Annotated in this window: 105 protein-coding genes and 1 tRNA gene (1 of these 106 only partly in view); 60 read left to right on the top strand and 46 right to left on the bottom strand. The window is 65.0% G+C overall.

Annotation, left to right across the window (positions count from 1 at the left end; all coding sequences use genetic code 11):
* Positions 1-11 precede the first annotated feature (11 nt).
* The 5 genes from ACFQU1_RS17490 to ACFQU1_RS17470 are packed head-to-tail and all read left to right on the top strand — an operon-like array spanning position 12 to position 4,241.
* Entirely contained in the window at positions 12-893 is an 882-nt protein-coding gene (locus tag ACFQU1_RS17490) for a branched-chain amino acid ABC transporter permease (protein WP_378134940.1), read from the top strand.
* Positions 890-1,876 carry a branched-chain amino acid ABC transporter permease gene (locus ACFQU1_RS17485; protein ID WP_378134938.1) on the top strand — a complete coding sequence of 329 codons (987 nt, stop codon included), beginning with the start codon at positions 890-892 and terminating at the stop codon, positions 1,874-1,876. Before ACFQU1_RS17490 ends, ACFQU1_RS17485 begins: the two co-directional genes overlap by 4 nt.
* On the top strand, positions 1,873-2,589 hold the full coding sequence (locus ACFQU1_RS17480; RefSeq protein WP_378134936.1) for an ABC transporter ATP-binding protein: 717 nt from the start codon (positions 1,873-1,875) through the stop codon (positions 2,587-2,589). Before ACFQU1_RS17485 ends, ACFQU1_RS17480 begins: the two co-directional genes overlap by 4 nt.
* Positions 2,582-3,280: an ABC transporter ATP-binding protein gene (locus ACFQU1_RS17475; RefSeq protein ID WP_378134934.1), complete on the top strand. Its 699-nt coding sequence runs from the start codon at positions 2,582-2,584 to the stop codon at positions 3,278-3,280. The genes ACFQU1_RS17480 and ACFQU1_RS17475 overlap by 8 nt, the downstream gene beginning before the upstream one ends.
* 28 nt (positions 3,281-3,308) lie before the next feature.
* Positions 3,309-4,241, top strand: coding sequence for an amidohydrolase family protein (locus ACFQU1_RS17470; RefSeq protein WP_378134932.1), 933 nt, complete (start codon positions 3,309-3,311; stop codon positions 4,239-4,241).
* 60 nt (positions 4,242-4,301) lie between these two features.
* Here ACFQU1_RS17470 and ACFQU1_RS17465 read toward each other — a convergent pair whose 3' ends face one another.
* From ACFQU1_RS17465 to ACFQU1_RS17445, 5 genes are all read right to left on the bottom strand, one after another.
* Positions 4,302-4,697 (bottom strand): cupin domain-containing protein, encoded by a 396-nt coding sequence (locus tag ACFQU1_RS17465; RefSeq protein WP_378134930.1) that lies wholly within the window; start codon positions 4,695-4,697, stop codon positions 4,302-4,304.
* Between the two features lie 128 nt (positions 4,698-4,825).
* The gene (locus tag ACFQU1_RS17460; RefSeq protein ID WP_378134928.1) at positions 4,826-6,199 is read right to left on the bottom strand and encodes an NAD(P)H-dependent oxidoreductase; all 1,374 of its coding nucleotides are present in this window, start codon (positions 6,197-6,199) and stop codon (positions 4,826-4,828) included.
* 18 nt (positions 6,200-6,217) lie between these two features.
* Positions 6,218-7,480, bottom strand: coding sequence for a TRAP transporter large permease (locus ACFQU1_RS17455; RefSeq protein ID WP_378134926.1), 1,263 nt, complete (start codon positions 7,478-7,480; stop codon positions 6,218-6,220).
* Entirely contained in the window at positions 7,477-8,061 is a 585-nt protein-coding gene (locus tag ACFQU1_RS17450) for a TRAP transporter small permease (RefSeq protein ID WP_378134924.1), read from the bottom strand. The genes ACFQU1_RS17455 and ACFQU1_RS17450 overlap by 4 nt, the downstream gene beginning before the upstream one ends.
* Positions 8,058-9,041: a TRAP transporter substrate-binding protein gene (locus ACFQU1_RS17445; RefSeq protein WP_378134922.1), complete on the bottom strand. Its 984-nt coding sequence runs from the start codon at positions 9,039-9,041 to the stop codon at positions 8,058-8,060. The genes ACFQU1_RS17450 and ACFQU1_RS17445 overlap by 4 nt, the downstream gene beginning before the upstream one ends.
* A 233-nt stretch (positions 9,042-9,274) precedes the next feature.
* On the opposite strand from ACFQU1_RS17445, the gene ACFQU1_RS17440 reads away from it, so the two are divergent.
* Complete coding sequence (locus tag ACFQU1_RS17440; RefSeq protein WP_378134920.1) at positions 9,275-10,189, top strand: LysR substrate-binding domain-containing protein; 915 nt, start codon at positions 9,275-9,277, stop codon at positions 10,187-10,189.
* 7 nt (positions 10,190-10,196) lie between these two features.
* Here the strand turns inward: ACFQU1_RS17440 and ACFQU1_RS17435 are convergent, their stop codons facing one another.
* The 12 genes from ACFQU1_RS17435 to ACFQU1_RS17380 all read right to left on the bottom strand — a co-directional run bounded on the left by ACFQU1_RS17435 (position 10,197) and on the right by ACFQU1_RS17380 (position 23,641).
* Positions 10,197-11,174: an NAD(P)-dependent oxidoreductase gene (locus ACFQU1_RS17435; protein WP_378134918.1), complete on the bottom strand. Its 978-nt coding sequence runs from the start codon at positions 11,172-11,174 to the stop codon at positions 10,197-10,199.
* A gap of 84 nt (positions 11,175-11,258) precedes the next feature.
* Positions 11,259-12,878 carry an ABC transporter substrate-binding protein gene (locus ACFQU1_RS17430; protein ID WP_378134916.1) on the bottom strand — a complete coding sequence of 540 codons (1,620 nt, stop codon included), beginning with the start codon at positions 12,876-12,878 and terminating at the stop codon, positions 11,259-11,261.
* A 132-nt stretch (positions 12,879-13,010) separates the two neighbouring features.
* Positions 13,011-13,481 carry a MaoC family dehydratase gene (locus tag ACFQU1_RS17425; RefSeq protein WP_378134914.1) on the bottom strand — a complete coding sequence of 157 codons (471 nt, stop codon included), beginning with the start codon at positions 13,479-13,481 and terminating at the stop codon, positions 13,011-13,013.
* The gene (locus tag ACFQU1_RS17420) at positions 13,482-14,255 is read right to left on the bottom strand and encodes a 3-ketoacyl-ACP reductase (protein WP_378134912.1); all 774 of its coding nucleotides are present in this window, start codon (positions 14,253-14,255) and stop codon (positions 13,482-13,484) included.
* 64 nt (positions 14,256-14,319) lie between these two features.
* On the bottom strand, positions 14,320-15,465 hold the full coding sequence (locus ACFQU1_RS17415) for an acyl-CoA dehydrogenase family protein (RefSeq protein WP_378134910.1): 1,146 nt from the start codon (positions 15,463-15,465) through the stop codon (positions 14,320-14,322).
* Positions 15,466-15,505: 40 nt separating this feature from the next.
* Positions 15,506-15,955 carry a MaoC family dehydratase gene (locus ACFQU1_RS17410; RefSeq protein ID WP_378134908.1) on the bottom strand — a complete coding sequence of 150 codons (450 nt, stop codon included), beginning with the start codon at positions 15,953-15,955 and terminating at the stop codon, positions 15,506-15,508.
* Entirely contained in the window at positions 15,952-16,770 is an 819-nt protein-coding gene (locus tag ACFQU1_RS17405) for a shikimate dehydrogenase family protein (protein WP_378134906.1), read from the bottom strand. The genes ACFQU1_RS17410 and ACFQU1_RS17405 overlap by 4 nt, the downstream gene beginning before the upstream one ends.
* Before the next feature lie 2 nt (positions 16,771-16,772).
* Positions 16,773-18,389: an acyl CoA:acetate/3-ketoacid CoA transferase gene (locus ACFQU1_RS17400; protein ID WP_378134904.1), complete on the bottom strand. Its 1,617-nt coding sequence runs from the start codon at positions 18,387-18,389 to the stop codon at positions 16,773-16,775.
* A 16-nt stretch (positions 18,390-18,405) separates the two neighbouring features.
* Positions 18,406-20,475: a dipeptide ABC transporter ATP-binding protein gene (locus ACFQU1_RS17395; protein ID WP_378134902.1), complete on the bottom strand. Its 2,070-nt coding sequence runs from the start codon at positions 20,473-20,475 to the stop codon at positions 18,406-18,408.
* A gap of 7 nt (positions 20,476-20,482) precedes the next feature.
* Positions 20,483-21,355, bottom strand: coding sequence for an ABC transporter permease (locus ACFQU1_RS17390; RefSeq protein WP_378134900.1), 873 nt, complete (start codon positions 21,353-21,355; stop codon positions 20,483-20,485).
* A gap of 5 nt (positions 21,356-21,360) precedes the next feature.
* Positions 21,361-22,371 (bottom strand): ABC transporter permease, encoded by a 1,011-nt coding sequence (locus ACFQU1_RS17385; RefSeq protein WP_378134898.1) that lies wholly within the window; start codon positions 22,369-22,371, stop codon positions 21,361-21,363.
* Between the two features lie 226 nt (positions 22,372-22,597).
* A complete protein-coding gene (locus tag ACFQU1_RS17380; RefSeq protein ID WP_378134896.1) occupies positions 22,598-23,641 on the bottom strand; it encodes a LacI family DNA-binding transcriptional regulator in 1,044 nt (347 codons plus the stop codon).
* 50 nt (positions 23,642-23,691) lie between these two features.
* Here ACFQU1_RS17380 and ACFQU1_RS17375 point away from each other — a divergent pair, with 50 nt between their 5' ends.
* The 9 genes from ACFQU1_RS17375 to ACFQU1_RS17335 all read left to right on the top strand — a co-directional run bounded on the left by ACFQU1_RS17375 (position 23,692) and on the right by ACFQU1_RS17335 (position 33,313).
* Positions 23,692-24,534 carry an enoyl-CoA hydratase/isomerase family protein gene (locus ACFQU1_RS17375; protein WP_378134894.1) on the top strand — a complete coding sequence of 281 codons (843 nt, stop codon included), beginning with the start codon at positions 23,692-23,694 and terminating at the stop codon, positions 24,532-24,534.
* Between the two features lie 350 nt (positions 24,535-24,884).
* Complete coding sequence (locus ACFQU1_RS17370) at positions 24,885-26,429, top strand: putative bifunctional diguanylate cyclase/phosphodiesterase (RefSeq protein WP_378134892.1); 1,545 nt, start codon at positions 24,885-24,887, stop codon at positions 26,427-26,429.
* Between the two features lie 62 nt (positions 26,430-26,491).
* Positions 26,492-27,583 (top strand): serine hydrolase domain-containing protein, encoded by a 1,092-nt coding sequence (locus tag ACFQU1_RS17365; protein WP_378134890.1) that lies wholly within the window; start codon positions 26,492-26,494, stop codon positions 27,581-27,583.
* A 355-nt stretch (positions 27,584-27,938) separates the two neighbouring features.
* Positions 27,939-28,217 (top strand): DUF982 domain-containing protein, encoded by a 279-nt coding sequence (locus ACFQU1_RS17360; RefSeq protein ID WP_378134888.1) that lies wholly within the window; start codon positions 27,939-27,941, stop codon positions 28,215-28,217.
* A gap of 591 nt (positions 28,218-28,808) precedes the next feature.
* On the top strand, positions 28,809-29,822 hold the full coding sequence (locus ACFQU1_RS17355) for a hypothetical protein (protein ID WP_378134886.1): 1,014 nt from the start codon (positions 28,809-28,811) through the stop codon (positions 29,820-29,822).
* A gap of 217 nt (positions 29,823-30,039) precedes the next feature.
* Entirely contained in the window at positions 30,040-30,444 is a 405-nt protein-coding gene (locus ACFQU1_RS17350; protein WP_378134986.1) for a DUF305 domain-containing protein, read from the top strand.
* Between the two features lie 12 nt (positions 30,445-30,456).
* The gene (locus ACFQU1_RS17345) at positions 30,457-31,944 is read left to right on the top strand and encodes a YncE family protein (RefSeq protein ID WP_378134884.1); all 1,488 of its coding nucleotides are present in this window, start codon (positions 30,457-30,459) and stop codon (positions 31,942-31,944) included.
* A gap of 62 nt (positions 31,945-32,006) precedes the next feature.
* Positions 32,007-32,534, top strand: coding sequence for an RNA polymerase sigma factor (locus ACFQU1_RS17340; protein ID WP_378134882.1), 528 nt, complete (start codon positions 32,007-32,009; stop codon positions 32,532-32,534).
* Positions 32,534-33,313: an anti-sigma factor family protein gene (locus ACFQU1_RS17335; RefSeq protein WP_378134880.1), complete on the top strand. Its 780-nt coding sequence runs from the start codon at positions 32,534-32,536 to the stop codon at positions 33,311-33,313. Before ACFQU1_RS17340 ends, ACFQU1_RS17335 begins: the two co-directional genes overlap by 1 nt.
* 16 nt (positions 33,314-33,329) lie before the next feature.
* On the opposite strand, the gene ACFQU1_RS17330 is transcribed toward ACFQU1_RS17335, so the two are convergent.
* Complete coding sequence (locus ACFQU1_RS17330; RefSeq protein WP_378134878.1) at positions 33,330-34,586, bottom strand: MFS transporter; 1,257 nt, start codon at positions 34,584-34,586, stop codon at positions 33,330-33,332.
* A gap of 186 nt (positions 34,587-34,772) precedes the next feature.
* Between ACFQU1_RS17330 and ACFQU1_RS17325 the strand changes: the two genes are divergently transcribed.
* Positions 34,773-35,447, top strand: coding sequence for a DUF1345 domain-containing protein (locus tag ACFQU1_RS17325; protein WP_378134876.1), 675 nt, complete (start codon positions 34,773-34,775; stop codon positions 35,445-35,447).
* A gap of 17 nt (positions 35,448-35,464) precedes the next feature.
* Here the strand turns inward: ACFQU1_RS17325 and ACFQU1_RS17320 are convergent, their stop codons facing one another.
* Positions 35,465-36,223, bottom strand: a complete 759-nt coding sequence (locus ACFQU1_RS17320; protein WP_378134874.1) for an IclR family transcriptional regulator — start codon at positions 36,221-36,223, stop codon at positions 35,465-35,467.
* A gap of 96 nt (positions 36,224-36,319) precedes the next feature.
* Here ACFQU1_RS17320 and ACFQU1_RS17315 point away from each other — a divergent pair, with 96 nt between their 5' ends.
* The 4 genes from ACFQU1_RS17315 (at position 36,320) to ACFQU1_RS17300 (ending at position 39,670) form a co-directional block, all read left to right on the top strand.
* Entirely contained in the window at positions 36,320-37,291 is a 972-nt protein-coding gene (locus ACFQU1_RS17315) for a peptidyl-alpha-hydroxyglycine alpha-amidating lyase family protein (protein ID WP_378134872.1), read from the top strand.
* Between the two features lie 182 nt (positions 37,292-37,473).
* Complete coding sequence (locus tag ACFQU1_RS17310) at positions 37,474-38,448, top strand: tripartite tricarboxylate transporter substrate binding protein (protein WP_378134870.1); 975 nt, start codon at positions 37,474-37,476, stop codon at positions 38,446-38,448.
* Positions 38,449-38,515: 67 nt separating this feature from the next.
* Positions 38,516-39,313 carry an SDR family NAD(P)-dependent oxidoreductase gene (locus ACFQU1_RS17305; RefSeq protein WP_378134868.1) on the top strand — a complete coding sequence of 266 codons (798 nt, stop codon included), beginning with the start codon at positions 38,516-38,518 and terminating at the stop codon, positions 39,311-39,313.
* A gap of 57 nt (positions 39,314-39,370) precedes the next feature.
* Positions 39,371-39,670 (top strand): antibiotic biosynthesis monooxygenase family protein, encoded by a 300-nt coding sequence (locus ACFQU1_RS17300; protein ID WP_378134866.1) that lies wholly within the window; start codon positions 39,371-39,373, stop codon positions 39,668-39,670.
* A 5-nt stretch (positions 39,671-39,675) separates the two neighbouring features.
* Here the strand turns inward: ACFQU1_RS17300 and ACFQU1_RS17295 are convergent, their stop codons facing one another.
* Positions 39,676-40,623: a LysR family transcriptional regulator gene (locus tag ACFQU1_RS17295; RefSeq protein ID WP_378134864.1), complete on the bottom strand. Its 948-nt coding sequence runs from the start codon at positions 40,621-40,623 to the stop codon at positions 39,676-39,678.
* Positions 40,624-40,714: 91 nt separating this feature from the next.
* On the opposite strand from ACFQU1_RS17295, the gene ACFQU1_RS17290 reads away from it, so the two are divergent.
* The 6 genes from ACFQU1_RS17290 to ACFQU1_RS17265 are packed head-to-tail and all read left to right on the top strand — an operon-like array spanning position 40,715 to position 46,721.
* Positions 40,715-41,935: a CaiB/BaiF CoA transferase family protein gene (locus tag ACFQU1_RS17290; protein WP_378134862.1), complete on the top strand. Its 1,221-nt coding sequence runs from the start codon at positions 40,715-40,717 to the stop codon at positions 41,933-41,935.
* Between the two features lie 22 nt (positions 41,936-41,957).
* Positions 41,958-42,938 carry a TRAP transporter substrate-binding protein gene (locus ACFQU1_RS17285; protein WP_378134860.1) on the top strand — a complete coding sequence of 327 codons (981 nt, stop codon included), beginning with the start codon at positions 41,958-41,960 and terminating at the stop codon, positions 42,936-42,938.
* Positions 42,939-42,969: 31 nt separating this feature from the next.
* On the top strand, positions 42,970-43,464 hold the full coding sequence (locus ACFQU1_RS17280; RefSeq protein WP_378134858.1) for a TRAP transporter small permease: 495 nt from the start codon (positions 42,970-42,972) through the stop codon (positions 43,462-43,464).
* A gap of 7 nt (positions 43,465-43,471) precedes the next feature.
* Entirely contained in the window at positions 43,472-44,737 is a 1,266-nt protein-coding gene (locus tag ACFQU1_RS17275; protein ID WP_378134856.1) for a TRAP transporter large permease, read from the top strand.
* 22 nt (positions 44,738-44,759) lie between these two features.
* Positions 44,760-45,641: an HpcH/HpaI aldolase/citrate lyase family protein gene (locus ACFQU1_RS17270; protein ID WP_378134854.1), complete on the top strand. Its 882-nt coding sequence runs from the start codon at positions 44,760-44,762 to the stop codon at positions 45,639-45,641.
* Between the two features lie 45 nt (positions 45,642-45,686).
* Positions 45,687-46,721, top strand: coding sequence for an amidohydrolase family protein (locus tag ACFQU1_RS17265; RefSeq protein WP_378134852.1), 1,035 nt, complete (start codon positions 45,687-45,689; stop codon positions 46,719-46,721).
* A 6-nt stretch (positions 46,722-46,727) separates the two neighbouring features.
* Here the strand turns inward: ACFQU1_RS17265 and ACFQU1_RS17260 are convergent, their stop codons facing one another.
* The 5 genes from ACFQU1_RS17260 to ugpB all read right to left on the bottom strand — a co-directional run bounded on the left by ACFQU1_RS17260 (position 46,728) and on the right by ugpB (position 52,533).
* Positions 46,728-48,005 carry an NAD(P)/FAD-dependent oxidoreductase gene (locus ACFQU1_RS17260; protein ID WP_378134850.1) on the bottom strand — a complete coding sequence of 426 codons (1,278 nt, stop codon included), beginning with the start codon at positions 48,003-48,005 and terminating at the stop codon, positions 46,728-46,730.
* A gap of 213 nt (positions 48,006-48,218) precedes the next feature.
* A complete protein-coding gene (ugpC, locus tag ACFQU1_RS17255) occupies positions 48,219-49,301 on the bottom strand; it encodes a sn-glycerol-3-phosphate ABC transporter ATP-binding protein UgpC (protein WP_378134847.1) in 1,083 nt (360 codons plus the stop codon).
* Position 49,302: 1 nt separating this feature from the next.
* Entirely contained in the window at positions 49,303-50,151 is an 849-nt protein-coding gene (gene ugpE, locus ACFQU1_RS17250; protein WP_378134845.1) for a sn-glycerol-3-phosphate ABC transporter permease UgpE, read from the bottom strand.
* 9 nt (positions 50,152-50,160) lie between these two features.
* On the bottom strand, positions 50,161-51,045 hold the full coding sequence (ugpA, locus tag ACFQU1_RS17245) for a sn-glycerol-3-phosphate ABC transporter permease UgpA (protein ID WP_378134843.1): 885 nt from the start codon (positions 51,043-51,045) through the stop codon (positions 50,161-50,163).
* Positions 51,046-51,228: 183 nt separating this feature from the next.
* Complete coding sequence (ugpB, locus tag ACFQU1_RS17240) at positions 51,229-52,533, bottom strand: sn-glycerol-3-phosphate ABC transporter substrate-binding protein UgpB (protein WP_378134984.1); 1,305 nt, start codon at positions 52,531-52,533, stop codon at positions 51,229-51,231.
* Positions 52,534-52,919: 386 nt separating this feature from the next.
* On the opposite strand from ugpB, the gene sseA reads away from it, so the two are divergent.
* On the top strand, positions 52,920-53,771 hold the full coding sequence (gene sseA / locus ACFQU1_RS17235) for a 3-mercaptopyruvate sulfurtransferase (RefSeq protein WP_378134841.1): 852 nt from the start codon (positions 52,920-52,922) through the stop codon (positions 53,769-53,771).
* 440 nt (positions 53,772-54,211) lie between these two features.
* On the opposite strand, the gene era is transcribed toward sseA, so the two are convergent.
* The 5 genes from era to ACFQU1_RS17210 form a co-directional block, all read right to left on the bottom strand.
* Positions 54,212-55,165 (bottom strand): GTPase Era, encoded by a 954-nt coding sequence (gene era / locus ACFQU1_RS17230; RefSeq protein ID WP_378134839.1) that lies wholly within the window; start codon positions 55,163-55,165, stop codon positions 54,212-54,214.
* The gene (gene rnc / locus ACFQU1_RS17225) at positions 55,155-55,856 is read right to left on the bottom strand and encodes a ribonuclease III (RefSeq protein WP_378134837.1); all 702 of its coding nucleotides are present in this window, start codon (positions 55,854-55,856) and stop codon (positions 55,155-55,157) included. Before rnc ends, era begins: the two co-directional genes overlap by 11 nt.
* The gene (gene lepB, locus ACFQU1_RS17220) at positions 55,853-56,623 is read right to left on the bottom strand and encodes a signal peptidase I (RefSeq protein ID WP_378134834.1); all 771 of its coding nucleotides are present in this window, start codon (positions 56,621-56,623) and stop codon (positions 55,853-55,855) included. The genes rnc and lepB overlap by 4 nt, the downstream gene beginning before the upstream one ends.
* A 138-nt stretch (positions 56,624-56,761) precedes the next feature.
* Positions 56,762-57,184 carry a holo-ACP synthase gene (gene acpS, locus ACFQU1_RS17215; RefSeq protein WP_378134832.1) on the bottom strand — a complete coding sequence of 141 codons (423 nt, stop codon included), beginning with the start codon at positions 57,182-57,184 and terminating at the stop codon, positions 56,762-56,764.
* The gene (locus tag ACFQU1_RS17210) at positions 57,181-57,966 is read right to left on the bottom strand and encodes a pyridoxine 5'-phosphate synthase (protein ID WP_378134830.1); all 786 of its coding nucleotides are present in this window, start codon (positions 57,964-57,966) and stop codon (positions 57,181-57,183) included. The genes acpS and ACFQU1_RS17210 overlap by 4 nt, the downstream gene beginning before the upstream one ends.
* Before the next feature lie 311 nt (positions 57,967-58,277).
* Here ACFQU1_RS17210 and rpsF point away from each other — a divergent pair, with 311 nt between their 5' ends.
* The 11 genes from rpsF to ACFQU1_RS17155 all read left to right on the top strand — a co-directional run bounded on the left by rpsF (position 58,278) and on the right by ACFQU1_RS17155 (position 69,577).
* Positions 58,278-58,745 (top strand): 30S ribosomal protein S6, encoded by a 468-nt coding sequence (gene rpsF, locus ACFQU1_RS17205; protein WP_378134828.1) that lies wholly within the window; start codon positions 58,278-58,280, stop codon positions 58,743-58,745.
* 3 nt (positions 58,746-58,748) lie between these two features.
* Positions 58,749-59,006: a 30S ribosomal protein S18 gene (gene rpsR, locus ACFQU1_RS17200; protein WP_378134826.1), complete on the top strand. Its 258-nt coding sequence runs from the start codon at positions 58,749-58,751 to the stop codon at positions 59,004-59,006.
* A 132-nt stretch (positions 59,007-59,138) separates the two neighbouring features.
* Positions 59,139-60,098 carry a DUF2232 domain-containing protein gene (locus tag ACFQU1_RS17195; RefSeq protein WP_378134824.1) on the top strand — a complete coding sequence of 320 codons (960 nt, stop codon included), beginning with the start codon at positions 59,139-59,141 and terminating at the stop codon, positions 60,096-60,098.
* 54 nt (positions 60,099-60,152) lie between these two features.
* Positions 60,153-60,722 carry a 50S ribosomal protein L9 gene (gene rplI / locus ACFQU1_RS17190; RefSeq protein WP_378134822.1) on the top strand — a complete coding sequence of 190 codons (570 nt, stop codon included), beginning with the start codon at positions 60,153-60,155 and terminating at the stop codon, positions 60,720-60,722.
* Between the two features lie 140 nt (positions 60,723-60,862).
* The gene (locus ACFQU1_RS17185; protein WP_378134820.1) at positions 60,863-62,116 is read left to right on the top strand and encodes a class I SAM-dependent methyltransferase; all 1,254 of its coding nucleotides are present in this window, start codon (positions 60,863-60,865) and stop codon (positions 62,114-62,116) included.
* A 330-nt stretch (positions 62,117-62,446) separates the two neighbouring features.
* On the top strand, positions 62,447-63,937 hold the full coding sequence (locus tag ACFQU1_RS17180) for a replicative DNA helicase (protein WP_378134817.1): 1,491 nt from the start codon (positions 62,447-62,449) through the stop codon (positions 63,935-63,937).
* Positions 63,938-63,974: 37 nt separating this feature from the next.
* Positions 63,975-65,144, top strand: a complete 1,170-nt coding sequence (alr, locus tag ACFQU1_RS17175; RefSeq protein ID WP_378134815.1) for an alanine racemase — start codon at positions 63,975-63,977, stop codon at positions 65,142-65,144.
* A complete protein-coding gene (radA, locus tag ACFQU1_RS17170; protein WP_378134813.1) occupies positions 65,144-66,562 on the top strand; it encodes a DNA repair protein RadA in 1,419 nt (472 codons plus the stop codon). Before alr ends, radA begins: the two co-directional genes overlap by 1 nt.
* An 86-nt stretch (positions 66,563-66,648) precedes the next feature.
* Entirely contained in the window at positions 66,649-67,308 is a 660-nt protein-coding gene (locus ACFQU1_RS17165; protein WP_378134811.1) for a CvpA family protein, read from the top strand.
* 40 nt (positions 67,309-67,348) lie between these two features.
* Complete coding sequence (purF, locus tag ACFQU1_RS17160; protein ID WP_378134809.1) at positions 67,349-68,815, top strand: amidophosphoribosyltransferase; 1,467 nt, start codon at positions 67,349-67,351, stop codon at positions 68,813-68,815.
* 21 nt (positions 68,816-68,836) lie between these two features.
* The gene (locus ACFQU1_RS17155; RefSeq protein WP_378134807.1) at positions 68,837-69,577 is read left to right on the top strand and encodes an SDR family NAD(P)-dependent oxidoreductase; all 741 of its coding nucleotides are present in this window, start codon (positions 68,837-68,839) and stop codon (positions 69,575-69,577) included.
* Between the two features lie 33 nt (positions 69,578-69,610).
* Here ACFQU1_RS17155 and der read toward each other — a convergent pair whose 3' ends face one another.
* Together der and ACFQU1_RS17145 are read right to left on the bottom strand one after the other, a co-directional pair.
* Positions 69,611-70,987, bottom strand: coding sequence for a ribosome biogenesis GTPase Der (gene der, locus ACFQU1_RS17150; RefSeq protein ID WP_378134805.1), 1,377 nt, complete (start codon positions 70,985-70,987; stop codon positions 69,611-69,613).
* A 35-nt stretch (positions 70,988-71,022) separates the two neighbouring features.
* Positions 71,023-71,682 carry a tetratricopeptide repeat protein gene (locus ACFQU1_RS17145; RefSeq protein ID WP_378134803.1) on the bottom strand — a complete coding sequence of 220 codons (660 nt, stop codon included), beginning with the start codon at positions 71,680-71,682 and terminating at the stop codon, positions 71,023-71,025.
* 428 nt (positions 71,683-72,110) lie between these two features.
* Here ACFQU1_RS17145 and ACFQU1_RS17140 point away from each other — a divergent pair, with 428 nt between their 5' ends.
* The 4 genes from ACFQU1_RS17140 to ACFQU1_RS17125 all read left to right on the top strand — a co-directional run bounded on the left by ACFQU1_RS17140 (position 72,111) and on the right by ACFQU1_RS17125 (position 76,909).
* Positions 72,111-73,712, top strand: a complete 1,602-nt coding sequence (locus ACFQU1_RS17140; RefSeq protein ID WP_378134801.1) for a class I SAM-dependent methyltransferase — start codon at positions 72,111-72,113, stop codon at positions 73,710-73,712.
* 68 nt (positions 73,713-73,780) lie between these two features.
* The gene (locus ACFQU1_RS17135; RefSeq protein WP_378134799.1) at positions 73,781-74,743 is read left to right on the top strand and encodes a LysR substrate-binding domain-containing protein; all 963 of its coding nucleotides are present in this window, start codon (positions 73,781-73,783) and stop codon (positions 74,741-74,743) included.
* Between the two features lie 434 nt (positions 74,744-75,177).
* A complete protein-coding gene (locus tag ACFQU1_RS17130; RefSeq protein WP_378134797.1) occupies positions 75,178-76,347 on the top strand; it encodes a zinc-dependent alcohol dehydrogenase in 1,170 nt (389 codons plus the stop codon).
* A 10-nt stretch (positions 76,348-76,357) separates the two neighbouring features.
* Positions 76,358-76,909, top strand: coding sequence for a cyclase dehydrase (locus ACFQU1_RS17125; RefSeq protein ID WP_378134795.1), 552 nt, complete (start codon positions 76,358-76,360; stop codon positions 76,907-76,909).
* Positions 76,910-77,224: 315 nt separating this feature from the next.
* Here ACFQU1_RS17125 and ACFQU1_RS17120 read toward each other — a convergent pair whose 3' ends face one another.
* The gene (locus tag ACFQU1_RS17120; RefSeq protein WP_378134793.1) at positions 77,225-77,617 is read right to left on the bottom strand and encodes a GFA family protein; all 393 of its coding nucleotides are present in this window, start codon (positions 77,615-77,617) and stop codon (positions 77,225-77,227) included.
* 195 nt (positions 77,618-77,812) lie between these two features.
* Between ACFQU1_RS17120 and ACFQU1_RS17115 the strand changes: the two genes are divergently transcribed.
* Positions 77,813-77,889: transfer RNA gene (locus ACFQU1_RS17115), tRNA-Asp, on the top strand.
* 115 nt (positions 77,890-78,004) lie between these two features.
* Here ACFQU1_RS17115 and ACFQU1_RS17110 read toward each other — a convergent pair.
* A complete protein-coding gene (locus tag ACFQU1_RS17110) occupies positions 78,005-78,439 on the bottom strand; it encodes a response regulator (RefSeq protein WP_378134791.1) in 435 nt (144 codons plus the stop codon).
* The gene (locus ACFQU1_RS17105) at positions 78,432-80,621 is read right to left on the bottom strand and encodes a PAS domain S-box protein (protein ID WP_378134789.1); all 2,190 of its coding nucleotides are present in this window, start codon (positions 80,619-80,621) and stop codon (positions 78,432-78,434) included. Before ACFQU1_RS17105 ends, ACFQU1_RS17110 begins: the two co-directional genes overlap by 8 nt.
* Positions 80,622-81,087: 466 nt before the next feature.
* On the opposite strand from ACFQU1_RS17105, the gene ACFQU1_RS17100 reads away from it, so the two are divergent.
* The 4 genes from ACFQU1_RS17100 to ACFQU1_RS17085 all read left to right on the top strand — a co-directional run bounded on the left by ACFQU1_RS17100 (position 81,088) and on the right by ACFQU1_RS17085 (position 83,392).
* A complete protein-coding gene (locus ACFQU1_RS17100; RefSeq protein WP_378134787.1) occupies positions 81,088-81,351 on the top strand; it encodes a hypothetical protein in 264 nt (87 codons plus the stop codon).
* Between the two features lie 465 nt (positions 81,352-81,816).
* Complete coding sequence (locus ACFQU1_RS17095) at positions 81,817-82,074, top strand: general stress protein (protein ID WP_378134785.1); 258 nt, start codon at positions 81,817-81,819, stop codon at positions 82,072-82,074.
* Positions 82,075-82,096: 22 nt separating this feature from the next.
* Positions 82,097-82,303: a hypothetical protein gene (locus tag ACFQU1_RS17090; protein WP_378134783.1), complete on the top strand. Its 207-nt coding sequence runs from the start codon at positions 82,097-82,099 to the stop codon at positions 82,301-82,303.
* 315 nt (positions 82,304-82,618) lie between these two features.
* Positions 82,619-83,392: an outer membrane protein gene (locus tag ACFQU1_RS17085; RefSeq protein ID WP_378134781.1), complete on the top strand. Its 774-nt coding sequence runs from the start codon at positions 82,619-82,621 to the stop codon at positions 83,390-83,392.
* Positions 83,393-83,469: 77 nt separating this feature from the next.
* On the opposite strand, the gene ACFQU1_RS17080 is transcribed toward ACFQU1_RS17085, so the two are convergent.
* The gene (locus tag ACFQU1_RS17080) at positions 83,470-83,892 is read right to left on the bottom strand and encodes a hypothetical protein (protein ID WP_378134779.1); all 423 of its coding nucleotides are present in this window, start codon (positions 83,890-83,892) and stop codon (positions 83,470-83,472) included.
* Between the two features lie 362 nt (positions 83,893-84,254).
* Between ACFQU1_RS17080 and ACFQU1_RS17075 the strand changes: the two genes are divergently transcribed.
* Positions 84,255-84,596, top strand: coding sequence for a DUF6766 family protein (locus ACFQU1_RS17075; protein ID WP_378134982.1), 342 nt, complete (start codon positions 84,255-84,257; stop codon positions 84,594-84,596).
* Between the two features lie 33 nt (positions 84,597-84,629).
* Here ACFQU1_RS17075 and ACFQU1_RS17070 read toward each other — a convergent pair whose 3' ends face one another.
* Positions 84,630-86,585 carry an acetoacetate--CoA ligase gene (locus ACFQU1_RS17070; protein WP_378134777.1) on the bottom strand — a complete coding sequence of 652 codons (1,956 nt, stop codon included), beginning with the start codon at positions 86,583-86,585 and terminating at the stop codon, positions 84,630-84,632.
* Positions 86,586-86,814: 229 nt separating this feature from the next.
* On the opposite strand from ACFQU1_RS17070, the gene ACFQU1_RS17065 reads away from it, so the two are divergent.
* Positions 86,815-88,647: an AsmA family protein gene (locus ACFQU1_RS17065; protein WP_378134775.1), complete on the top strand. Its 1,833-nt coding sequence runs from the start codon at positions 86,815-86,817 to the stop codon at positions 88,645-88,647.
* Between the two features lies 1 nt (position 88,648).
* On the opposite strand, the gene ACFQU1_RS17060 is transcribed toward ACFQU1_RS17065, so the two are convergent.
* Together ACFQU1_RS17060 and ACFQU1_RS17055 are read right to left on the bottom strand one after the other, a co-directional pair.
* The gene (locus tag ACFQU1_RS17060; RefSeq protein ID WP_378134772.1) at positions 88,649-89,461 is read right to left on the bottom strand and encodes an ABC transporter permease; all 813 of its coding nucleotides are present in this window, start codon (positions 89,459-89,461) and stop codon (positions 88,649-88,651) included.
* Complete coding sequence (locus ACFQU1_RS17055) at positions 89,458-90,393, bottom strand: ABC transporter permease subunit (protein WP_378134770.1); 936 nt, start codon at positions 90,391-90,393, stop codon at positions 89,458-89,460. The genes ACFQU1_RS17060 and ACFQU1_RS17055 overlap by 4 nt, the downstream gene beginning before the upstream one ends.
* 194 nt (positions 90,394-90,587) lie before the next feature.
* Here ACFQU1_RS17055 and ACFQU1_RS17050 point away from each other — a divergent pair, with 194 nt between their 5' ends.
* From ACFQU1_RS17050 to ACFQU1_RS17035, 4 genes are all read left to right on the top strand, one after another.
* On the top strand, positions 90,588-91,988 hold the full coding sequence (locus tag ACFQU1_RS17050; protein ID WP_378134769.1) for a glutamine synthetase family protein: 1,401 nt from the start codon (positions 90,588-90,590) through the stop codon (positions 91,986-91,988).
* A 12-nt stretch (positions 91,989-92,000) separates the two neighbouring features.
* The gene (locus ACFQU1_RS17045; protein WP_378134766.1) at positions 92,001-92,747 is read left to right on the top strand and encodes a hypothetical protein; all 747 of its coding nucleotides are present in this window, start codon (positions 92,001-92,003) and stop codon (positions 92,745-92,747) included.
* 6 nt (positions 92,748-92,753) lie between these two features.
* Positions 92,754-94,052: an NAD(P)/FAD-dependent oxidoreductase gene (locus tag ACFQU1_RS17040; RefSeq protein ID WP_378134764.1), complete on the top strand. Its 1,299-nt coding sequence runs from the start codon at positions 92,754-92,756 to the stop codon at positions 94,050-94,052.
* A 131-nt stretch (positions 94,053-94,183) separates the two neighbouring features.
* A complete protein-coding gene (locus ACFQU1_RS17035; protein ID WP_378134762.1) occupies positions 94,184-95,032 on the top strand; it encodes a hypothetical protein in 849 nt (282 codons plus the stop codon).
* 56 nt (positions 95,033-95,088) lie between these two features.
* Here the strand turns inward: ACFQU1_RS17035 and ACFQU1_RS17030 are convergent, their stop codons facing one another.
* The gene (locus ACFQU1_RS17030) at positions 95,089-96,678 is read right to left on the bottom strand and encodes a DHA2 family efflux MFS transporter permease subunit (protein ID WP_378134760.1); all 1,590 of its coding nucleotides are present in this window, start codon (positions 96,676-96,678) and stop codon (positions 95,089-95,091) included.
* Positions 96,679-96,769: 91 nt separating this feature from the next.
* Positions 96,770-98,116, bottom strand: coding sequence for an HlyD family secretion protein (locus ACFQU1_RS17025; protein ID WP_378134758.1), 1,347 nt, complete (start codon positions 98,114-98,116; stop codon positions 96,770-96,772).
* 192 nt (positions 98,117-98,308) lie between these two features.
* On the opposite strand from ACFQU1_RS17025, the gene ACFQU1_RS17020 reads away from it, so the two are divergent.
* Positions 98,309-98,950 (top strand): TetR/AcrR family transcriptional regulator, encoded by a 642-nt coding sequence (locus ACFQU1_RS17020; RefSeq protein WP_378134756.1) that lies wholly within the window; start codon positions 98,309-98,311, stop codon positions 98,948-98,950.
* 8 nt (positions 98,951-98,958) lie between these two features.
* Here ACFQU1_RS17020 and ACFQU1_RS17015 read toward each other — a convergent pair whose 3' ends face one another.
* Together ACFQU1_RS17015 and ACFQU1_RS17010 are read right to left on the bottom strand one after the other, a co-directional pair.
* Positions 98,959-99,645, bottom strand: a complete 687-nt coding sequence (locus tag ACFQU1_RS17015; protein WP_378134754.1) for a Crp/Fnr family transcriptional regulator — start codon at positions 99,643-99,645, stop codon at positions 98,959-98,961.
* A 134-nt stretch (positions 99,646-99,779) separates the two neighbouring features.
* Complete coding sequence (locus ACFQU1_RS17010) at positions 99,780-99,932, bottom strand: hypothetical protein (protein WP_378134752.1); 153 nt, start codon at positions 99,930-99,932, stop codon at positions 99,780-99,782.
* A 161-nt stretch (positions 99,933-100,093) separates the two neighbouring features.
* Here ACFQU1_RS17010 and ACFQU1_RS17005 point away from each other — a divergent pair, with 161 nt between their 5' ends.
* The 3 genes from ACFQU1_RS17005 (at position 100,094) to ACFQU1_RS16995 (ending at position 104,159) form a co-directional block, all read left to right on the top strand.
* Positions 100,094-101,959 (top strand): ABC-F family ATP-binding cassette domain-containing protein, encoded by a 1,866-nt coding sequence (locus ACFQU1_RS17005; RefSeq protein WP_378134750.1) that lies wholly within the window; start codon positions 100,094-100,096, stop codon positions 101,957-101,959.
* A gap of 107 nt (positions 101,960-102,066) precedes the next feature.
* Positions 102,067-102,936 carry a hypothetical protein gene (locus ACFQU1_RS17000; protein ID WP_378134748.1) on the top strand — a complete coding sequence of 290 codons (870 nt, stop codon included), beginning with the start codon at positions 102,067-102,069 and terminating at the stop codon, positions 102,934-102,936.
* A 74-nt stretch (positions 102,937-103,010) separates the two neighbouring features.
* Positions 103,011-104,159, top strand: coding sequence for a hypothetical protein (locus tag ACFQU1_RS16995; RefSeq protein ID WP_378134747.1), 1,149 nt, complete (start codon positions 103,011-103,013; stop codon positions 104,157-104,159).
* 25 nt (positions 104,160-104,184) lie between these two features.
* Here the strand turns inward: ACFQU1_RS16995 and ACFQU1_RS16990 are convergent, their stop codons facing one another.
* From ACFQU1_RS16990 to ACFQU1_RS16980, 3 genes are read right to left on the bottom strand one after another with little or no spacing between them, the layout of a single operon-like run.
* Positions 104,185-105,843, bottom strand: coding sequence for a S10 family peptidase (locus ACFQU1_RS16990; RefSeq protein ID WP_378134745.1), 1,659 nt, complete (start codon positions 105,841-105,843; stop codon positions 104,185-104,187).
* Positions 105,844-105,874: 31 nt separating this feature from the next.
* A complete protein-coding gene (locus ACFQU1_RS16985; protein WP_378134743.1) occupies positions 105,875-106,327 on the bottom strand; it encodes a DNA polymerase III subunit chi in 453 nt (150 codons plus the stop codon).
* A 19-nt stretch (positions 106,328-106,346) separates the two neighbouring features.
* Positions 106,347-107,840 carry a leucyl aminopeptidase gene (locus ACFQU1_RS16980; RefSeq protein ID WP_378134741.1) on the bottom strand — a complete coding sequence of 498 codons (1,494 nt, stop codon included), beginning with the start codon at positions 107,838-107,840 and terminating at the stop codon, positions 106,347-106,349.
* Positions 107,841-108,088: 248 nt separating this feature from the next.
* On the opposite strand from ACFQU1_RS16980, the gene lptF reads away from it, so the two are divergent.
* The 3 genes in view from lptF to ACFQU1_RS16965 are tightly spaced (at most 44 nt apart) and all read left to right on the top strand, a layout consistent with a single transcriptional unit that may run on beyond the window.
* A complete protein-coding gene (gene lptF / locus ACFQU1_RS16975) occupies positions 108,089-109,249 on the top strand; it encodes an LPS export ABC transporter permease LptF (RefSeq protein WP_378134739.1) in 1,161 nt (386 codons plus the stop codon).
* Complete coding sequence (lptG, locus tag ACFQU1_RS16970; RefSeq protein WP_378134737.1) at positions 109,249-110,337, top strand: LPS export ABC transporter permease LptG; 1,089 nt, start codon at positions 109,249-109,251, stop codon at positions 110,335-110,337. Before lptF ends, lptG begins: the two co-directional genes overlap by 1 nt.
* 44 nt (positions 110,338-110,381) lie before the next feature.
* Positions 110,382-112,563, top strand: partial view of an LPS-assembly protein LptD gene (locus ACFQU1_RS16965; RefSeq protein ID WP_378134735.1) — the 5' portion only. The gene runs 311 nt beyond the window's last position; 2,182 of the gene's 2,493 nt are visible here — the first part of the coding sequence; the start codon lies at positions 110,382-110,384; its stop codon lies beyond the right edge, outside the window.

The following is a 112,563-nucleotide window of genomic DNA, read 5'->3' as shown; positions in this document are numbered from 1 at the left end:
AGGGATGTCCCATGTCGAATGCAACCTTGATCATCCTGCTGTCGACCCTGTCGACGGGGCTGATCCTCGGCGCGATCTTCGCCCTCGTCGCGGCGGGCGTGACCATCGTCTACGGCAGCATCTGGATGCCGAATGCGGCCAATGGCCAGTTCTTCCTGCTGGCCGCCCTGTTCGGCTGGACGCTCACCGTGAGCTGGGGCATCCATCCGGCGATCGCGGCAGTGCTGGTTATCGGCATCAGCGTGCCGCTCTCCTACGCCCTGGAGATCCTGCTGATCCGGCGCTTCTACGACGTGCCGGATCGCAACATCTCCTATTTCGTATTGAGCCTCGGGATCACGCAGATCCTGAGCGGCATCTTCGCCATCACCTACGGCCGGTGGAGCGACCAGTTCCAGCTGCCGCCGATCGTTCCCGGCATCACCTTCATCGGGCCGTTCCCGATCACCAACACGCGGCTCGTCGCTCTCGTCGCGGCGCTTGCCCTGCTGGCCGCGCTCTTCGCACTCCTGCGCTACCATCGCTACGGGCGGGCGTTGCGCGCGGTCTTCCAGAACCGTGACGCGGCGGCACTGCGCGGCGTCAACGTGCGGGCGATCTATCGCTTGTCCTTCGTGCTCGGCAACGCCGTGATCTTCGCCGGCGGCATCCTTTTCGCCATCGCCTACAGCTTCGACCTGACGGCGGCCTGGACCATGGCCGTCACCGCCTTCGCCATCATGATCATCGGTGGGCCGGGTTCGGTGCTCGGGGCGCTCGTCGTCGGCATGCTGTTCGGCTTCACCCAGGCCATCGTCAGCATCTTCGCAAGCCCCACCATCGCGGCCTTCTCCTATCTCGGCGCGATGCTGGTGGTCCTTCTCTTCAAACCCTCCGGGCTCTTCGCGCGATGACCAAGCGATCGACCGCCCTGCCCCTTCTGCCGCCGGCGCTCTTCGCGATCGCGGCCTTTGCAGCACCGCTCGTCTTCGCGAATGAGCGCTATTTCGCCTTCGTGGTGGGGATGACGCTGATCCACGTGCTGTGGGCTTCGGGCATGAACCTGCTCTACGGCTTCACCGGGCTGATGCCGCTCATGTTCGCCGGCATTGCAGGCATCAGCGCCTATGTGGTGGTCGCGCTGACGAGCAGCGGCTGGTCCTTTTGGCTTGCGCTGCCTGTCGGGGCCGTTGTCGCGTCGGTCATCGGCACGGTGCTCGGCCTGCCCTCGCTCCGGCTCAAGGGCTTCTATTTCACCCTGTGTTCGCTCGTCATCCAGACGGTCATCACCCTCGCCTTCGTCTATTTCTCCAATCTGACGAACGGCGACACCGGCATTTCGCAGATCCCCCTGCCCAGCCTGCCGGGTGGCGGCGTCTTGAGCGGCCTCGCCTATGATCTGGTGCTTGCGGGCGCCGCGGTCGCCGGCGTCTTGATCCTGATCGGCCTCACGCAATCGAATTTCGGCCGGCGTCTCGTCGCCATCCGCGACGACGACGGGCTGGCCGAAATGCTGGGCATCGACGTCACCCGGCAGAAGCTCGCGGCCTTCTTCATCGGCTCGCTCTTTGCGGCTGTCGGCGGGGCGCTCTACGCACCCTATGTGGGCTTCATCTCGCCACGCAGCTTCGACGTCCTCGTCAGCCTCAACATTTGGCTGATGGTGGCCTTCGGCGGCCGCGGCACCATCTGGGGGCCGGTGATCGGCGCGGTCCTGCTCGCGCCCGTGCCCTATCTCCTGCAGGACTATTACATGATCAAGGACGTGCTCTACGGCCTGCTGATCATCGCGGTGATCGTGCTCATTCCGGGCGGCATCGCGAGCGCCTTCCACCGACGCGCCGCCGCCGACAAGCCGGCCGCCGCGCCACGGCTCAGCGAGGAGGCGGGGCGATGAGCGGCTATCTCCTCGAAGCCACGGGCATCACCAAGCGCTTCGGCGGCGTCGTCGCGCTGAAGGGCATCGACGTGCGCCAGCAGGCCGGCGAAACGCTCGGCATGATCGGGCCGAACGGCTCGGGCAAGACGACTTTCGTCAATGTCATCACCGGCCATCTCAAGACCAATCGGGGCGACGTCCGCTTCGACGGCAATCCCATCCTCAACCGCAAGCCGAGCCAGATCGCCAACACCGGCCTCACGCGCACCTATCAAGCCGTGCGCGTCTTCGGCAAATTGTCGGTCCGCGAGAACGTCGCCATCGCCCTCGTCGACGCGCGAGACCCGCTCGACGCGGATGCGGTCGCCGAGACCGTGGACTGGCTGGCCATCGGCCACCGCTGGGAGGCGGAGGCGGGCTCGCTGACGCTCGACGAGCAGCGCCGCCTCGAACTCCTCATGCGCCTCGTGCAGCGCCCGAAGCTCCTGATGCTGGACGAGCCGGTGGGCGGCCTCTCCGCCACCGAGGTGCGCGCCATGATCCGGCTGCTCGCCGAGCTCAAGGCGCGCAGCAGCATCTTTCTGATCGAGCATACGATGAAGGTGATCCGCGAACTCGCCGACCGGGTCGTCGTGCTCATCGCCGGCGAGAAGCTCGCCGAAGGCCCGCCGCGTGAGATTCTCGCCGACCAGCGGGTGATCGATCAATATCTCGGGAGCGCCGATGCTTGAGATCGCCAATCTCGTCGTCCGCTACGGGCCCTTCCTCGCCGTCGACCGCCTGTCGGTGTCAGTTGGTGAGGGCGAGATCGTCGGCGTCGTCGGCCCGAACGGCGCCGGCAAGTCCTCGGTCGTCAAGGCCATCGGCGGGCTCGTGAAACCCCGCGAGGGACAGATCGTCTTCGGCGGGGCAAGCCTCGCCGGGCTCGCCGTGCACGAGCGGGTGCGCGCCGGCATCTCCATCGTACCGGAAGGACGAGGGCTCTTTCCGGCGATGTCGGTTGAGGAAAATCTCATGATGGGCGGCGATCCGCTCGACGATCGGGCGCGCACGGCCGCCAATATCGAGCGCTCCTTCGCCATGTTCCCGATCCTCAAGGAACGCCGCTGGCAGGCGGCCGGCACGCTCTCCGGCGGCCAGCAGCAGATGCTGGCGATCTCTGTCGGCCTGATGCCCGATCCGAAGCTCCTGATCCTCGACGAGCCCTCGCTCGGGCTCGCCCCCATCGTCATCGGCGAGATCGGCCGGGCGTTGAGAGGCCTGCGCGGCAGCGGCCTCACGGTCGCGATTTTCGAGCAGAACGCCAAGCTCACCTGCAGCGTCGCCGACCGCATCTACATTCTTGCGAGCGGCGTCGTCCGGCATCACGATGCTGCCGCTGCCTTGATCGCCAATCCCGACATTCTCGACCACCTCGTGTAAGACAGTTGTCGAAAGCAAGGTGCCTGCCATGACCGATCGCGTGATCGACGCCCATCACCACATCTGGCGCCAGGCCGATCTGCCCTGGCTCCAGGGTCCCACCGTGCCCCGCATCTTCGGTCCCTACGACAGCATCAAGCGCGATTATCCCATCGAGGAATTCCTGGAGGACATCGACGGGACGGGCGTCGTCGCCTCCGTCTATGTGCAGACCAACTGGGCGCCGGGACGCGCGGCCGAGGAGGTCGCCTGGGTCGAGGGCGAGGCCGAGCGCACGGGCTGGCCGCATGCGATCGTCGGCTTCGTCGACTTCCTGAGCGACAACGCCGCAGCCGTGATCGCCGCCGAGGCGGGCTGTCCGCGCATGCGCGGCGTGCGCCAGCAGCTCCACTGGCACGAGAACAAGCTCTACCGCTTCGCGCAGCGGCCCGACATCTGCGACGACCCCGTCTTCCGGCACAATCTCGGGCGCATCGCCGAACATGGCTGGCTGTTCGAGTTGCAGCTCTTCGCCGGCCAGATGGCGAGCGGGGCCCGGCTCGCCGGAGCCCTGCCGGAGATCGTCTTCGTGCTCGAACATGCCGGCATGCTCGAGGACCGCTCACGCGCCGGCCACGCACTCTGGCGGGAGGGCATGAAACGCCTCGCCGACCAGCCGAACGTTCACACGAAGCTCTCCGGCCTCGGCACGTTCCTGCATCGTCTCGATCAGCAGCACCTGGCGGACGTCATCGGCGAGACCATCGACATCTTCGGTCCCGAGCGCTGCCTTTGGGGCTCGAACTTCCCCATCGAGAAGATGTGGACGGACTACGCCAGCCTGCTCGACGCGACGCGCGCGGCCATTCCCGAGAGTCATCGCGCGGCGGTTCTGGCCCAGAATGCGGTGCGGCTTTACCGGCTGCCGCCGGAGGTCCTGGCGCCAGCGGACGGCCCCACATCCAAACTGGAAGGACGCTAGCGCGTCCGCGCGAAGTGGCTACCGATGCGTCGAGAAGCGCGGCACCCGCGCTTCAACCCGTCATGCGCCGTATTCGGCGTCGGTGACCTTCTCCAGCCAGTCGACGGCCCTGCCGTCGAGCTGCTCCTGGATGGCGATATGCGTCATCGCCGTGGTGGGCGAAGCGCCGTGCCAATGCTTCTCGCCCGGCGGGAACCAGACCACGTCGCCGGGATAAATCGCCTCGACGGGCCCGCCCTCGCGCTGCACCCGACCGGATCCGGCCGTGACGATCAAGGTCTGGCCGAGCGGATGGGTATGCCACGCGGTGCGGGCGCCCGGCTCGAACGTCACGCTGTTTCCGGCCGTGCGCGCCGGCTCCTCAGCCTGAAAGAGCGGGTCGATACGAACCGATCCGGTAAACCAGTCGGCCGGGCCTTTCCCGGACGGCTGCGAACCAGCTCTCTTGATCTCCATGGCCTTTATCCTCAGGTCGTCGCGCGCGGCGAAGGCCGCATTGTAGCAGCTCTGCGCGATCGACCCGACGAACTTCTTGCGGCCTCCTTCCCGGAGAGTTCCTGATGACTGCCTCGCGACACCTCCAGCTATTCGGCCGCAATGGCCCGTTTGGCCTGGGCAGCCTGCTCCATGGTCCGGCGGATGCGCACGGCCTGACTGTCCTCGATGGCGACGTCGTCCCAGCGCACCACGGCGCCGGGTGCAACCGGCCGGGTGAGCTTCACCTTGTGGGCGAGGCCGATCGGCAAGGCACCAACGGCGAGGGAATCGTCGGCTCGCATCACGCGGCCCCAGACGGTATAGCCGCCCTCCCCGTCGAGCATCTCGCCCGCGGTCAGCTCCTTCTTGGCGACCGCCACCACGTCCGACCGGAAGGCCGTGGGAGCCCCCGTCGCCTCACCCCGCAGGGCAGCGGCCGCGACGCTGACACCGAGCTCTAGGCCGATGAGGTGGACGGTGCGATAGAGCGCGGCATAGCGCCCGGTCGGATCCGTGGTGATATTGTATTCGCTGAAGCAGCGCCGCGTATAGGCGCCCCGCTCATCGGCGCTGCCGGCCTCGAAGACCACATAGACGCCCCAGCGCAGGTCGTTGACGACTTGGCGCCCGTCGCGCTCGACGCTGGTGACGACTTCGACCATGCCGCTCTCTTCCAGCACGCCGCCGTCCGTCTTCGGACGCAGCACGAAGGGAAGGTCATGGGCGCCGGCCGCCGGGAAGATCAGGCCGTCGCGCGGCGCCTTGAGACCGGTGGCATTCGAGATCGCCGCCATTTCGATCGACGATTTGGTGCCATCGATAAAGGAATTGAACATCTGCGGATTCATGCCGCCGAGGGCGGCTGCCTCGGGCGTAATGCCGAAATGCGTCCACACCGTATCCGGCGTCGACTGGTGATAGCTCGGCATGTATTTGGTGCCCTTGCCGGCGGCGACCACCTTGAAGCCGCAGGTCTCGGCCCAATCCACCATCTCGCAGACGAGCGCCGGCTGGTCGCCGTAGGCGAGGCTGTAGACGAGGCCGGCCTTGCGGAACTGCTCCGCGAGATAGGCACCGGCCAACACATCCGCCTCCACGTTGACCATCACCATATGACGGCCGTTCTCGGCGGCGAGGAGCGCATGGTGGATGCCGGCGGCCGGATTGCCGGTCGCGTCGATGACGACGTCGAGCCCCCCTGCCCTGATCAACGCTTCCGCGTCTTCCGTGATGCAGGTGCGCCCGGAGCTACGCGCATCGTCGAGCGATGCGGTGACGGCGGCATCCACATCCCAGCCGGTATTCGTCATCGCCTTCCGGGCGCGCTCGGCCGAGAGGTCGGCAACCGCCATGAGATGCAGCCCGACCGTGGTGCGCACCTGGGCGAGGAACATCGAGCCGAACTTGCCGGCGCCGATGAGGCCGACGCGCACCGGCCGTCCGTCGGCGGCGCGCTCCTTGAGCTTCGAGGCAAGGTTCACGTGGGAACTCCGTCGTGTTTAGAAGCGAATGGTGAGGGCGGGCACGTAGGAGACGAGCCCGAGCAGCACGAGCGAGACGAGGTAGAAGGGCCACATTTCCCGCGCGACGGCGCCGATGCCTTGGCGGGAGATGGCGGAGGCGATGAAGAGTGTCGTTCCGACCGGCGGCGTGAACAGGCCGATGGCCAGATTGACCGTCATCATCAGCCCGAGCTGGATGAGGTCGAGCCCGATGGCACCGGCGAGCGCGACGAATATCGGCCCGAGCAGCAGGATCGCTGCCGGCAGGTCGAGAAACATGCCGACGACGATCATGACCACATTCATCATCAGGATGATGAGCCAGGGCTCCTTGAGCGTGTCGAGCGCCCAGGCGGCGAGCGTATTGGGCACGTCTTCCACGGTCAGCACGAAGGCGACCAGATTGGATGCGGCAATGACCAGCATGACGACGCCGGTCAGCGCGACGGTTGCCGCGATGTCGCTGGACAGCCTGCGCAGGGAAAGGTCGCGATAGAGGGTCGTGCGGATCAGCAGCGCGTAGATAACGGCGAGCACGCTGACCTCCGTGGGGGTCGCAATGCCGAACCGCAGAAGGCCGAGGATCATCAATGGCAGCGTGATCGCCGGCAGCGCCTTCGGTAGGGCCGAGATCAGGCCGCGCAGCCCGCCCGCCACATTCACTGTTGGCAAGTCCCGACGCCAGCCGACGAACCAGCACGCCCCCATCAGCCCGAGCGTGAGCAGCACGCCCGGCAGGATGCCCGCCAGGAAAAGCTCGGCGATGGAGGCATTCGATACGGCGGCAAAGATGATGAGCGGGATCGATGGCGGAATGAGCACGGCGATAATCGAGGAGGAGGCCGTGATGGCGCCGGCAAGTGCTGGCGGATAGCCCTCCTTCTTCATCCACGGGATGAGGATGGAGCCGAGCGCCGAGGCATCGGCCACGGCCGAACCCGAGACGCCGCCGAAGAGCGCCGAGCCGAAGACATTCACTTGCCCGAGGCCGCCGCGGAACCGCCCGACGAGCGAGGCCGCAAAACCCACAAGCCGCTGACCGAGTTCGCCCGACATGAGCAGCGACCCGGACAGGATGAAGAACGGGATAGCGAGCAGCGGAAAGCTTTGCGTGGGCTGAAAGATTTTGAGTAGCACCACCGTGCTCGGGATCTCGCCGGCGACGAGAATGGCGGCCGACGCGCTGACGACGAGCGCATAGCCGATCGGCATGCCCGCGACCATCAGGACTGCGAACAGGACGAGCATCAGCGTCGTCATGAGACGCCTCCTCCGTGCATGTCGCCGCCGCCGAGATCCGCACGCACGGCGAGCGGATCCGTCTTGGCGGTGAGGACGCGGGCCATCGTCGTGAGCGCCGTGACGCCGAGAAGCAGGAAGGCGAGCACGAGGGCGAGATAGGCCCAGAGCATCGTGATGCCGAGCTGCGGGAAGCTCTCGCCGGCCGTCACCTCCAGCACGTCGAGCCCCTGCCGGGCAAGGAAGAGGAAGACTGCGGCGGCGATACCGTTCGTCAGAAGGACGAGGCCGCGTCCCACGCCCCGCGACAGGAGGCGAACGCCCATGTCGACCAGGATATGCTGGCCGAGCTGGGCGGCCATGACCATGCCGGCCATCGACAGCCAGGGGAAGAGAAGATCCGGCAATTCGTTGATCCAGCCGGCACTCTGGCTGGTGAGATAGCGCACGACGACCCCCGTCGTGATCGACACGAGCAGGACGACCGCCACCCCGATCCCGACCGCCTGCGCGAAGCGCAAGATGGCGAGATCCACAAGGCGCACTAGGCCGGGGGCCTGGTTCTCGCGCACCAGTTCCGGAGACGACGTCACGACGCTCATGAGCGGCCTGCTTCGGCGGCAGCGGTCAGCTTGCCGATGAACTCGCCGTATTGGCCGCGCCATTTGTCATAGACCGACTGGGTCGCCGCCCGGAACGGCGCGGCATCGACCTCGTTGACCTGGACACCGGCCGCCTTGATCTTGTCGAGGAGCTCGACCTCCTCCTTCGCGGCGAGCTCGCGCTGGTAGTCGCGCGCCTCGATGGCCGCCTTGCGGAGAATGTCCTGCTCCTTCGGCGACAAGGTCTTCCAGGTGATCGCGCTGACAAGGAAAGGTGTCATCTCGTATTTGTGCCGGGTCAGCGACAGATATTTCTGCACCTCGTGAAATTTCGAATGGTAGATATTGACGACGGGGTTCTCCTGTCCGTCCACGACGCCCTGCTGCAGGGCGAGATAAAGCTCGGAGAACTTCATCGGCGTGGGATTGGCACCGAGCGCCGCGAAAGTGTCCGTGCCCATCGGGTCCGGCGGAACGCGCAGCTTGATGCCCTTGAGATCCTCCGGCTTGGTGATGGGGCGGAGGTTGTTGGTGGTGACGCGGATGCCGTTGTCGAGATAGGCCAGCATCACCAGCCCCTTGCTCGCCGCGAGCTTGGCGAGATCATCGCCGACCGGCCCATCGAGCACCTTCCACGCCGTCCGCGTGTCGCTGAACAGGAAGGGCAGACCGACTGTGGCGGCCTCCGGCACGACGCCGGCTAACGAACCTTGGCTGTTGAGGGACATGTCGAGCGTTCCGAGCCGGAGCGCCGTCATCATCTCCACGTCGTCGCCGAACTGGGCATTGCCGGCGACCGTAATCTTGAGCGACCCGCCCGAGGCCTCCTCCACCTTCTTCGCGAAGAGCTGCGCCGCGAGATGGCGCGGATTGGTATCGGAGGTGGCATGGCCTAGTCGCAGCGTTCGCGCTTCTGCGGTTCCCGCGAGCAGTGCGCCCGTCATAACAGCCGACAGAAACAACTTGGAAGCAAATTTCATTGTATCCTCCCTGGTTTCGCCAAACGAGGCAAAAGAGCACCTGCGTCGGTACATCAACGGCGCAGTGGCGTTTCCTTGGCTCTGGGCAATCCGCTTGAGCGGTTGCTCCTTTTTATTAGGCAGATCGCATCTGCCGTATTTCCCATTGAGCATGAAATGATAGGCGCCATATCTTTGAAGAACAAATAAGTTTTCTGATACGATGTTTTAGCTGGGCTACATGGATGGGCAGCATGCGCATTCCGCTTCGCGCGATCAGCGCCTTTTACGCAGCGGCACGCAGCGGCAGCATCAGCCGCGCGGCTCAGGATCTCGGCGTGACGCCCTCGGCGGTGAGCCAGCAGATCCATTTCCTCGAGAGCTATCTCGGCACGTCTCTGCTCGCGAAATCCGGACGCGGCATCGCTCTGACCGAGGCGGGCGGGCGCTATTTCGAGCTCATTGCCGACCAGCTCGATGGGATCGAGGACGCCACCCAAAGGCTGAGGGGCTACAGTTCCGTCCAGGTCCTGACGGTGCGCGTCGCCCCGACGACAGCCACCAAATGGCTGCTGCCCTTTCTCCAGGAATTCCTCGATGCGCATCCGAGTCTCGAGGTGCGCATCGACGCCACGAACGAGCCGACCGACTTCCTGCGCGAGGGCGTGGACGTGGAGATCCGTCACGGCGAAGGACGCTGGCAGGGGCTATTCGTGGAGCCGCTGACGGAGGAAAACGTCGTTCCGCTCTGCTCCCCGAGGCTCGCGGCACCGGGCAGCCTTCAGGCCGCGGATCTCGTGAACTTCCGGCTCATCCACTCGGTCAAGACGCTCGTGCAGTGGGGACCCTGGTTGCGCATGGCCGGCGTGGAACCAGACCTGCGCTGGAAGCGGGTGCTGTTCGATCGCTCGCATATGTCGATCGACGCGGCAGCGGCCGGAATGGGCATCGCGCTCGAGAGCAATCTGACCACCTGGCGCGAGCGACGCGACGGGCTGCTGATCTGTCCGATCGCCTCGCCGCCCCGTTGCACCATCGTCTCCCAATGGATCGTCTGCCCGCATGACAATCTGCGGCGCGGCAAGGTGCGCAGCTTCATCGACTGGGTCAAAGCCTGCGTCGAGCGGCAGGCGGAGGGTTCGCGAACGCCGTCCCGCTTTACCGGATGATGAGAAGTCAGATGCGCCGCGACCAGGCGTCGGCATTCACCGCCCCGTCAGGCACCTCGCCGCGCAAAAGGGCAGCGACCTGCTCGACACTGTCGAAGGCCTGCGCTTCGATCGCCTGCGGCGTCAGCCCGCCGATATGGGGCGTGGCGACGACATTGGGCAACTGCGCAAGCGCCGCTGAGGGCATCTGATCCGGCGCACGGCCGACATCCATGGCCGCCCCGGCAATGCGTCCCTCGCGCAAGGCGGCAGCGAGCGCCCCCTCGTCCACCAGATTGCCGCGCGACAGATTGATGAAAACCGCATCCGCCTTCATGCGTGCGAAAGCGGCGGCATCCATGAGGCTTTCCGTTTCTTCGGTCGCCGTCGCGAGACAGACCACATGATCCGCCCGGGCGAGAAGCTCGTCGAGCGAGACCTGCTCGATCCGCGCCTCGTCCACCGTCGCGAAGGGGTCGGCGACGAGCACGCGCATGTCGAGCGCCAGCACCAGGCTGGCGAGGCGCCGGCCGATGCTGCCATAGCCGATGATGCCGATGGTGCTGCCCGCCAGCTGCCGGCCCATGCGGATCTCGGGCGCGCGGCCGGCATGATAGGCCGCCGCGGTTTGCGAAATACCGCGCGCGAGGTCGACGAGAAAGCCGAGCGCAAGCTCCGCGACCGCCGGAACGAAGCCGGGCGCGGCGCGGGTGACGAGGACGCCCGCCGCGGACGCCGCCGGCAGGTCGATGGTGCGAATGTCCACCGCGACGCGGAGCAAGGCCTTGAGCTGCGGCAAGCCCTCGAATACGGCCGCCGGGGCGGGTGTTTGCCGATCGCAGACGATCACGTCCACATCGCGGGCGGCCGCCACCAGAGCGGACGGATCGAGGGGCTCGTCGCGTTCGTGCAGCACGACCTCCGCCATATCCCGCAGGCGGGACAGAGCCCGGTCGCCATAATAGTTGCGGCGCATATGCGGGCCATGCGTCAGCAGAATTTTCATGGCATCACCCCAGGGCGGCAGAGAATGCAAAGAAAAGACGGCGGGCCCACAGGGACCCGCCGCCGCGAGGAAAGGAAGGGCTCGTTAAGCCGGCTTCACACCATACATGTCGAGCTGCCAGCCGGCGGCCGTCAGCGGCAGCTTGGCAAGCGTATCGCGCACGGCGATCTGGTAGATGGGCTGGAACAGGATGAAGTAGTTCGCCTGATCCACCATGCGCTTCTGATACTCGACCCAAAGGTCGGCCTGCTTCTTCGCGTCTTGTTCGGCGGCGGCTTGGTGGACGAGCTTCACCACATCCTCCGACGGCGTCCAATGCACGCGCCGGGCGACCCGCTCGACGGTGGCGGCCGCCCAGAGCAGGTTTTCAACCGCCGGCGGGTTCCAGAAGGTGAGGACACCGCCTTGCGCCTTGTTGGTCGTATAGGTGGTGCGCAGGTTGACCTGGTCCATCGGCGCGAGCCTGACCTTGATGTTCACCTGCGCCAGATCGCCCTGGAGCTTCTGCGCAAGCGTCTGGTAGGTCACGCCGGCGATGGCGGCATTGCCATAGGCGATCTCGAATTCGAAGCCGTCGGCGAGCCCGGCTTTCTGCAGAAGCTGCTTGGCCTTGTCGAGATCCTGACGGAAGCCGATTTCCTTGGCGATCGCCTCCGTGGAGCCGGAAACGCCGATCGGCAAGAAGCTCGCCGGGCGCAGGGCGGCACCACCCAGCAGGTTCTTGATGATGCCGTCGTAATCGATGGCATAGCCGATCGCCTGCCGCGCTTCCTTGACGGCCAGCGCCTTGTTGAACTCCGGCTCCTGCGTCAAGGCCATATAGACGAAGTCGAGGCTGGTCAGGCCCTCCTTGCGGACGCCGGGATCCGCGCCGATTGTCGCGATCTGCTCGGGGATCAGATTGAAGGCGATGTCGATATCGCCGCGCCGGACCGCGAGCAGCTGGGCGGCGCTGTCGGCGATGTGGCGGATCACCACGCGCGCGAAGGGCGGTTTGCCGCGCCAGTAATGCTCGTTGCGCACGAGCTGGATCTGGGCGTTGCGCTCCCATCGCAGGAGGCGATAGGCACCGGCGCCGGCCGAATTGCCGTTGAGCCAGGTGCTCGCCTTGTCCTTGGTCTTGGCTTCCTTGCTCGCGTCGCCGCCATGTTCTTCGAGGAGCTTGCGATCGTAGATCACGAAGCCGGGGGCGGCCAAGATATTCAGGATCGGCTGCGTCGGATCCTTCAGGATGAGGTCCACGGTCTTGCCGTCGACAATCTCGGTCCGTTCAAGATGGGCGATATATTGCGAGGGCTGATCGCCGAGATAGAGGACGCGATCGATCGACCATTTCACATCTTCAGCGGTCATCGGATTGCCGCTCGCGAATTTGACGCCTTCGCGCAGCGTGAAGCGCCAGCCTTTGCCGTCCGGCGTCTTTTCCCACTTGGTCGCGAGCGCCGGCTTCAGATCGATGTAGTCGCCCGGATCCATGGTGACGAGCATGTCGTAGGCGGCGCACAGCGTCATAGGCGGCGTGTATTGGCCCTGGCGCGCCGGATCGAGGGTGATGGTGTCGCTGATATCGACGCCGATGACCAGCGTGTCCTTGTTCGCGGCGGCATAGACCCGCTCCGGCAGCCCAGCGGCGATCGCAGCCCCGCCGAGCCCCAGGAGCTTCGCGAGTTCGCGACGGCTCATCCAACCTGACGTGTTCGTCATCGTGCACTCTCCCTTTGCGTTTCCCCGAGATCGCAGCTCTGCGGGCTGCAATTCTTTAGATCGATTTAATAGATCGGCTGACGATAGCCCGTTGGCGAGACAAGACCAGCCCTACTTTCTGTCATGGCCTTCTCATGGCCGCCTGCGCGCCAGCAGCGTGGTTTCGCCCGCCTGCACCTCCTCGCCATGCTGATTGGTGACGGAGAAGGCGAGTGTCAGCAGCGGCTGCTCCTTGCTCGACAGACGCTTGCCTGTAATGCGGACGCGGACGCCGATGCGGTCGCCCGCGAAGATCGGCCCCTTGAACCGCCAGTTCCAGCCGAGCGAGGCGACAGCCATGATACGCACCGACGCGCGGTTCTTCAAACCGTCCGCTAGCGAAAGGCCGAGCAGACCGTGGGCGATGCGGCCCGGAAAACCCTGCTCGCGGGCGAATTCGTCATCCATGTGGATGTCGAAGAGATCGCCCGAAAGTCCGGCGAAGGCCACGATATGGGCCTCCGTGACCACCAGCCGGCCGGTGTCGAAATGATCACCCGGTCCGAGGTCGTCGAACCAATATTCGCCGGCTGTGAGCAGGCGCTCGTCCGCTGCGGCGTCCATTCACAACCTCCTGATGGCGAGACCGCCGTCGACCCGCAAGGTCTCGCCGGTCGTATAGGGGAGCGCGCCCGAGGCGAGCATGGCGACGGCATTGCCGACATCGTCCGTTTCGCCCCAGCGGGCAATCGGCGCGACGCCGCTCTCGAAAAGCCGGTCGTAACGCTCGCGCACCACCGCGGTCATATCGGTGCGGATGACGCCGGGCTGCACCTCGTAGCAATTGATCCCGGCACTCGCGAGCCTGACCGCATAGAGCCTCGACATCATCGCAAGGCCGGTCTTGGAAATGCAGTATTCCGCCCGGTCAACGGCGACAAAGCCGACATTGATCGACGACACGGTGATGATGCTGCGAAAGCGGTCCTGCGGTGCCTCGAGCATCCGCTGCGCAACGGCTTGCGTCAGGAAGAAGGGGCCGCGCAGATTGACATTCATCAGCCGGTCGAAGCTCTCCGGCGTAACGGTGAGAATGTCATCGCGCTTGGCGACCGAGATGCCGGCATTGTTGACGAGGCAATGCAGGCCGCCGAAGGCGTTCCAGGCGGCGTCCAGGAAGGCCGCATGGCCGTCGATATCGGCGATATCGGCACGCACCGCCACGGCCTCCCGCCCCTTGTCGCGGATCATGGCCACGGTCTCGTCGAGTTCGGCCGATCGGGCGAGATCGTTGACGACGAGGTCGAAGCCCCCCTCCGCCAAGGCGAGCGCGATAGCCCGGCCGATGCCGCGCCCGGCGCCCGTCACCAGGGCATTGCCTTTCGATGCTTCGCTCATCGCCTCGCTCCCGGCGTGACGTCACGGAAGGACTGGCGGCTGAGAGCAACGGCAAAGATCTCGCTCACGCAGGAACTCCATTCTTCAGGAGTTCGCGGGCGATGATGGTGCGCTGGATCTGGTTCGTGCCCTCATAGATCTGCGTGATCTTGGCATCGCGATAGAGCCGCTCCACCTCGAAACCACGGATATAGCCGCTGCCGCCGAAGATCTGCACGGCATTGGCGGTCTGCGCGACGGCCATGTCGGCGGCAAAGCATTTCGCCATGGAACAGAAGATCGTCGACTGGCCGCCGGAATCGAAGGCCTCTGCCGCGTGGTGCACGAGAAGCCGCGCGGCCGTGATGTCCTTGACCATATCGGCGAGCATCCATTGAAGGCCCTGGAAATCGGCGACCGGCTGCCCGAATTGCCGGCGCTGGCCGGCATAGGCGAGCGCCGCCTCGAGCCCCGCCTGAGCGATGCCGACGGCGAGCGCGGCAATACCGATGCGGCCCTTGTCGAGCGCGCCCATCATGATGTGGAACCCCCTGCCCTCGGTCCCGAGCAGCGCATCGGCCGGCAGGCGCACGTCGTCGAATTGCAGCGCGCCGACCTGGCTCGCGCGCTGGCCCATCTTGTGCTCCTTCGGCCCGCGCGACACGCCGGGCGCGTCGAAAGGCACGATGAAGATGCTCATGCCGCGCTTGCCGGCCTCCTTGTCCGTGCGGGCGAGGACGAAGCCGACATCGGCGACCGGCGCATTGTGGATCCAGAGCTTCGAGCCCGTCAGGCGCCACCCGTCGGCGGTCTTATCGGCGAAGGTCTTGAGGTTCGAGAGATCGGAGCCCGCCTCGGCCTCGGTCAGGCAATAGGCGGGCTTGAGCTCGGCGGCGAGCAGCGGCCCGAGCCAACGCTCGCGCTGCGCATCCGTGCCGTGCAGCGACAGCAGCGTGCCGATCAGCTCATAGAGCCCGCATTGATCGGCGATGGAAGCATAGCCGCGCGACAACTCCTCCATGACGAGCGCGTAGCCCAGCGCATCGAGCCCGGCGCCGCCCATCTCGGCCGGCACCGTGATGCCGAACAGCCCCAATTGCCCCATCTGCCAATAGATGTCGGCCGGGAAGGCTTCATCGTGGTCGAGCGCCTCCGCCCGCGGCCTGATCACTTCCTCGGCGAAGCGGCGGGCCGTGCGGCGGATCTCTTGATGGGTTTCGGTGATGGGCATGAGGTGACGTTTCCAAAGCAAGGAGCGATCGGCGCAGAACCTATGCGGCGGCCTCGCTCGGCGGCAGCCATCGCATGACATGCGTGCCGGCCAGGCAAAGCTCGCCGTCCTGGTTGACGACCTCGACCCGCGACAGGCTGCGGCCGGCTTCCGCGTCGATCGCCTCGATGCGGTAGCGGGCCGTCAGCGTGTCGCCGATGAAGGCGGGCTTCAGAAAGCGGATCTTGTCATAGCCGAGCGAGACGGAGACGCCCTTCGACCCACGCTCGACGGCGCGGCGCGAGATCATCGAGGCCGTGGTCGAGAGAAGCCCCATGACGAGCCCGCCATGGGCGATGCGCCGCCCGAAAACTGTCGTGCGGGCATAGTCCTCGTTGACGTGGATCGGGTCGAAATCGCCGGAGATCGCCGAGAACATCAGAAGATCGGCCTCGCCGATGGTCTTGGCAAAGCTCGCCTCCTCGCCGATGGCGACCGGGATCTCGGTCATGCCCCGCCCTCCACGCGGAAGAATTTCATCACTTCGGCCGCCTGCCCTTCCAGCATGGTCTTGCCCGGCAGCGCCTTGCAGCCGCGCTCGCGGGCGGCGGCGAGAAAGCGCGTGACTTCCGGCTTCATGATGATGTCGACAACCAACATGTCGGACCGCAGCCGTTCGATGGCGACCGGCAGGGGATCGCCCTCGGCCATGCCGGTCGGCGTCGCATTGACGAGGATGTCATGGGCGTCGAGATCCGGGGCGCCCGCCCGCACGTCGCAGTCCGGGAAGGCCCGTTTCACGCGCACCGCGAGCATCTCGGCCTTGGCGCCGTCAACGTCGTGGATGGTCACGGCGGCGGCGCCCGCCTCAGCGAAGGCGACCGCGACCGCGCTCCCCGCCCCGCCCGCGCCGAGCAGCATCACGCGCCGGCCACGCGGCTCCTCATTCTCGACCCTGAGGCCGCGCATCAGGCCGGTGCCGTCGAAGATGTCGCCGATCCAGCGGCCGTCGGCCTCCCGCCGCATGGCATTGGCAGCGCCGACCGTGCGCGCCATCGGCCGCAGCTCGTCGATGAGAGGCAGGATACGCGCCTTATAGGGGACGGTGATGATGATGCCGTCGAGATTGGCGACGCCTTTGAGGCCGCGCACCGTCTCGTCGAAGCGCTCGGGCGCGATGTCCATGGGCACGAGCACCGCATCGAGTCCCGCCGCGGCGAGGCGCGGATTGAAGGTTTGCGGCGATTTCACCTGGGCGATCGGATGGCCGATGATGACGAAAAGCCGGGTGGAACCGCCGATAGGAGCTTGCAGGGGTGCGTTCATGGTCATTCCGCCGCGAGCGAGTGGGTCGTACCGGCCGCAAGCCGGGGCGAGCCGGCCCGTGGCGCCCGGCCGGCAAGAATGCGGCTCAAGCCGACCGGCTCCGGCTTGAAGAGGCTCGCGTCCATGAGCTTGAGATCGGGCGCCACGATCGGCCGGAAGCCCATCCGGCCGATGACGTCGCGCTCCAGATCGACGCCGGGCGCGATCTCGATCAGCGCGACTCCGGCCTCGCCGAGCTGAAACACCGCGCGCTCGGTGACGTAGAGCACGCGCTGACCGCGCTCACGCCCATAGGGGCCGCTGTAGGTGATCTGCAGAACCTTCTCGACAAGCTTCCTATGCTCGCCGTCCTTGACGATGCGCAGCCCCTCGCCCGACCAGTCGAAATCGCATTTGCCGGCGGTGAAGGTGCCGCTGTAGATGACGGCCTTGGCGTTCTGGCTGATGTTGATGAAGCCGCCCGGCCCGATGATGCGGTTGCCGAAGCGGCTGACATTGACATTGCCCTCCGCATCGACCTCGGCGAAGGAGAGAAAGGCGAGATCAAGCCCGCCGCCGTCGTAGAAGTCGAACTGGTAGGGCTGGTCGATCAGGGCGTGATAGTTGCGCGCCGCCCCCGCCTCGTTGCCGGAAGCGGGTGCGCCGCCGATCAGCCCCTGCTCGTTGGTGAGGCAGACCTCGTCGAGCACGCCCTCCTCGGCCGCCACATTGGCAATGCCGGTCGAGATGCCCGAGCCGAGATTGCAGATCGCGCCGGGGAAGAGCTCCATGGCGGCGCGCCGCGCGATGATCTTGCGCGCATCGAGCGGCAGCACCGGAATATCGGAGAGCGGCACGCGCAGCTCGCCCGCGTAAGAGGGGTCGTATTCCGTCCCGAAGGTCTGCCACTGCTTCGGCTCGACCACGACGAGGTCGACGAGGATGCCGGGGATCTTCACCTGTTTCGGCGGCAGCGTGCCGCGCTTGGCCATGCGCTTGACCTGCACGATGACGAGGCCGCCGCAGCGCTTCGTCGCCTGCGATTCCGATAGCATTTCGAGGAAGACGGCTTCCTGCTCCATGGTGACGTTGCCGTCCTCGTCCGCGGTCGTGCCGCGCAGGAAGCAGACGTCGATATGCATCGGCTTGAAGAAGAGATACTCCTCGCCGCGGAACTCGATGAGCTCGACCACGCCCTCGGGCGCGCATTGGCTTTGGCGGCCGCCGCCGTGGCGCGGATCGACGAAGGTGTGCAGGCCCGTCTTGGTGATGAGCCCCGGCCGGCCGGCCGCCATCTCGCGCATCAGCAGCGAGAGCGCCCCCTGCGGCAGGGTATAGCCCTCGATCTTGTCGGCGAGCGCCAGATCCGAAATCTTCGGCGAATTGACGAAGGTGCCGCTGATCACGCGCTTCAACAGCCCCTCATGGGCGAAGTGGTTCGCGCCGTGCTTGTCGCCGTCGCCGAGGCCGACGGGATGCACGGCCGTGATGGCGCGCGGCTCGCCCTCAGCGAGAAAGCGCCGCTCGAGCGCCGCCATCAGCGCCTCCGGCACGGCGTGGCCGCCGCCCGAGCCGCCGATCAGCACGGTATCGCCGGAGTGGATCAGCTTGACGGCTTCATCGGCAGTGACGCGTTTCACTTCGATCCTCCAGCGGTCATTGCAGTCGTCCTGGGAAATGGCAGGCGGCGAATTGGCCTGGCTCGTGCTCAAGGAGAGGCGGCGGCTCGCTGGCGCAGATCGGCTGGGCCAGCGGGCAGCGTGTGCGGAAACGGCAGCCGGACGGCGGATCGATGGCGCTCGGCGGCTCGCCCTCGAGCTTCAGATGACCGCGGCCGCGCTCCACCACCGCATCGGGAATGGGGACCGCCGAGAGGAGATAGCGCGTATAGGGGTGGAGCGGCCGCCGGAAGAGCTGGTCGGCCGGCGCGACCTCCGCCACCTTGCCGAGATAGAGCACGACCACGCGGTCCGAGATGTGGCGGACAACGGCGAGGTCATGGGCGATGAACAGATAGGTCAGCCCGAAACGCTCCTGCAGGTCGAGCATCAGATTGATGATCTGCGCCTGGATATTGACGTCGAGCGCGGAGATCGGCTCGTCGGCGACGATGAAGTCGGGCTCCACGCCGAGGGCGCGGGCGATCGAGATGCGCTGGCGCTGACCGCCCGAGAACTCGTAAGGGTAGCGCTTGGCGACGCGCGGATTGAGCCCGACCGTCTCCAGAAGCTCCGCCACGCGCCGATCGGTCTCTGCCCCGCGCGCCGTGACCCCGTGGAACGCCATCGGCTCACCGATGATGTCGCCGACCGTCATGCGTGGGTTGAGCGAGGCATAGGGGTCCTGGAAGACCATCTGGATGCGCCGGCGCAGCGGCCTGATCGCCTTCTGCGAGGCCTGCGCAATGTCCTGGCCGGCAAAGACCACCTCGCCCGAATCCGGCTGGTGGATGCGCATCACGAGCCGCGCCAAGGTGGACTTGCCGCAGCCGGATTCACCGACGAGGCCGACCGTCTCGCCGCGGTAAACGTCGAGATCGACATCATCCACGGCATGGATGAAGCGCGGCTTCTCGAAGAAGCGGCTCTTCGGCAGGCCGAAATGCTTGACGAGATTGCGCACCTTGAGGAGCGGCGGCTCGTCCGCCCCCTCGACGTGCCGTGCAGCGGCCATTTCAGCCGGTATCGCCCGCGACTCCTTCTTCGGCAAGATCGTGCCCTGCTGGGTGACCCAGCAGCGGCTCTTGCGGCCGGGGGCGATCTCCAGAAGGTCGGGATGGGTATCGCAGCGCGCGATACGGAAGGGGCATCGCGGCGCGAAGCGGCAGCCGGACGGCAGATTGAGCGGATCGGGCGGCTGCCCCTCGATGGTGGTGAGCCGCCGGTCCGCGGGCCGCTCCTCGTCGATGCGCGGCACGGCATTGATCAGCGCCCAGGTATAGGGATGGCGCGAATCGGCGAGCAGATCCTCGGTCGGCCCCTCCTCCACGACCTCCCCGCCATACATCACGAGGGTGCGTCTGCAGACCCGGGCGATCACCCCGAGATCATGGCTGATGAGGACGACGGAAGTGCCGAAGTCGCGATTGAGCTCGCGGATGAGGTCGAGGATCTGCGCCTGAATGGTGACGTCGAGCGCTGTCGTCGGCTCGTCGGCGATGAGGAGCGCCGGTTCGTTGCTCATGCCCAGCGCCAGCATGACGCGCTGGCGCATGCCGCCCGAGAACTGGTGCGGATAGCTGTCCACGGCACGTTCCGGAGCGGTCACCCCCATGCGGCCGAGCAGGCTGACGGCGCGCTTGGAGGCTTCCTCCGTCGTGTAGCGGCCATGGGTCACCATGGTCTCGACGAGCTGCCGGGCGATCTTCAGCACCGGATTGAGCGAGGTCATGGGGTCCTGGAACACCATGGCCATGCGGTCGCCGCGCAGCGTGCGCAGCTCTTCCGGGCTCGCCGCCAGCAGATCCTTGCCCTGGAAACGCACCTCGCCCGCCGTGATGCGCGCCGGCTCATCGAGAAGCTGCATCAGCGAAAGGGCGGTGACGCTCTTGCCGGAGCCGGATTCACCGACGATGCCGAGCGCCTCGCCGGGCGCCACGGTGAAGGAGACCCCGTCGACCGCCGCAACGACGCCGTCGTCGGTGAAGAATTCGGTGCGGAGATTTTCCACCTCAAGGGCGGGCGAAGCGGACGGCGCGGGTTCGGTGGGCTTGAAGCTCATGTTCATGGGCGCCTCACCGTTTCCGCGCTTTGGGATCGAGCCAGTCGCGGACGCCATCCCCCAGGAAGTTGAAGCCGAGCACGATGGAGAGGATGCAGAAGCCGGGGAAGGCCGCGACCCACCACTGGGCGACCAGCTCGCGGCCTTCGGCCACCATCGAGCCCCATTCGGCGGTCGGCGGCACCACGCCGAGGCCGAGGAAGGAGAGGCCCGCAAAGGTGATGATGGCGTTGCCGATGTCGAGCGTAACGAGCACGATCAGCGGCCCGATGGCATTCGGGATGATATGCCGGAGCAGGATGCGCGACGGGCCGAAGCCCGCGATGATCGCCGCCTCCACATATTCCTGCGAGCGTTGCGTCAGCACCAGGCTGTGGGCGAGGCGCGCGAATTTCGGCCACCACACCACCAGCATGGCGATGATGGTGTTGAGGGTGCCTATGCCGAGCGCCGCCGCGATGGCGAGCGCCAGGATGATCGGCGGAAAGCACAGCACGAGGTCGGTGAGGCGCATGATCGCCTCTTCCACCTTGCCGCGCGCGAAGGCGGCAATGCCCCCAAGCAGCGTGCCGACGACCGCCCCCACCAGCACCACGACGAAGCCGGTCATGAGCGAAATGCGCGCGCCGAACAGCAGCCGGGTGAAGACATCGCGCCCCAGCGCATCGGTGCCGAGCCAATGCGTCTCGGAGGGCGGCTTCAGCCGATTGGCGACATCGACGAAATTCGGATCATAGGGGCTGAGCAGCGGCGCGAAGACGGCCACGAGGATCCACAACACTACGATCGCGCAGCCGATCGCCGGCAGTCCATAACGGCGGCGCCAGCGCTGCGCGCGCGTGGCGACGGGCCTGACGGAACGCGCGAGGCTCTTGGTTTCGGCCACGGCGCTCATCGCGTCACCCGCGGGTCGAGCAGCGCATAGCTGATGTCGATCAGGAGATTGATGATGAGATAGACGAGGGCCACCACCAGCGTGATGCCCATGATCGCCGGAAAGTCGAGCGCCGCAGCGCTGCGGAAGGTGTAGAGACCGAGCCCCGGCCAGGAGAAGATCGTCTCCGTCATCACGGCGCCGGCCAGCAGATTGGCATAGGCGAGGCCGCCGAGCGTCACGATCGGAATAAGTGCATTCGGAAAGACGTGCCCGAGAATGATCGTCCGCGCCTTCAGGCCCTTGGCGCGCGCGACGCGCACATAATCCTGCTGAATGCTCTCCAGCATGCTCGCCCGCGTCGTGCGGGTGATGAGCCCGAGCGTCGCAGCGGCAAGCACGATCGAGGGAAGCACCAGATGCGCGGCAGCGTCGTGGAAGGTTGCCCAGTCGCCGGCGAGCGCCGTGTCGATCAGCATGAGGCCGGTGACGGTCTCCGGCGGGAAGGCGATCGGGTCGAGCCGGCCGGGACCGGGTGCGATCTCCAGCCCGCCGTAGAACAGGGCGAGCATGATGAAGGCCAGCCAGAAGGTCGGCGACGACACACCGATCAGTGACACCGCACGGGCGACATGGTCGATCCAGCTATCGCGCCGCACGGCAGCCAGGATGCCGAGCGGGATGCCGATGATGAGCGCCAGGAGGAAGCTGATCGTCGAGAGTTCGAGCGTTGCCGGCGCAAACTGGGAGATATCATCGAGCACGGGCCGCTGGGAGGCGATGGAGACGCCAAGATCGCCGTGCAGCAGGCCGTTCAGGAACAGGAGGTAGCGGTGCCACAGGGGCAGATCGAGCCCCCATTTGGCACGCCATTCGGCCACGAACTCCTTGTTGGAGGCCGCGACATCGCCGAGCTGCGCCAGGACGGGATCGCCCGGCACGGTGTTGGCGATCAAGAAGATGACCAGCGTGGCGAGCAACGCCATGACGATCGTGAGGCCGAGCCTGGAGACGATGTAGCGTCCCATGGCTCAGGCATCCCGATGGCAGGCCGGCGAGAAAAGGTCGATTTCTGGAAATCCGCCCATTGTGCCGTTTCCCCGTGTTTTATTTATTTATTTTTCGATTTAGATCGTTCTAAATTCGGAGCAACAGTCTGTCAACTGCCGCTCTAGAGGGACATGAAACTGGTCGGTGCAGACGCTCCGGCGTCCGGCGGCTGATGGGTGGCGCCCTGCTCGCGGGCGTGGAAAGTCAGGCTGCCGGCGGGCAGCTCGATTCGCGAATCATGAGTTTGGGTTGTGACAGCGACCGCCGTGGTGGGGCGTCCGGATGATCGATACGTTCGAGCAGAAGCTGCGCGGCAGCGGTGCCGATGGCCTGCGAGTCGATCTTCACGGTCGACAAGGCCGGCGTCCAGAGTTCGGCCTCCTCAAGGTCGTCATAGCCGAAGACGGCGAAGTCGCGACCCGGCTCGCGGCCGATCTGGCGCAGGCCGAGCATGACGCCGAAGGCGATGACGTCGTTGAAGCACACGGCGGCGGTCGGCGGCTCGTCGAGCGTGAGCAGCTGGCGGATCGTGGATGCCCCGAAGCTGCGGCTCGGAAGACCGGGCACCATCAGCTCGGGCGCGAGCGGAATGCCATGGGACGTGAGCGCCCGCCGATAGCCGGCGTGCCGCTCCATGCCGGTCGAGGTCAGATCGCTGCCGCCGATCATGGCGATTCGCCGGTGGCCGAGGGAGATCAGATGCTCGGTTGCGAGCCGCATCCCGTTCTCGTTGGCATGACCCGCGTAGTCCAGGCCGCTGCCCGGGACATCGCGCGACATCAGCACGCAAGCCATACCCTGGTCTTTCAGCCACTTGAGATGCTCGACCTTCGTGCCTTGCGCCGGACAGACGACGAGCCCGTCGGCATTGTATTCGCGCATCGTCGAGATGAACTGCTCCTGCCGCGAAAGCTCTTCATCGGAATTGGAGAAGAAGACGGTGCGTCCGAGATCGAGGAAAGCGAGTTGAATGACGGCCGTCAACTCGGTGAAATAAGGATTGGTGATCTCGTTGATGGCGACGCCGATGGTATGCGTGCGTCGCGTGCGCAGATTGGCTGCGCCGCGGTTATAGACATAGCCGAGCTCGCGGACGGATTGGAGCACGCGCTGACGCGTCTTCTCGGCGACGAGCGGGCTCTTGCCGAGCACGAGCGAGACGGTGGCGCGCGAGACGCCGGCATGGGCGGCAAGATCTTGCAGGGTCAACCGCTCGCGTGGGCGGATGATCTTCGGCTGTTCATTCATGACCGCCGCTCCTTCCCGAAACCTGCAACAATTCCATTGGAGGAAACAGCATGACCCAAGAAATCCACACCCAAGAAATCAACACCCAAGAAACCCACGCCGAAGAAATCCAATCCCAAGAAATCCAATCCGAAGAAATCCGCATCGCTCGGGACGGATTTATTGCCGAAATCATTCTCAATCGCCCCCACAAACTCAACGCCGTCACGCCGGATATGGCGGCCGCTATCGCGCGCTATTGCCAGGGTTTCGACCGCGACGACGGCGTGCGCGTGGTGCTGTTGCGCGGCGCCGGTGAACGGGCTTTCTGCGCGGGCAGCGACCTCAACGCGCTCGCAGAGTATCCGACATCCTGGAAATTCCGCAATCGCGTGGAATATGCAACCGCTGTACGGGATTTGCGCAAGCCCGTCGTGGCGGCGCTGCACGGCTGGGTACTGGGCGGCGGCGCCGAGATGGCACTATCGGCCGACATCCGAATCATGGGCCGCGGCGCGCGGCTCGGCTTCCCGGAGGTCAAACGCGGCTGGGTCGGCGGGGGCGGCGCGTCGCAGATGCTGCCGCGCCTCGTCGGCTACGGCCAAGCGATGCGCTTGCTGATGCTCGGCGAACCGATCGACGCGGCGGAAGCCCACCGCCTCGGCATCGTCGAATTTCTCACCGACGACGACAAGGTCGAGGATGAAGCCCGCACTATCTGTCGAACGCTTGCTGGTTACAGCCCGGTGGCGGTGGAATCGGTCAAGGCCTCCGTGCGCATGGCGCTGCAATCCTCGCTCGCCGCCGGCATCCGCTACGAAAACGAGATGAACACGCTCTGCTTCGCGGCCGGCGATCATCTGGAAGGCATTCGCGCCTTCCAGGAGAAGCGCGAGGCGGAGTTCAAGCAGTAGGCGACGGGCTTCCACCAGCTGTGCCGCGGTCGGTGAAACCGGCCGCCTCACGCGGCAGGAATGAGCGGAAGATGTGGACGTAAGTATTTGATAGGGCCGGCAGCCTTGCAGCGCATGCCGCCGAATGGCAGCTTGCGCATCGCCGTTGAGCGAGAACCTGAATGCAAGCCCGAATGATGCCGGCCCGAGATCGACCAGTTGCCGTTGCACGACCGGGTGTCGCTTTTTGCGGCTCGCGCGGCGGCCTTGGCACGCTCCTTTGCGCGAGCAGCCGCTAAATCAGCTGAAACACCTTTATGCCGCTTGAGCGCTCGCTGATGGAATCACGCTTCGTCGGTGGATTGAGGGACATGATCATCCGGCATCGATTCACCTTGACCGATGTCGTCATGATCGCTGCTGTCGTCGGCGCGGCCGCTTTCGGTGTCTGGCAATATGACGCCTTCCCGAACGAGAGCGATGCCACACGGCAGCTCATCTTCGAGCTCGACGAAATCTTCGCGGTCTGCGCGCTCGGTTTCGCCCTGTTCGCCTGGTCGCGACTTCGCGCGCAACGCCGCGAGATACGCCGTCGCCGCGCCGCCGAGGAAGAAGTCCGCACGCTTGCCTTCGAGGACCCGCTCACCGGCCTGCCCAACCGGCGGCAGTTCGATGCGGCCCTGCGCACCGCCCTGGCCGCACCGCCGGGAGCGGACGCCGTCCATGCGGTCTTCGTGCTCGATCTCAACGGCTTCAAACGCATCAACGATCTCCATGGACATCCGATCGGCGACGAAGCCCTGGTGCAGACGGCGCTGCGCCTGCGCCAGGCCATTCGCGACAGCGACATCGTCGCTCGCGTCGGCGGCGACGAATTCGCCGTGCTCGCCCGCCATCTCCCCGGCCCGGACGCCGCCGCGACACTCGCCATCAGGATTATCGAAGCCTTGCGCGCACCGGTGCAGACCGGGTCGGGCGACCACCTCGTCGGCACGGGCATAGGCATCGCGCTTGCCCCCGTCGACGGCGCCGACGCCGAAACGCTTCTGCGCCGTGCGGATATCGCGCTCTACCGCGCCAAGGCCCTGGGCACGAGCGCGCTGCGCTTCTTCGAGGAGGAGATGGACCACCACATTCGCGAGCGCGACAGTCTGGAGCGGGATCTGCGCGCGGCGCTGGATGCCTCACGTCTCGAGGTGATTTATCAGCCGCGGATCGATCTCAAGACAGGCGCGGTGATGAGCTTCGAAGCCGCGCCGCGCTGGATGCATCCCGACTATGGCGAATTGGATGCCGCCCGACTCGTCGCCATCGCGGAGACCGCGGGCCTGCTGCAGGCCCTGACCGATCATCTCCTGCGCAGAGCCTGCCGCGATACCGCCACGTGGAACGAAGAGGTCATTCTGTCCTTCGGTCTCCCCGCGGCCCTGCTGAAGGACCCCGCCCTCGGCCTGCGCATCATGGCCATTCTCCACGAGACCGGCCTGCCGGCCTCGCGGCTCGAACTCGAAATCCCTGAAAGCGCGCTAGTGGCCGATCTGAGCGGCGCCCAGACCGTGCTCGGGACCATCCACGAGACGGGCGTGAAAATCGCCCTCAACAATTTCGGCACGGGCTATTCGAGCCTCTACCACCTACGCAACTTCAAGCTGGACACCATCAAGATCGACCGCAGCTTCGTCCAGGCCATGGCGGACAATCCCCAAAGCGCGGCCATCGTCCGCGCTTTGGTCGGGCTCGGCTCCGGCTTGGGTCTGATGGTTGCGGCCGATGGCGTGCAGGACGAGGAGCAGCAGCGACTGCTCACGCAGGAGGGATGCCAGCAGGCCCAAGGCACCCTCTTCCGCCACATGATGACGGCCGACGAAGCCGCAGAACTTCTGAAATCCCGCCAGAAGGTTCTCAACTTGGCGTGAGCGCGGCCCATGCGGCGGGCTCGCCCCACGCTTCCGCCATAAAGGGCCGGTTCCCATCCCTTATGGATCTTCGCCCTCTCCTTGCCGCCCTCGCCCTCCTCGCCTCGTCCGCGGCTTTGGCGCAAAGCCAGCCGGCCCCCACCCCTCGACCGCACGCCCCTGCCGGCGAGAGCGCGGCGTCGCCACAGGGCGAGCCCGCCTCGCCCGATGCGGCGCTTGCCGGAGTGCTCGACAGGGCAGCCGAGCTCCGGCCGCTCGAAACCGTCATCGTCGCGCAGCGCGGGGAGATCGTCACTGAGCGCGGCTATGGCGGCCATACGGCGACCAGGCCGACCAATATAAAATCGGCATCCAAGTCGATCATCTCGGCGCTCGTCGGCATCGCCATCGATCGTGGCATCCTGAAGGGGCCCGACCAGCCGATCGCGCCGCTGCTCAAGGCGGACTTGCCGGCCGATCCCGATCCGCGCCTCGAAAGGGTTGCGATCGGCAATCTCCTGTCGATGCAGGCGGGCCTCGGGCGCACCTCCGGCCCGAACTACGGCCGCTGGGTGGCGAGCCGCAACTGGGTGCGCAGCGCGCTCGCCCAGCCCTTCGCCGACGACCCCGGCGGAGCGATGCTCTATTCGACCGGCTCGACGCATCTTCTGTCAGCGATCCTGACGCGGGTGACCGGACGCTCCACCCTGCAGCTCGCGCGCGACTGGCTCGGGCCACTGAAGGGCTTCGCGATCACCGCCTGGGAGCGCGATCCGCAGGGCATCTATCTCGGCGGCAACCAGATGGCCATGAGCCCGCGCTCACTGCTCGCCTTCGGCGAGCTCTACCGCAACGGCGGCCGCGCCCCGGACGGCAAGCAGCTCATCTCCCGTGCCTGGATCGACCAGTCCTGGACACCGCGCACCGCATCACGCTTCACCGGCGATTCCTATGGCTACGGGTGGTTTCTGCGCAGCATCGCCGGCCACGACGTGCGCTACGCCTGGGGCTACGGCGGCCAGATGCTCTATATCGTGCCGGCGCTCGACCTTACCGTCGTCATGACCTCGGGCACCGCCGCACCCTCGGCGCGCACTGGCTACCGCGACGAGCTCAACGATCTCATGGGCGAAGTCATCGCGGCCGTGGAGGCGAAAGCCCATAGCCAGCGATGATATCCGCGCCTATTGCTGATTGAGCCCAACCCTGCGGTGCGCTCCTTTTGCGCCAACGAACGATCGGTCCGGGCTCAGAGTCTGCCTGCAAACCAGATCGGAGAGACCATGAACCGCGGCCCCCTCCTGCTCGTGATCGCCGCCTTGGCGGCGATGCTCGGCGTGCTGCTCTACCAGGCCGATTAGATATAGGCCTCCATTCGCTCTGGTGGCGCGAACGGATGGATCGCACTATTTGCTGAACTGGCAACTTGACGGCAAAAACGAGCTATCCACTTAGAAATTCCTCACTTCCGAGAGTGTCTCAACTTGCGAAATTTCTTGTATTTCTAAAATAATCCGCTATATTCATTCTATGAACAATAAGATAAATCGCTTGAAATTCGCCGATTCCGTCCGCGTGAGCCTTTCCTCTAAGCTTGTCCGGGACGTTGAGAGCGCGAATTTTTTGCTGGGCAGCAGATGGCCTAGCCGTCACATCCTCACGAAGGACGGCACGGAACCGGCGCTTCTCAAGCGCGCTCGCAACGCTTGCGGCAGAGCCACCATACAGCGGACGCATGAAGCCATCGAGCGGGCTCGCCAAAGCTTCATCGAAGCCGCGCGTAGTGCAGAGGTGCTCGTTTCGCCTTAACCGCCGCAGCCGACGCGCTGCTGGCGCCCGTTGGGTTCATTCCGATGAGGTCGAGGCAGTGTCGATCTCTTCAATAAAGGACGACTTCCATGGTCAGGGAAATAAGGACAGCCTCGCAGATCGAGGACATGTTGCTCCAGCAGATGCGCGGAACGCGGCATTGTGAGGAGGTCCAAGCGGTCCATATCGCGCGGTGCCAAACAGACATCGGTCCGAATTGGAGATTGGCCAGTTTCAATCCCGGCGGATCCGTCGTGACCGACAGCAGCGAGATCCTGATCAGGCTTGCTCGCGCTCTGGGCCGACGCTTCGACGTGGGAGACAAGCCGACAACCGGTCCGGCCGTAGCTGCGCCGCTTACAGAGTCTCTGGCGGCCAACGCCTTCGCAAACCCCGATCGTCAAGGCGCCACGAGCGTATAGACCAGACTTGAAGGCCAGCGCCGTCGGCAACGAATGCCGAAGGCGGGACCTTGCGCCATTGCCGCGCCTGGCGACCGCCGGCGCCTCAACAGGCGGGTGAAACTGGTGTAGAGGAACGTTGCTGCGGCTCGATGCAAGGCAGACGCGATTCCGACCGCCGGAGTTCACCATGCAGTCTCAGCCCTCTCCGTCCGACGTCGCCTTTGCCGCGACGAAAGAGGGCTTTTCGCTGCCGGTGATCGACGTCACCCACCCGCGCTTCGCCGTTGCCGACAATCCGGCCGCCATCCAGGCTCTCCAAGACGCCTTTCTGGAGCAGGACCGCAAGTGGCGGCTCGTTCCCCGCCTCTTCATGCGCATGATGATGCACGCCGCGGCCAGGCAGTCGCGTCTCATGCGGGCGCTGGTCGAGCCCGATGCAGGCTTCCTCGACGGCCTCAGCACCTATGTGATGAAGCTCGGCCCGGACAATCTGGTGCCGCCCTTCGACCAACCCATGGACCGCCGGCTCGCGGCCTCGGTGCATGTCCCACTGCTCAGGCTGCGCATGTTCCAAACCGCGCGGCTCGTGGCCGACGGCCTCATCGAGGATATGGCCGACGCGCCGAGCGCACCCCTGCACCTGATCAATATCGGCGGCGGCCCCGCCATCGACAGCCTGAACACGCTCATCCTTCTGAAGCGCCGACGTCCCGAGCTGCTGCAGCGGCCGCTCGCCATCCACGTGCTCGACGGCGATGAGGCCGGGCCGTACTTCGGCGCCAATGCGCTCGCGGCGCTGATGCACGAGGGCTGGCCGTTGCACGGCCTCGACATCGCCTTCGAGCGCAGGCCCTATGACTGGAACGCGCCCGCGCCGCTGCACGACCTCGTCGGCGAATTCGCCTCGCAAGGCGCCATGATCGCCGCTTCATCGGAAGGCGCGCTGTTCGAATACGGTAGCGACGAAGCCATCGTCGCCAATCTGCAAGCCCTGCACGCCGAGGGGCGCGGCGCACGGCTCGCCGCCGGCTCGGTCACCCGCGCCGACATGGCGCGGCGGCGCATGACCGCCAATTCCCGGCTGGAGCTCGTGCCGCGCGGCCTCGAAGGCTTCGCGCCGCTCGCCGCACGCGCCGGCTTCACGATCGCCCAGGCGGAGACGGCGGTCCTCAGCGACCAGGTGCTGCTCCGCCCGGCCTGATTGCGGGCGCCCTGCCCCCCGTGGCGCACGGCCAAACAATGTGCCGTCAAAAAAAACGTGCGGCGTCGGAATAATCGCTTCTCGGGATTGTCCACCTCTCAGGCACCCAGCCCGAGGAGGTCCCGTGCTCTCGCCACTTCCCCCACCCATCCGGCGGCTCCTGTTCGCCGCCGCACTCGTCGGCGCCGCCGTTCCGGCGCTCGCCCACGACATGAGCATGCACATGTCCGGCAAGCCCGACGCCGGTCACCAGCACACCGCCGACCGCTTTCCCGAGGAAGCGCCCTTTCTCAAGGAAAATGCGGCGGCCATGGACAAGATGATGGCCGACATGGACGCCGCCCCGACCGGCGATGTCGACAAGGATTTCGTGGCGATGATGGTGCCGCACCACCAGGGTGCCATCGACATGGCCAAGGCCGTGCTGCGCTACGGCAAGAACGAGCAGCTGCGCCGCCTCGCGCAGGAAATCATCGTCACCCAGCAGCAGGAAATCGCCGCCATGCGGCTCGCCGTGGGCGAGCCGCTGCCGCCCTCCGCGCCCTCACCCACCCAGATTCCCACTGCTGGTGAGGCGGCGTCGGCTGAGCCCGCGCCCTCCCACCACGGTCACGTCAACTAGGAGACGCCTTCGATGAAGCGCACCCCCTTGCGGCTCGCCCTTATGGCGGGCCTCTCCATGGCGGCACTGGCGCCGGCTTACGCCGGCCAGGCCCCCGGCGCGACCGATGCGCCCGACATCCCGGTCAGCCACCGCGACCGCGTGTACGCGGCCGAGCAATTCTCCAACACCGTCTCGGTCACCGATCCCGCCTCGAACAAGCTTCTCGGCGTCATCCGCCTCGGCGATCCGCAGCCCGGCAATTTCAGCCCGCTCTACAAGGGCCAGGTGCTCGTGCACGGCATGGGCTTCTCGCCCGATCACAAGACGCTCGCCGTCGTCTCGATCGGCTCCAATTCCGTCACCTTCATCGACACCGCCACGAATGCCGTAAAGCACACGACCTATGTCGGCCGGTCCCCGCATGAGGCCTTCTTCACGCCGGACGGCAAGGAGGTGTGGGTGACCGTGCGTGGCGAGGACTATGTCTCCGTGATCGACGGCACGACCTTCGCGGAGAAGACGCGCATCAAGGTCGCCGCGGGGCCCGGCATGCAGATCTTCTCGCCGGACGGGAAATACGGCTATGTCTGCTCGTCCTTCAATCCCGAGACGGCAGTGATTTCGGTCGCCGACCACACGATAGTGGCACGCGTAAAGCAGGCCTCGCCCTTCTGCCCGAATATCGCGGCGACGCCTGACGGCAAGCAGGTGTGGTTCACGCTGAAGGACATCGGCAAGACGCAGGTCTTCAATGCCCGGCCGCCCTTCGATCTCATCAAGACGCTCGATACCGGGCCGATCACCAATCACGTCAATTTCGCGCATAACGCCAGGGGCAGCTTCGCCTATATCACCATCGGCGGCCTCAATGAAGTGAAGGTGTTCCGCACCGACAGCTTCGAACAGGTCGCGACGATTCCCGTCGGCAAGCTGCCGCACGGCCTCTGGCCGTCCGGCGACGGCAGCCGGATATATGTCGGCCTGGAGAACGACGATGCGCTGGCGGCGATCGACACGGCGACCAACACGGTGATCGCCACGATCCCGATCGGCCAGGCGCCGCAGGCCTTGACCTATGTGCCGAATGCCGTGCCGGAAGGCGACGGCACCCAAGGGCTCATGCCGCTCGGTGTCGCGGGCAAGGCGACCCACCTCGTGCTCGCGTCGATCAAGGGCACAGGCGGCAAAGGCACGGCAGACAGGAGCACGGCAGAGAAGACGCCGACCAGCGTCTCCCTGTTCGACCAGGGGCTCATCCAGGTGCTGCAGGCCTCCGTCACCGGGCTCGAGCCGAAGAAGGCGTATGTGCTCGCCCTCGCCGACCGCGCGGACGGCAGCGGCACGCTGGAGCCGCTCTCCGCCTTCATGAGCAATCCGGCAGGCTCCGCCATCGTCAATGCCGCCGGGCCGATTCGCCAAATTGTGCATGCCGCCGCAAAGGACGCGCGTCGTTACCTAGTGATCGCCACCGGCACGGCCGATAAGCCTGGTACGCCGGTGCAGATCCAGGCAGATTGAGCGCTTGCCGCCTGCGCCTCGCGCGGGCGGCACCGCCCGGCGGGCTGCGGAGAACATCTCCCATGCGCGACATGATCCCCCTCATCGAGCCGCTGATCCCGGCGCTGCGCCGCTACGCGCGCTCGCTGCTGCGCGACCGGGCGAGCGCCGACGACCTGGTGCAGGATTGTCTGGAGCGGGCGCTCAGCCGCTGGCACCAGCGCCGGCAGGACGGCGACGCGCGCGCCTGGATCTTCGCCATCCTGCATAATCTCGCCATGAACCGCCTGAAGCAGACGGCGCGGCGCGGACCGCACCTCCCGCTCGACGCGATCGGCGAGGAGGCCTTCGCGCAAGCAGCGGCGCAGGAAGATGCGCTCCTCCACCGCGATCTCCTCGGCGCGCTCGCCGATCTGCCGGAGGAGCAGCGCAGCGTTTTGCTGCTCGTCTCCGTCGAGGATCTCTCTTATGCGGAGGTGGCGCGCGTGCTCGACATCCCCATCGGCACGGTGATGTCGCGACTGTCGCGCGCCCGCGAAAAGCTTTTGATGGCCATGGAGCCCGATGCCGCTGCATTCGCGCGCGGCCCCAATCTGCGGAGGGTCAAATGATGACGAGCGGCCGTCCGATTTCCGAAGACGACCTGAACGCCTATGTGGACCGGGCGCTCGACGCCGCCCGCCAGGCCGAGGTCGAGGCTTATCTCGCGGCGCATCCGGATGTCGCGCGCCGTGTCGCCGGGTTCGCCCGCCAGCGCGATCAGCTGCGCGAAGCCTTTGCGCCGATCGCCCAGGAGCCGGTTCCGCCGGAGCTCAGCCTCACGCGCATGATCGAGGCGCGGCGCCGGCCGGCCCGCGACCACTGGCGCGTTGCGGCGGCCGCCGTGCTGCTGCTCGCGGCCGGGGCCGGCGGCGGCTGGCTGGCGCGTGGATCCGTCACGCCGCCGGCGAGCGGCCTTGCCGCCCTCGCCCGGGAGGCTTCCGACAGCTACAAGGTGTTCAGCGTCGATCAGGCCCGCCCCGTCGAGATCCGCGCCGCCGACCAGGCCGACCTCGTGAACTGGATCTCGACCAGGCTCCAGCATCCGGTTGCCGTGCCCGACCTCGCCGCCTCCGGCTTCCGCTTCATGGGCGGTCGCCTCGTCGCCACCGCGCACGGCCCCGCCGGCCTCCTTATGTACGACAACGACAAGGGCATGCGCCTCGTCATGCTCGTGCGGCCCATGGCGACCGACAAGAATGCGCCGATGGCGCCGCACGACGACGGAAGCGTGGCGGGCTTCGCCTGGGCCGAGAACGGCATCGGCTACAGCCTCGTCGGCCCCGCCGCCCCGGATGTGCTGCATCCGCTCGCCGACGAGGTGCGCCGGCAGATGGGCCGCGCCGCCTGAGCGGCGCGATCCCGGTCTAGACAGTCGCCTTGGCTTCGCTCCGGCGCGCGGTTTTGGCGGCGCCGAAACGCACGCCCTTCGCCTCCACGCCGAAGCCGGCGAGGAGCGCGACAGCGACTGCGATGATCCCGGCGGTGAGCGCCAGCGCATAGCTGTAGTCGCCGCCGTAGCTCTGGGCGAGCGCGGCCTGGATGGTGGCATTGCCCGAAGCGAGCAGGTTGCCGAGCTGATAGGCAAAGCCCGGAAAGGTGCCGCGGATCTCGTCCGGCGAGAGCTCGTTGAGATGCACGGGCACGACGCCCCAGGCGCCCTGCACGGCAAATTGCATCAGGAAGGCGCCGGCGGCGAGCAGCGCCGGCCCGGTGGAATAGGCCCAGAGCGGAATGACGGGCAGCGCGAGCAGTGCGGCGATGACGATGGCGCGCCTCCGGCCGATCCGCTCGGACAACATCCCGAAGGTGATGCCGCCCAGCATGGCCCCGATATTGTAGACGATGGCGATCGTGCCGACGGTCGCGGTCGAGAACTGGCGCTGCACTTCGAGGAAGGTGGGATAGAGATCCTGCGTGCCGTGGCTGAAGAAGTTGAAGGCCGTCATCAAGAGCACGGCATAGAGGAGCAGCTTCCAGTGGTGGCGAAGCGTCGCCAAGAGCGCGCTGTTGCCGGTGCGGTGGCGGCGCTCCTCGAAGACCGGCGATTCCGGCACGCTGCGGCGGATATAGAGCACGAGCAGCGCCGGCAGCGCGCCCACCATGAACATGCCGCGCCAGCCGATGAGCGGAAACAGCAGCCAGAAGGCAAGCGACGCAAGAAGATACCCCATCGGATATCCGGCCTGCAGGAGCCCGGACACGAGCCCGCGCGACCGCTCGGGAATGCTCTCCATGGCGAGCGAGGCGCCGACGCCCCATTCCCCGCCCATGGCGATGCCGTAGAGGGCGCGCAGCACGATGAGCACCGTGAGCGAGGGCGCAAAGCCCGAGGCGAATTCGAGAATGGAATAGAGCAGCACGTCCACCATCAGCGTCGGCCGGCGACCGAAGCGGTCCGCGCAATAGCCGAAGATGAGCGCGCCGACGGGACGCATGGCGAGCGTCAGCGTGATGGCGATGGTGACCTTGGTGATGTCGGTCGAGAACTCCTGCGCGACATAGTGCAGGACGAAAACGAGAATGAAGAAGTCGAAGGCGTCGAGGGTCCAGCCCAGGAAACTCGCAACGACTGCATTGCGCTGTTGCGGGCTGAGAGCCCGAAGGTCGGAAAGCGCGGACATGCTGCCTCCAGGATGATGCGACCGGGCTACGATAGAACCGTTGCCTCGCATCGGACATGATCCCTGATGACGCGGGCGTGACTACCACCGGACAACCGCCGCCGCCGCACGGCATTGGGCCCCTTCCGCCTCCCGAAACGGTATGATGAGCCTCATCATGTCGGCGATTCGCCGTCGGAGTGCCGGATGTCGGGCTTTCTCAGGGCGTTCAGGGCGCGGCCGCGAACGGTCGCCCTCTTTGTCATCGTCGCGGTGCTGGCGCTGACGCTACCGGGCGATTGGTCGCTATCCACGCGTCTGCTCACGGCCTGGGCGGTGGGCGCGCTGGTTTATCTCATCCTGGTCGCCTGGATGGCCTATCGCTCCGATGTCCTGGACATGCGCCGCCGGGCTGCCGTCGAAGACGAGAGCGCCATCGCCATTCTCGTGCTGACCACCGTCGCGGCCATGGCGAGCCTCGCCGCGATCGGCTTCGAATTCGCCAATCTGAGCGGGGTCCCGGCGACCGCACGTGGGCTCCATCTCGCCCTCGCCGGCGTCACGCTGCTTTGTTCATGGCTGTTGATGCATGTCACCTTCGCGCTGCATTACGCCCATGAATATTACGACGACGATGGTGAGCGCGGCTTGAATTTTCCCGAAGCGCATGGCGATGGCGATACGATCTTCGAGCCGGACTACTGGGATTTTCTCTATTTTTCCGTCAACCTCGGCGCCGCCGCGCAGACCTCGGACGTGATGATCGTCTCACGGCAGATACGCCGCATCGTTCTCGGCCACACCATCCTGTCGTTTCTGTTCAACACCACAGTGCTGGCGCTGGGCGTCAATATGGCGGCGAGCATCGTCGCGGGTCCGTGACAGTCCCGGTGCATCCGTCAAACCTGCGCCTGAGCACCCACCTGCTGGGAGATCACCGCCGCGGCATCCTTGAGCGCCCCGACAAGCTCGGGAAGCCCCTCTTCGGTGAAGCGGAAGGAGGGCACCTGGAAGGCGACACAGCCCACCACCTGGCCGCCCGCGGCGAAGAAGGGCACGGCAATGCCGACCGAGTTCAGGGTGCGGTGGGCATGAGTCACCGCATAGCCATCGGCGGCAATCGTCGCGAGCTGGGCGCGCAACTCGGCGGGATCGAGCGCTTCGCCGCGGACATTGCGCGCGTCGTTGCTTTCGATTGCCCGTTCGATCTCGTCCTGGCGCAGGAAGGCGAGCAGCGCCCGTCCCGATGCGCCCCAGACGAGCGGCGCCGTCCGGTTCAGCTCGATGATGTAGCGCATGGGGTCCGCAGGCGCCGCGGACAAGGCGATATACATCTGGAGCTGGCGACGCTCCAGAATGGTCAGCAGGGACGTTTCGTTGAACCGCGCCGATAACGCCTGCAGCAGCGGCTCCGCGATGCGCAGGAAAGGCACCTTGGGCCCGAGCCGGCCAGCGATGCGGTAGAGCTCCATGCCGGCGGAGAAGCCCCGCTCCGACTGAGCCGCGAATTCCGCCTCCGCGAGCTTGCGCAACAGGCGATGCGTCGTGCTCACAGGCCAGCCCAGGAGCGCTGCCGCCTGCTTCGCCGTGAGTTCGGGATGGTCCGAGATCAAGCTGATCAGCGTCAGGACGCGATTGATGGCACCGGGCTCGACCATTCCTGACCCAACGCATTGACAGCTTCCACGGGATGATCCTTAAATCTCACTGAATGAGATGACAAGGCGCCATCAGGCGCTCATGGGGAGGACGTCATGGCTGTGGTGCTGGGCGGCGGCCAGTTCCGCTACGAGGCGCAGGACAACTGGGCCAAGCTGCCCGACGGCTGGGCGCTCGGCGAGGTTGCCGCTGTCGCGGTGGACGACCGGGACCGCGTCTATGTCTTCAACCGCGGCCCCCATCCCATGGTGGTCTTCGACCGCGACGGCGGTTTCCTGGCGTCCTGGGGCGAAGATCTCTTCAAATGGCCGCATGGCCTGCATATCGGCCCGGACCAGTCGATCTATTGCACCGACGAGGGCAACCACGTCGTGTGCAAATGCAGCCTGGACGGCAAGCTCCTCCTGCGCATCGGCACGCCCGGCGAACCGGCGCCGCGCATGAGCGGCAAGCCGTTCAACCGCTGCACGCATACCGCGCTCTCGCCGCAAGGCGACATCTATGTCACCGACGGCTACGGCAATGCCGCCGTGCATAAATATTCCCCCGACGGCAAATGGCTGATGTCCTGGGGAGCGCCCGGCGCCGACAAGGGCCAGTTCAACCTGCCCCATAATATCGCCTGCGACGCCGACGGTTACGTCTATGTGGCGGACCGCGAGAACCATCGCATCCAGATCTTCGACGGCAACGGCCGCTACGAGGGCCAGTGGAACAATCTTCATCGTCCGAGCGCGATGTTCATGACCGCCGGCCCCTGCCCGCTCTGCTTAGTGGGCGAGCTCGCGCCTTACCTGCCGGTCAACCGAGAGACACCGAATCTCGGCCCGCGCATCACCATTCTTCAGAACGGCGAGATGGTCGGGCGCCTGAACAGCACGGGCGGACCGGGGACCGGCACGGGCCAGTTCACCTCGCCGCACGGCATCGCCATGGATTCGCACGGCGATCTCTATATCGGCGAGGTCACCCTTTCGTCATGGCCTTCGCTTTTCCCTGGAACACCGAAGCCCACACACTTGAATTCGCTCAGGAAGCTGCGACGCTTGCCCGCCGAGGCGGCGTGATCGGCCGCGGGCCGGCGCAGGAAGGCCTCGACGGATGGGCCCCGCAACTCACCGCCGTCATTAGCCAGATGACGCGCCAAAACAAAAAGATCAGAACAGCTTGCATGGGATTTCGGAATCTCGGTCTGAGCCGGCGCAACGCCACGACAACGATAACGAAGGACCACAGAGGGAGGATGAAAATGATGATGAGATTGGCACTGGCTTCTGCTGCGGCGCTACTTGCGATCGGCGGCACGGCGATGGCGCAGGACTACCCGGCGAAGGGCCGCGTGATCACCACCATCGTGCCCTCCACGGCCGGCGGCGGCACCGACACAGCCGCGCGCCTGGCGGCTCCCCTCCTGGAAAAGGAGCTCGGCGTGCCCGTCGAGATCGTCAACAAGCCGGGCGCGTCCATGCAGATCGGCCTCACTGAAGTCACCCGCGCCAAGCCCGACGGCTATACGCTCGTCTGGTCCGTCCTGCCGACGGCCGCCAGCATCTATCTCGACCCGGATCGGCAGGCGAGCTTCAAGCGCGACAGCCTCGCCCCGATCGCCATGTATTACGGCGCGCCCTTCGGCATCGTCGTTCTTGGCAACAGCCCCTACAAGACGCTGAAGGACGTGGTCGACGCGGCCAAGGCCGATCCGGGCAAGCTGAAGAGCGGCACCACCGGCTTCATGTCGACCGGCCATTTCGCCAATATCGCCTTCCAGCAGGGCACCGGCACGAAAATGGCGACCGTCAATTTCCAGGGCGGCGGCCCGCAGCTCACGGCGCTGCTCGGCGGCCATATCGATGTCGGCTTCAATTCGATCGGCGAGCTTCTGCCCAGTCACAAGAGCGGGGCGGTCCGCATCATCGCGGTGATGGACGATACGCGCAGCGACCTTATTCCCGACATTCCGACCGTCGCCGAGGCCGGCTTCAAGGTGGAATCGATCGGTTCAGATATCGGGCTCTCGGCGCCCGCCGGAACGCCACAGCCGGTCATCGATCGCCTGGCCGAAGCCATGCGGACGGTCACGCAGGACCCCGGCCTCAAAGCGCGCATGCTCGATCTGGGAAACACGATCAAATATCTCGATCCCGCGCAATATGCGAAGTTCTGGGATGCGGTCGACGAACGCTTCAAGCCGCTGATCGACGAGGCCAAGAAGCAAGGGAAATAACGCCGGCCATCGCCGCAAACGGCATGCCCCGGCGCGGCCAGGGCCGGAGACGATCGAGGAGAATGAGATGGATCTCGGATTAGCCGGAAAGGTCGCGATCGTCACCGGGGGCAGCGAAGGCATCGGCCGCGCTGCCGCCCATCGCCTGGCGCAGGAAGGCGCGCGCGTCATCATCGTCGGCAGGCGCCAGTCCGTGCTGGAGAGCGCCGCGCGCGAGATCGCCGAGGCAACAGGCGGCACGGTGCTGCCCGTTCCCGCGGACGTTACCGCGAAGGACACGCCGGCACGCGTGACCGGCGCCGCGCTCGAGCGCTTCGGGCGCATCGACATCCTGGTCAACAATGCCGGGACGTCCATGGCCAAGCCCTTCGAGGCCGTGGAGCGGCGCGATTGGGATGCCGATTTCGACGTGAAGCTCTGGGCGGCGATCGAGCTGATCCGCGCCGTCATTCCGGAGATGCGCCGTCTCGGCGGCGGGCGCATCATCAATGTGACGAGCATCGACGGCCGCACGCCGCGCGCCTCGACCATGCCGACCAGCGTGGCGCGCGCCGCCGGCATCGCCATGACCAAGGGCCTCTCCAAGGACTTGGCGGCCGACAATATCCTGGTCAACACGGTCTGCATCGGCTTCATCAAGAGCGGCCAGCACCAGCGCCGCTTCGAGCGGCTCGATCCTCAGGCGGCAGCCCGCGAAGCGGATCGACTCTATGCCGAGGACGCAAAGCGGCGCGGTATTCCCCTTGGCCGCGTGGGCGAGAGCGCCGAGGCCGGCGATGTCATCGCCTTCCTCGCCTCCGAACGCGCGAGCTTCATCACGGGCGTCGCGATCAATATCGACGGTGGCGCTTCCGCGATCGTCTAGCTATCGTCCGGCGCGAGTCGGCTGGCGAAGCGCCCGGCACGAGGCATCGGAGTCCCCATGGTCCACGAAATCGCAGTGATCGAGATCAAGCCCGGCATGGAGCAGGCTTTCGAGGAAGGCGCGGCGAAGGCTGTGCCGCTGTTCCAAAAGGCCAAGGGCTGCCGCAGCATGGCGGTGCATCGCTCGGTCGAGAATCCGAGCCGCTACCACCTCGTGGTCGGCTGGGACACGGTCGAGGATCACATGGTCGGCTTCCGTGAATCGGCCGATTTCCAGACCTGGCGGGACCTCGTCGCCCATTGCTTCGCCCGCCCACCGGAGGTGGAACACACCCAAATCGCCGTTCAGGGTTTCTGACGACTTCAGCCGGTCTCCGCATTGCCCCAGAGATCACGGCGCTTGAGATCAGCCGCGATCGACAGGCAGAGCCGGGCGATCTCCTCCGCGGCCCGGTTGCGCCCGCGCAAGAGCGGCCGGGCGAGCGACACCGAGCGCCGGATGGTGGGAGAGTGAATCGGCACGGCGGTGACCATCCCCGCCTTGAGTTCATTCCAGATCGCGCTGCGCACCAGCAGCGAGAATGTCCGGCCGGTTGCGGCCAGATTCTTGACGATATGCAGTGAATCCGCCTCCGCAGCCACCGTCAGCTTCACGCCCTCGCGCAGCGCCATGTCGTTGATGAGCCGCCGCAGCGAATGCGGCAGGCCCGGCATGACAAGAGGAAACCGGCTGAGATCGCGGAAGGCGACGCCCGCCTCGAGCCCCGCCAGACGCTCCGGCGCGCCGACGAGCCAAAGATCTTCGTCGAGCATCGTCTCGACATGGAGCGTCGGGCTTTCCTGCGCGTCATAGAGAACGGCGAGATCGAGACGTCCCGTCTGCACCCATTCGCGCAGGAAGCCGCTGAGCGACTCGATCAAGTGGATCTGCACCTGTGGATAGCGCTCGATCGCCGCGAGCAGGAGCGGCGTGGCGAGCACGGCACTCGCCGAGGTTGGAAGGCCGACGACCACCCGCCCCGTAACCACCCGCCCCCGGGTGCCGATGACATCCGGCAGCGTGTCGAGCTGGCGCAGGATATCGAGGGCGGAGCTGTAGAGCTGCTCGCCGCCCTCGGTCATCGTGACACCGCGCGGCGTGCGGATCAGCAGCGACGTGCCGAGCTCCTCCTCAATGGCGTGGACATGCCGGCTGAGGGCGGGCTGGGCAATGCGCAAATGGCCGGCCGCCTTGGAAATGCTGCCCGCCTCGGCGATCGCCACGAAATAGCGGAGAGCCCGGATATCCATCGGGCCATAACAAGCCGGCATGCCTGCCAAGTCAATTCGGTATTTCGGCATTGCTGCCGGCCCGTGCCATGGTCCTGCCACCCGGGGGAAGAGAGAGCCGCGAGACAGAAGAGTGGCAGACCGTAAAAAGCTTGAGTTTCAGCCGGACGCCCAGGGGCCGCTCGACGGCATCCGCGTCCTCGATCTGTCGCGGCTGGTGGCGGGCAACGCCATTTCGCATGTGCTCGCCGACTTCGGCGCAGATGTGATCAAAATCGAGGACCCGCGGCGCGGCGATGACCTGCGCCATTGGCGGGTCGACGGCATTTCCACTTACTGGAAGGTCTATGCACGCGGCAAGAAGAGCCTCGGCCTCGACTATCGCGCAGCCGAAGGGCGCGAAATCCTGCTGAAGCTGGTCGAGACGGCCGATATCCTCGTCGAAAATTTCGTTCCCGGCCGCCTGGAGAAGCTCGATCTCGCGCCGGAGGTGCTGCACGGCGTCAATCCGAAGCTCGTGATCGTCCGCGTCTCCGGATGGGGCCAGACGGGCCCCTACCGCTCCAAGCCAGGCTTCGGCACGCTGGTCGAGGCCATGAGCGGCTATGCCTCGATGAACGGCTTTCCCGACCGGCCGCCGGCGCTGCCGCCGCTCGCCCTCGCCGATATGGTCAGCGGCCTCTACGGGGTGGCAGCGAGCCTCATCGCCCTGCGTCAGGTCGAGGTGGCCGGCGGCGCGGGCCAGGTGGTGGACCTTTCGCTCTTTGAACCGATTCTCTCGATCCTCGGGCCGGAAGCGGCGAATTACCAGATCACGGGCCAGGTCACGCCGCGGCTCGGCAGCCGCTCCGGGACGTCCTCGCCGCGCAATGTCTATACCTGCAGCGACGGCAAATTCGTGGCCCTGTCGGCCTCGATGCAGTCCATGGCCGAACGGCTCTTCCGCGTCATGGAACGCGAAGACCTGATCACCGATCCGCGTTTCGCCACCAATTCCGACCGGATTAAGCACGCCGAGGAAATCGACGCCATCGTCGCGGAATTTATGGCCAGGCGGACGCAAGCCGAGAATCTCGTCCTGTTCGACAGCGTCGGCGTCACTGTCGGTCCGGTCTGCGATGTCGCCGACCTGATGGAGCATCCCTTCATCTGCGAGCGCGAGGTGCTGGTCGACGTTCCCGACAGGGACACCGGCACGCTACCGATGCACAATGTCACGCCCCGCCTGTCACGCACGCCGGGCGTGATCCGCAACCCGGCGCCGGAACTGGGCGAGCATACGAGCGAAATTCTCGGATCGATCGGGTTTGGCCAAGACGAACAGAAACGGCTCCGTGAGACGGGGATCATCTAAAAAAGCACCAAGGGAGGACATAATGAGAAAGCAGATATCAAGGTCACTCGCCGTCGCCGGCGCAGTGCTCGGCATCGTCGTGGGCAGCTGCGCGGCGATGGCCGCGCCGATTACCATCCGGGTCGGCTGGGCATCGCCGGCCGTCGGGCCGCATGCATCGGGTGCGAACGGCTTCAAGGCCGAGCTCGAAAAGCTCGCGCCCGGCCGGTTCAAGGTCGAGCTCTTCCCGGGCGGCTCGCTGGGCGGCGAGCGCGAGATGGCCGAGAGCGTTCAGCTCGGAAGCCTGGAAATGGCGATCACAGGCACCGCCGTGATCGGCAATTTCGTGCCTGAGCTGATGGTCACCGACATCCCCTTCCTGTTCCGCGACTACGCCCATGCACGCAAGGTCATGGACGGCCCGGTCGGCGAGACGCTCCTCGCCAAGATGAAGGACAAGGGCCTCGTCGGCCTCGCCTTTGGCGAGGTAGGCTTTCGCCACCTCACGGACGCCAAGCGGCCGATCGCCACCGTATCGGACCTGCAGGGCCTGAAGATCCGCACGATGGAGAATTCCATCCATCTCGCGGCTTTCCGCGCGCTCGGCGCGCAGCCGACGCCCATGTCCTGGACGGAGGTAATCACCGCGCTGCAGCAGGGCACGATCGACGGCCAGGAGAACCCGCTGTCGATCATCGTCGCCTCCAAGCTGTGGGAGGTGCAGAAATATATCACCATCAGCAACCACGCTTTCACGCCGGTCGCCTTCTATGTCTCCCCTGCCCTCTACGATTCCCTGTCTCCGGAGGACCAGGCCATCCTGAAGAAGGCCGCCGAGGCGGGACGTGCCGCCAACCGCGCCTATGTGGACGAGAGCGAAAAGACCGGCCTCGCGACGCTCAAGGAGCACGGCATGCAGGTCACCACCCTCGACCGAGCCGAATTCCAGAAGAAGCTTGAGCCGCTCTATCAGCAATACCGGGAACGGTTCGGCCCGCTGATCGACGAGATCCAGAAGCAGTAGTGCGTCGCGGTCCGTCTAGCTGGGGCAAGCCATGAGATCGACCGTCGCGCGCATCGACGATGCCTTCTGTCGGGGCGTCGAGGCGATCGCCGTTGCGCTTCTTATCGCCTACGCCGCGCTCTGCTTCTACCAGATCGTCGTGCGTTTCGTGATCAACGTGCCGTCGACCTGGACGGAATCGCTGATCCGGGCGCTGATGATCTGGAGCGTTTATCTGGGAGCCGTCGCGCTGTTCCGGCGAGGGCTCCTCGTTTCGGTCGATTTTCTCCACAGCATCTCATCCGGCGCGTTCCGGCGAGGGCTCGAGGTGCTGCATTTCCTGGCCGCGCTGGTTGTGCTCGGCGCGGCCTGCATTTTCGGCTTTCAGCTCGCCTGGCGCGTGCGCTTCCAGGTTCTTGCTGGCGTCGAGGTGTCCATCGCCTTCGCCTATCTGGCGGTGCCGGTGGGGGCGCTTCTGTGCATCGTCGCCCTGGTTGCCCGTTACCTCGATCCCCGCCCGCCGTCCGACCCCATGCCAAGCGACTGAGACGCTCATGCTAGCCACCATGATGTCAACGATGCTGTCGGGCTTTGCCCTGAGCATCCCCGTCGCCGTCACGCTGGGTCTCGCGGGTCTCCTCGGTCTCGCCCTCTTCACCTCGCTGCCCTGGATGATCTTTGCCCAGCAGCTCTTCGTGGCGCTGGACAAATTTCCGCTGGTGGCCGTGCCACTATTCATTCTGGCCGGCAATATCATGGAGGCCGGCGGCATTTCCCGCCGCTTTGTCGAGGTGGCGAAGGCCCTCGTCGGCGGCACGCGCGGCGGGCTTGCGGCAGCCTGCGTCATCACCTGCATGATTTTCGCGGCCGTGTCGGGCTCGGGCGTCGCGACCACCTTCGCGGTCGGCGCGACCATGATTCCGGCGCTCATTCGCAACGGCTATCCCGCCCCCTTCGCCGCCGCCCTCCAGGCCTCGGCTGCGGAACTCGGCGTGATCATCCCGCCCTCGATCCCGATGATCCTGTATGCGGTTTCTGCGGAGGTCTCGGTCGGCGACCTTTTCATCGCAGGTTTCGGGCCGGGCGTCCTGATCGCCGGTGCGCTCATCGTCACCGTGCTGATCTGGGCGCGGCTGCGCCGCGGCGCCATGGAAGACGAAGTCGAGCGCCTGCCGCTGGTTGCGGCGCTGCGCTACGCCGGGCCTTCTCTCCTCATGCCGGTGATCATCCTCGGCGGCATCTATGGCGGCGTCTTCACCCCAACGGAAGCGGCCGCCGTCGCCGTGGTCTATGCCCTCCTCATCGGCATGGTCGTGCACCGTGAGCTCCGGCTGAGGGATCTCTATGAGGTTGCGCGCAAGTCGGTGCGCAGCACCTCGTCGATCATGCTGATCATCTCGACGGCGGGCGTCTTCAGCTATCTCATCAATCGCGCCGGCATTCCGGCGATGATCGGCGAATGGCTCGTCGAAAGCATGAGCAGCCCGGCGATGTTCCTGCTCGGCATCAATGTCGCGCTGTTCCTGATCGGCATGTTCCTGGAGACCTCGGCCTCGATCATCATCCTGACGCCGATCCTCGCGCCGGTCGCTGCCCATTTCGGCATCGATCCCGTGCAGTTCGGCATCATCATGGTGGTCAATCTGGCGCTCGGCATGATCACACCGCCCTTCGGCGTCAATCTCTTTGCCGCCTGCCAGGTGGCGGGCCTCACCGTGCATCGCATCGTTCCGCCGCTGCTGATGTTCGTGGTGGTGGTCTTCCTGTGCCTGATGCTGATCACCTACATCCCGGCGATCAGCCTGTTTCTCATCCGATGAACGCGACACTCGTGAGGACGATATGACGGTCACGACCGCAAGCGGCGGGCATATGCCGCGTTCCATGCTCTTTGCGCCGGCCTCCAGCGAGCGCAAGCTCGACAAGGCCTTCGCCAGCGCCGCGGATGCGGTGATCGTGGATCTCGAGGACGCCGTGGCGATAACCGAGAAGCCGCAGGCGCGGGCGATTATCGCCGCGCGCTTGGCGCAACCGCTGCCGCGCCCGGTCTATGTCCGCGTGAACGGCCTTGCCACGCCCTACTGCTGGGAAGATCTCCAGGCGGTGGCGAGCCCTCATCTCGACGGCATCGTGCTGCCCAAAGCCGAACAGGCATCCGACATCCTGACGGCGGATTGGCTGCTGCAGCAACTCGAACGCCAGCGCGGCATCGCCCCCGGACAGATCGGCGTCATACCGATCATCGAGACGGCCAAGGGCATCGCCGGCGTCGCCGCGGTCGCGGCCGCCTCGCCACGCGTCCGCCAAATCGCCTTCGGCGTCGTCGATCTCGCTGCCGACATGGGCCTCGACCTCGCCGACGAGGACGGCGCGATTCAGGCGGCGCGCTTCGCCATCGCGGTCGCCTCGCGCGCCGCGGGCCTGCCCGGGCCGCTCGACACCGCCTTCGTCGACATTGGGGATCTGGAGCGTCTGCGCCTCTCGGCATCGCGGGCACGCGCCATGGGCTATACCGGCAAGTCCTGCATCCACCCCGCGCAGATCGAGGTGGTCAATACGGTCTTCTCGCCGACGCCGGCGGAGCGCGAACGGGCGCAGCGCATCATCGACGCCTTCGCCGATGCCGAGGCGAACGGACGGGCTGCAGTCGCCGTCGACGGCGTGATGATTGACTATCCGGTCGTCGCCTGGGCAAGACGCATCCTGACCCAACCGGCCGCCTGACGAGCCCAACTGAAGGCCCGCGCCGGCGCACAAGGAGGAACCCCGATGAGCATGGACACCTCGCGTCATCTCATGCCCCGCCCCGATTGGCTCGCGACCACCGTCGAGGAGGCGATCGAGCCGGAACTCGCGATCATCGATCCGCATCACCACCTCTGGGCGCGCCCGGATCTGCACTATCTCGCGCCCGAGCTCCTGGCGGATATCGCGACCGGTCACCGGATCGTCGCGACCGTCTATCTCGAATGCCACTCCATGTATCGCGAGGGTGGCGACCCGCTGCGACGGCCGCTCGGCGAGATCGAATTCGCCGCCCGCGTCGCCGAAGAGGCGGCGGCAAAGCCCGGGACGCCGGCACTTTGCGCCGGCATCGTCGGCAATATCGACATTCAGGCCGGCGACCGGGTAAAGGGCCTGCTCGAAGCGGCCATCGAAGCCGGCAAAGGCTATTTCCGCGGCATTCGCGGAGCGAGCGTCCACCACCCCGACCCGGCCGCCCGCGGCTCCATGCTCGACTTTCCCCCCGGCCTGCTCGCGGCGCCGCCTTTCCGCGCCGGCTTTGCCCATCTGGCGCCGCTCGGGCTCACCTTCGACACCTGGATGTATCACACCCAGCTCGACGACCTGGTGGCGCTCGCCGATGCCTTTCCCGACACGACGATCGTCCTCAATCACGTCGGCGGCACCATCGGCATCGGCCCCTATGCCGGGCGCCGCGATGACGTCTTCGCCGAATGGAAGCAAGCGATCAGCCGCGTCGCCGAGCGGCCGAACGTCATCGTCAAGCTCGGCGGTCTCGGCATGCGCCTTTTCGGCTTCGACTTTCAGAATCGCGACCGCGCGCCCACCTCGCAGGAACTCGCGGACGCTTGGCGTCCCTATATCGAAACCTGCATCACGGCCTTTGGGCCGGATCGTGCCATGTTCGAAAGCAACTTCCCGGTCGACAAGGGCACCTGCAGCTATGCGGTGCTGTGGAATGCCTTCAAGCGCATCACGAGCGGCGCCTCGGCCGACGAGAAGCGGGCGCTCTTTTGCGGCACGGCGGCACGCGTCTATGCGATCGCGGTGAAAGCCTGAGGCGGGTCACACCCGCCGGAACCGCCGGAGCATGGCGGGATCGCCCTGCGTGATGAGGCGCGCGCTCCGTTGGCCGAAGCTATAGGTCCAGAGCCAGTTCATGGCGACTGCCAGCCGGTTGCGCACGCCGATGAGGAAGTAGATGTGGGCGATGCCCCATATCCACCAGGCAATCACGCCTCGCAGCTTGATCCAGCCGAAGTCGATCACCGCCGCGCGCTTGCCGATGGTCGCGAGGCTGCCCGCGTGGCGATAACGGAACGGCGGCGGCGCCGGCTTCTCCGCGAGGCGGCGCCTGATCACCTCCGCCACATAGTCGCCCTGCTGCTTGGCGGCCGGCGCTATGCCGGGTACCGGCTGGCCTTTCTCGTCCTTGACGGAGGCCGTATCGCCGATGACGAAGATCTCGGGCCGACCGGGTACGGTGAGGTCGGGCTCGACGATCACGCGTCCGGCTCGATCGCGCGGTGCCCCCAGCCAGTCGGCGGCCGGTGAGGCGGCGACACCCGCCGCCCAGGTGATGGTGCCCGCATCGAGGCGTTCAGCGCCGAAGGTCACGCCGTCCTGATCGCAGGCCGTGACCGCCTGCCCGAGCTTGACCTCGACCCCGAGCCGCTCCAACGCCTTCTTGGCATAGTCGGAGAGATCGTCCGGGAAAGCCGCCAGAAGCCGCGGCCCAGCCTCGATCAGCACGACCCGCGTCTCGCGCGTATCGATGCTGCGGAAGTCACTGCGCAGGGTCTCGCGGGCGAGCTCGGCGATCGTGCCGGCGAGTTCGACCCCCGTCGGCCCGCCACCGATGATCACGAAGGTGAGCAGCGCCGCCCGCCGCGCCGGATCGCTCTCTCGCTCGGCTTCCTCGAAGGCGAGCAGAATATGCCGACGGATGGTGGTGGCATCTTCGAGCGTCTTCAGGCCCGGTGCGAAGGGCTCCCACTCGTCATGGCCGAAATAGGCGTGCCGCGAGCCGGTGGCGAGGATCAGCGTGTCGTAGGAGATGGCCTCCCCGTCTGCGAGCTTCACCGCCCGGCGCTCGGCATCGACACCGGCGACCTCGCCGAGCAAGGTCGTGACCTCGCGTCGCCGGCGCAGGAGATGGCGGATCGGCCAGGCGATCTCGGCTGTGCCGAGCGCCGCCGTCGCGACCTGATAGAGCAGCGGCTGGAAGAGATGGTGGTTGCGCCGGTCGATGACCGTGATGCGGACGGGCGCGCCTGCGAGGCGATGCACCGCCTCGAGCCCCCCGAATCCCGCCCCCACGACCACGACGTGATGCCCATCCATGCCCTCAATCTAACGCTGCGGGCGGGGGCATCAAGCGCAGCCGTAGACGAAAACGTCACGCTGCGACGGTTGCCTATGGGCAACCTCGACCGCAGCATCCTCGGGCCACCTCCCCCNGACCGGGAGGGGGTGACAGGCCGGGCACAGCCACTATCACCCCACCCCGGCTCGCTTCGCTCGCCGACCCTCCCCCTCGAGGGGAGGGTTAGAGGCTCAGGCGATCTTTGTTCGCGCCGCTCCCGTCGGCTGGCTGTCGGCGATCCGCCTGCCCTCGCCGTCGAAGACATGCAGCTTGTGTCTCGGCGCCGCGACGCGAATGCTGCCACGCTCGGGCACATTCGCCCGTCCGGGCAGGCGTATGATGACGCGTGCCGCGCCCAGGCGCCCATAGAGGTAGCTTTCGGCGCCCACCGGCTCCAGGGCCTCCACCGCGACCTCGAACGTTACGTGGCCCTCGCGGCCCTCACGCTCAACGGCGGTCAGATCCTCCGGGCGGATGCCGACCGTGGTGCACCCGGCAGGCAAGACGCCCAGCGTTGCTCCGCCGGCGGCGAAATCGGCGGGCGCGATGAGGTTCATGGGCGGCGCGCCGATGAAGCTCGCGACGAAGGTCGTTTCCGGCTGCTCGTAGACGTCGAGCGGCGCCCCCACCTGCTCCACCCGCCCGGCATTCATGACCACGAGCACATCGGCGAGCGTCATGGCTTCGAGCTGGTCGTGGGTGACATAGACGCTGGTCACGCCGAGATCACGCTGCAGCCGCTTGATCTCGACGCGCATCTGCCCGCGCAGCTTGGCGTCGAGATTGGAAAGCGGCTCGTCGAACAAGAAGACCTTGGGGTCGCGCACGATGGCGCGGCCCATGGCGACGCGCTGGCGCTGGCCGCCGGAGAGCTGTCGCGGGCGCCGGTCGAGGAGCTGGGCGAGTTCGAGCGTCTCGGCGGCGGCGCGCACCTTGCGGTCGATCTCGGCTTTCGGCGTTCCGCGGTTGCGCAGCCCATAGGCCATATTGTCGTAGACGCTCATATGCGGATAGAGCGCGTAATTCTGGAAGACCATGGCGATGTCGCGCTCGGCTGGCTCCAGGCCGTTCACCACGCGACCGTCGATCTCGATGGCGCCCTCGCTGATCGTCTCGAGGCCGGCGATCATGCGCAGCAGCGTGGACTTGCCGCAGCCGGAGGGGCCGACGAGCACGCACAAGGCGCGGTCGGGAACGATGAGGTCGATGCCTTTCACCGCCTCGAGGCCGCCCGGATAGATCTTGCGAACTTTGTTCAGCGTGACTGTCGCCATCTCACTTTTCCGTCTCGACCAGGCCCTTGACGAACCAGCGCTGCATCAGAACGACCACCAGGACCGGCGGCAGAATTGCGAAGACCGTCGTCACCATCACGAGATGCCACTGCGTGTCGGCGTCGGCGTAGGAGATCATCTTCCGGAGCGCGACGATGATCGTGTTCATGTCGTTGCGGTTGGTGACGAGCAACGGCCACAGATATTGCGTCCAGCCGTAGATGAAGAGGATGACGAAGAGCGCGGCGATATTCGTCTTCGACAGCGGCAGAACGAAATCCTTGAAGAAGCGCCAGGGGCCTGCACCATCGACGCGCGCTGCTTCCAGGAGCTCGCCCGGAATGGTCAGGAAGAACTGGCGGAAGAGCAGCGTCGCGGTGGCCGACGCCATCAGCGGCAGCGTGAGCCCGGTATAGGTGTCGATCAGGCCGAGATCGACCATCACCTTATAGGTCGGCAGGATGCGTACCTCGACCGGCAGCATCAGGGTGATGAAGATGAGCCAGAAGAAGGTCATCCTGAAGGGAAAGCGGAAGAAGACCACCGCATAGGCCGACAGGATCGAGATGACAATCTTGCCCACCGCGATCGCCACCGCGACGATTGTCGTATTGAGCAGCAGCGTCCAGACGGTGACGCCGCCGATGCGCCCGACGCCGCCGAACAACGCCTCCCAATAATTTGCGAGAAAATAATCGCCCGGCACGAGCGGCAGCGGCGGGCGCAGGATCTGCGGGAGCGACAGCGTCGAGGCGACGAAGGTGTAGTAGATCGGGAAAACGACGATCAGGATGCCGACGATGAGGATCGCATGGCTCATGAAGGCCGAGGCGGGGCGTGTCCTGTTCATGCTGCCACCTCAGCCATAATGCACCCGGCGTTCAACGTAGCGGAACTGGACGGCCGTCAATGCGATGACGATGACCATCAGGATCACCGACTGCGCCGCGGAATCGCCGAGGATGAGATTGACGAAGCCGTCGTTGTAGACCTTGTAGACCAGCGTTTCCGTCGCCTTGCCCGGCCCGCCACCCGTCACCGCATGGACGATGCCGAAGGTGTCGAAAAAGGCATAGACGGTGTTGACGACGAGCAGGAAAAAGCTCGTCGGGGCAAGCAGCGGGAAGACGATGGTCCAGAAGCGCTTCACCTCGCGTGCGCCGTCGACCGCGGCGGCTTCCAGAAGGCTTTTCGGGATCGCCTGCAGGCCGGCCACGAAGAACAGAAAGTTATAGCTGATCTGCTTCCAGGCGGCCGCCAGGATGATCAGCAGCATGGCCTGATCGCCGTTCAGCAGTGGATCCCAGGCATAGCCGGCGCGCCGCAGCATATAGGCAAAGCTGCCGATCGTCGGATTGAACAGGAAGAGCCAGAGCATGCCGGCGATCGCGGGCGCGACCGCATAGGGCCAGATGAGGAGCGTGCGATAGAAGCCGCGCCCCTTCACCACCCGGTCGGCCATGATGGCGAGCAGAAGCGCCACCGCCATCGGCAGGAGCGCCGTCGCCAGCGAGAAGACGATCGTGGTCCGCACGGAGCCGAGATAGTTCGGATCGGTGAGGACATGCTCGAAATTGGCGAGGCCGACGAAGGTCGTCGAGAGCCCGAAGGCGTCCTCGCGCAAGGTCGACTGGTAAAGCGCCTGCGAGGCCGGCCAGTAGAAGAACACGAGGGTGATCGAGACCTGCGGCAGAAGCAGCAGATAAGGGAGTATCTTGTTGGGGAAGGTGACGCGAGGGGTCACGAGGCCTCTTCAGATCTGATCACGGTCTTGCGGGGCGGGCCATCGTGTGGCGCTGCCCTCCCCCCTTGTGGGGGAGGGTTAGGGTGGGGGTACCCCCCTCTCCACCTCTCCCCCTCAAGGGGGGAGAGAGCAGGTGGCGTCTCGCTTATAGGTTATCGCCTGCCACCAAGGGTATTGACCGACTTACTGGCCGATCGCCTGCTTGATGGCGGCATTGCCGCGCTTCACGGCATTGTCGAGCGCCTGTTGGGCCGTCTGCTGGCCTGCCAGCATCCTCTCGAGTTCCTCGTTCTGGATGTCGCGCACCTGCGGCAGGTTGACGAGCCGCACGCCCTTGGAATTCTCGGTCGGCGCCTTGCCCAACATCTGGAGGATCGGGATCTCACGGCCCGGGTTCTTGTCGTAGAAGCCCGACTTCTTCGTCTCCTCATAGGCGGCGAGGGTCACCGGCAGATAGCCGGACACCTGATGGAGGCGCGCCTGGATGTCGGTGCGCGACAGGAATTTGAAGAAGGCGGCAACGCCCTTGTATTCCTCGGGCGTGTGGCCGGCGAAGACCCAGAGGCTCGCGCCGCCGGGGATCGTGTTCTGCGGCGCGCCCTGCGCGCTCGTGTCATAGGGCAGCTGCCCCGTGCCGAAATTCATGCCCGACTTGACCACGTCGCCGAGGCCGCCAGAGGACTCGGTGAGAATCGCGCATTCGCCGCTGAGAAAAAGGTTCTTGGCCTCGGCCGTGCGGCCGCCGTAGCGAAACACGCCGTCCTTGGCGAGATCGGCGATCTCCTGGAAGTGCTTCACATAGATCGGCGCATTGATCTTGAGCTCGACATCGAGCCCGGCGAGGCCGTTCTCCTTCGTGCCGTAGGACACGTTGTTCCAGGCGGCGAAGTTCTCGAGCTGGATCCAGGTGAGCCAGGTGGAGGTGAAGCCGCAGGGGGCCGCCCCGCTCGATTTGATCTTGCGCGCCGCCTCGAACACCTCGTTCCAGGTCTTCGGCGGATTGTTGACGTCGAGCCCGGCCTTCTGGAAGGCGTCCTTGTTGTAATAGAGGATCGGCGAGGAGGAGTTGTAGGGGAAGGACAGCATCGTGCCGTCGGGCTTCGAATAATAGGCGACGATGCCCGGCAGATACTGGCTCTTGTCGAATTTCTCGCCCGCCTCGTTCAGCACGTCCGCGACCGGCTTGATCGCGCCTTGCGCACCCATCATGACGCCGGTGCCGGCGTCGAAGACCTGGATGATTGCCGGCGGCTGCTTGGCCCGGAAGGCCGCGATGCCGGCATTGAGCGTCTCCGGATAGGTGCCCTTGAAGACCGGCGTCACCTTGTAGTCGCTCTGGCTGGCGTTGAACTCTTTGGCGAGGGTCTCGACGACCTCGTTGTTGGCCCCGGTCATCGCATGCCACCAGGAAATATCGGTGACGGCGAGAGCCGGGCCGGAGGCAGCGAGCGTAAGCGCCGCCGCGAGGCCCGGAATCAGTCCGCGCATACCCATGGATCATCTCCCTTGATCGGCCGTGGGGCACTCGCTTTGGAGTGCCTCTCGGCCATGCCACTGTTTCGTGGTTCTGGACTTGACCGACTTCAGTTGCAGTTTTGCGACAATGCGATCCCTTGTCAGCGCAAGGCTATGCGGGTTCGCTCGCTTTCCACAATGCTCCTTCGTCAGAGAAGATCCCAAGGACATCCGACATTTAGGCCGCATCTGATATTTAGGCGGGTGATCGCAGCGCTCGCTGAGCGCCGGGGCGCTATGTGCCCCTGCCGCCGGCATGCTATGCAGCCTCGAGTCGCCGCTCGCAGGCGACGGCGCGCGGGCACCGTCGGTCTGCAGGCGCCCCGGTCTGCAGGCGCCCCTGGTCTGAAGGAGCGATCATGAGCAATTTCCCGGCCCTCGTCAGCACGGAGTGGTTGGCGCAAAACCTCGGGGCTGCCGATCTCGTGGTCGTCGACGGGTCCTGGTACCTGCCGACGGAAGGCCGCGACGCAGAGGTGGAGTATCTCGCCCAGCATATCCCCGACGCCGTGCGCTTCGACGTGGATGCGATCAGCGACCGCGCGTCGCCGCTGCCGCATATGCTGCCGTCGCCGGAGGACTTCGCTGCCGCCATGGGCGCGCTCGGCATCTCCGACGAGGCCCGCATCATCGTCTATGACGGGGCGGGCCTTTTTTCGGCAGCGCGCGTGCGCTGGACGCTCAAGGTTTTCGGGGCGAAGCGCGTCGCGGTGCTCGACGGCGGGCTTCCGCAATGGCTCGCCGAGGGGCGGCCGGTGGAATCAGGCCCGGTCGCGCGTCCGACGGCAAGCTTCCACGTGACCTTCGACCATGCTGCCGTGGCCGACGCCGAACGGGTCAGCAAGAGCTTGGCGAGCGGGCGGCTGCAGGTGGTGGACGCGCGGGCGGCAGCGCGCTTTCGCGGTGAGGCGCCGGAGCCGCGTCCGGGCGTGCGCGCCGGGCATATGCCGGGCGCCCGCAACCTGCCCTTTACGGATCTCATCGAGAACGGCCGGCTGAAGGATCCTGAAGCCATCGCGCAGGCTTTCGCCGCAGCCGGCATCGATCCCGACAAGCCGGTCGTCACGAGCTGCGGCTCCGGGGTCACCGCCGCCGTGCTGTCGCTCGCGCTCGAACAGATCGGCAAGCCGGCTGAAGCGCTCTATGACGGATCCTGGGCCGAGTGGGGCAGCCGTACCGACCTGCTGATCGCCACCGGCAAGGCCGATTGAATCAAAATCTGAGCGAACTGCCGTAAGGCTTTGATGAGCGGTCGAGGCATAGCGCGCACGAATCGCCGAAAGCTGCTCCCCGTCAAGACCTTAGGCGGCGTTCTTGAATCGCGGTGGCATGCCCCGTCCAGGTGTATGTCGGTCTAGGCCTCACGACTGATTTTCCCCCACCCCCCACTTCTCCCCACAAGGGGGAGGGGCGCAGCTGGCGCCGTGTCGTGTCTGAAGTCAGCCGCGCCGGAGAGGTTAGCCGAAAGCGGAGCCCCAGGCCGACCCTCCCCTCGATGGGGAGCGTCGGTGAGCGGAGCGAACCGGGGTGGGGTGGCGCATGCTCGTCGCAACATCCGACCATCGGGCGGCGCCAGCCCTCTTTATCCTCTTCCACGATGGCAAGCGGCACGGCGGGGCGTGTCGGGCCGGACAGGACGCGCTAAACGCCCCTAGCCCCTCGGGAATTCTAGGCCCATTTCACGGTAGCGCTCGGGATCGTCGCCCCAGTTCTCGCGCACCTTGACGAAGAGGAAGAGATGCACCTTCGTCTCGGCCGCCTCGGCGATGTCGACGCGCGCTGCCGAGCCGATCGCCTTGATCGTCTGGCCGCCCTTGCCGAGCACGATCTTGCGCTGGCTTTCCCGCTCCACGAAAATCGTCTGCTCGATGCGGACCGAGCCGTCCTTCTGCGCGAGCCACTGGTCGGTCTCCACCGTGGCGGCATAAGGCAGTTCGTCGTGCAGGCGCTCGAACAGCTTCTCGCGCGTGATCTCGGCGGCGAGCATTCGAAGCGGCGCATCCGAGATCTGGTCTTCCGGATAGAGCCACGGGCCGGGCGGCATACGCGCCGCGAGCTTGGTGCGCAAAGCCGCGACCCCATCGCCGGTCAGCGCCGAGATCATGAAGGTCTCGTCGAAATCGGCCTTGCCGTTGATCTCGGCCGCGAGCGCCAGCAGCGAGGTCCTCGGCACGAGGTCGATCTTGTTGAGGATGAGGGCCTTGGGCTGCTTGATACCCGGCAGATGCTCGACGATGGCCGCGCTTTCGTCGTCGAGCCCCTTGCGCGCATCGACGAGGAGAGCGATCACGTCGGCGTCCCCCGCCCCGCCCCAGGCTGAAGCCACCATCGCGCGGTCGAGCCTGCGCTTCGGCTTGAAGATGCCTGGCGTATCGACGAAAATGATCTGAGCGGCGCCTTCGAGCGTAATGCCGCGCACCAGGGCGCGCGTCGTCTGCACCTTGCGCGAGACGATCGATACCTTCGCCCCGACGAGCTGGTTCAACAGCGTCGACTTGCCCGCATTGGGCGAGCCGATCAGGGCGACGAAGCCGCAATGCGGCGCAGCAGGCCCGCCATCTGTCGGCGCACCGTCTTGTTCTGGTCTGTGCTCGTCAGCTGCCATCAGCCGTCCAGATATTCTCGCGCACTAAAAACTCCTTGGCTGCCTCTTGTTCCGCAACCCGTTTCGAGGTGCCGCTTCCTTCGGCCGCGGTCATTCCTTCGACCGTGACCGCGATGCGGAAATGCGGTGCATGGTCGGGCCCAGAACGCGTCGCGACGTCATAACGTGGCGGCGGCAGCCCGCGGCCCTGCGCCCATTCCTGCAACGCCGTCTTGGCGTCGCGCAATGGGCGCCGCGGCGCATGCACATGGTCGGCGAAGACGCGCTGCACGATATCCTGCGCGGCGGCATAGCCGCCATCGATGAAGACGGCGCCGACCACGGCCTCGCAGACATCGGCGAGGATCGCGGCATTGCGGCGGGCGCCCGCCGCAATCTCCCCCTCGCCGAGGCGCACATGATCGCCGACACCCCAGGCGGCCGCAACCTCCGCACAGCTCTCCCGGCGCACAAGCTCCGCCAGACGGCGTGACAATTCCCCTTCCGCAGCTTTGGGAAAGGTGCGGTAGAGCATGTCGGAGACGGCAAGGCCGAGCACCCGGTCACCCAGAAACTCGAGCCGCTGATAGGTCAGCGCCTTGTCGGCGGGCACGGCGCTGATATGGGTCAGGGCCCTGATGAGCAAATCCCGGTCGCGAAAGCGATAGCCGATGCGGTTCTCGATCTCGGCGAGCGCGGACTGGCTGCTCATTTCACGCGCGTGAACAGCCGGTCCCATCTCACGGTCCACGGCCACTCCCAAACTTTCCAACCCTGCGCGCCCTCGACGATTGAGAAGAAGATGATCTCGGCGCGCCCCACGAAATTGTCGAAGGGCACATAGCCCACGACATTCTCGTCGCGCGAATCCGTCGAATTGTCGCGGTTGTCGCCCATCATGAAGAAATGGCCCGGCGGCACCTTGTAGACATAGGTGTTGTCCCAATAGCCGCTGTCGTTCTCACTCTCGATGATGACATGCTTGACGCCGTTGGGCAGCGTCTCGAGATAGCGCGGCACCGCGACCTCGCGGCCCCAAAGGTCCCGCGAGGTGTAATCGGGCAGCCGTTCGCGCTGGACCAGGGTGCCGTTGATATAAAGGCGCCCGTCCATCATTTGGATGGTATCGCCCGGCAGGCCGATCACGCGCTTGATGTAGTCGGTCGAATTGTCCTTCGGCAGCTTGAAGACGGCGACATCGCCACGCTGCGGCTCAGAGGCCAGGACACGGCCGGAAAAAGGCGCCAGCCCGAAGGGAAAGGAGTAGCGGGAATAGCCGTAGCTATATTTTGAAACGAAGAGATAATCGCCGATCAGCAAGGTCGGAATCAGCGAGCCTGACGGAATACTGAAGGGCTGGAAGAGGAAGGTCCGAACAACGAGCGCGATCAGGAGCGCCTGGACGACAACCTTGACAGTATCGAGAATCCCGCCATCGGTCTTCTTGTTTTCCGCTTGCTTCACTGAAGCGCGTTCCATCTCTTTGGCCTTTTTTGCCGACCAGTGTCGGCCCCGGAGTGGTCTATCCTACTGGGCGTCTCCCCGCAACGAGGCGCATCGACGCTGCGCCGCGGCGGCTTACGACGTCGCAAGACCGCGATCATCGCCCCAAATTCTTTAGACGGTGCGAATGCCGCTTTCGCCGAGCGGGCGCGCTTCGATCACCACGAAGGCCTGCGCGAGCGGCGGATCGTCGGTCAAGGAGATATGGACGACCGCCTCATGGTTCGGCGGCAGGAGGGCGGCAAGACGGCGCGCCGCGCCTCCGGTCAGGCGCATGGTCGGCTTGCCGCCGGGCAGGTTGACGACCTCCATGTCACGCCAGAAAACGCCTTTCGACATGCCCGTGCCGAGCGCTTTGGCGCAGGCCTCCTTCGCCGCGAAACGCTTGGCGTAGGAGGCCGCTCGCGCGGCACGCCTGTCGCCGCGCGCACGCTCACCGGGCGTGAAGATGCGCTGCGTGAACCGCTCGCCGAAGCGCTCGAGCGAGCGGGCAATGCGATCAATGTCGCAGAGGTCGGAACCGATGCCGATAATCATGGTATCGGCTGCGCAGCGGTCATCGTCCTGCCCTCGTCCATGGCCAGGCGCATGGTCCGTACCGCCTCGCCGAGGCCGACGAAGATCGCATCGCTGATGAGTGCGTGGCCGATATTGAGCTCGAGGATCTCGGCAATGGCCGCGATCGGCCCCACGGAATGCACGGTCAGGCCGTGCCCGGCATGAATCTCCAGCCCGAGCGCGGCGCCGTGCCGGGCCGCCGCGAGGAGGCGCTGGCGTTCGGCGGCGATGCGGTCGCTATCGCCGTCGATGACGGCATGGGCATAGGTGCCGGTGTGCAGTTCGACCACGGGGGCACCGAGCTCCGCCGCCGCATCCATCACTGCGCGCTCGGGTTCCACGAAGAGCGAGACGCGGATGCCCGCGGCCTTCAATTCGCCGATGACCGGCCGCAGATGTTCGCGGCCGAGAATAATGTCGAGGCCACCCTCGGTGGTGCGCTCCTCACGCTTCTCCGGGACGAGGCAGGCCGCATGCGGCTTCGTCCGCACCGCGATGCTCACCATCTCGGGCGTCGCAGCCATCTCGAGATTGAGCGGAAGCCCCACCTCGGCGCGCAATCGCGCGATGTCCTCGTCGCGGATATGCCGGCGATCCTCACGCAAATGCGCGGTAATGCCGTCGGCACCGGCCTCGGCTGCCAGCTTGGCGGCGGCGACGGGACACGGATAGGACCCGCCGCGCGCATTGCGCAGCGTTGCCACGTGATCGATATTGACGCCGAGCCGCAAACGGCGGCTAGGCGAAGCTGTAGGGGACATCGTTCGGCGGATTCCCTTGCGTTCTCAAGGCCTCGGTGCGGCCACTCTTATCGCAGGCGGCCGGCGACCACCAAGGGGAAAGCACGCACCGCGGCGGCTTTGTGCGTGCGAGCCTTGCATTTCATCAGCCGATGCGCTACCGAGCCGCTTCGCGTTCGCCTGGCCGGGGGCTGAACGGACGGCATGACAGCATGCAGGGGTCCATCACCCCATCGTCCCGTGTCTCCGCCTTCGAACATTCCGCTCGGGCCTTGGCAGGCTCGAAGGGCTTGGCGCCGGCGGCAACGCGAGGATGAAGAGAAAGGCCGTTTATGCCGTTTTACGAGCATGTTTTCCTGGCGCGCCAGGATGTCACGTCCCAGCAGGTCGAAGCCCTCGTCGAACAGTACAAGGGTGTCATCGAGGCCAATGGCGGCTCGGTGCAGAAGACCGAGATGTGGGGCATCAAGTCGCTCGCCTTCCGGATCAAGAAGAACCGCAAGGCGCATTTCACGCTCCTGAACATCGACGCGCCGCCGGCCGCCGTCGCCGAGATGGAGCGCCAGATGCGCATCAGCGAAGACGTCATCCGCTTCCTGACGCTGCGCGTCGAAGCGCTCGAAGAAGGTCAGTCGGTCATGCTGCAGAAGCGCGATCGTGACGACCGCCGCGACCGCGACGGACGTTTTGATCGCGACGGACGCTTCGACCGCGGTGACCGCGGCGACCGTGATCGCGGGCCTCCCCGGCGCGACCGGGTGACGGCCGACGGCGACGATGTTCCCTCCGAGGAGGTCTGATCCATGACCACAACAACAACAGCAGCAGCAGCCGCTCCCCGCCGCCCCTTCTTCCGTCGGCGCAAGACCTGCCCGTTCTCGGGCGCCAATGCGCCGAAGATCGACTACAAGGACACGCGGCTTCTGTCGCGGTACATCTCCGAGCGCGGCAAGATCGTGCCTTCGCGCATCACGGCCGTCTCGGCCAAGAAGCAGCGCGAGCTGGCGCAGGCCATCAAGCGGGCCCGCTTCCTCGGCCTTCTGCCCTACGTGATCAAATAGCCTGACGACCGGGTGGGGCCTGGTGCCCCACCGATCTTGAACGAACTGAACGTCGCCCGATCGTGGATCGGGACAGTTGGGGAGGACGGTGATCCTCCTCTAACCCTGCCGAACGCAGCGGGACAGCGGACGATGGCGAGCCTCATTTTCATTGGCATAGGTGCCGGCCTCGTGTCGGCGCTCCTTTTTGCGGTTGTCATCTCCGGCTCACCGCTCGCCCTCCTTTTGTCCTATGTCGCCCCCTTTCCGATCTTCGTCGCGGCGCTCGGATGGAACCATCGCGCCGGGCTTCTCGCCGCCTTCGTCGGCGCGGCCAGCCTTGCGTTCATCTTCACGCCGTCAGCCGGCATCGCCTTTGCGGTCGGCATCGCCCTGCCGGCCTGGTGGCTCGGCTATCTCGCACTTCTCGCCCGTTCCACGCCCGCCGGACCGGAATGGTATCCGACCGGGCGCCTGTTGGCCTGGCTCGCGGTCATAGCGGCGGCGGTGACGCTTGCCGGCGCGCTCGGCATCGGCCTGTCGCACAGCGCCTATGAAACGGCGATGCGCAATGCCGTGCAGAGCTTCATCCGGGCGGAAATGGAACTGCCGGATGGCGAGCCCCTGAGCTTGCCCGGCAATATTGGCAGCAATGACCTCGTCAGCGCGATCATCGCCGCCGTGCCGCCGCTGGCCGCCGCCTCCTTCGTGCTGATGCTCGTGCTCAACCTCTGGCTCGCCGCCAAGACCGTGGCGATTTCCGAGAGATTGCCGCGCCCTTGGCCGGTGATCGCCGACACGACGATGCCGCGCACCACGCTCATCGCCTTCTTCGTCGCCCTCGTGGCAGCTGCCGTCGCCGGCGGCTTCGTCGGCCTCTTCGCGATGGCGCTGACTGGTGCCTTCGCCTGCGCCTTTGCCCTGCAGGGATTGGCGGCACTGCACGCCCTGACGCGCGGGCGGCCGGGGCGCCCCGCCCTGCTCGGCCTCGCCTATATGCTCCTCATCATCTTTCTGATGTGGATCCTGCCCGTCCTGGCGATCTTCGGGATCGCCGACATCCTCTTCGGGTTGCGCAAGCGTTGGCCCAACTCCGCCGGCCGTCTTCCCTGAGGCAGCTCACCCCTTTCGGACAACACTCAACTCAGACCACCAAAGGAGATCGCTATGGAAGTCATTCTGCTCGAACGTGTGGCCAAGCTCGGCCAGATGGGCGAGACCGTGCGCGTGCGCGACGGCTACGCTCGTAACTATCTGCTGCCGCGCGGCAAGGCCCTGCGCGCCACCAAGGAAAACAACACCCGCTTCGAATCGCAGCGTGCGCAGCTCGAGGCGCGCAATCTCGAGCTCAAGGCCGAGGCCGAGGGTGTTGCGTCGAAGCTCGACGGACAGAGTTTCAGCATCATCCGCCAGGCGGGTGAGACGGGTGTGCTCTACGGCTCGGTGTCGCCGCGCGACATCGCCGAGGCGCTGACGGCCGACGGCTTTAGCGTCAACCGCCAGCAGATCGCGCTGAACGCCCCGATCAAGACGCTCGGCCTGCACAAGGTGCCGGTGAGCTTGCATCCCGAGGTGGACGTGACCGTCACGGTCAATGTCGCCCGCAGCCCGGAAGAAGCCGAGCGGCAGTCCCGCGGCGAGAGCGTCACGACTCGCGAAGAGACCAATCTCGACGATCTCGGCCTTGAAGTCGGCGCGGCATTGGCCGAGGCGGCAGGCGACGACGAAGACGCCTGAGACGGGCGTTTTTTGGCATGCGTTGCGGTAAGGGGTGCCAGTCCGCTGGCACCCGTTGCACTTTTTTGCGTTGCTCCGTAGCTTGGGCGTAATATGTCGGCGTTCGCGCCAGCGGCGCCTTGGCATCACGGGGCGGCGGAATGGAAGTGTTTCTAAGATTAGTGCTGGGCCGGCTCATCCGGCAGGGCTCACTCACCGTGAAGGTGGGACATGGGCAGCCGACGGTCTTCGGCGATGGAACGGGTGAACCGATCCACGTCCTCTTGACGGACAATCGCAGTGCTGCCCGTCTCCTCCTCGACCCTGATACGGCGGTCGGCGAGCTCTATATGGAAGGCCGCCTCGTCATGGAACGGGGCGACATTGCCGATCTCATCGCGCTCGGCATGCAAAATTTTCGTCTTCACGGCGAGACCCTGCCCGTGCGCGTCATGCGCGGCTGGCGCAGGGTATGGCGCTGGGTGGCGCAGTGGAACGTCGCCTCGCGCGCGCAGCGCAACGTGGCTCACCACTACGACCTCGACGGCCGCCTCTATGCGCTCTTCCTCGATTCCGACCGGCAATATTCCTGCGCCTATTTCGAGGAGGCGGGATACACGCTGGACGACGCCCAGCTCGCCAAGAAGCGCCATGTCGCGGCCAAGCTGCTGGTGGAGCCGGGCCAGCGCGTCCTCGACATCGGCTCGGGCTGGGGCGGCCTCGGGCTTTATCTGGCCGAGCGCTGCGGCGCCAAGGTCACCGGTGTCACGCTCTCCCAGGAGCAGCTCTCGGTGGCGCGCAACCGCGCCGAGGAGCGCAATCTCACCGGGCAGGCCGAGTTCCACCTGAAGGATTACCGCGCGATCCAAGAGACCTTCGACCGGATCGTTTCGGTCGGCATGTTCGAGCATGTCGGCGTGCCGTATTACAAAACCTTCTTCAATACGGTCGCGCGCATCCTCAAGGACGACGGCGTCATGGTCCTCCATTCGATCGGGCGGATGGATGGGCCGGGCAGCACGAATTCCTGGATCGCGAAATACATTTTCCCCGGCGGCTATATCCCGGCGCTGTCCGAGGTTCTTCCGCATATCGAGCGGGCCGGCCTGGTCATCACCGACGTCGAGATCCTGCGCCTGCACTATGCCGAGACGCTGAAGGCCTGGCGGCAGCGGTTCCATGCCCACCGGGAGGAGGTGCTCGCCTTGTACGACGAGCGCTTCATCCGCATGTGGGACTTCTATCTCGCCGCCTCCGAAATGTCCTTCCGCCACGATGGCATGATGGTCTTCCAGATCCAGCTCGCGAAGCAGCAGACGGCCGTGCCGCTGACGCGCGACTATATCGCGCGCCGCGAAAACGCGCTTCGGGCGCGGGAAGGCAAGCCGCGCGACCTCAGACTCGCGGGCGAATAATCGCCTGCATCGAGAGATCTGGGTTTCGCCACAATCAACGTGACGGGCCGGCCCGTCACCCGCATGAGCCGCCGCTCCGCCCAATCGGGGCTGAGAGGTGGCTTGCGAGCGCGCCAGCGCCGAATCGGCAGCCTGAAACCTCTGCTTTTCCTCCCGCCCTTGCGGTCCGGCGTGCCGAGGGCGCCACGCCACTGCGGCGGACGTGCCACACTCGGCGGGAAAGCCATCGCTCGTGTGAATCGCGTGCGTAGGCGGGACGGGGCCCGCGATCAGATGGGCGAGGCGATTGTCCATGCTACAGTAAGCCCTTGATTCTCACGGTTGGGCAGCATGGCGACGATCAATTCCCTTGTGACGCGGCTCGAAGCGGCGAGCGAAGCCCAGTTCCGGCTTGCGCCTCACAATATCGATGCCGAACAGGCGCTGCTCGGCGCGATTCTCGTCAATAACGATGCCTATTTCCGCGTCTCTGATTTCCTTGAAGCGGAGCATTTCCAGGAGGAGGTCCACCGGCGCATTTTCGAGGTGGCGACGAGCCTCATCAAGGCGGGCAAGGTCGCGACGCCGATCACCCTGAAGACCTTCCTCGGCGACCAGGATCTCGGCGGCCTGACGATTCCGCAATATCTGGCGCGCCTCGCGGCCGAGGCGACCACGGTCATCAATGCCGAGGACTATGGCCGCACGATCCACGACCTCGCCGTCCGCCGCCGCCTCATCGAGATCGGTGAGGACATGGTCAACGAGGCCTATGACGCGGCCGTCGACGTGTCGCCGCGCGAGCAGATCGAGGACGCCGAGCGCAAGCTCTATGAACTCGCCGAAACCGGCCGCTACGACGGCGGTTTCCAGACCTTCTCGACCGCGCTGACAGCGGCCGTCGACATCGCCGCCGCAGCCTACAAGCGTGAGGGTAAACTCTCTGGTCTCGCCACCGGTCTCATCGAACTCGATCGCCAGATGGGCGGATTGCAGACATCGGACCTGATCATCCTCGCCGGCCGCCCCGGCATGGGCAAGACGGCGCTCGCCACCAACATCGCCTTCAACATCGCCAAGGCCTACCGCGGCGAGAAGCACCCGGACGGTACCATCAAGACCGTCAATGGCGGGATTGTCGGCTTCTTCTCGCTCGAAATGTCGGCCGAGCAGCTCGCCACCCGCATCATCGCCGAGCAGTCGGGCATTCCCTCCTACAAGATCCGCCGCGGCGACATCCGCGAGGACGAGTTCTATAAGCTCACGGATGCCGCCCGCGAGATGCAGACGATGCCCTTCCACATCGATCAGACTGGCGGCATATCAATCGCCCAGCTTGCCGCCCGTGCCCGGCGGTTGAAACGCCAGCGCGGGCTCGATCTACTCGTGGTCGACTATCTGCAGCTGCTCTCGGGATCGTCGAAAAGGAGCGACAACCGCGTGCAGGAGATCACGGAGATCACGACAGGCCTGAAGGCGCTCGCCAAAGAACTGGCGGTGCCGATCCTCGCCTTGTCGCAGCTCTCGCGTCAGGTGGAGGCACGCGACGACAAGCGCCCGCAGCTCTCGGATCTGCGCGAATCGGGCTCGATCGAGCAGGACGCCGACGTCGTCATGTTCGTTTACCGCGAGGAATATTACCTTAAGAACAAAGAGCCGAAGATGGGCACCGAGGAGCATTTCAAATGGCAGGCCGATATGGACCAGGCGCATGGGCGGGCCGAGGTCATCATCGGCAAGCAGCGCCATGGCCCAACCGGCGCGGTACAGCTGTCGTTCCAGGCCGATGTGACGCGTTTCGGCAATCTCGCACAGGAAGACCATCTGCCCGAACGAACCTGATGGCGTCTCGCCATTCACCAACGGATATCGGCACATCTTGAGCCAAGACAGTTCCTATCGAGACCCATCCTATACCCACCCCTCGTCCATCGATCCGGTGGACGCCGGCGGGCTTCTGACCATCGACCTCGCGGCGCTCGTCAGCAATTGGCGGCACCTGGCCGCGGAAGCGGCAGGCGCGGAATGTTCAGCCGTGATCAAGGCCGATGCCTATGGGATCGGTCTCGAGCCGGTCGCCAAAGCCCTTGCCGCGGCCGGCTGCCGGACCTTTTTCGTCGCCCATCTCTGCGAAGCGGCGTGCTTCCGGCAGGCGGATCAGGCCTCCACGCTCTATGTGCTGAACGGGCTCCTGCCTGGAACGGCGGCCCGTTTCGCCGAGCTCGACGTGCGGCCCGTCCTCGGCTCGCGTGAGGAAATCGAGGAATGGGGGGCGTTCTGCCGCACGCTCGGCCGGCCCCTCCCGGCGGCGCTGCATATCGACACCGGCATGAACCGGCTCGGCCTGCGCCCGGAGGCGGCTGCCAAGATCCGCGGCGAGACCGATCTTCTCGATGCCTTTTCCCTCACGCTCGTGATGAGCCATCTGGTCTCGGCCGAGAACCCCGGCCTTGCGGTCAATGCGCGGCAGATCAAGGCTTTCGAGAGCGTGCGGCCACTGTTTGCGCAGGTACCCGCCTCGCTCTGCAACTCGTCCGGCATTTTCCTGCCGGCCAAGCCCCATTTCGATCTGGTGCGCCCCGGCTACGCGCTCTATGGCGGCAATCCGCGCCCGGGCCGCGACAATCCGATGGCGCCGGTCGTGCGGCTCGAGGCAAAGGTCATCCAGCTGCGCACCGTCCCGGACGCGGAGACGGTTGGCTATAGCGGCCACTGGACATCCGAGGGGCGGCGGCGCATCGCCACCATCTGCCTCGGCTATGGCGATGGCTATCTGCGTAGTGCCAGCGGCACAAACCTGAGGCCCGGCGGTGAGGCGGTCGTCGCCGGGGTGCGGTGCCCGATCGCCGGCCGCATCTCCATGGATCTGGTGACGCTCGACGTCTCCGCCGTTCCGGAAGGGGCGATCAAGCGCGGTGATCTCGTCACCTTCATCGGCGACGGCATCACCGTGGACGACGTGGGCGGGCGCGCCGGCACCATCGGCTACGAATTCCTCACAAGCCTCGGGCGTCGCTATGCCCGACGCTACAAGGGCGAGAGCGCCTAGTGGCCCGTGGCACTCCCCAATTCATCTGCCAGAGCTGCGGCGCCGTCTATAACCGCTGGCAAGGCAAATGCGACGCCTGCGGCGCCTGGAACACGTTGGCCCAGGAGGCTTCCGCCCCGCCGGTGCCGGTTCCCGGTGCAAGCCGCGCCGGCGCGCGCAGCAAGGGCCGCGTCTTTCCGCTCGAAGGGCTGCAGGGCGCGAGCCTGGATGCACCCCGTGTAGCGTCCGGCATCGGCGAGCTCGATCGGGTCACCGGCGGCGGATTCGTGCCGGGCTCCGTGATCCTGATCGGCGGCGATCCCGGCATCGGCAAGTCCACCTTGCTCACCCAGGCGAGCGCCGTCATGGCCCGTGCCGGCCACCGGGTCGCCTATATCTCGGGCGAAGAGGCCGTGGCGCAGGTCCGCCTCAGGGCCGAACGCCTTGGTTTGAGCGATGCGGCGGTCGAACTCGCGGCCGAAACCAATGTCGAGGATATCGTCGCGACCCTGTCGCACGGGCCGACGCCGCGCCTGGCGATCATCGATTCGATCCAGACCATGTGGACGGGAAGCGTCGAGGCGGCCCCCGGTACGGTCACGCAGGTGCGCGGCAGCGCCCAGGCGCTCATTCGCTTTGCGAAGACGACCGGGACGACCGTCATTCTCGTCGGCCATGTCACCAAGGACGGGCAGATCGCCGGTCCCCGCGTCGTCGAGCACATGGTCGATGCCGTCGTCTCCTTCGAGGGTGACAGCGGCTACCATTTCCGCATCCTGCGCGCCGTGAAGAACCGTTTCGGCCCGACCGACGAGATCGGCGTCTTCGAGATGACCGGCCGCGGGCTCGCGGAAGTCGCTAATCCCTCCGCCCTCTTTCTGGCGGGACGCGATCTCTCGGCCGCCGGCACGGCCGTCTTTGCCGGCATGGAAGGTACGCGCCCGCTCCTCGTGGAGATCCAGGCGCTGGTTGCGCCGACGAGTCTCGGCACGCCTCGCCGGGCGGTCGTCGGCTGGGACCCGAGCCGGCTGTCGATGGTGCTCGCCGTGCTCGAAGCCCATGGCGGGCTGAAGCTCGGGCAGCACGACGTCTATCTCAATGTCGCGGGCGGCCTGAGGATCACCGAGCCTGCCGCCGATCTCGCGGCCGCGGCGGCTCTCGTCTCGTCGCTCGCCGGTCTGCCGCTGCCGGCGGATTGCGTCTATTTCGGCGAGATCGGCCTCTCCGGCGCGATCAGGCCGGTTGCCCAGACGCCGGCGCGCCTCAAAGAAGCCGCCAAGCTCGGCTTTAATCGCACAGTTGCGCCACCCGCCGTCCGCAACCAGGACGAGACGGCGCCGCTCGTGGTGACCACGACCGGGCATATTGCGGACCTCGTGGCGCGCATCGCGGCGCAACCACGTGTGGAGGGCAACCGTCCGGGGCTCGCCAGGAGGTGACGTGCTATGGACCGCAAGCTATACCACGGTCATAAAAGTGGCCGCAGGCGCTCACCTGTTTCGATTCGCGGTTTTCAGGGTCTGTCATGCCCGTTGCGCTTCTTGATCTGATCGTTCTAGGCGTCGTGCTGTTGTCGGCGCTGCTGGCTGCGGTTCGTGGCTTTACGCGCGAGGTTCTCGCGATCGTCTCGTGGATTGCGGCGGCGGTCGCTGCGCTGTTGCTGCACCCGCACCTGCTGCCTTACGTGAAGACGCATATCGCCAATCCGACGATTGCGCTGGTGGTCACCATCGCCGCCATCTTCCTGGTGACGCTGATCATAGTGTCCTTCATCACCGTGCAATTGTCCGATTTCGTCCTCGACTCGCGCATCGGCGCGGTCGACAGGTCGCTCGGCTTCCTCTTCGGTGCGGCACGCGGCTTTCTCATCTGCGTCGTCGGCTTCATCTTCTTCAATTGGCTCGTGAAAACGGACATGCAGCCCGACTGGGTTCTGCAGGCGCGAACGCGCCCACTTCTGCAATCGACGGGCGATAGTCTCATCGCGATGTTGCCGGATGACCCCGAAAGCACCATCTTGCAGAAGTTCAGGCAGCCGAGCGGCGATGGCGGCACGGATGCACCGGCCGATTCCGACACCGCGCCGCAGACACCGCCGCCAGCTGACGCGGCGCCTGCGCCGCAGCGTCGCACCCAGGCGCCTGCCGGAACGGATGCTGAAGGTGCTACAGGTTCGGCGCAGTGAACCGCTGCGGTGAAAACTGGTCACCGCGGGAGACGACGGGATGCATGTGAACCGCGATATCGACGATTTCGATGCCGAAGGCGACACCCTGCATGAGGAATGCGGGGTGTTCGGCATTTATGGCCATCCCGATGCAGCCGCGATCACGGCGCTCGGCATGCATGCCTTGCAGCACCGCGGCCAGGAAGCGGCCGGCATCGTCTCCTTCGACGGCACGCGCTTCCAGTCGGAACGGCACCTTGGCCTCGTCGGCGACAATTTCTCCGATCCGGCGACGATCGAGCGCCTCAAGGGCCACAGCGCCATCGGCCATACCCGCTATTCGACGACAGGCGCGACGATCCTGCGCAATGTTCAGCCGCTCTTCGCCGAGCTGGAAGGCGGTGGCTTCGCGGTCGCGCATAACGGCAATCTTACCAATGGCCTGACGCTGCGGCGCCGGCTGGTGGCGGAAGGCGCCATCTGCCAGTCGACATCCGACACGGAGGCGATCCTCCACCTTGTCGCCCGCTCGCGGCGCAACCGGTTTCTCGACCGCTTCATCGACGCGCTCCGACAGATCGAAGGCGGCTACGCGCTCGTCAGCCTGACCAACGACAAGCTCATCGGTGCGCGCGACCCGCTCGGCATCCGCCCGCTGGTGCTCGGCGAGCTCGACGGCCAGTACATGCTGGCGTCCGAGACCTGCGCGCTCGACATCATCGGCGCCCGCTTCGTCCGCGACGTGGAGAATGGCGAGGTGGTCGTCATCTCGGACGAGGGCATCGAGAGCCATAAGCCTTTCCCGGCGATGCCGGCGCGGCCCTGCATCTTCGAATATGTCTATTTCTCGCGGCCGGATTCGGTCGTGAACGGCCGTCCCGTCTATGCGGTGCGCAAGGCGATCGGCGCGACACTCGCGAGCGAGGCGCCCGTCGATGCCGATATCGTCGTGCCGGTGCCGGATTCCGGCGTTCCGGCAGCGCTCGGCTTTGCGCAGGCCGCGGGGCTGCCCTATGAGCTCGGCATCATCCGCAATCACTATGTGGGCCGCACCTTCATCGAGCCGACCCAGGCGATCCGGGCGCTCGGTGTTCGCCTCAAGCATTCCGCCAACCGCGCGGTGGTCGAGGGCAAGCGCATCGTGCTGATCGACGACTCCATCGTCCGCGGCACGACATCGGTGAAGATCGTGCAGATGATGCGCGACGCCGGCGCGAAGGAAGTGCATTTCCGCATTGCCTCCCCGCCGATCATGTATCCCGACTATTACGGCATCGACATGCCGGACCGCGACAAGCTGCTCGCGGCACGCATGAGCCTCGAAGAGATGCGCGAGTTTACCGGCGTCGACAGCCTGGCTTTCGTTTCGGTCGACGGTCTCTATCGCGCGCTCGGCGAGAGCGGGCGCAACCCGCACCAGCCGCAATTCACCGATCACTATTTCACCGGCGACTATCCGACGACGCTGACCGACCTCACCGGCGAGCCCGCGGCCCAGCTGTCGCTGCTCGCCGAGGCGAGCTGACCGTTCGGAAAGCCATCGTCCATGTCTCGTCCGCTCGAAAAACGCATCGCCGTCGTCACCGGCGCCTCACGCGGCATCGGCCGGGCGGCGGCGATCGCCTTCGCCCAGGCCGGCGCCCATGTGGTGGCGCTCGCCCGCACCGTCGGTGCGCTGGAGGAGCTCGACGACGAGATCCGTGCCAGCGGCGGCACGGCGACGCTCGTTCCGGTGGACCTCAAGGACTATGACGCGCTCGACCGGCTCGGCGCCTCGCTCTACGAGCGCTGGGGCAAGCTCGACATCCTCCTCGCCAATGCCGGCGTGCTCGGCACGCTCTCGCCGCTCGGGCATGTCGAGCCGAAGGTGTTCGACGAGGTGATGGCCATCAATGTTACCGCCAACTGGCGTCTGATCCGCTCGCTCGACCCGCTGCTGCGCGCCTCCGACGCCGGTCGCGCGATCTTCATCTCTTCCGGGGCGGCGCACAGCTGCCGCGCCTTTTGGGGCCCCTATGCCGCGTCCAAGGCAGCGGTCGAGGCACTCGCCCGCAGCTATGCCGCCGAGACGGAAAAGACCTCGCTGCGCGTCATGATGGTCAACCCGGGCCCGCTCCGCACCGCCATGCGCCGCAAGGCCATGCCCGGCGAGGATCCGCTGACGCTCAAGACGCCCGAGGATCTCGCGCCGCACCTCCTGGCTCTTGCCGCCCCCGATTGGACCGAAACCGGCAAGATCTACGACTTTCCGCAGGACCGGGTGCTGACGCCGCAGATGCCGGCCTGAGAAGAGGCCGAACCGCCATTCCAATCAGCGCTATCAGCGGCGCTTGTAGATGCGGCCGGTGGGTTTGCCGTGTTCGGCATAAGGGTTGTCGCCCTGGCGGAACGACAGCCGGATCGGCGTGCCCGGCAGTGAGAAGGCCTCGCGCAAGCCGTTCACCAGATAGCGAGAATAGGCCGTCGGCAGGGCCGCGAGCTGATTACCGAAGACCGCGAAATGCGGCGGCCGGCTTTTCACCTGCGTCATATAGCGGATCTTGATGCGCCGCCCCGAGACGGCCGGCGGCGGATGATTGGCAGTGGCCTCCCCCAGCCAACGGTTGAGCTGGGCTGTCGAGATGCGGCGGTTCCAGACCTCATGGGCCGCAATGACGGCCTCCATGAGCCGATCGATGCCCTGCCCCGCGAGGCCCGACAGTGGCACGACGCCGACGCCCCGCACCTGGGCGAGCATCTGGTCGGCCTCTTCCCTGAGCGTCTTGAGGAGCCCGGGCTGGTCTGCCACCAGATCCCATTTGTTGAGGCCGATGACGACGGCGCGCCCTTCCCGCTCGACGAGATCGACGATGGTGAGGTCCTGCTTTTCGAAAGGGATCGTCGCATCGAGCAGCACGACGACGACCTCGGCAAAGCGCACGGCGCGCAGGCCGTCGGCCACCGAGAGCTTCTCGAGCTTGTCCTCGATCCGCGCCCGCTTGCGCAGGCCCGCCGTGTCGAACAGCTTGATGGGCCGCCCGCGCCATTCCCAGTCGAGCGAAATGGAATCGCGGGTGATGCCGGCCTCGGGCCCGGTCAGGAGGCGCTCTTCGCCCACCATGCGGTTGATGAGGGTGGACTTGCCGGCATTCGGCCGTCCGACGATGGCGATGCGGATCGAGCGCGCCGCCTCGTCTTCCTCATCCGCCTCGTCCTCCTCGGGCATGGCCAAATGGGCGGCCAAGGCATCGAAGAGATCGCTGATGCCCTCTCCGTGTTCGGCCGAGAAGGGCACGGGATCGCCCAGCCCCAAGGTGAAGGCTTCGTAGGATGCCTCGGTCCCGGACCGCCCTTCCGCCTTGTTGGCGAGGAGCACGACGGGCTTGCCCGATTTGCGTACGAGATCGGCGAACTGACGGTCGGCGGGCGTGATGCCGCTACGCACGTCGACGACGAAGAGGACGAGATCGGCCCCGGCAACCGCGGCCTCCGTCTGGGCGCGCATCCGTCCGGTGAGACTTTCCGCGTCGGCCTCTTCCAGGCCCGCCGTGTCGACTACATTGAAGCTGAGCGGCCCGAGCCGGGCCTCGCCCTCACGGCGGTCGCGTGTCACCCCCGGCCGATCGTCGACGAGCGCGAGCTTCCTGCCGACGAGCCGGTTGAAGAGAGTCGACTTGCCCACATTCGGGCGACCGACGATGGCGACGGTGGCAACCATGAAATTTGTGCCGATACGTGTTTTCTGCAGCCGGGTTACTGGACCGTGACGGGGCCGCCGCGCACCAGGGCGAGGTAGAGATCGACGCGCTGACGCAGGCCCGAGGGCACCTCCGTATCGGAGGCGATCTCGTCGAACCAGCGCCCGGCGGCTTCATAGTCATTGGCCTTCAAGGCCGCGAGGCCCAGCATCTCGCGCGCCGTATGGCGCCAGGGTTTGCCAGGCGCTGCAAGCGGCGTGAGCTTCTGTTCGAGATCCTGCCGGTTGGCGGTATCGATCCGCAGGATCGCCGCCCGCAGCGTCGCGAGGTCCCGCAGCGAGGATGACAGGCTCGTGTCGTTGGCGAGCGCGTCATAGGCCTCGGCTCCGGCCGCTGCGTCACGTTTGCCGACTTCCCCCGCGAGGCGAAAGCGCGCGAGATCGCGATAGCCGACCGGTGCCGTCGCCGCGAGGTCCTTGAGGATGGCTTCGGCTTCGCTCTCTTTTCCGTCGCGGGCAAGATCGAGCGCCTGTTCAAAGCGGCCGCCGGCGGCCTGGGCGGATTGCGACTGCTGATACGTCCAATAGCGCCAGCCGGCCACGGCAATGACGAAGATCACCGCAAGGATGATCAGTGCCGGCCCGAAGCGGCTGAACAGTTTGGCATATTTGTCACGCCTCAGATCGTCTTCGATCTCGCGGAAGATATCGGTCATGAGTAAGCGGCCGTCCCAAATTCTCTCCGGGCCTTGCTGCCTGCGAGGTCCCAATCGTCGCCTAGCACAGTCGCAGGGGCATGTCCCGGAAAAGTCGAACACAATTCGTCACCAGGACCTCGCATTATCGAGAGCCTGCTGGCCGCAGCCTTCAACCGGGTGGGGTTGCAACCTCGGTTGCATAGCATGGAAAGGCGACCTTGAGGCGTGTAGCGCACGATCTCCGTCCTGCTTATCGACCGGCGCGCGATTGCATGTTGCAGTCGCCGCAAGGCGCGTCATGGCGGGGGGCGGCCCGACATAATTTAGTTGATGATTCGTAAATGGTTACCGCACCTGCAATCATCTCTGCACGCGATGCCACCCACGAACTGCGCTGATGAGTGGAAAAATCAGGGTGGAACGCTTGCCACTTTCAGTGATTTCTGATGATTTACACTCATTGGTTGAAATCGATTGTCTCACGTAACTTTTTTGTAGGGAGCACCAGTCGAATGCATTGGTCCCGAGGCTATGTAGCCGATGTCGGCTACACCGCCCATTTCTACCGAGAAATGGCGCCCTCTCATCTGGCATTTTCTGCTTTGATTACTGGACGATCCCCTGGCCGCGCACTCAAGCCGAAGCGTTTTCTCGAACTCGGCTGCGGTCAGGGATTTGGCATTGCTTTGCTCGCCGCAGCCAATCCTCACGTGGACTTCGAGGGCTACGACTTCAACCCGGAACATGTGGCGCATGCCAACCGCATCATCCGGAACGCGGAACTCACCAATATCGAAGTCATCGAGAGTAGCTTCGAGGAAGAAGCTGCTCGCGGCGGCCCCTGCGACGTTGATGTTCTCGGCTTCCACGGCGTTCTGAGCTGGGTTTCACCGGAATCGCGCGAGGCCATCGTATCGATCGCCAGGCAACGCCTGCAATCGGATGGCCTACTCTATGTCTCCTATAATTGCCAGCCAGGCTGGGCGCCGCTAGCCCCCATACGCCATTTTATGCGGGAGGTTCATCGCCGTAATCCCGGCCGCTCGGACGTGCAGCTTACGGTGGCCCTCGATCTTCTCAGTACGCTGCGTAACGGCGGTGCGGGCTATTTCAGCGCAAATTCCGGAGCCGGCGCCCATCTCGAGCACATGCTCAAGCACGACAAAAACTATCTGGCACACGAGTATTTTGGAGCGGATTGGTATATCCCGCCCTTCTCGGAAGTGGCGGATATGCTGGATCAAGCCAAGCTCAGTTATGTCGGCTCGGCGACGATTACCGAGAACCTCGACCAATATGCCGTGCCGGAGGGACTTCGCGAGACGATTGCGGGGATACAAGACCCCACCATGCGCGAGACCATGCGCGATTACGCTTCCAACAAGCGCTTCCGCCGGGACATCTTCGCGCGCGGCCGCACCCCCCTCACACACGCCGAGCATCGCGCGCTCTTCGCGCAACTGCAGTTCGTCGCAGTGCGACCACGCGAGGATTTCAGCTTCAAGTTCGGCGGTCCCTTGGGCACCGAGTTGAGCGGGGTCGAGGATTACTACCGTCCCCTCGCCGATCTTCTCGCCGAGCGGCCGGCGACGATCGAAATGATGCGCACCCTCCCACCCTTCCAGAAAGAAAGTCTGGGGACGCTCCTGGACTGCCTGGGATTGCTTCTCCAATCCCAGCAGATTGCCACCATCCTGCCGGGGCCACCCGTCGATGCCGCCCCTGCCCAGCGTTTCAATCAATGGATCACGGAGCGGCTGAAGATCGGGCGCGTTTACAACTCGCTCGCCGCGCCGGTGCTCGGCAGCGGGCTTGGCGTGAACGACTTCGATCTCCTGACGCTCAGCGCCATTTTTGATGGGCGCGGGGAGGACCCGGTTCGGGTCGCCGAACATGCTCTCGGCATTTTCAAGGGCCTCGACCGCCGGCCGACCGAAGACGGTCAGCCGATCAATGACGATGAGAAAGCAATCAATTTCCTCGTAAAAGAATTGCAACCCATTCTCGAAAAGAAGCTTCCGCTCTGGCGTCGCCTAGGTGTCGTGTGAGCGCATCAAATCACGTCATTTTTTGATCTTCTTTCTTCAGACAGTTTTTCCAGAGGAAGACATTAGCCATGATGATCACATTGCGACATCTCCGTTATTTCGAAGCCCTCTCCCGCCACCGTCATTTCGGTCGTGCCGCCGAGGAATGCTCGGTTACGCAGCCTGCTCTCTCGATGCAAATGCGAGAACTCGAAACACTCCTCGCCACGCCGCTGATCGAGCGCCGCCGAGGCGATGTTCAGCTCACGGAAGTCGGTCACGAGGTCGCCCGCCGGGCCCGCGACATCCTGGCGACCGTCTTCGACCTGACGGAGTTCACGCGGCGCAGCAGCGGTCCCTTGGCCGGCCCCTTCGTCCTTGGCGCCGCCCCGTCGATCGCGCCCTATCTCCTGCCCGGCGCCCTGCCCCGGATCCGGCAGGAGTTTCCGGCCCTCGAACTCGTGGTCCGGGAGACGCTGACCGCATCGCTCATCAGCGAACTGGTCGCCGGCCGCATCGATGCCGTCCTCGTTTCGCTGCCGCTGGAGCATCCGGACGTCGAGACCCTCCCGCTGTTCGAAGACCATCTCCTCTATGCGGCTCCGGCCCAGGGCCACACTCCGGTGCCAGCCCATATGTTGACGCCGAACCTGGTTGCCGCCGACAGGCTGCTGCTGTTGGAAGAGGGCCACTGCCTGCGTGAACAGCTCTTGAGCGTCTGCAGCATGCCGCAGGCACTGTTGCGCAATCAGAACGGCGCCAGCAGCTTGAGCACGCTCGTCCAGCTCGTCGCGAATGGTTACGGCGTGACGCTCCTGCCCGAACTGGCGACCGTCGAGATCGGTGATGAGTCCCGGATTGCCCTGTCCCGCTTCCGCGATCCCGCTCCGCGCCGCACGATTGGTTTGGCCTGGCGGCGCAGCTCTCCGCGCACGCAGGACTTCCATGCACTCGGCGAGATTATTGCCGATGTCGGCCAGCGGCTGATCGAGCGTTGCCGCAGGCGCCTTCCCCTGGTCGAAGACATGGTCGAAGCGCGCATCGCATCTTGATCTCGCACGAGGCTGCGGCATTCCGGACGTGGGATGCCGCAGCCGTCTTTCCACATCTGCCATACCACGGACCAGAACCCGCCGCCGGGCACCAGCCCGCTGCGGCTTTTGTCATGTCGACGGCCTAGAAAGCTGCGGACAGCCTGCGCCGCCGGGCGAAGGCGAGTGCCCAGTGGAGTCCGACAGGACGGCGATCCGCAAGATATCGGGCGGTGCAAGGCTGCAATTTCTTCACTCGTCGGTCGGGGATCGACGCAGGACGGCTTCAGCCTTTTTCATGCGGAACTTCGGCACCTGCCTCGGGTTACTTTGGCAGCGCCGCACCTGCCGGCCGCATTCTTCGAAGAGACGGTCCATTGCCGGCGCAGCCCTGCGGCGCCGCAGCCTCGCGCATGACCTGTCGCTCAGATCGGGCGAGCCCCTTGGAGATCCGTATGCGAGCTCTTGTCTGGCACGGCACGACCGACATCCGCTGCGACACCGTCCCCGATCCCGAGATCGAGGACGCCGGCGATGCGATTGTGAAGGTCACGACCTGCGCCATCTGCGGCTCGGACCTGCATCTCTATGACCATTTCATGCCGGGCATGCACAAGGGCTTCATCGTCGGCCACGAATTCATGGGCGAGGTCGTCGACACCGGCAAGGGCGTGAGCAAACTGAAGAAGGGCGATCGGGTCGTCGTGCCTTTCACCATTGCCTGCGGGCGATGCGACCAGTGCCGACGCGGCAATTTCTCGCTCTGCGAAGTCTCCAATCGCAACAAGGATCTGCAAGCCAAGCTGTTCGGGCACCACACCGGCGGCTTCTTCGGCTATACCGAGCTCACCGGCGGCTATGCGGGCGGGCAGGCCGAATATGTCCGTGTTCCCTTCGCCGACACGACCCATGTGAAGGTGCCCGACGGCATCCCCGACGAGAAGGTGCTCTTCCTCGGCGATATCTTTCCGACCGGCTGGCAAGCCGTCGTGCAATGCGACATCGAGCCGACCGATACGGTGGCGATCTGGGGCTGCGGGCCGGTCGGCCAGATGGCGATCCGCTCCGCTATCCTGCTCGGCGCCCGGCAGGTCATCGCCATCGACCGCGTTCCCGAGCGCCTCGACATGGCCCGGGCCGGCGGCGCCACCACGATCAATTTTGCCATGGAGAGCGTCATCGAGCGGCTTAACGAGCTGACCGGCGGGAAGGGTCCGGAGAAATGCATCGATTGCGTCGGACTGGAGGCGCATGTCACCGGCCATCTCGATTCCATGGTGGACCGCGCCAAGCAGGCCTTGATGCTGGAAACAGACCGGCCGCATGTCCTGCGTGAGATGATCTATGTCTGCCGGCCGGGGGGAACGCTTTCCATCCCCGGCGTCTATGGCGGCCTCCTGGACAAGATCCCCTTCGGCGCCTCGATGAACAAGGGGCTGACCTGGCGCATGGGGCAAACCCACGTGAACCGCTGGACCGGCGACCTCCTGCGGCGCATCGAGGACGGTGAGATCGACCCCTCTTTCGTGATCACCCATACCGAGCCGTTGGAGAAGGGCCCGGAAATGTATCGGACATTCCGCGACAAGGAGGACGGCTGCGTGAAGGTCGTTCTCAAACCTTGAGGTCGAAGCCATGCGACACGAAACGGAGGCAAGCCGCCGCCCCGGCCATCCCGACACGGCCTTCGATACCCTGGCCCGCGGGCTCGGATGGTTTTCGCTTGCGCTGGGGGCCGCCGAAATGCTCGCCCCTCGGCACCTGACGCGCAGTCTCGGACAGAGCGGCTATGAGCCGGTGGCCGTCACCTATGGCGCGCGCGAGATCGCGACCGGGCTCGGCATTCTGCTGTCAAAGGACCCGACGCCATGGGTCTGGGGGCGCGTGGCGGGCGATGCCCTCGACATCGCCACTCTTGGGGCGGGTCTTGGTGGCCGCCGGTCCAAGAGCGAGGCGATCCTCGGCGCGCTCGTCGCCGTGATCGGCGTCACGGCGCTCGACCTCTATTGCGCGCGGGGCCTCAGTCGCCAGAGCAGGAGGCCGCTGCCACCCGCCAGAGACTACAGCGATCGGAGCGGCTTTCCGCGCGGTCCACGCGCCATGCGCGGCCGTGCTCGGGAGGCCGAAACGCCGCGCGACATGCGCGCGCCGGAGGCACTGCGTCCCTACACGACGGGCAAGCGGTAGGATTTCCGCGCGCTGCAAATTTGCGCCGGTCACCGGCGTATCAGAGGCCCCTCGGGGCGTTTCCTCCCTAGACTTGCCGCCCTCGGCTCTACGACCGGGGGCGGTCTTCTTTGTCGGGCCGCGGGCCCCAACCAGGAACGTCTCAGATGAAGCACAGCGATCATCGGGAGCCAGAACCTCGACGTCCTGACACGGTTATCTGCCACTGCGTGAAACCCGCCACCGTCAATCTGCCGTGAGGGCCCGGGATTTCGGCGCCTGCCTTAAGGGCGAGCGGCCCAGTCGCCTCGCGACGACGCTTTCGACCCTTTGTGCCTATCCCTCAAAGCGACTCGTGGCGTCACGGTCGCGCTCGTATCGTCTCGTGAGCGGAAACGGCGGCAACCAGGACTCGCGACGGACGATCCAGCTTTCGTAGGTCGGCATCAGTTGGTCAGGGGCATCCAGGGATCCCAAATTCACTTCAATTTCGTCTGCGGTGCGCGCGAAAACAGACGAACCGCAGCGGGGACAGAAGAATCGCCCGGCGTAGTCGCGTGTTTCACCATCAATAGTCACCGCATCCTGAGGGAACACCGCGGACGCGTGGAAAAGCGCCCCATGATGCTTGCGGCAGTCGAGACAGTGACAAAGGCCGACCCGGTATGGGAGGCACGACGCCACAAATCGGACGTTTCCGCACAAGCAGCCGCCCGCAAATCGGTCCATGCTGCATCTCCTCCACATTGAGCGGTCGGAATTCTTACAACGAACCCCGTCGAGCATCCAAGAAGGATGGGCCAGCCTTCTTCCGGCGGTCGACGAACAGGCTTTATCGTCCGGATCCGTCTTGATGCGCTTGACAGCGAGGGGGACCCCCAGTAATCACGCCCCACCGCAGTGAGCCGCGCACCGGCTCGCCTCGGGGGTGTAGCTCAGTTGGTTAGAGCGCCGGCCTGTCACGCCGGAGGTCGCGGGTTCGAGCCCCGTCACTCCCGCCACTATTCAATGACTTAAGCTCACATCGCCGAATTCCATGGCCCGCGCCCCGGCTGCCGTCATGATGCTTTTGATCGGCTTTTGTTCGCTTTTTGCGACCGCCCCAGGACTCCCTCGTCAACCTGGCGGACCGTGGACGTCGCCCTTAAGGTGATTGCCAGACGCGCGTGCATCCCCGCCGCAGGCGGGCTGTTCATCAAATGCCGCGGCGATGCTACGTCTCAGATCCGAAATCGAGAACGGCTTGGGGACGACCGGTCGGTTCGCCAGATCGGCCGGCAGAGCCGCAGCGCCATAGCCGGTGCTGAAGACGAAAGGAATCCCACGCTCCGAAAGCAGTCGGGCGAGCGGAAACACCTGCTCCCCGTTCACATTGACGTCCAACACGGCAAGGTGGAACTGCCCTTTTTCCACAGCATCGAAACCCTTGGACAACCGCGCGACGGAGGCAGCGACCTCACAGCCGAGTTCTTCAAGCATGTCTTCGAGCAAGAGAGCGACAGCCGCTTCATCCTCGACCAGCAGAACCCGCAGTCCAGAAAAATCAGGCATGCGCCGCAACCGAAGCAAGCGGCAACGTCATCCGCGCGTAAACGCCGGCCGGCGCGAACTGGAAGTCGAGCTCACCGTCCAGATCCCCTTCGACGCACCGCTCGATGAGCCGCATGCCAAAGCTGCGGCGGCGCGGCGGAACGACCTCTGGTCCGCCTCGCTCCAGCCATTCGATTTCGAGCTCCCGCGCGGCCGGCTTCTCGCGCAGGCACCATGAGATGGACACGCGGCCGTTTGCGCCGGACAGTGCACCGTATTTCGAAGCGTTGGTCGCAAGCTCATTCATCGCCATTGTCAAGCTGAGTGCCGCCTGTGGGCTCAGGTCGATCACCGGTCCGGAAATCTCCACGCGCCCCTCACCATCGCCAAACGGCGAGATGATCTCCTGAATGAGCCCGTCGAGCGCGACACCCGTCCAATAGCGCCTGGTCAGAAGATCATGCGCCTTGGCGAGCGCGAGGAGCCTTGCTTCGAAGCTTTCCGTGAACTCACCGACGGTCGAAACATGACGCGCAGTCTGTCCCGCCAAGGACTGCACGGTCGTGAGCGTGTTCTTGACGCGATGATTGAGCTCGCCAATGAGCGCTTTTTGGCGCGCTTCCGCCTCCTTTTGGCTCGTGATGTCGATGAGCATGTTGATTGCGCCGATGACGGCTCCATCCGCGTCGCGCAGCGGCGTCGGATAAGCGATAAAGGGCACCATCGTGCCGTCGGGCCGCTCCGCAATGGCTTCGCCCCCGCGAATTGGCCTGCCCTCGTTCAGCGCGATTGCCATCGGACATTCATCGTGGCGCATCGGTGTTCCATCCGGCCAATGCAAGCGCCAGGTCACGCACCAATGGTCGGTGCCCAGCTGCGGCTCGCGCCCGGCAAAATCGATGCAGGCCTGGTTGTAGAATGTGACTCTGCCGGCCGAGTCGGTCTTATAGATCGCCGCCGGCAGAGCCTCCAGCAGCTCTCGCATCTGTTGTTCGCTTGCCCGCAGCTGGTCCTGCATGCGCTTGCGCTCGGTCACGTCCTGCATGACGCGGACCCCATATCGAAAACGGCCCTGCTCGTCCCGAACGGACGAGCTCGACACGTCGAGATAGGCAATCGAGCCGTCTGGCCTCAGCGCGCGCTTGCGGAGTTCGTAATTCGGCAGCTCGCCGGTCACTTGTCGCGCGTAAAGCCCGGCATCCTCGTCCCTGTCGTTCGGATGGCTGATGTCCATAAACCGCGTGTTCAGGAGTTCTTCGCGCGACCGGTTGAGGATTCTGCAGAGTGCGTCGTTGACGCGAATATAGCGTCCCGATTCGTCTGTTTCGGCAATGCCGACCGTGGCCGCCTCGTAAGTCGCGGTGAGGCGCTCCTGGCTTTCCCGCAGCGCCACCTCCGCTTCATAGAGCTCCGTCACATTGGTGGTGAAACAGCGGGTGTTGACGAACAGCCCGTCATCGAAGCGGCCGTTGGAGGTGATCAGCACAGACTTGATCGAACCGTCCTTGGCACGCAGCCGAGCCGGATATTGATTGAGCCTTTCGCCGCAGGACAGCCGCTGGAGAATGTCGCCGATGACCGGGGAATCGGCATGGAATTCCGCTATGTGGCGGCCGACATATTCCTCGGCCGTATAGCCGAGCATGTCGAGCTCGGCCTTGTTCGCCCGAAGTATGATGCCATCCCCGCTGACGATATGCAGCCCAACCGCACTGTTTTCGAAAAAGTCCTCCAGATCCTGGTTCTTCCGGACGAGTTCGGCCTCCATCGCCTTCAGAGCAGAGACATCCTGGAAGCAGTTGATGGCGCCCTGGATCTGGCCTTTGTGGTTCCGCAAAGCACGTATGTTGACGAGAGCCATGAAGCGGGAACCGTCGAGCCTCTCCATGATCACTTCGGCATTGCGGGTGGGTGTGCCCTCACGCACGGCCGCTGCCATTGGACAATCGTGATGGGCCAGTGGGGTCCCGTCGATCGTGTAAAGGCGATGCGAGCCGCAGAAGCGCTCCGGGGTCGTCTCGAGGTCAGGTTGCCGTCCCCACAGTTGGACGGCTTCGCTGTTGTAGCGCACGAGCCAGCCCTCGCTATCACACAGGTAAACGGCACCCGGAAATGCATCGAGGGCGCTCGGAGCTGCCGCAATCAGAGCTTCGTATTCGGTGAGTTGGCGAGACGAAGCAGGGAATTGCTCGACATTGGACATGAGTCCTACTCCAGATCGACCTCGCCACCCGTCACTCCGGCCGGCTCACCCTGATACTATCACGCAACCATTGGAAAATCCGTATCTCGACGGTACCCGGGCCTGGGCAAAACGGCCATGGGAGATGACCAGAGCTGGCGTGATGGCTAAAGCAATCACTGCATTCACGATGGTCAGGCGGCCGCCGGTGGAACCTCAGATCCCGATCACCGGAGCCGCCGTTGGTCGCGGGTTCGCGCTCGTCACTCCTGCAACTGTCTCAGTGCCTTAGTTGAAATAATGCGTGATAGCGGCGCATGGCCACCATGCTTCAGCACTCCACCCGACTTGGTCTTAGCGGTTGCAATGCGTGCCCGAGTAGGGCTCTCTCTGCTTGCGATGGGCGACGCCGGAGTTCGTTGCACGACGCGCTGCGCTGCTGTCCAAGCGACGGGAGCGCCTCACGCCGCACCAAGGAGATCGACGTATGACCAGGCTTCTTCAATCCAAGAAAAGCTCTGCCCTCGCCGCCATAGCGCTGATGACGATCGCACTCGCCGGCTGCCAGGCAATCGAAAAGATGGAACGTGAAGGTTATCAGCGGTCCTGCGACAATCTCGGCATCGCGCGTGGCACGCCGACTTATGATCAATGCATGTTGCAGCAGCAGGCTCTCGACGAAGAAAGCTCGCAACGGATGCTGGACAGAAATGCAGAGCGCGAAGCATCGCGCAGATATCGGGCCTACTGACCGTCTGTGATCCGATGAGCTCGAGCAGCCGCGGCGCGTGATCGTGACCGATGACGCGCCTCGACGGCCATTCCGCATTCGCAGGCATCGATCCGGGGTTCGCTTGTTCGGGGACGCTTGAGGATGTCCGGCCCGTGGGCAGCCTTATGACCTCCTCCGGCGTGGCCACCGACGGATTGCAGCGAACCGGTCGTTCCCCCTTCATAAGGTCGATGGACATCGCCGTTCGGCCGAGGCGGTTCGGCGCCGCCGACGCGGTGCGGGTTGCATTTACTTCAGGTTGCATTCAGATATATATTCACGCAATGGCATTCCCCCTCGCCTGACCTTCTGAGCGCCTCGGCAAACCGTTCTTCCCCTTCTGAAACGCAGTGTTCGACGAACTGGAACGCCGCGGGAACCGAGCCACAACTCGGGCGTTAACCTGCGCAATCGACGACAGGCGCGACACGCAGGAGAACGCGGATGCCCAAGAGCGAGAAAACATCTACCCGAGGTTTCGCTTCCATGGACCAGGCCAAACAACGCGCTATCGCGTCGAAAGGTGGCCAGAGCGTACCGAACGAGAAGCGCAGCTTCTCCCAGAACCGCGAACTGGCGGCGCAAGCCGGCCGCAAGGGCGGTCGCAGCGTGCCGGACGAGAAGCGTAGCTTCTCCCAAAACCCGGATCTCGCGGCGCAAGCAGGCCGCAAGGGCGGTCAGGCATCGCACAGCGATCGCTAGCCCCACCTGTGGGGAGGATATGATGGGTAACGACAAGACAGACGGACGGCATAGTTCCGGCACCGACAAGTCGACCGAGCAGAAGCTGGACGATAGCATCGAGGATAGTTTTCCCGCGAGCGATCCTCCTAGTGTCACGCGCGCCCCGCCGGACAAGTCCGAAACCAAGACACCGCCACCGGGCACCGCCGATCGCAAGACGCCCGAGCCGACAGGCCGCGGCGACTGACCACCCACCTCGAACCGCAGTGATCGGACACGCGATCATCTGCGGTCGAGGTACCAGCTCACGCGAAATCATGATGCGCACTACCCCTAATGTGTCAGATTCATCCCGAATGTCGCGATGACGCCATGCAGTTGCCCCTATTTTTCCCCTATTCGTGCCATATGAACCATCTATCAGGCAGCCTGTGAGGGTCAGGATGCTTGTCCCGAATGCCCCTTTTCTTCTCACCGCGTGTGTTCTTTCACACAGAGACGAAGAGCAAATCGCGCTCTTCTCAGGGCGATCTCGTTCTTCCAGGACCGAATGGAGTTCAATATGAAAAGCGCCACCCTTCTCGCAGCAGTCGCGGCCTCGGCGGTCATGGCCACTGCAGGACTTGGCTCCGTGGCTCTTGCAGCCGACCTACCCTCCCGGACGGCCGCCCCAATGGCCCCGGTCGAGCCGATCGTTCCGGTCTTCACCTGGACCGGCTTCTATGTCGGTGTGAACGCCGGTTATGGCTGGAACACCAACGACAGCAACGGCGAGGCATTCGTGCCCGGCGTGGGCTACATCGGCTCCAGCGACAGTGACGGCGGTTTCGTCGGCGGCGGCCAGATCGGCTATAATTACCAGTTCGGTCAGTTCGTGGCCGGCGTGGAAGCCGACATCCAATATGCCGACCTGAACTCCGACAATAACAACGGTTATTATTACAGCGGCGCCGGCGGCTATTACGGCTCCAATTCCAATGGCGTCGAATGGTTCGGCACCGTGCGTGCCCGCCTCGGCTTCGCCATTGACCGCGCCCTGATCTATGCCACGGGCGGCTTCGCCTACGGCGGAGGCGGCGGCAGCAACGGCGGCTACTACAACGGCTACTATTTCGACAACAGCGACGATATACGGACCGGCTGGACGCTCGGCGGCGGTCTCGAATATGCCTTCACCGACAATCTGACCGCCCGCGTCGAGGGCCTTTACGTGAACCTCGGCAAGAGCGGCAACAACGGTTACGTCTACGATACGGCTTATGCCGCCGGCGACCGCAAGGACACCGAGTTCGGTGTGGTTCGCGCCGGCCTGAACTATAAGTTCTCGAGCTTCTGAGCCGCGCGCATTGAGAAAGGGCCTGCGTCATTCGTGACGCAGGCCCTTTTCGTTTGAGCTTTGATGGCCGACGCTGCCTATTGGGCGGGCGGAACAGCATCCGGAAGGATCGACATCGGCTGCTGACCGTCAATGTCCTGTCCCACCACATCGGCGGTCGTGTCATAGGGATCGTAGACGGGTCCGCCGGCGGCCTGCACATCATCCTGTCGCAAATTATCGAAGCAACCGGTGCAGATGCCGCGCATGGCCCGCTTCGCCTCCCGATCGCGCCTCTCGGCCTTCTCGTCCAGCGCCTTGAGCGCCGCGTCGGCTTCGTCGCGGAAGGCTTTGAGATCCGGCGAATCGCCAGTCGGCGGGCTCGCGTCGGGTGAGGTGTTGGCTTGAGCAGTCGTCGATGGCTGGGACAAGGGCGCCGCGACACCCGATGCCATGGAAACCCCGATCACCAGCCCGGCGGCGATGGGCACTGCGATCACATTCCGGAAGCGTCTCGACATGGGATGACCTCGTGAACCGCAGATGACGCGCCTGAAGGTGAGACTGACATGGGAAGCTTAATTTTCGGCGAAGCGCCCCCCCGGCCGCCCCAGAAAAGTGATACGCGTCATGGTCTGCCCTGGTAATCGCAAAGAATGGCGGGCTGATGGCGCGCTGTGCACTCCATTCTCTTCCCGCCTTCTGCCGCGCCTCTCGTTGCCGTCGCGATCTGGCTCGGTAGCGTAGCACCAGCTGAACGAAACCTTGGCCGTCCCGCGCGGTTCTAACTTCACAGATACTGCGGGAGCTTGCGATGACCGGTTCGATTTGGCGACGCTACAGCTGACTTTGGGCTTCTTTCTCATTTCCCTCGGGGCACTGGCTGTTCGGCTGGTTCGCCTATGTCAACGAGCAGCAGGCTCACGATCAGCCGCTTCTCACCAGCGAGTACCTCGTGGAAATGATGCGCGACACGCTCGAGAATTGGCAGTCGGAATTTCTCCAGCTGCTGTGGCAGGTCGGCGGGCTCGCTTTCCTGCTCTATGTCGGCTCGCCACAATCGAAGGAGGGCGACGACCGCATGGAGGCCAAACTCGATATTCTCTTGCGCCGCGTGGACCCGGAAAATGCCGAGAAGCTGATCAAGGAGCTCGACGAGGCCTATTCCGGTCGGCACACCGACGCCCGCTTTGCGCATCTGCCGCCGCAACATCACCGGGGTTAGCCTCACCGGCGAAGGCGCGATGAGGTAAGTCGATCAGTCGCGGAGTTCGGTGAGATCCCGAAAGAGGTCGAGCGCCTCCGGATTGGCGAGCGCCTCCTTGTTCTTGACCTCGCGCCCATGCACCATGTCGCGCACGGCGAGCTCGGTGATCTTGCCGGATTTGGTGCGCGGGATATCGGCGACCGCAACGATCTTAGCCGGTACGTGGCGGGGGCTCGCACCGGTGCGAATGGTGGTGCGGATGCGTGTCCTCAGGGCATCGTCGAGCACGACGCCCGGCGCAAGCCGCACGAAGAGAACGATCCGCACATCCCCATCCCAGTCCTGACCGATGGCGATCGCCTCCAGCACCTCCGGGATCCGCTCTACCTGGGCGTAGATCTCGGCCGTGCCGATGCGCACGCCTCCGGGGTTGAGGGTTGCGTCCGAACGGCCATGAATGATGAGCCCACCGTGCTCCGTCCATTCGGCAAAGTCGCCGTGACACCATATGCCGGGAAAACGCTCGAAATAGGCAGCGCGATACCGGCTTCCGTCCGGGTCGTTCCAGAAGGCGATCGGCATGGACGGGAAGGCTTTGGTGCAGACGAGCTCGCCCTTTCCGCGCGGCAAGGGTTCGCCGCTGTCGTCCCAGACATCGACGGCGAGCCCGAGGCCCGGCGCCTGGATCTCCCCTTTCCAGACGGGCGATGTCGGATCGCCGAGCACGAAGCAGGACACGATATCGGTGCCGCCGGAGATGGAGGCGAGTTGCACATCCGGCGAGATCGACTGGTAGACATAGTCGAAGCTCTCCGGAGAGAGCGGCGAGCCGGTCGAGGTGACGACCCTGAGGCTCGAAAGATCATGCGTTTCGCGCGGCCTGAGCCCGGCCTTGTGGCAGCTGTCGATATATTTCGCGGAGGTGCCGAACAGCGTCACGCGCTCGGCTTCGGCATAGTCGAACAGGATCTCCGGCACAGGATGCAACGGCGAACCATCGAAGAGGACGAGGGTCGCCTCGCTCGCCAGCGCAGTGACCAGCCAATTCCACATCATCCAGCCGCAGGTGGTGAAGTAGAAGACCCGGTCTCCGGCGCGGATGTCGCAATGCAGCCGGTGCTCCTTCAGATGCTGCAGAAGCGTGCCGCCCGTGCCGTGGACGATGCATTTGGGAATGCCGGTCGTGCCCGAGGAAAACAGAATGTAGAGCGGGTGATTGAACGGCAGCCGCGCGTAGCGGACAGGCGCGGGCGCAAAGGCTGCGATCGCCTCCGGCAGCGTGATGGCGTGCGGAATGGTTTTTGCGATCGCCTCGGCTTCGCCCAGATAGGGCACGACCGCGACGGCCCGCACGCTCGGCAAACGCCCGGCGATCTCCTCGAGCTTGTCGGCGACCTCGATGCGTTTGCCGGCATACCAATAGCCGTCGATAGAAATGAGCACGGTCGGCTCGATCTGCCCGAAGCGGTCGAGAACGCCCTGCACGCCGAAATCCGGCGAACAGGAGGACCAGGTGGCGCCCACTGCCGCGGTGGCGAGCATCGCGGCCACCGTCTCCGGCCGGTTGGGCATCATCGCCGCCACCCGGTGCCCCGGGCCGACGCCATGGCTTTCGAGCCACTGCTGAAGGCGCGAGACGAGCGCATTGAGGTCGGCCCAGGACAGCCTCGCCTCGTCCTTGTCCTCGCCACGGAAGACGATGGCAGTGCCATCGTCCTGGCGGCGGAGCAGATTCTCGGCGAAATTCAGCTTGGCATCGGGAAAGAATTGAGCGCCGGGCATGGCATCATCGGCGAGCACGGCACCTGGGCGCTCCCCCACCACGCCACAGAAATCCCAGATGGCCGACCAGAAGGCCTCCCGGTCCTCGATGGAAAAAGCGTGCAGATCGCCGTAGGACGCGAACTGGCGCCCCGCTCTCTCTCCCAGAAATCGCTTGAAGGCCGTGAGATTGGCGCGCTCGACGCGCTTCGCATCCGGGATCCAAAGAGGTTCGACAGCCGACATCGTGAGCTCCATGCAGCAAGAAAATGTCACAGCGCTCGCGGCTCGTCCATAAAGCGCCACCATTGAGGCGCAAGGAATTTCAATACAAAGGAGAGATCGCTATATTGCCCGCGTTTGCGCAGCCGCTGGGAGCTGGACCCGTTCGTCAGCACGATTTCGCCCGACCGGTATCGGGCCTGGCGATTCGCTCTCCCGTCGCCGCGGTCGGCGTCGCACCATGCCGTGAGTCATGACCAGACGCACTCTTCTCATTCTGACGTCTGCATGCCTTCTCTTGGCCCTCGCAGCAGTGACCCCCTGGCAACTGCCGCGCTTGAAGCTGGCGGAACAGCTCGCACGACAGGTTCAGCGCCAGACAGGGCTCTCGCTCGTCAGCGACGGATCGGCAACCATTACCCTTCTGCCGGTGCCGCGAATCACCCTCGGCCATATCGCCTTGCATGCAGCCGAGGGCGCGCGCGTGCTCGAAGCGGAGCAAGTGCGTGCGGAACTCGAGCTGTGGCCCTTGATACTCGGCAGACGGGTTGTCATCGCGAATGCCACGGTCGTGGCTCCGGTGTTTCACATCGCGCCCGTTGCGGTGGCCGACCTCTGGTCCGGCCTGTTGCAGCGGATCGATCGACTCTCGCAGGATCGTGCGCCACATATCGGCCAGATCACCATTATTCACGGAACGCTGCGCGACGGTCGGAACGCCGAGATCGCCGATGATGTCGACCTGGTCGCCAAATGGCCGACCGAGGATGCCGATTTCAATCTGGCCGGTCGGGCGCGCTGGCACGGCGAACTGGTCGAGATCCGGCTGCTCAATATCTCCCCGCTCGATCTCGTTGCCGGCAAGCCCTCCCCAGCCGGATTCTCCCTGAGCTCACCACTCTTCTCGGTCTCGCTGCTCGGCACGCTCTCCGGCACCGACGAACCGCGGATCGAAGGGCGCATCAGTCTGAAGACGCCGTCGCTGTCCGACGCGATGCGGTGGCTCGGCCGTCATCTGCCGCTCGCCGCGCTCGCCGGCCCCCTGGCCATCGACGGCCAGGGCGACCTCTCCCTGCGCGGCGGCTCCATCCCTGAAGCGACGCTCAAGATCGGCGACAACACGCTCGACGGGGCTCTCATGCTGCGCATCGACAACGGCCGTCCCTCCCTCTCGGGAACGGTCGCAGCCGATACGCTCGACCTCGACCGCTTCCTGGAGCCGCTCACGCCGACCCGCTCGCCGGGTGGCGACTGGAGCGGCGAGCAGTTCGAGAGCTTTCCCGCCGCCGGCGATCTCGACATCCGCCTCTCGGCCACGACGGCCAATCTCGGAACGCTGGCCTTCGACAATGTCGCCGGGGGCGTCATGATGAAGGCAGGGCGGCTCGAGATCTCCGTGGGACGCGCGGCGCTGGCCAAGGGCTCGCTCAAGGGCAGGCTCGTCGTCACGCCATCGCAGAGCCAAGGCTTCGACGCCAAGCTCCTTGGCAGCTTCGAGAAGATCGATGCGGGAAGCATTCTTCCACAGGCGATCGGCGTCTACCGCATCGGGGGGACGGCCCAGGGGCAGATCGCCTTCGACGCAAGTGGCAGGTCCTTCGCCGAGCTTGCCGCCAGCATGACGGGCAAGGCCTCCTTCAGCCTCCGTCAGGGCGAAGTGTCCGGGCTCGACCTCACCGACGTCGCGCGCCGCGTACAGCAGCGGCCGCTGTCGACGGCTCTCGATTGGCGGGGCGGACGCACCTATTTCGACCAGATGAACGTGGCCCTGGCGATTACCAACGGCGTCGGCGAACTCGTCGAAGGCACCATGACGGCAGCCACCTTGCGCGGCAGTTTTGCTGGCGAGGTGAATTTCAGGGAACGCCAACTGAACTTGCGGGGCATGGTGACGGCTCCCGCCACCGCCGTGCCGGCCAAGGGCTTTCCGCTCGAAATCACCGGTAGCTGGGACAGCCCCCAAGTGGCGCCCGATATCCACGCGCTCATCGAGCGGTCGAAGGTGACTGCACCGCTCTTTCTTGCACCGGACGCTCGCGGCCATACGCGCGCGGCGGACCGCATCGAGCCGCAGCCGGCCCAATAGTCTATGGGATCAGGGCCGGCGCGCGCGAGCGCAGATCGGTCCTCGCCTTCGTCACCAATGACGCAGCAATCACGAGCAGCGTCACGCCGGCGAGCAGAAGTGCGCATAACGCGTTGATCTCTGGGGAAAGGCCCCGCCGTGCCTTGTTGAAGATCGCGATCGGCAAGGTCTCGGTCCCCGGACCCGTCACGAAGCTCGCCACGACGACATCGTCGAGCGACAAGGTGAGCGCGAGCAGGAAGCCGGCGGCTACGGAGGGCGCGATGAGCGGCAGCGTCACGCGGAAGAAGGTGCGCAGCGGCGGCGAACCGAGATCGAGCGCTGCCTCCTCAAGGCTTCGGTCGAAGGCGACGAGCCGCGCCTGGACGACCACCGCAACGAAGCTCAGCGTGAAGCTCGTATGGGCAAGCGTCACCGTCCAGAAGCCCCGCGAGACGTCGAGCGCAACGAAGAGCAGAAGCAGCGACAGGCCGGTGATCACCTCCGGCATGACGAGCGGCGCATAGATCATCCCGGTGAAGAGCGCCTTTCCCCGAAACCGGCCGTAGCGGACGAGCGCCACCGCCGCGAGCGTGCCGAGAATGGTGGCGAGGAAGGCCGACGCGAAGGCGACGCCGAGCGATGTCCACAGCGCATCGCGCAGCTGCTCGTCCTGCCAGACCTCCCCATACCAGCGCAGGGAAAACCCGCCCCACACGGCCACGAGGCGCGAGTCGTTGAAGGAATAGACGACGAGGATGACGAGCGGCACATAGAGAAAGGCAAAGCCGAAGGTAAGCGCGGTCGCATCCATGAGGGTGAAGCGACGGCTCATCGGGCAGCCTCCAGGCGCCGCGTCTCGATGGCGCGATAGAGCATCACCGGCCCGACGATGACGATGAGGAGAACGACGGCGACCGCCGAGGCGAGCGGCCAGTCGCGATTCTTGAAGAATTCATCCGAGAGCGTCTTGCCGATCATCAGGGTTTCCGCCGAGCCGAGGAGCTCCGGGATCACATATTCGCCGACGATCGGGATGAAGCTGAGGAGCGCCCCGGCGGCAATGCCCGGCAAGGCGAGCGGCACGGTGATCCGCCGGAAGGCGCGCCACGGCCGTGATCCGAGATCGGCGGCCGCTTCGAGCAAGGTCCAGTCCATCTTGTCCAGCGTCGCGTAAAGCGGCAGGACCATGAAGGGCAGATAGCAATAGACGAGCCCGATGAGGACGGCCGCATTGGTGTTGAGAAGCCCGAGCGGCTGATCGATCAGGCCGGCCCAGAGAAGGACCGTATCGAGTATCCCCTCCGGCCTGAGAATCCCGATCCAGGCGTAGACCCGGATGAGAAAACTCGTCCAGAACGGCAGCATGACGAGCATGACGAGCAGAGGACGCCAGCCCGCGGCGGCTTTGGCGATGGCATAGGCGATCGGAAAGCCGATCGCGACGAGGATCGCCGTCGCCATGGCAGCCATGCGCAAGGACGACAGTACCGCGTCGGCATAGAAGAGATCCTCGACGAGCAGCGCGAAATTGTCGGTGGTAAGGCCCGCGACGAAGGACGCCAGGCCCGAAAGTCCCTCGCTGAGCGAGAGCACCGGACTATAGGGTGGCATGGTGCTCGTCGCCTGGGACAGCGCGAGCTTGAGGACGACGGCGAAGGGCACGAGAAAGAAGACGATGAGCCAGCCATAGGGCAAAGCAGGCACGAGCAGGCGCAAACCGCGCCGCAGCGCAGCCGAGTGTCGCTGTTTCCTCGCTTCCGTCATCAAACGGTCGAATCCCCTGAACGATTGTGGTTGCAAAGCGTAAAGCCAATGACGGCCGGCGTGGAGGTGCTTTTGCGCCAATTGCAGCCGAGATGGCCCTGCTACCGCAGGGAAAGGCACCGCCTGCCATTGACAGCCCCCCACGGCGGACGGTTTGCTGCCGGAGGGCAGTCACGAGGACCGATAGCGAGGCGATGGCAAAACGCGGCAAGGACAAACTGAAGGACGAGCCCGGCAAGCGTGGCGCGGCCGGCATCGAGGAAGCACGTGCCTTTGTCGATGCCCGCGAAATCGAGGAGATCGAGTGCGTCGTCCCGAATCAGGCGGGCGTTGCGCGCGGAAAAGTGATGCCGGCGGAAAAATTTTTCGGCAATCCCACCATGAGCCTGCCCGGCGCCATCTTTTACCAGACGATCTCGGGCGATTATCCCGACGATATCCTGGGCAAGGAGGTGCCGGCCGACGGTGACCTCGTGCTCATACCCGATTTCTCGACGCTCGCCGTCGTGCCCTGGGCGAGCGACCCCACCGCCCAGATCATCCACGATGCCTTTTTCCGCGACGGCCGGCCGGTCGAGACCTCGCCGCGCCAGGTGCTGAAGCGCGTCGTCGAGGCCTACCGCCAGCGCGGCTGGCGGCCGATCGTGGCGCCGGAGATCGAGTTCTACCTCGTCAAGCGCAACACCGACCCCGACTATCCGCTCGAGCCACCGATCGGCCGCTCGGGTCGGCCGGAGATCGGCCGCCAGGCCTATTCGATCGCCGCCGTGAACGAATTCGACGCGCTGTTCGACCGCATCTACGACTATTCCGAGGGCCAGGGGCTGGAGATCGACACCCTCATCCACGAGGAAGGTGCGGGCCAGATGGAGATCAACCTGCGCCACGGCGACCCGGTCGATCTCGCCGATCAGGTGTTTCTCTTCAAGCGCACGATCCGCGAAGCCGCACTCGCCCACGACATGTATGCGACCTTCATGGCCAAGCCGATCGCCCGCGAGCCGGGCTCGGCCATGCATATCCACATGTCGATCGTCGATGCGGAGACCGGCGCCAATATCTTCACCAACCCGGCCGACGGCCAGCCTACGCCCGAGTTCTTCGCCTTCATCGGCGGGCTGCAGACCCACTTGCCGGCCAGCATGGCGATGCTCGCGCCTTACGTGAATTCCTATCGCCGCCTGACGCGCCACTCCACCGCGCCGATCAATACGCGCTGGGGCTACGACAACCGCACGACCGGCCTGCGCGTGCCCCCCTCCGGCCCGGAAGCGCGGCGCATCGAGAACCGCGTCCCCTCCTCCGACGCCAATCCTTATCTCGCGATCGCCGCGTCGCTGGCTTGCGGTCTGCTCGGCATCGAAAGGCGGCTCCGGCCGGATGAGCCGGTCACCGGCTCCGCCTATGAGCTCGATCACGACTTGCCGCTCGGGCTCCTGGAGGCCGTCTCCGAACTGGAGGAGAGCGAGGCGCTGCGCGAAGTTCTCGGTGAGAGCTTCCTGCGCGCCTTCACGGCGGTCAAACGCTCGGAGTTCGAGACCTTCATGGAGGTCATCAGCCCGTGGGAGCGGGAGTATCTCTTGCTCAACGTGTGATCGGGGACCGGCATGGTCGGCTCTTGCACTGCCGATGAGGATCTGCGCGGCCCCGGCGTGAGCGCTTACCACGTCACGCCGCGACGCAACCTTGCCTCCATCGCCGAGCACGGCCTGCGGCCCGGCCATGGCGGCATGGGTGGGGCTTGTGAATATTCGGCGCGAGAGCCTCTGACGCGCGCTGCCGATATCGACGTCTTCGCAAAGGTATCCGCCGCGCTGCAGCGGATCCAGCTCAGCGGCGGCTATCGCGAAGCCCTGCTGGACGAGATCTATGACGAGAACGCCGTGCGCTATCTGCGCTGGAACAGCCGCGGCAAGGTGCATCTCACCCTCGACCCGCTGAGCGTCTATGAATATGTCGCAAGGCTGTGGCCGAAAAGCGCCGATCCGCAGCAGGTCCCCTTCGTCCTGGAAATCCGTCTCCGCATGCCTGAGGCCCATCGCTTCCACATCGATCCCGATGCCGCCCGAGGTTGCATCTTCACGCGTTCTCCCATCGCGCCCGACCGCCTCGCCGTCCTCGTCGCGCCGCGCTGCCTCGGACGGCGAACGCCGGACGGCTCGGAAGAGGCCATGCGCGCACCGCTCACACGCTTCCGCGGCATCGACCCCATGAAGCTCGAGCCACGCTGGAGCATCGAAGAACTGGCGTCCCGCGGCTCGGGTGCTCATCGCTATGGGCCGTTCTGGACGCTCCTCAGCGAGCGCCGGCCACGCGCCGGAACGACCGGCACCTTGCCGCATGCCGGATTCTGATCGCGCATGCCTCAGCCCGTCGTTTCCCGCGAGCGTGACGTCCGCAATCTCTACGAAGCGAATGCGCTGACGCCGGCACCGGCGACGGGCGCGCTCGCCGACGGAACGGGTTACGACATCTGCGTCATCGGTGCCGGCCTCACCGGCCTCAGTGCAGCCTTGGCGCTCGCCGAGGCGGGCGGCCGCGTGCTCGTGCTCGAAGCCACACGCATCGGCGGCGGTGCCTCCGGCATCAGCGGCGGCCAGATCCACCCGGGCCAGCGCCGCGATCAAGGCTGGCTGGAGGCAACGCTCGGCAAGGACAAGGCACATCGCCTGTGGGATTTTGCCGAGAACGCCAGGGGATGGCTGCTCGAAACCGTCGCGCAGCGCCGCATTGCCTGCGAGATCACGACCGGGCTCCTGCATCTTGCCCATCGCCGTGATCGCTTCGACGGTCTGGTGGAGGATGCGCGCCATCTCGCCGCGCATTATGGACGAAAGGACCTCGACATCCTGACCGCGGCCGACCTGCCGCGCATCACCAGCGCGCGCGGCTATGTCGGAGGTGTATTCGACCCGCATGGCGGGCAGCTCGACCCGCTCGCCCTGACGCGCGGCCTTGCCATCGCTGCGATCGCCGCCGGCGTGCGGATCGTGGAGAACGCGCCGGTCAAACGCATCGCGCGCGCCGGCCGGCACTGGGATCTCCACATCGCTGACCGCGTCATCGCAGCGCCTGTCGTGGTCGCGACAGGCGACGGCACGCTCGGCGAGCTTTTGCCCGAAGTTGCAGCGCACGTCTTCGCCATCGCCAATTTCATGGTGGCAACCGCGCCGCTCGGGCCGCGCGCCGCGCACGTTCTGGCCGGCCCCTATGCCGCATCCGACACGAAATATGTCGTGAACTACTTCAAGCGGACGGCCGACGATCGCCTCGTCTTCGGCGGGGGCGAGAGCTACGGCAAGGCCCTGCCGGCAAGCTTTCCACAGCGTGTACGCCGGCGCATGCTCACCGTTTTCCCCGAGCTTGCCGATGTGGAGGTCACCCACGCCTGGGGCGGCCTGCTCGGCGTCACGGCAACGCGCCTGCCCTTTATTCGACGCCTTCAACCCGACCTTTACGTCGCCTCCGGCTTCTCGGGCCAGGGCGTGATGCTCGGTCCCTACACAGGGGTCGCGATAGCGCGTGCGATCGGCGGAGAGAGCGCGGATTTCGACCTCATGGCGAGCCTGCCGGTGCCAGGCTTTCCCGGCGGGCGATACTTGCGGCGGACACTCGTCGCAAGCGCCATGATCGGAGCGGGGTTACTCGACAGGTTGTAAGAAACTTGAGAGTTTAAAGCCCAAAAATCGCGCTCTAATCCTAAACCGGACTATACGATCATTGTTGATCGAGAATTATAATTATGCTTATCTCTTATCCGCTGGCTATCGCTCAATAATGATCGGTTCAGATGCACACTCTGACAAAGCTAGTAGATGAATATTATTTCAGCGCGAAGCAGACGCGCGAGGATTACGACGAATATTCGTATGGGCTATCCCAGCCGCCCGATGGAAAGGCGTATTTCTGGTTCAAGGCCCGCCGCAGGCCGGATTCGCAGGAACCGATCGCGAAAGAGCTCGTCTTTGGGGGCCCAGACGCAGCTGTCGCCATCCTCGACGACAGGGCGGACAAGCTTGAGCGTATCGACGCGACGGCCGTGAGGCATGAATTCGCTCTGAAACTGAGTGCGCAGAACGGCGCCACCGTCCGCCACATCAACGGCAGCGACGGAACCAATGTCATTGATCTAGGGCAAGACTACAAAGCTTGGAATGCCATCAAGCTTGGCGACAGCAATGACGTGATCCAATTGGGACCCAAAGGCGGACAGGTGTTTGCCGGAAAGGGCCGGAATTTCATTTTCGCTGATAGAGGCCGCGACGAAATCATCATCGCAGCGGCCGATGATTCCACATGCACAAGCGCTTCGGATTCGAATCTGACAACGGTCAGGTATTTTCAACAGAGTCAGGACAAACTCAGGCTTTTGTTCGAGACGAAGGGTTGGGTCAGCGACGACGTGCAAGAACGGATTGATCAGGCTCTCTCCGTGCTGCCGGCTGGCACTTCCCTCTGCGGCAGATATAACGCTGCGAAGGACATACGGGGCGTCGACGAAGGCCACGTCTTTCGCTTCAGGCATGGTTACCATGATTACATCGGGGTCGATAACCAAGCCTGTACATTAATCGACCTCGAACCGGGCGTGGCGTTCTTTTCCGGTCCGCCGAGCAATACCGACGTCTTGTTCCTTTGAGCTAGACGTCCCGCCGGTTCCAGCGACACAGCAGGTCCGCCCGCCTTGAGCTCGCCTCAATGCCCTCCGCCGCCAGCCGCGGCACCACGGGCCTGCGGCCGCTTCATCACCGGCAGAATGAGGACGAGGACAAGGAAGAGAAAGGTCAGCGTGTAGAACACGTCGGCGAAGGACATTACCAGCGCCTGCTGGCGGACGATGCCCGCAAGCTGCTTGAGGGCGGCAAGGCTCGCGTCCGATCCGCGCGCCGCCATGCCGGCGGTAATCGATGCCAAGGTCTCTTCGGCCGGCAGGTGTCCCCAGGCGACCTGCTCGTGCAGGCGCGAGAGATGGAGATCCATCCGGTTGTTCAAGACGGTATTGATGATCGCAAGCCCCACGGCCCCGCCGAGATTGCGCGTGAGATTGAACAGGCCCGAGGCGTTCTTCATCGTCTCCGGCGCGAGGGTGCCGAGCGCCACATTGCTGATCGGCACCATGCAGATCATCATCGATACGCCACGCAGGATCTGGGGCACCAACAGCTCCCAGAAGTCCCAATCCGTCGTGATATAGGTCACCTGCCAGGTTCCGAGCGCAAAGCCCGCGAAGCCGAGCCCCATCATGGCGCGCGGGTCGAGCCTGGTCATGAGGCGTCCGGCGAGCGGCGCGGCCATGAACATGGCAAGGCCCGACACGAACATGGTTTCGCCGATCATGAGGGCCGAATAGCCGCGCACCCGTGCCAGATAGACGGGATAGAGATAGGTGAGGCCGTAAAGGCCAATGCCCATCACGAAGCTGAAGCCGGATCCCATCGCGAAATTGCGGTCGAGAAAGGCGCGCAGGTCCACCACCGGGTCGCGCGCCGTCAGCACCCGAGCGAAGAAGGCCACGCAGGAAAACGCCGCGACGATGGCGAAGATCAAAATGACGTTGTCATCGAACCAGTCGTTGGCCGGCCCTTCCTCGAGCACATATTCGACGCTGCCGAGAAAGCCCGCCATGAACAGAAGCCCCCACCAATCGAAGCGGTCGAGGAGCGACAGGTCCGGCTCGTCGAAATCGACCAGCAGGAAGGTCGATATGGCCACGAAGATGCCAGGCACGATATTGACCAGGAACAGCCAGTGCCAGGAGAAGAGATCGGTGAGATAGCCGCCGATGGTCGGGCCGATCGTCGGCGCGAGCGTGGCCACGAGCCCGATGATCGGCGAGACCACCGCCTGCTTGTCGCGCGGAAAAGCACTGAAGGCGGTCGCGAAGACCGTCGGGATCATGCCCCCGCCGATGAAGCCCTGCAGCGCCCGATAGACGATCATCTCGTTGATGGAGCTAGCTGTCGCGCACATGACGCTCATCACGGTGAAGCCGGTCGCCGAAATGACGAAGAGCCACCGGGTCGACAGTGCCCGCGACAGGAATCCCGACAGCGGGATCATGATGACTTCGGCGATCAGATAGCTCGTTTGAACCCACGGAATTTCATCGGCGCTGGCGCTGAGACCGGCCTGGATTTCCGAGAGCGCCGCCGAGACGATCTGGATGTCCAGGATGGCCATGAACATCCCGAAGACCATGCAGATGAACGCAAAGAATTTCCGTGCCGGAACGCCCAGCACGAGAAGGGGCGGCCTGTCCGCGCCCGCAGTCGCCGTTGCGCTCATGATCGCCTCACGTTCTCTGTGGCCCTGCTTGTGAGCCCGAGCGGCTTGTGATCGTCAGTGGGGGAAGCAACGAGCCGGCTGGCCGGCTCCGTCAGGGCTTCACAGAGGCCGTCGCAGCCGTGGCCGCGCCCGGCTCGTGGCGGGTGTCGACGGTCGCGACGACCGACATGCCCGGACGCAGCACATGGTCGCGAAGAGCGTCCGCGGTGAACTGGATGCGCACCGGCATGCGTTGCACGATCTTGGTGAAATTGCCGGTCGCGTTCTCGGGCGGCAGCAGGCTGAACAGGGCACCCGAGGCGGGCGCGATGCTGGCCACCGTGCCCTTGAAGACGCGGTCGGGATAAGCGTCGACGGTGATGTCGACCTCCTGGCCCGGCTGTAGCTGGTCGAGCTGGGTTTCCTTGTAATTCGCGTCGACATAGACGGCATCGAGCGGCACGAGGGCGGCGAGCCGCTGGCCGACCGACACAAGCGTGCCGATCTCCATGGCCTTGTTGCCGACGACGCCCGACACCGGCGCGCGGACGACCGTGAAGGAGAGGTCCCGCTCGGCCTTGGCGAGATCGGTCTTGTCCTCGTCGAGCCCGCGCTGGGCTTCGACGCGCTGGGCATTGAGCACGCCGACATTCGCCTGGGCGGAGGCGAGTGCGGCCTGCGCGCTTGCGAGATTGGCCCGCGACCGGTCCCGGTCGGTGCGCGCGTTATCGAGGGCTTGCTTACTCGCGTAATTACTCTTGGCGAGCTGCGCCTGCCGACCGAATTCCAGCTCGGTGCGCTCGACATCGGCTTTTGCGGCGGCGATCTGGGCCTCGGCCTGCTGAACGGCTGCCTCGGCTGCCTTGATCTGCTCCCCGATGCGGGCGATCGTCGCGTCTTGGCTCGCGATCTTGTTCTGCGCCGACTGCACGGCGAGGCGGTAGTCGCCGTCGTCGATCCGGGCGATCACGTCGCCCTCGCGGACGAGTTGATTTTCCGTGACATCGATTTCGGTGATGTAGCCGGACACCTTCGCCGCGAGCGTCGTCATGTCCGCATGCACATAGGCGTCGTCGGTTTCGACCTCGAAGCGCCCCACCGTCCACCAGTGGTAGCCTTCATAGGCACCGCCGATGAGAGCGAGCGCCGCAACCGACATCAGGATGCGCTTGCGCAACCCGCCTTTCTTGGGCTTTGCCGGAGCGGCCGGCTCGCCGGCGGCAGTCTTGCCGGCCTGGCCGGCATCGCCCTGCCGGTCTTCTCCGGGCTTGCCGCGGGCGGGGCCCTCGGCACGCGCCGTGGCCGGCCCATGTTCTTCGTCCGCAGGCGCGGGAGCATCGGGTGCCGTCCCGGCAGGACGCACCCTCCCCGTTGCGTCCGGCGCGCTGGGTTTGTTGGTCTGAGGCATATCGCTGATGACGAGGTCATACCCGTCGGCCGCATCGTGGCGTCTGTCCATGGCGACACCCTCGCTCCGAGCATTGACCGAACGGTTCGGTCAGAGTAGCGCTTAATTAGATTGACCGAACCGTTCGGTCAATGCACTGTCACGTGCGCCATCGCACGTTCCAATGCATTCTCTTCGGCCCGGCTCGGCCTCATGTTCCCGTCGGCCGCCGGAGAGCAGACCGGCGATATGGAGGCCCAAATCATGGAATCCCTTGTCCTCGCCGCCAAAAGCGAGGAGCGCATGCAGGATGCAGCCAAGCGCCGCGAGATCATGGAGGGCGCAAGACAGGTCTTTCGCGCCCGCGGTTTCGATGGCGCCAGCATGGGCGATATCGCCAAGGCCGCCGGCGTGTCGAAGGGCACCCTCTACGTTTATTTCGACAGCAAGGAGAGTCTGTTCAGGGCCCTCATCAATCTCGACCGGCGCGACGCCGCCGAGCGCCTGTTCGACCTCGACGAGGAGGAGCCCGACGTGCGCGGCGTGCTGGGGCGGCTCGGCAGGAGCTTCGTCTCGATGATGCTGCAGCCGGACCACATCGCCCTGTTGCGCATGGTCATCGGTGCTGCCGAGAAATTTCCCGCGCTGGGCCGGGCCTTCTTCGAAGCCGGGCCTTGCTTCGGCGTGAGCCGGCTATCGGCTTATCTCGCGCGCCAGACCGCCGCCGGCCGCCTGAAGATCGACGATCCCGATCTCGCCGCCGCGCAGTTTCTGTCGCTGGTCCAAGGCGTTCTCACGAAAGGGCCGCTATTCGGCGTGAGCGAACCGCCCACTGCGCGCACGATCGAGACCACAGTCGACAGCGCGGTCGAGGTGTTCTTCGCCGCCTACGGACCGCGCGCCTGACCCCCGGCTTATTTCTCTTCGCGTAGGGCTTCCTCGACGCGTGTTTCGAGCACCTCCGGCCGCTTGATCACCAGCGCCCCCCGCGTGCGCTCGATGAGCCCTTCGGCGGTCAATGTGCTGAACTCGCGTGTCACCTGCTCGCGCCGGCAGCCGATGCGCGCCGCAAGCACATGATGATAGGGCGGCGGCGTCACCACCCTCTCGCCCTCGTGGCCGGCGCGGGTAGTCGACAGGCGCAGAAGCTCCGAATAGAGCCGGTGCCGCAGATCGAGCACCGTGTGCTCCATCAAGCGCGCGTTCAACTCGCGCACGCGGGTCGCCAGAAGCCTCAAGAGGCGCTCGTTGACGACGGGCGATGCGAAGATGATCTCACGAAAGACGGGCGCCGGCATGATGCAGACCTCGCCGCGCGTCAGCGCCGTGACATTGGCCGACCGCTTGATGCCGTCGATCGCCGCAAGCTCGCCGAAGAACTGGCCGGCCCGCATCTCGCCGAGAATCACTTCCTTGCCGGCCTGGCTGCGCACGAGCACCCGCACCTCGCCTGCGACAATGAAATAGACATCGCTCGAGACATCCTCGAAATCGACGAGGATCTCGTCCGTGTCGAAGCGGCGCCAATTGCAGCGCTGCTCGAAGGACGCCAATTCCAGATCGGTGTCCTTGAAAAACGGAACTCGCGCCAGCTGCACCATAACGACGATTCGCCCCTTTGCCGGGATGCATCGTCTCGGTCGCGACGGCCAGGGTCAAGCGGCAACACTATCGGCAGCTGTCCGACAGGGCGAAACGACGGAAATATAGCTGCAAACCGGTGCGGCGCTGCCGTTCAGTCCAACCGCTGCATCCACCCGGCACCGAGATCGACCCCGGCACCCGCATGGGCGCCAAAGGCCGTGGCGATCAACAGAAGGCCCATCACCAGTCCGACGAGCACCACAGCCAGCGCGGGGAGGGAAAAAAGATTGACGTGCAAACGCATGACAGAACCCGAATCACAGCTTTTCCACAGCCCATCCACAGCTTGTCCTGGTCTTGTTCCACGGCGGGATCGCGGCCGGACCGTGTCGAAGAGATGGCAAGCGAGACGCACCTTCGCGGACGGAGCTTGCGGCTGCGGCGACGGCACGGCACAAGACCGCCATGTTGCAGATCAACGACCTCACCTTCCGGCTCGGCGAGCGGCTTCTTCTCGACCGGGCGACCGTGGCCGTTCCGTCCGGCGCGCGCGTCGGCCTCGTCGGCCGCAACGGCGCCGGCAAGACCACGCTCTTCCGCCTCATCCGTGACGAACTGAGCCCGGAGAGCGGCACCATCTCCCGGCCCAAGCAGTGGCGCGTCGGCGCCGTGGCGCAGGAAGCGCCTGGCGGCCCGGAGAGTTTGATCGAGGTGGTGCTCGCCGCCGATATAGAGCGCGCCGCGCTCATCGCCGAGGCCGAGACGGCGGAAGATCCAATGCGCCGCGCCGAGATCGAGACGCGGCTCGTCGATATCGGCGCCCATTCGGCGCCGGCGCGTGCCGCCTCCATCCTGCACGGTTTGGGCTTCGATGCAGCCGCCCAAAACCGCCCCTGCTCCGCTTTTTCCGGCGGCTGGCGCATGCGCGTGGCGCTCGCGGCCGTGCTCTTTACCGAGCCAGACCTGCTGCTGCTAGACGAGCCGACGAACTACCTCGATCTGGAAGGCACCCTCTGGCTCTACGACTACCTCGCGCGCTATCCGCATACGGTGCTCGTCATCAGCCATGATCGCGACCTGCTCGACACCGCCGTCGATTCCATCCTCCATCTCGACCAGGGCAAGCTCGTCTTTTACCGCGGCGGCTACACCGCCTTCGATCGCCAGCGGCGCGAGAAGCAGGCTCTGCAGTCGAAGGCGCGCATGAAGCAGGAGTCGGAGCGCAAGCATTTATCGGCCTTCGTCGAGCGCTTCCGCGCCAAGGCCTCGAAGGCGCGCCAGGCGCAATCACGCCTGAAGCGGCTGGAGAAGATGGAGCCGATCATCGCAGTAGCCGACGAGGAGGTCTTGCCCTTCCATCTGCCCGGCCCGGACCGTCCGCTGTCGCCACCGCTCATCGCCATCGAGAGCGCCGGCGCCGGCTACGATGACCGTATCGTGCTCGACCGGCTCAATCTCACGCTGCTGCCGGACGATCGCATCGCGCTCTTGGGCTCGAACGGCAACGGCAAGTCGACCTTCGCCAAGCTGCTGTCGGGGCGGCTCGCGCCCATGAAGGGGCGTGTCGTCCATTCGCCCAAGCTCAAGACCGCCTATTTTGCCCAGCATCAGCTCGACGAGCTCAATCCGGCGGAAAGCCCGTTGCAGCACGTGGCCGCGCTCATGCCGGATACCCCGCAGGCGAGGCTCAGGGCGCGGGTCGCCCAGCTCGGCTTTCCCGGCGCCCGCGCCGAGACGCCCGTGGCGAAACTCTCGGGCGGCGAAAAGGCGCGGCTCCTGATGGGGCTTGCCGCCTTTGACGGCGCCCATCTCCTCATCCTCGACGAGCCCACCAACCATCTCGATATCGACAGCCGCCAGGCCCTCGTCGAGGCGATCAACGACTTCACCGGAGCCGTCGTGCTCATCAGCCACGATCGCTTCCTCATCGAGGCCTGTGCCGATCGGCTGTGGCTCGTCTCAGGCGGAACGGTGAAGCCGTATGACGGAGATATGGACGACTACCGCCGCTTCGTTCTCAGTGCGGACGGCAAGGCCGGGCGCGAGCCCCCTGCAAACGAGGAACCGAGCGTCCCGAAGCGCCCGGCCGGCCCGCGCGTCGCCCTCGGTCCGCTACGCAAGCGCGTGGATGAGCTGAACCAGCGCATCGTCAAGCTCTCCGCCGTCATCGCCAAGGTCGATGCCGCGCTTCAGGCGCCCGAGGTCTTCCGCGACAATCCGGCGAAGGCGGGCGAACTCGCCCGCATGCGAGCCGAAGCGGCCGAGGCGCTTGCCCGCGCCGAAGACGAGTGGCTCAACGTGAGCGCTGCGCTGGAGAACGCGCAGGGCTGACGGGGCCCACCAGTTTTCCTGCGCCGGCCACATCACGAATTCTGTCGCGATATTGTCCTTAAGGCGTATCGTTTCTTATCGGCATTTACCCGGTGGGAGTGTTCGATATGCAACAGATAATCCGTGCACCGCAAACATTCATCTACATTCCCACGCGTTCGCTGGCTTTAATTAACGCGGCCACCACTTGGAATATAGGCCGTGCAACGGCAGACAAGACGCAGCATCCAATCATCCACAAGCCTTTCGACAAATCGGAGGGGCCCTGGCTCAAAGCCAAACCGCTCGGCCCCGCAATAGTTCAGCCGGATGACAAGCTCTACGTTCTTCTATGTCACGAGGAAAGGAACGAGTTTCAAGACAATAAGCGCCCGCGGATCGGCGCCGTGCAAGACCGCGTTCCCGGTTGGCGCTATTATTTTTCGAAACCTGTGAAGTCGTGGGATCCTGAAGAATTCGCAGAGCATCTTCTCAGTGCCGGCCTCAACCGCGATTTTAGGGATCTAAGACTTCATGTCTCCTTCTCACGTTTTGAAGATGACGAACGAGGCAAGCGATTTGTCCATAAGCTCGCGAAGGCCTTAGCCAAAAGGGGCTTTCACAAAATAACGGTAACGGGATATCGTGGAATTCTTGTTATTCCCTCGTCAATAGGAGGGGATGTTGGTCACCGGCAAGCGATGTTCAGCGGAGGCTGCGCTAAAAAACCCTCCGAAACCAGGTATTCGGAACAATGCAAGGCATCAACTGATGAGACTCCATGGTATAGAGCCCTGTCGGATCGCCTTAAAGCAACTGGAAACCGCGCACAACATCGCATCGGCGAAACGACGAGAAATATCCGACAAGTTCCTGCAAGGATGGCGGTCGCAATCTTCGGTCGCTTGCAACCCTTCGCTTCGGCCAGAGCGGGCTGTAGAGATGCCTGCAATGCTATTTCCAATATGGTCCGTGCGAGCACCAATGGAGCGGATTAGCGTTTACCTCCAAGGCTGCAGCACCAGTACACCATCAAGCATGAATTACTTGCGATTAAGCACGAGGTATCCCCGTGGCGAAAGTTCCTCCTCTTGTACGCGGCGCAGCAAAACGTATCGCGCGAGCGGCCGGCGTGATGCCGCCCAAGAACGCCGGGCCCCCATCAAGGGCCGTCACACACATGCCCCGGGCTGAGCACAGTCGTCGCGGCATGCCCGCTCTCGACTATTCCTCCATGGAGGACAGTTTCGATCAGCCATCCACGTCGTCGAGCTATGATGATGCGCTCGTCCCGTGGGGGCTGAGCCACATCGCGCCTTATGCGGAAGAGCTGCTCAAGGTGCACCAGAAAGATCTTAAAGGTTTTTTTTACATACCACTTCGCTTGAAACGACGCATTCACCGAGAAGAATATAAATATGAGGGGAAGGAATATATCCATAATGCCTATGAAAGCAACGTAGAACATGGGGCACTTATTTGGAATAAATGGAGAACAGTGGCGGGAAAAGCCCCGTACGAATTCATTATCAAGCCTGATTATATGTCGGAGAAACGGTGGCTGCGCTCCGAGCCGCTAAAGGAGCTCGATCCAGCGACAACGAAGCTTTACATTCTCCTCGAAAACGTCAGCGGCTACCAGAACAACAAAAATGTCGTAATCGGTGGCAACGAGGCTCCTATCTGCGGGCTCGGCCCCTTTGGCTGTTTCACATCCGGACAGCGCTTGTGGAACGCTAAGGAATTCGCTGACCATCTTAAGAGATGCCGGCTGAATGAGGCTTACTGCCATATCCGGTTCTACGTGCCCTTTTCCATTTGCTATGACAGCGAATTAGCCGAAAAATTCGCCACCGATTTCGTGAAGGAGATGCATCAACACGGGTATGATTATCTGCGCGTGAGAGTGTATCGAGGAGAACCTTCATTTGATTATAAAGAACTCTCGAACGGCAGAGGTTTTCACCGATATGCGAGATACATTGTCGGGCGAGATCGCTGGGAGGAAGGCCAAGCAAGGCCTAAAGAACTAAGCTTCGAGATCAAGTCTTCGGATGTAGATAGCCGCTCCAACGCGGAAAAAACCATCGATCTGGTCAAGGATGGTTGCCGAAACGCAAAGAAAAAGATCAAGAAGGCGAAAAACGCGATCCAGCAAAAGGCCGCATCTCAGGTCTTGGGCTACGGGTACTCACACATAAAGAAAAAGCATTTGACTTGAACGCGCACGGTCCGCGGCAACCCGATCAAGGGCGCGGGCCTTCGCCCTCCCGCGCCGCATCCCCGGTCACCCGCGCCACGAGCCGCTCGGCGCTTGCCTTGAGCTGCGCGCGCGAGCCGTCGCGCGTATAGAACATATGGCCGCCCGGCATGACCTCGAGGCGGACCCGGTCGGGATCGGTGAGGGTCGCGGGCAGGCGGTTGAGTGCGATCTGCGATTCGAGATAGGGCGTCACCAGGTCGGTGAAGCCATGCGCCACGACCACCGTCAGTTTCGGATCGAGCGCCAGCGCCGCGCGCAAATCGCTCATCGCCTCTGCGGCCTGGCGTCCTGCGCCCCAGGACCAGCGGCGGCTGACTTCGCCGTTCAAGAGTTCATAGGGACGTGTCACCGGGTAATCGAGGACGCGCCGCGTATAGTCCACAGCCGCAGTCGTCAGCGGCGCCCGGCTCGCGTCGAGCACGGGGTCGTCGAAATCGCCGCTCACATCCCAGGGAGTAGGATCGATGCCGGTGACGAGCGCGTCGTAGTAGCTCGCGACCTGTCCCTCCTTGCGCTCGAGCTCATGCGCGATGCTGTTGAGATCCGGCTGTCCGCCGAAACGCGCGAGAAAGGCGCGGTCGAGCCCCGTGAGGTCCGCGACCTTGCTGATGATGCGCTCCACCGCCGCCGTGTCGCGCGGCCCGCTCAATACGTCGGCGATATACGCGCTGAGGGCGTAATGCTCCGCATCTGCAAGCGCCTCGCGCGTCACCGTTTCGCCCCGCATGACGCGAGCGGCGGCCGCGAGCGAGGGCAGCCGCGCCGCGCTGCCGAGCGGCAAGCCGCCCGACCGCAAGCCGAAATCCAGCACGGGTGAGATGATATAGAGGCCGGCGACGCCGACACCGTAGTCACCCTGCAGCGCATGGGCGATCTTGGGCACGCGAAAGCCGCCGTAGCTCTCGCCCGCGAGCAGCTTCGGCGACCGCAGACGACCGTTCTCGGTGAGATAGCGGGTCACGAAACGCGACAACACCTGGATATCGCCGCTGACCGACCAGATCTGGCGCCTGAGGTCCTGGTCGTCCCGGAGGAACCGGCTGTAGCCCGTTCCCACCGGATCGATGAAGACGAGATCGGTAAAGGGCAGCCAGGTATCGGAATTGTCGACGAGCGTCGGCGGCTTCGATGGCCCGTCACCCTGGTTGCCGAAGGCGAGTCGCTGCGGCCCGAGCGCTCCGAAATGCAGATAGGCCGAGGCCGCACCCGGACCGCCGTTGAAGGCGAAGGTGATCGGCCGGGTCGTCGGATCCTGCCCCTCCAAACTATAGGCGACATAGGCGATTTCAGCGGTCGGTCGTCCCGCCTGATCGCTGAGCACGATGCTGCCGGCGGTCGCCGCATAACGCTGCCCGCCGAGCGACGCCGGCAGGACGTGATGGGTTGTGACGGGCGCCGGCAGCCTCTCGTTTTCCTGCCCAGCATCCGCATTCTCGCGCTGGCGCTGGGCGGTGCCCTGCCCCGCCTGCCCTGCCGGCGCGGGTTGAGCCAGTCCCTGCGGGACGACGGAGATCAGCGTCAATGAGATGAGGGCGGCCTGCATGCCCCCGGCGATAGCGGAGGCGCGTCCCGCTCGCCTGCGGCGAGCCGGAACGCCGGACAGATCGATTGATGTGGATTGACTGCCGATGCGGTCTGTCATGACGCCTCCCGAGGAGCGGCGCTGCGCCGCATCAAGCTTTCTTTTCCCAACGCCCGCGCTCGTCCTGCTGCCAATAGGTGACGGCGTGTGCTTGTTCCCGCGCAAGACGCCATTGGCTGCGTGCGAAAGCCAAGGCCTCATCGTCATTGCCGTCAAATAGGACGACAATGCGGTCGTAGGTCGCCGCGCCATCGCCGAGACCTGCGCCGTCCACGAGGAAACGGACATGGGCGCCGTTCGGATTATCCGGCGTGCCGGTCAGGACCACGGGCTGGGCCGCGGCATCCGGATCGGCATCGGTGCCATGGGCCAGGAAGCTCTCCTCGCGATAGGTCCATAGATGATCGTCGAGGGCGGCGAGGCGCTCGCGGCTCGGCACTTCGATCACCGCGCGCCAGCCGCGCTCGAGGCTTCTCTCGACGAGCGTCGGCAACACCATTTCGAGCGGCTGGCGCTGCAAATGATAGAAGAACACCTCGGTCACGGCCGGCCTCCCGCGCCCCTCAGGCTTCGTAGTGATCCCTGACCAGCCGGTCGAGCAGGCGCACGCCCCAGCCGGAGCCCCAGCTCTTATTGATGTCGGACTGCGGCGCGTTCATGCCCGTTCCGGCGATGTCGAGATGCGCCCAGGGCGTGCCGTTCACGAAACGCTGCAGGAACTGGGCGGCGGTGATAGAACCGCCATGGCGCCCACCCGTGTTCTTCATGTCCGCAAATTTCGAATCGATCAATTTGTCGTAAGCGGGCGCGAGCGGCATGCGCCAGACCTTCTCCCCGGTCGTTGTGCCGGCCTGGGCGAGCCGTTCGGCGAGCGTGTCATCATTGCTGAACAGGCCGGCATGCTCCTGGCCGAGCGCGACCATGATGGCGCCGGTCAAGGTGGCGAGATCGACCATGAAAACCGGCTTGAAGCGATCTTGGGCGTACCAGAGCATATCGGCGAGAACGAGCCGCCCCTCGGCATCCGTATTGATGAGCTCGATGGTCTGCCCCGACAGCGAGGTAACGATATCGCCCGGCCGCTGGGCGCGACCATCCGGCATGTTCTCGACGAGGCCGATGAGCCCGACCGCATTGACTTTGGCCTTGCGCGCGGCGAGCGCGTGCATGAGGCCAACGACGCAGGCAGCCCCCGCCATGTCGCCCTTCATGTCCTCCATGCCGGCGGCCGGCTTGATGGAAATGCCGCCGGTGTCGAAGGTCACGCCCTTGCCGATGATGGCAACCGGCTTTTCCTTATCAGCGCCTCCGTTCCAGCGCATGACGACCACACGGCTTTCCCGATGCGACCCTTGGCCCACCCCGAGCAGGGCGCGAAAGCCGAGCTTCTTCAGGTCCTTCTCGTCGAGGACTTCGACCGTCACCCCGAGCTTCTCGAGGGCTTGCGCGCGATTTGCGAATTCCTCGGGAAAGAGGACGTTCGGCGGCTCGTTCACGAGATCGCGTGCCACCGCGATGCCGGCGCCGAGCGCCTCGGCGGTCTTGCCGGCCCGTTTGATCGCCGCCGGATCGGCGGCGAGGATGGTGATCTTGGGCGCCTTCGGCGGCTCCTCGCCGTTCTCTTTCTTGGTCTTGTAGCGGTCGAAGCGATAGGCGCGCAGCTGCATGCCGAGGGCCAGATCGCCCGCCTGCACGGCGGAAAACTCATGGTCCGGCAGGTCGGCGGCAACCGTCGCCCGCTCGCCCTTGAGCGCGCCTTGGACGACGCCCCCGAGGTTCAGCCAGTCGAGCGAAGCAATCTCGGCCGCAGGACCGGTGCCGACGATGATGAGACGATCCGCCGCGAGCCCCTGCGGCGCCGGTAAGATCAGCGTCTTCTTCGCCTTGCCCTTGAAATGCTCGGCGCCGGCCGCACGCGCGATTGTCTCCAGGACGGTCCCGCCGAGGATCTCGGCGGCACGGGCGCCTGTCTCGAGGGCGTCGTTGACGAAAATGACCAGATCGCCGCCGGCCGGGGCACTGAACGGCTTGAACTCGACTTTGATACGCTCGACCATGCGCGCCTCTTCCTCTCCGGCAGCAGTCCCGCCTGATGGGTTCGAGAGGTATAGCATGGTGAAAGGCGTGGCCAGGGGGCTGGTCGCCGCCCCCTACCCCTCCAAGCGCCGCCTTCAAACTGCCGTCCTTACCCCGCAGGGGTTTGCAGGATGCTGCGCACAACCGGCACCTCTTCTTGTGTGCTGCATCACTTGCCGGACGCGGTCCGACAGGATAGCTCCCTGTGTGAAAGTTGAGTTCAAGGCTGATGGGGCTGATCGACCGCTATATTCTCCGCAACGTCACGGGCGCCTTTCTGGCATGCCTGTCGGCGCTGACGCTCGTGATCTGGATCACCCAGATCCTGCGGGAGCTCGACCTTGTCACGGGCAAGGGACAGACGATCGGCATCTTCCTCATCGTGACGATGCTCTCCTTGCCGGCCTTGATCACGATCATCGCGCCGGCCGCCCTGTTCATCGCGACCCTTTATGCGCTCAACCGGCTGAATGGTGATTCCGAGCTGATCGTGATGAGCGCGGCGGGCATTCCCCCAGGCCGTCTGCTGCGGCCGTTCGTCACCGTCACGCTGGCGGTGACCTTCGCGGTCGCCCTCATGACGCTCTATCTCATGCCCCAGAGCTTCAATTCCTTACGCGATCTCATCACCAAGATCCGTGCGGATTTCGTGTCCAATATCGTCAAGGAAGGGCAGTTCACGACGCTCGACGCCGGCATCACCTTCCACTACCGCGAGCGCTCCGGCGACGCCCTGCTGGGCATCTTTCTTCAGGATCAGCGCGACCGCGACAAGGTGGTGGTCTATATCGCCGAACGTGGGCAGACCGTGGACGTGAACGGCAAGAGCTATCTCATACTGGAGACGGGCTCGGTGCAGCGCCAGGAGCGCGGCAGCCGCGATCCCGCCATGGTGACTTTCGATCGCTACGCCATCGACCTCTCGATCTTCGGCCCGGACGGCGCGGACATCATCTATAAGCCGCGAGAGCGGTCGACCTGGGCCTTGCTGACGCCGAATCCCAGCGAGCCCTATTACCAGCAGCAGGAGGGCCGTTTCCGCGCCGAGCTTCACGACCGCTTCTCGGCACCGCTTTACTGCATCGCCTTCATGCTCATCGCCTTCGCCGCCCTGGGTGAGGCGCGTACGACGCGCCAGGGACGCGGCGCGGCCATTCTCGCAGCTATCCTCGGCGTCGCGTTGGTCAGGGTGGCGGGCTTTGCCGCCTCGAGCGCAGTCGTGCGCACGCCGGAGGCCGTTCTCGGCGTCTATGGCGCACCGTTGATCGGCAGCCTTGTTTCGCTCGCCCTGATCTTCTACGGCACCGAGCTGCGCCGATTCATCACCGGCCTGAGGCACCGCCTGTTGGCGCGCCATGGAGGACCGTTCACCGCCACGGGGCAAGCCTGATGCTCATCGGCGCCACGCTCGGGCGTTACATCTCCATTCGGTTCGTGCGCACCATCCTGTCGGTCTTCGCGACCGTCTTCCTGCTCGTCTATACGCTGGATTTCGTGGAGTTGATGCGCCGCGCCGGCGACGCACAGAATGCAACCACCGGGCTCATGGTGCTTCTCGCGCTCCTGCGCACGCCCGCCGTGGTGGAGCAGGTGCTGCCCTTTGCGGTTCTCTTCGGAAGCATGGTCACGCTGCTCAATCTGAGTCGGCGCCTGGAACTCGTCATCGCGCGCGCTGCCGGTATCTCGGCCTGGCAGTTCCTGCAGCCGGGCTTCCTCGTCGCGATCCTGCTCGGCACCGTCGCGGTCACTCTCTACAATCCGCTTTCGGCCATATTGAAGCAACACGCCGGAGTGATCGAGGCGCGCGTCTTCGCGCGCAACAACGCCGCCAATGTCGGGCGCTATATCTGGGTCCGGCAGCGCAGCGTCGATGGACAGGCGATCATCCGTGCCGATACGGCCACCAACGACTCGGCGACGCTCATCAATGTCACCTTCTTCCTCTTCGATCAGAAGGGCCAATTCACCGAGCGTGTGGAGGCGAGCGAAGCTGATTTGCATGATGGTTACTGGCAGCTTAAGGACGCTCGGGTGATGTCCGCGTCGGCTCAGCCGGAGACGCACGAGACATTCCTGGTCGCGACCAGTCTCGACCGCTCACAGGTCCGAGAATCCTTCCTCCCAGCCAGTTCCGTGCCCTTCTGGGAGCTTTCGGCGGTCATTGATCGCACGGAACGCGCCGGCCTCGACGCGACATCCTATCGCCTGCAACGGGACGTGCTTTTGGCGCGGCCGCTGCTCTTCGTCGCCATGGTGCTCGTCGCCGCCTCGGTTTCCTTAAGATTTTTTAGATTTGGTGGCGTGGCACGCATGGTTCTGAGTGGCGTGGTCGCAGGCTTCATGCTTTATGTCGCAACGGAGCTCATGGAGGACCTCGGAGCATCCGGGCTCGTCAGCCCAATGGTAGCGGCTTGGTTTCCAGCCGTTGTCGGGAGTCTGCTCGGTACGCTCGCCCTTCTTTACCAGGAGGACGGGTGATGTCGTCCTGTGCGGATCGGAGCGTGCGGACAAGGAGGACGCGCTTGCATCTCGGCAAAGTTGGCTGGATTTTGCTTTCGCTCTCGGCGGTCGCCGTGCCGGCCCTGCCGTCGGCTGCGCAGGCCCAGACCCTCAATGAGCGCCTCTCGGCCAGGGCCCAGCCGAAGGACAGCGACAAGCTGCTCGTCGATGCGCGCGAGATCGTTTACAACAACGACAGCAACACCGTGTCGGCCGTCGGCGAGGTGCAGATCTATTACCAGGGCCGGGTCCTGCAGGCCGACAAGGTCACTTATGACCGCAACGCCAACCGCGTTCTCGCCGAGGGCAATGCCCGGCTGACGGAAACCGACGGCACGGTCGCGACCGGCGACCGATTCGAGCTCACCGACGATTTCAAGGACGGCTTCATCGACACCCTGCGTGTCGAAACCGCCGACAAGACCCGTTTCTCAGCCCCGCGCGCGGAGCGCACGGCGGGCGAAAGCACGGTCTTCGAAAGAGGCACCTACACCGCCTGCGAAGCCTGCAAGAAGGATCCCACGCGTCCGCCCCTCTGGCAGGTCAAGGCCGCCAAGATCATCCACAACAACAGCGAGCGGATGATCTATTACGAAGACGCCACGGTTGAATTCTACGGCATCCCGCTCGCCTATATCCCCTATTTCTCGGCGCCCGACCCGACGGTGAAGCGCAAGACCGGCTTCCTCGCGCCGCATTACATCTATTCCTCGGCGCTCGGCTACGGCGGCTCCACGCCCTTCTTCTGGGCTATCGCGCCCGACTACGACCTGACGCTCACGCCGACTTTCCTCTCGCGCCAGGGCTTCCTTGGACAGGCGGAATGGCGTCAGCGCTTCCTCACGGGCTCCTACAACATCCGCGCCGCCGGCATCTTCCAGCAGGACCCGGAGGCCTTCCTGGAGCCGCCCTACGGCGCGCGTAACAAGGATTTCCGCGGGTCGATCGAATCGAGCGGCCGCTTCAACATCAACACGCAATGGGCCTGGGGCTGGGACATTGCGCTGATGACCGACAAGTGGTTCTTCGACAATTATAAGATCCACAGCGAGAGCCTGACGTCGACCTTCTTCAACGAGTCGACCTCGACGGTCTATCTGACCGGGCGCAGCGACACCGGCTTCTTCGACGCACGCGGCTACTATTTCCGCACGCTCTCCTTTGACGACTGGCAGAAGCAGCAGCCGGTCGTCTACCCGACGATCGATTACAACAAGCGCTTGCAGGCGCCTGGGCGCATCGGCGGCGAGATCGCCATCGACGCCAATATCACCCATCTCAGCCGCTCGGCCGCGCAGTACCAGCAGGTTCCCGGCATCATCAACGCGACCTTTCCGGTCGGCTCGCCCTACGAAACCTGCACGATCTTCAACCGGTCGGAATGCCTGGTGCGCGGCATCGGCGGCGACTATTCACGCCTGTCGGTCGGCGTGACCTGGCAGCGCGAGTTCGTCGATCCCCTGGGCCAGGTATGGAAGCCCTTCGCGGGCCTGCGCGTCGACGGCTTCTCGACCCAGCTGAACACGACCAGCTACCAGAACGCCGAAATCGGCAATTTCCTCAATCCCGACGACAATATCGCGGCGCGCTTCATGCCGACGGTCGGGCTCGAATATCGCTATCCCTTCGTTGCCACCACGCAGCGCTTCGGCACGCATATCCTGGAGCCAATCGCGCAGATCGTCGTCCGGCCGAACGAGATGCGCGCCGGCGAACTGCCGAACGAGGACTCGCAGAGCCTCGTCTTCGACGACACAAATCTGTTCGAGTGGAACAAGTTCTCGGGCTATGACCGCGTCGAGGGCGGCGTGCGCGCGAATATCGGCGCCAAATATTCCGTCACGACCGATCATGGCGGCTACGGCGATATTCTCTTCGGCCAGTCCTTCCAGCTCGCTGGTGAGAATTCCTACGCCCAGCCCGATATCGCGCATGTCGGCCTTAATTCCGGCTTGCAGGAAAGCCGCTCCGATTATGTCGGACGCGTGCATTACGCGCCGAACGACACCTTTTCCTTCACCGGCCGCGGCCGTTTCGACAATGACACCTTCGCGCTCGAGCGCCTGGAACTGCAATCCAAAGCCGACTTCGGCCGGGTGAGCGCCAGCGCCATGTATGCCCGCTATGCGGCACAGCCGGAACTCGGCTATCCCTACCGCCGTGAGGGCCTGTTGACGTCGGCCAATTTCAAGCTGACGGACCGGT

This window comes from Chelatococcus sp. GCM10030263 (assembly GCF_042666455.1).
In the GTDB taxonomy this organism is placed as follows: Bacteria; Pseudomonadota; Alphaproteobacteria; order Rhizobiales; family Beijerinckiaceae; genus Chelatococcus.
This window is presented reverse-complemented; position numbering and strand designations above follow the sequence as displayed.

Bases quoted from the DNA above. Each gene is read 5' to 3' on its own strand.
- ACFQU1_RS17490 (WP_378134940.1), top strand. From the start codon at position 12: ATGTCGAATGCAACCTTGATCATCCTGCTGTCGACCCTGTCGACGGGG.
- ACFQU1_RS17485 (WP_378134938.1), top strand. From the start codon at position 890: ATGACCAAGCGATCGACCGCCCTGCCCCTTCTGCCGCCGGCGCTCTTC.
- ACFQU1_RS17480 (WP_378134936.1), top strand. From the start codon at position 1,873: ATGAGCGGCTATCTCCTCGAAGCCACGGGCATCACCAAGCGCTTCGGC.
- ACFQU1_RS17475 (WP_378134934.1), top strand. From the start codon at position 2,582: ATGCTTGAGATCGCCAATCTCGTCGTCCGCTACGGGCCCTTCCTCGCC.
- ACFQU1_RS17470 (WP_378134932.1), top strand. From the start codon at position 3,309: ATGACCGATCGCGTGATCGACGCCCATCACCACATCTGGCGCCAGGCC.
- ACFQU1_RS17465 (WP_378134930.1), bottom strand. From the start codon at position 4,697: ATGGAGATCAAGAGAGCTGGTTCGCAGCCGTCCGGGAAAGGCCCGGCC.
- ACFQU1_RS17455 (WP_378134926.1), bottom strand. From the start codon at position 7,480: ATGACGACGCTGATGCTCGTCCTGTTCGCAGTCCTGATGGTCGCGGGC.
- ACFQU1_RS17450 (WP_378134924.1), bottom strand. From the start codon at position 8,061: ATGAGCGTCGTGACGTCGTCTCCGGAACTGGTGCGCGAGAACCAGGCC.
- ACFQU1_RS17445 (WP_378134922.1), bottom strand. From the start codon at position 9,041: ATGAAATTTGCTTCCAAGTTGTTTCTGTCGGCTGTTATGACGGGCGCA.
- ACFQU1_RS17440 (WP_378134920.1), top strand. From the start codon at position 9,275: ATGCGCATTCCGCTTCGCGCGATCAGCGCCTTTTACGCAGCGGCACGC.
- ACFQU1_RS17435 (WP_378134918.1), bottom strand. From the start codon at position 11,174: ATGAAAATTCTGCTGACGCATGGCCCGCATATGCGCCGCAACTATTAT.
- ACFQU1_RS17430 (WP_378134916.1), bottom strand. From the start codon at position 12,878: ATGACGAACACGTCAGGTTGGATGAGCCGTCGCGAACTCGCGAAGCTC.
- ACFQU1_RS17425 (WP_378134914.1), bottom strand. From the start codon at position 13,481: ATGGACGCCGCAGCGGACGAGCGCCTGCTCACAGCCGGCGAATATTGG.
- ACFQU1_RS17420 (WP_378134912.1), bottom strand. From the start codon at position 14,255: ATGAGCGAAGCATCGAAAGGCAATGCCCTGGTGACGGGCGCCGGGCGC.
- ACFQU1_RS17415 (WP_378134910.1), bottom strand. From the start codon at position 15,465: ATGCCCATCACCGAAACCCATCAAGAGATCCGCCGCACGGCCCGCCGC.
- ACFQU1_RS17410 (WP_378134908.1), bottom strand. From the start codon at position 15,955: ATGACCGAGATCCCGGTCGCCATCGGCGAGGAGGCGAGCTTTGCCAAG.
- ACFQU1_RS17405 (WP_378134906.1), bottom strand. From the start codon at position 16,770: ATGAACGCACCCCTGCAAGCTCCTATCGGCGGTTCCACCCGGCTTTTC.
- ACFQU1_RS17395 (WP_378134902.1), bottom strand. From the start codon at position 20,475: ATGAACATGAGCTTCAAGCCCACCGAACCCGCGCCGTCCGCTTCGCCC.
- ACFQU1_RS17385 (WP_378134898.1), bottom strand. From the start codon at position 22,371: ATGGGACGCTACATCGTCTCCAGGCTCGGCCTCACGATCGTCATGGCG.
- ACFQU1_RS17380 (WP_378134896.1), bottom strand. From the start codon at position 23,641: ATGAATGAACAGCCGAAGATCATCCGCCCACGCGAGCGGTTGACCCTG.
- ACFQU1_RS17375 (WP_378134894.1), top strand. From the start codon at position 23,692: ATGACCCAAGAAATCCACACCCAAGAAATCAACACCCAAGAAACCCAC.
- ACFQU1_RS17370 (WP_378134892.1), top strand. From the start codon at position 24,885: ATGATCATCCGGCATCGATTCACCTTGACCGATGTCGTCATGATCGCT.
- ACFQU1_RS17365 (WP_378134890.1), top strand. From the start codon at position 26,492: ATGGATCTTCGCCCTCTCCTTGCCGCCCTCGCCCTCCTCGCCTCGTCC.
- ACFQU1_RS17360 (WP_378134888.1), top strand. From the start codon at position 27,939: ATGAACAATAAGATAAATCGCTTGAAATTCGCCGATTCCGTCCGCGTG.
- ACFQU1_RS17355 (WP_378134886.1), top strand. From the start codon at position 28,809: ATGCAGTCTCAGCCCTCTCCGTCCGACGTCGCCTTTGCCGCGACGAAA.
- ACFQU1_RS17350 (WP_378134986.1), top strand. From the start codon at position 30,040: ATGCACATGTCCGGCAAGCCCGACGCCGGTCACCAGCACACCGCCGAC.
- ACFQU1_RS17345 (WP_378134884.1), top strand. From the start codon at position 30,457: ATGAAGCGCACCCCCTTGCGGCTCGCCCTTATGGCGGGCCTCTCCATG.
- ACFQU1_RS17340 (WP_378134882.1), top strand. From the start codon at position 32,007: ATGCGCGACATGATCCCCCTCATCGAGCCGCTGATCCCGGCGCTGCGC.
- ACFQU1_RS17335 (WP_378134880.1), top strand. From the start codon at position 32,534: ATGACGAGCGGCCGTCCGATTTCCGAAGACGACCTGAACGCCTATGTG.
- ACFQU1_RS17330 (WP_378134878.1), bottom strand. From the start codon at position 34,586: ATGTCCGCGCTTTCCGACCTTCGGGCTCTCAGCCCGCAACAGCGCAAT.
- ACFQU1_RS17325 (WP_378134876.1), top strand. From the start codon at position 34,773: ATGTCGGGCTTTCTCAGGGCGTTCAGGGCGCGGCCGCGAACGGTCGCC.
- ACFQU1_RS17320 (WP_378134874.1), bottom strand. From the start codon at position 36,223: ATGGTCGAGCCCGGTGCCATCAATCGCGTCCTGACGCTGATCAGCTTG.
- ACFQU1_RS17315 (WP_378134872.1), top strand. From the start codon at position 36,320: ATGGCTGTGGTGCTGGGCGGCGGCCAGTTCCGCTACGAGGCGCAGGAC.
- ACFQU1_RS17310 (WP_378134870.1), top strand. From the start codon at position 37,474: ATGATGATGAGATTGGCACTGGCTTCTGCTGCGGCGCTACTTGCGATC.
- ACFQU1_RS17305 (WP_378134868.1), top strand. From the start codon at position 38,516: ATGGATCTCGGATTAGCCGGAAAGGTCGCGATCGTCACCGGGGGCAGC.
- ACFQU1_RS17300 (WP_378134866.1), top strand. From the start codon at position 39,371: ATGGTCCACGAAATCGCAGTGATCGAGATCAAGCCCGGCATGGAGCAG.
- ACFQU1_RS17295 (WP_378134864.1), bottom strand. From the start codon at position 40,623: ATGCCGGCTTGTTATGGCCCGATGGATATCCGGGCTCTCCGCTATTTC.
- ACFQU1_RS17285 (WP_378134860.1), top strand. From the start codon at position 41,958: ATGAGAAAGCAGATATCAAGGTCACTCGCCGTCGCCGGCGCAGTGCTC.
- ACFQU1_RS17280 (WP_378134858.1), top strand. From the start codon at position 42,970: ATGAGATCGACCGTCGCGCGCATCGACGATGCCTTCTGTCGGGGCGTC.
- ACFQU1_RS17275 (WP_378134856.1), top strand. From the start codon at position 43,472: ATGCTAGCCACCATGATGTCAACGATGCTGTCGGGCTTTGCCCTGAGC.
- ACFQU1_RS17270 (WP_378134854.1), top strand. From the start codon at position 44,760: ATGACGGTCACGACCGCAAGCGGCGGGCATATGCCGCGTTCCATGCTC.
- ACFQU1_RS17265 (WP_378134852.1), top strand. From the start codon at position 45,687: ATGAGCATGGACACCTCGCGTCATCTCATGCCCCGCCCCGATTGGCTC.
- ACFQU1_RS17260 (WP_378134850.1), bottom strand. From the start codon at position 48,005: ATGGATGGGCATCACGTCGTGGTCGTGGGGGCGGGATTCGGGGGGCTC.
- ugpC (WP_378134847.1), bottom strand. From the start codon at position 49,301: ATGGCGACAGTCACGCTGAACAAAGTTCGCAAGATCTATCCGGGCGGC.
- ugpE (WP_378134845.1), bottom strand. From the start codon at position 50,151: ATGAACAGGACACGCCCCGCCTCGGCCTTCATGAGCCATGCGATCCTC.
- ugpB (WP_378134984.1), bottom strand. From the start codon at position 52,533: ATGCGCGGACTGATTCCGGGCCTCGCGGCGGCGCTTACGCTCGCTGCC.
- sseA (WP_378134841.1), top strand. From the start codon at position 52,920: ATGAGCAATTTCCCGGCCCTCGTCAGCACGGAGTGGTTGGCGCAAAAC.
- era (WP_378134839.1), bottom strand. From the start codon at position 55,165: ATGGCAGCTGACGAGCACAGACCAGAACAAGACGGTGCGCCGACAGAT.
- rnc (WP_378134837.1), bottom strand. From the start codon at position 55,856: ATGAGCAGCCAGTCCGCGCTCGCCGAGATCGAGAACCGCATCGGCTAT.
- lepB (WP_378134834.1), bottom strand. From the start codon at position 56,623: ATGGAACGCGCTTCAGTGAAGCAAGCGGAAAACAAGAAGACCGATGGC.
- acpS (WP_378134832.1), bottom strand. From the start codon at position 57,184: ATGATTATCGGCATCGGTTCCGACCTCTGCGACATTGATCGCATTGCC.
- ACFQU1_RS17210 (WP_378134830.1), bottom strand. From the start codon at position 57,966: ATGTCCCCTACAGCTTCGCCTAGCCGCCGTTTGCGGCTCGGCGTCAAT.
- rpsF (WP_378134828.1), top strand. From the start codon at position 58,278: ATGCCGTTTTACGAGCATGTTTTCCTGGCGCGCCAGGATGTCACGTCC.
- rpsR (WP_378134826.1), top strand. From the start codon at position 58,749: ATGACCACAACAACAACAGCAGCAGCAGCCGCTCCCCGCCGCCCCTTC.
- ACFQU1_RS17195 (WP_378134824.1), top strand. From the start codon at position 59,139: ATGGCGAGCCTCATTTTCATTGGCATAGGTGCCGGCCTCGTGTCGGCG.
- rplI (WP_378134822.1), top strand. From the start codon at position 60,153: ATGGAAGTCATTCTGCTCGAACGTGTGGCCAAGCTCGGCCAGATGGGC.
- ACFQU1_RS17185 (WP_378134820.1), top strand. From the start codon at position 60,863: ATGGAAGTGTTTCTAAGATTAGTGCTGGGCCGGCTCATCCGGCAGGGC.
- ACFQU1_RS17180 (WP_378134817.1), top strand. From the start codon at position 62,447: ATGGCGACGATCAATTCCCTTGTGACGCGGCTCGAAGCGGCGAGCGAA.
- ACFQU1_RS17165 (WP_378134811.1), top strand. From the start codon at position 66,649: ATGCCCGTTGCGCTTCTTGATCTGATCGTTCTAGGCGTCGTGCTGTTG.
- purF (WP_378134809.1), top strand. From the start codon at position 67,349: ATGCATGTGAACCGCGATATCGACGATTTCGATGCCGAAGGCGACACC.
- ACFQU1_RS17155 (WP_378134807.1), top strand. From the start codon at position 68,837: ATGTCTCGTCCGCTCGAAAAACGCATCGCCGTCGTCACCGGCGCCTCA.
- der (WP_378134805.1), bottom strand. From the start codon at position 70,987: ATGGTTGCCACCGTCGCCATCGTCGGTCGCCCGAATGTGGGCAAGTCG.
- ACFQU1_RS17145 (WP_378134803.1), bottom strand. From the start codon at position 71,682: ATGACCGATATCTTCCGCGAGATCGAAGACGATCTGAGGCGTGACAAA.
- ACFQU1_RS17140 (WP_378134801.1), top strand. From the start codon at position 72,111: ATGATTTACACTCATTGGTTGAAATCGATTGTCTCACGTAACTTTTTT.
- ACFQU1_RS17135 (WP_378134799.1), top strand. From the start codon at position 73,781: ATGATGATCACATTGCGACATCTCCGTTATTTCGAAGCCCTCTCCCGC.
- ACFQU1_RS17130 (WP_378134797.1), top strand. From the start codon at position 75,178: ATGCGAGCTCTTGTCTGGCACGGCACGACCGACATCCGCTGCGACACC.
- ACFQU1_RS17125 (WP_378134795.1), top strand. From the start codon at position 76,358: ATGCGACACGAAACGGAGGCAAGCCGCCGCCCCGGCCATCCCGACACG.
- ACFQU1_RS17120 (WP_378134793.1), bottom strand. From the start codon at position 77,617: ATGGACCGATTTGCGGGCGGCTGCTTGTGCGGAAACGTCCGATTTGTG.
- ACFQU1_RS17110 (WP_378134791.1), bottom strand. From the start codon at position 78,439: ATGCCTGATTTTTCTGGACTGCGGGTTCTGCTGGTCGAGGATGAAGCG.
- ACFQU1_RS17105 (WP_378134789.1), bottom strand. From the start codon at position 80,621: ATGTCCAATGTCGAGCAATTCCCTGCTTCGTCTCGCCAACTCACCGAA.
- ACFQU1_RS17100 (WP_378134787.1), top strand. From the start codon at position 81,088: ATGACCAGGCTTCTTCAATCCAAGAAAAGCTCTGCCCTCGCCGCCATA.
- ACFQU1_RS17095 (WP_378134785.1), top strand. From the start codon at position 81,817: ATGCCCAAGAGCGAGAAAACATCTACCCGAGGTTTCGCTTCCATGGAC.
- ACFQU1_RS17090 (WP_378134783.1), top strand. From the start codon at position 82,097: ATGGGTAACGACAAGACAGACGGACGGCATAGTTCCGGCACCGACAAG.
- ACFQU1_RS17085 (WP_378134781.1), top strand. From the start codon at position 82,619: ATGAAAAGCGCCACCCTTCTCGCAGCAGTCGCGGCCTCGGCGGTCATG.
- ACFQU1_RS17080 (WP_378134779.1), bottom strand. From the start codon at position 83,892: ATGTCGAGACGCTTCCGGAATGTGATCGCAGTGCCCATCGCCGCCGGG.
- ACFQU1_RS17070 (WP_378134777.1), bottom strand. From the start codon at position 86,585: ATGTCGGCTGTCGAACCTCTTTGGATCCCGGATGCGAAGCGCGTCGAG.
- ACFQU1_RS17065 (WP_378134775.1), top strand. From the start codon at position 86,815: ATGACCAGACGCACTCTTCTCATTCTGACGTCTGCATGCCTTCTCTTG.
- ACFQU1_RS17060 (WP_378134772.1), bottom strand. From the start codon at position 89,461: ATGAGCCGTCGCTTCACCCTCATGGATGCGACCGCGCTTACCTTCGGC.
- ACFQU1_RS17055 (WP_378134770.1), bottom strand. From the start codon at position 90,393: ATGACGGAAGCGAGGAAACAGCGACACTCGGCTGCGCTGCGGCGCGGT.
- ACFQU1_RS17050 (WP_378134769.1), top strand. From the start codon at position 90,588: ATGGCAAAACGCGGCAAGGACAAACTGAAGGACGAGCCCGGCAAGCGT.
- ACFQU1_RS17045 (WP_378134766.1), top strand. From the start codon at position 92,001: ATGGTCGGCTCTTGCACTGCCGATGAGGATCTGCGCGGCCCCGGCGTG.
- ACFQU1_RS17040 (WP_378134764.1), top strand. From the start codon at position 92,754: ATGCCTCAGCCCGTCGTTTCCCGCGAGCGTGACGTCCGCAATCTCTAC.
- ACFQU1_RS17035 (WP_378134762.1), top strand. From the start codon at position 94,184: ATGCACACTCTGACAAAGCTAGTAGATGAATATTATTTCAGCGCGAAG.
- ACFQU1_RS17030 (WP_378134760.1), bottom strand. From the start codon at position 96,678: ATGAGCGCAACGGCGACTGCGGGCGCGGACAGGCCGCCCCTTCTCGTG.
- ACFQU1_RS17025 (WP_378134758.1), bottom strand. From the start codon at position 98,116: ATGGACAGACGCCACGATGCGGCCGACGGGTATGACCTCGTCATCAGC.
- ACFQU1_RS17020 (WP_378134756.1), top strand. From the start codon at position 98,309: ATGGAATCCCTTGTCCTCGCCGCCAAAAGCGAGGAGCGCATGCAGGAT.
- ACFQU1_RS17015 (WP_378134754.1), bottom strand. From the start codon at position 99,645: ATGGTGCAGCTGGCGCGAGTTCCGTTTTTCAAGGACACCGATCTGGAA.
- ACFQU1_RS17010 (WP_378134752.1), bottom strand. From the start codon at position 99,932: ATGCGTTTGCACGTCAATCTTTTTTCCCTCCCCGCGCTGGCTGTGGTG.
- ACFQU1_RS17005 (WP_378134750.1), top strand. From the start codon at position 100,094: ATGTTGCAGATCAACGACCTCACCTTCCGGCTCGGCGAGCGGCTTCTT.
- ACFQU1_RS17000 (WP_378134748.1), top strand. From the start codon at position 102,067: ATGCAACAGATAATCCGTGCACCGCAAACATTCATCTACATTCCCACG.
- ACFQU1_RS16990 (WP_378134745.1), bottom strand. From the start codon at position 105,843: ATGACAGACCGCATCGGCAGTCAATCCACATCAATCGATCTGTCCGGC.
- ACFQU1_RS16980 (WP_378134741.1), bottom strand. From the start codon at position 107,840: ATGGTCGAGCGTATCAAAGTCGAGTTCAAGCCGTTCAGTGCCCCGGCC.
- lptF (WP_378134739.1), top strand. From the start codon at position 108,089: ATGGGGCTGATCGACCGCTATATTCTCCGCAACGTCACGGGCGCCTTT.
- lptG (WP_378134737.1), top strand. From the start codon at position 109,249: ATGCTCATCGGCGCCACGCTCGGGCGTTACATCTCCATTCGGTTCGTG.